The sequence below is a fragment of the Blastococcus sp. TML/C7B genome (assembly GCF_016612845.1).
In the GTDB taxonomy this organism is placed as follows: domain Bacteria; phylum Actinomycetota; class Actinomycetes; order Mycobacteriales; family Geodermatophilaceae; genus Blastococcus.
In genome coordinates, this window is record NZ_JAEOAA010000001.1 from 1,980,140 (window position 1) to 2,092,964 (window position 112,825).

Genomic DNA, 112,825 nt, shown 5'->3' on the forward strand with positions numbered 1-112,825 from the left:
AAGCGCGCGGGGGTGGCCACGGGAGGTGATCCTCCCACCGCCGGGAACGTGGCCGGGAGCACCGGCCTAGCATCGGTGCCCGTGACGACCGGCGAGGACCTCATCCCAGGCAACGACTCGGCCAGCGCGACCCGCAGCCCCATGAAGCCGCGCAGCTTCGAGGTGACCGACGGGGACGCCAAGGCCCCCGCCCGCGCGATGCTCCGCGCCGTCGGCATGGGCGACGAGGACATGGTCAAGCCGCAGATCGGCGTCGCCTCGTCCTGGAACGAGATCACCCCCTGCAACCTGTCGCTGCAGCGCCTGGCCCAGCGGGCCAAGGACGGCGTCCGCGCCGCCGGCGGGTTCCCGATGGAGTTCGGCACCATCTCGGTCTCCGACGGCATCTCCATGGGCCACGAGGGCATGCGCGCCTCGCTGGTCTCCCGCGAGGTCATCGCCGACTCGGTCGAGACCGTCATGTTCGCCGAGCGGCTCGACGGCTCGGTGCTGCTGGCCGGCTGCGACAAGTCCCTGCCCGGCATGCTCATGGCCGCCGCCCGCCTGGACCTGGCCAGCGTCTTCCTCTACTCGGGCTCCACGATGCCCGGGAAGCTGGACGACCGGGACCTCACGATCATCGACGTCTTCGAGGCGGTCGGCGCCTGCGCCCGCGGGCTGATCAGCCGCGACGAGCTCACCGCCATCGAGAAGGCGGCCTGCCCCGGACAGGGGTCGTGCGGCGGCATGTACACCGCCAACACGATGGCCAGCGTCGCCGAGGCCCTCGGCATGGCGCTGCCCGGCAGCGCCGCCCCGCCGGCGCCCGACAGCCGCCGCGACGACTACGCCGTGGCGTCGGGCGAGGCGGTCGTCAACCTGCTCCGCCACGGCATCACCGCCCGCCAGATCATGACCAAGAAGGCGTTCGAGAACGCGATCACCGTGGTCATGGCCCTCGGCGGCTCGACCAACGCCGTCCTGCACCTGATGGCGATCGCGCACGAGGCGCAGGTCGACCTCACGCTCGAGGACTTCAACCGGATCGGCGACCGCACGCCGCTGCTGGCCGACGTGAAGCCCTTCGGCCGGTTCGTCATGACCGACGTCGACCGCGTCGGCGGCGTCCCCGTCGTCCTCAAGGCGCTGCTGGACGCCGGCCTGCTCCACGGCGACGTCCTGACCGTCACCGGGAGGACGATGGCGGAGAACCTGGCCGACCTCGCCCCCACCGACCCCGACGGCGCGATCATCCACGCGATGAACGACCCCATCCACCGCACCGGTGGGCTGGACATCCTCCGCGGCTCGCTGGCCCCCGAGGGCGCGGTCGTGAAGTCCGCTGGCTTCGAGTCCACGACCTTCGAGGGCACCGCCCGCGTGTTCGACGGCGAGCAGGGCGCCATGGACGCCGTCACCGACGGCACCCTCCAGCCCGGTGACGTCGTCGTCATCCGGTACGAGGGCCCGCGCGGCGGCCCCGGCATGCGCGAGATGCTCGCGGTCACCGGCGCCATCAAGGGTGCGGGCCTGGGCAAGGACGTCCTGCTGCTCACCGACGGCCGGTTCTCCGGCGGCACCACCGGCCTGTGCATCGGCCACGTCGCCCCCGAGGCCACCGACGGCGGGCCGATCGCGTTCGTCCGCGACGGCGACCGGATCCGCCTGGACCTCGCCACCCGCACCCTGGACCTGCTGGTGGACGACGAGGAGCTGGCCCGCCGCAAGGAGGGCTGGGAGCCGCTGCCCCCGCGCTACACGACCGGTGTCCTCGGCAAGTACGCGAAGCTGGTCGGCTCGGCCGCGCAGGGCGCCATCTGCGGCTGATCGACCCTCCCGTGGCGCCCCCTCCCTTGGGGTGAGGTCCGCACCGCACGACTCGGCCCGGCGCCCGCCGGTGCCGAGAAGGCGGTGTGGACCCGCGTCGCTGGTGGTTGATCGCGGTGGCCGTGCCGGCTGGGATCGCCTGCACCGCCGCCGCCGCAACCCCTGCCCTCCGTGACCTCGGCGACCTCGCCGTCGTCCTCGTCGGACTGATCACCTCGGCCGTCCTGTGGACAGCCGGACGGCAGCCGGGGCGGTCCGCCGCCTGGCGGATGTTCGCCGTCGCGCCGCTGTTCCCGGTGCTCGGGGCCGTGCTGGCATCCCTCGTGGACGCCACCGACCCGCTGGACCGGGTCGTCGTGCGCTGGCTGCCGACCGTGCCCGGCTACGTGATCGCCACCGTCGCCCTGCTCGGGCTCGCGGGCCGGTCGCGACTGCGCACCGGGCGCCTGGCCGCCGCCGAGGCCGCGCTGTTCCTGACCTCCTGCGTGGTGGTGGTCCGCCTGCTCGTCGCCGGCCCCGTCGGCGAGTGGACCGGCATGGAGCTGGGGGAGCGGCTCGTCCTGGGCGCCGCCGTCGCCGTCACCTCGGCGACCATGACCGCCGCCCTCGTGCTGCTCGGCGTCGTCGAGCCGGCCCGCCGGCGGATGGCCGCGGTGCTGCTGGTCGGCACCGTGCTGCTCACCAGCGGCCGCGGGCTGGGCACGTCCGCCGTGCTCTCCGACACCGATGCGCTGGTGGCGCTGTCCCGCTTCCTCGTCGCCGGCGGGCTGCTCCTGCTCGCGCTCGCCGTGCTCACCGACCCCGGCCGGGACGCCGCGCCGCCGGCGCCGCGCACCGTCTCGCGCACCGTCGAGATCGGCCACCTGCTGCCGCTGGGCGCGCTGGTCGTCGCCGTCACGGCCGCCGGCGTGGTCCGCTTCCTGGGCCGGCAGCTGGACGTGGCCACCTGGGCCGGGCTCCTGCTCGCCGTCCTGCTGGCCCTCGTGCAGCGCTGGACCTCCGCCTGCCAGGAGCAGCGCCTGTCCGCGCGGCTGCGCCGCAGCGAGGCCTACTTCCGCTCGCTGGTCCACTCGGGCACCGACGCCGTCGTGCTGCTGGACGACGCCCTGCGCGTCACTTGGGCCTCCCCGGCCCTGGACCGCGTCCTGGGCGCCGCGGCGGCCGGGCTCGTCGGCCGCCCCCTGCTCGACGCCGTGCACCCGGAGGACACCGCCGCCATCGAGGAGGCCCTCGTGCCCGGCGGGCCGGTCTCGCCGCTGCTCGGCCTGCGGCTGGCGGACACCGACGGCGTGTGGCGCTGCCTCGAGGCCGGCATCGCCGACCTCCGCGACGACCCCGACGTGGGCGCCGTCGTCCTGCAGTGCCGCGACATGACCGAGCGGCAGGCCCGCGAGGCCTCGCTGCAGAACGTCGCCTACATCGACCCGATGACCACCCTGCCCAACCGGGCCGGGATGCTGCAGCTGCTCGGCGAGCGGCTGACCGGCCCGGCCGGGGCCGAGGAACCGGGCACCCTGCTCCTGGTCGAGCTCGACGGGATCCTCGAGGCCCGCGAGCACGCCGGCCGCGACGTGGTCGGTGCGGTCGTGGCCGAGATCGGCCGCCGGCTGCGTGCCACCGTGCGCGGCGACGACGTCGTCGCCCGCATGGGCGGGGGTTCCTTCGGCGTCCTGACCACGGGGCAGGGCGCCGACGCCGACCGGCTGGCGGGTCGGATCCTCTCCGTCGTCGAGCAGCCGATCCCGACCGACGCCGGCATCGTCGACCTCACCGCCGGCGTCGGCCTGGTGGAGCTCGACCCGGGCCTGGCGGTCGAGGACCTGCTGGCCCGCGCCGACCTGGCCGTGCGCGCCGCCCGCGCCGCCGGCCAGGGCATGGCGCAGCGCTACCGCCCCGCCCTCGGCGAGGCCGCCGCGCGCCGCGAGCAGCTGCGCGAGGACCTGCGCTCCGCCCGCGCCCGCGGCGAGCTGTTCGTGCTCTTCCAGCCCGTCGTCTCCCTCGCCGACCGGCGCATGTCCGGGGTCGAGGCGCTGCTGCGCTGGCGGCACCCCACCCTGGGGGAGATCCCGCCGGCGGAGTTCCTGCCGATCGCCGAGCAGTCCGGCCTCCTGGGCGAGCTGCAGCGCTTCGCGCTGGAGGAGGCCGTCACGACGGCCGCCGTCTTGCCGGAGTCCGCGGGCGATGTGCTCATCGGCCTGGACGCGCCGGCCGCCTACGTGGCCACCGGCGCGATGGTGGCCGACGTCGAGGCGGCGCTGCGCCGCTCCGGCCTGGCGCCCGAGCGGCTGGTGCTCGAGATCAGCCACGAGACCGTCACCTCCCGCGAGGAGCGCGACGCCCTCGACGTCGCGACCCTCCGGCTCATGGGCGTGCACGTGGGCCTCACCGGCTTCGGTGGCGACTCCTCGGTGCTGACGCACCTGACGCGGCTGCCGATCGACATGGTCAAGCTCGACCGCGCCTTCGTGTCCCGCATCGACCGCGACCCGAAGATGCGCGCGCTGTGCGAGTCGGTCCTCGGCATCGGCCGGGCCCTGGGCATGTCGGTCATCGCGGAGGGGGTGGAGACCTCCGCCCAGCTCGCCGTGCTGAGCAGCTTCGGCTGCGACTACGCGCAGGGCTTCCTGCTCGCCCGCCCGATGCCGCGCGAGCAGCTCGTGGCCGTGCTCCGCGACGAGGCGGGGGCGGCGTGGCCGGGTCTGGTCAGCTCCCGATGAGCGACGGTGCGCGGTGACCGCTCACCCGGCGGCGGGGTGGCCCCGCCGGCCGCTGGTGGTCGCGCTCGCGGCCACCGCCGTCGTGCTCGCCGTCCAGCAGCTCGTCGTCCCCGGCTGGAACGGGTGGAGCGGTCCGGCGGGGCTCGCGCTGGCCACCGCCGGCCTCACCGCGCTGATCGCCCGTCACGGCCGCCGGCTCGATGCGCGGGCGGCCGTCACGTGGCGGTCGGTCGCCCTCATCGGCGGTCTGCTCGCCCTGGGCCACCTGGTGCGCGCGCTCACGGGGGCCGGCGTGAACCCCACCGCCGCCGGGCCCGCCGATCTCTTCCTGGCCGCCACCGGACCGGTGGTGGTCCTGCTCTGCGTGCGGCTCATGCGCTCGACCGGCGGCCGGCTGCGGGTGCAGGTCGTGCTGGACGCGCTGGTCGCCCTCGTCGCGCTCGGCGTGCTGGTCCAGCTGCTGGTGCCGCTCACCCCCGGCCCCGACGGGGCGCCGGGGGACCAGCTGCTCACCGTCTACTACCCGGTCGTCACCGCCGTCCTCTGCGCCGTCGGTCTGGTCACCGTCGGCGCCGTCTCCCCGCCGCGGCGGCGCGCGGCCGGCTGGGTGCTGGCCGGGTTCACCTCGCTCGCGGTGACCCTGACCGTCGGCGCCCTCGCGGTGGCCGGGCCCTCCGCGCTGCTGGACGCCGTCGCGACCACCGCCTACCTCGGCGTGCTCGCGGCCGCGACGCTCGCGCTGGCCGCCGACCCCGGCCCGCGGGGCGCCACGGAGGCCCTCGGCGCCTCGTCGGTGCCCCTGTTCGGCGTCGTGGTCAGCTGCTGCCTCGGCTTCGGCGTGCTCCTGCTCGTGCTGGGCGGCATGGCCGCCGGGCAGCCGCTGCGCACCCTCGAGGCGCTGCCGCTCGTCGTGCTCATGCTGCTGACCCTCGCCCGCACGCTGGTCTGGGCGGCCGACGGCGCCCGCCTGACCCGGCAGGTGCTGCGGACCGAGGCCTACTTCCGCACGCTGGTCCACCACGCCGCCGACGTCACCGTCGTGCTCGACGCCGCCGGCCAGGTGACCTGGGCCGGGGCAGCCACCCCCGAGATCACGGCGTGGCTGCCCCCCGACCTCGAGGGCCGGGCGCTGCGCGACGTCGTGCACCCCGACGACCGCCACGAGCTGCACGTGGCCCTGGACCGGCGGAGCGACAGCGTCCCGGCGGGCGCGGACGGGCCGGCGCCGGTCTTCCGGCTGCGCGGCAGGACCGGTGCCTGGCACCGGTTCGAGGTCGTCCGCGCCGCCTCCTCCTCGGTGCTGCCCGCGGACGCGGCGGGGGAGCGCGCCGGCCGCGGCGACGGCACCGTCCTGCACCTGCGCGACGCCGACGGGCGGCGCAGCAGCGACCTCGAGCGGATGGCCTACACCGACTACCTGACCGGGTTGCCCAACCGGGCGCGGCTCATGGCGGCGCTCGCCGACGCCCGCGCCCGGGCCGCCCAGGGCGAGCCGGCCTCGTTCCTGCTGCTGGACCTGGACGGCTTCAAGCTGGTCAACGACGTCGCCGGGCACGACGCGGGGGACGACCTGCTGGTGCAGGTCGCCGGCCGGCTGCGCGCCGCGGTCCGCGACGGCGACCTGGTCGCCCGGCTCGGCGGCGACGAGTTCGCCGTCCTGGTCCGCGGTCCGCTGGAGGACGCCGTGGGTCTGGCCGAGCGCGTCGTCGCCGACCTGCGCACCGTCCGCGCCGCGCCCGACGCCGCCCGCGCGGCGGGGGTCGTCTTCGACGTCGGCGGCAGCGTCGGCGCGACCGCCCTGGACGCCGACGACGAGGCGTCGGAGACCATCCGGCAGGCCGACATCGCGCTGCGCGCGGCCAAGGCCGACGGCAAGTCCTGCGTCCGGACGGCGGCCCGGGCCACCGACTCCGCGATGGGCCGCCGTGCCCGGCTCGCCCGCGACCTGCCCGCCGCCCTGGACCAGGAGCACTTCCGGATGGTCTACCAGCCGGTGGTCGGGATCGAGGAGCGGCGCATCCTGGGCCTGGAGTCCCTCGTCCGCTGGGACCACCCGGTGCTGGGCACCGTGCCGCCCGACGAGTTCATCTCCCTGGCCGAGGACGAGGGCCTGATCGTCGCGCTGCAGCGCTGGGTGCTGCGGCGGGCGACCCGCGACGCCGCGGCGCTGCTCGCCGCCGGGTTCCAGGTCATGACGAGCGTCAACGTCTCGGTCCGCCACCTGCAGGCCGGCTGCCTGGCCCCCGACGTGGCCGTCGCGCTGGCGGAGTCCGGCCTGCCGCCGCACAAGCTCATCCTCGAGATCACCGAGTCGGTGATGCTCGACGCGGAGGACCGGCTCGAGAGCGACCTCGCCACGCTGCGCGAGATGGGGTGCGTGCTCTCGGTCGACGACTTCGGCCGCGGCTACTCGTCGCTGGCCTACCTGTCCCGGCTGCCGGTGCAGATCCTCAAGCTGGACCGCGCGTTCGTCGCGGACATCGAGCACGACGAGCGCGGGGCCACCCTCGTGGCCGGCGTCCTGGACCTCGGCCGGCGGCTGGGCCTGGACGTCGTCGCGGAGGGCGTGGAGACCGCCGGCCAGCGGCGCCTGCTCGAGTAGCGCGGGTGCCGGTTCATGCAGGGCTGGCTGTTCGGCCGGCCGGTCGACGCCGGCTCGCTCCAGGAGGTGCTCGCCGGCTTCGACGCGGAGGCCGTCCTCGCCGACCGCGGTGTGGATCTGGACACCAATGCCCAGCCAGTGGGACGGGCTGGTTGACGGCCGGCCGTCGGCAGGCGCACAGTGTGGAGGTGCCCCACGCCTGCCCGCTCGTCGACGGCCGCTCCCGCAGCCTCCTCGTAGTTCCGTAGCGCGCCGGTCCACCCGACCGACGCGCTGACCCCTCCGTGCCTGCGGCACGAGGGGTTTTTTGTTGCCCGACAGCTGTCGACGCCCGCACCGCACACCCGCACCGTCCCGCACGGCCAGGAGAGAACCCCGGATGACCACCAGCCAGAGCGAGTCCGCCACCCGCGAGGCCGCCACCGCCCTCACGGGCGTCGAGACGACGGCCCGCTCCCTCGACGAGGCCGCCCACGAGCCGGCCACGGGCATCACCGGGGCGCAGAGCCTCGTCCGCTCGCTGGAGGCCATCGGCGTCGACGTCGTCTTCGGCATCCCCGGCGGCGCGATCCTGCCGCTCTACGACCCGCTGTTCGACTCGAAGGTCCGGCACGTGCTGGTGCGCCACGAGCAGGGCGCCGGGCACGCCGCCACCGGGTACGCGCAGGCCACCGGGCGGGTGGGCGTCTGCATGGCGACCTCCGGCCCCGGTGCGACCAACCTGGTCACCCCGCTGGCCGACGCCTACATGGACTCGGTCCCGATCGTCGCGATCACCGGTCAGGTGCCCAGCGGCGCGATCGGCACCGACGCCTTCCAGGAGGCGGACATCCGCGGCATCACGATGCCGATCACCAAGCACAACTTCCTGGTCACCGACGCCGCCGACATCCCGCAGCGCATCGCCGAGGCCTTCCACCTGGCCTCCACCGGGCGGCCCGGCCCGGTCCTGGTCGACGTCCCCAAGGACGTGCTGCAGGCGACGACGGACTTCGCCTGGCCGCCGCGGATGGACCTGCCGGGTTACCGGCCGACCACCCGGCCGCACGGCAAGCAGGTCCGCGAGGCCGCGACGCTGATCGCCGGTGCGAGCCGGCCGGTGCTCTACGTCGGCGGCGGCGTGCTCAAGGCCGGTGCCACCGAGGAGCTGGCCGAGCTCGCCCGGCTGACCGGCGCGCCCGTCGTCACCACGCTGATGGCCCGCGGCGCGTTCCCCGACAGCGACCCGCAGCACCTGGGCATGCCCGGCATGCACGGCACCGTCGCCGCGGTGACCGCGCTGCAGAAGTCCGACGTGCTCGTGGCCCTGGGCGCCCGCTTCGACGACCGGGTGACCGGCCAGCTGTCGAGCTTCGCGCCCGACGCGCTCGTCGTGCACGCCGACATCGACCCGGCCGAGATCGGCAAGAACCGCAAGGCCGACGTGCCGATCGTGGGTGACGCTAAGGAGACCATCGGCCAGCTGGTCACCGCGCTGCGCGCCGAGCACGAGGCCGGGCGCACCCCCGACCTGGCGGCCTGGTGGGCGCAGCTGGACACCTGGCGCGAGCGGTACCCGCTGGGCTACGACGAGCCCGAGGACGGCGCGCTCTCGCCGCAGTACGTCATCGAGCGGCTCGGCGCGATCGCCGGCCCGGACGCGATCTACACCTCCGGCGTGGGTCAGCACCAGATGTGGGCCGCGCAGTTCATCAAGTACGAGAAGCCCGGCACCTGGCTCAACAGCGGCGGCCTCGGCACGATGGGCTACGCCGTCCCCGCGGCCATGGGCGCCAAGCAGGGCATGCCGGAGACCACCGTGTGGGCGATCGACGGCGACGGCTGCTTCCAGATGACCAACCAGGAGCTGGCCACCTGCGCCATCGAGGGCATCCCGATCAAGGTCGCGGTCATCAACAACGGCAACCTCGGCATGGTGCGGCAGTGGCAGACCCTGTTCTACGAGGGCCGCTACTCCAACACCAAGCTGCACCCGCAGAACGCCGACGGCACGCCCAAGCCGGTGCGCATCCCCGACTTCGTGGCCCTGGCCGAGGCGCTGGGCTGCGTCGGGCTGCGCTGCGAGAGCAAGGACGACGTGGACGCCGTGATCGAGAAGGCCATGGCGATCACCGACGCCCCCGTCGTCATCGACTTCATCGTCGGCTCGGACGCGCAGGTGTGGCCGATGGTGGCTGCTGGCGCGAGCAACGACGACATCCTCGCCGCGCGCGACGTGCGGCCCGTCTTCGGAGAGGGTCAGGTCTGATGCCCCGCCACACGCTCTCGGTGCTGGTCGAGAACAAGTCCGGTGTCCTGGCCCGCGTCTCGGCGCTGTTCAGCCGGCGCGCCTTCAACATCGAGTCCCTCGCCGTCGGCCCGACCGAGAACCCCGGCCTGTCGCGCATGACGATCGTCGTGGAGGCCGAGGCCCAGCCGCTCGAGCAGATCACCAAGCAGCTGAACAAGCTGGTGGAGATCATCAAGATCGTCGAGCTGGAGACCGGCGCCGCGGTGCAGCGCGAGCTGCTCCTGGTCAAGGTGCGCGCGCCGCTGGCCGAGCGCACCCAGGTCCTCCAGACCGCCGAGCTGTTCCGGGCCCGCGTCATCGACGTCAACCCGGAGACGGTGACCCTCGAGGCCACCGGCACCCCCGACAAGCTGCAGGCGCTGCTCGCCGTCCTCGCCCCGCTGGGCATCAAGGAGATGGCGCAGTCGGGCACCGTGGCCCTGGGCCGCGGCCCGCGGTCCATGTCCGGCACCGGTACGTTGCGCCCCGTCGAGCGCACCGCCTGAGTCACCCGCTCGAAACAACCGAAGGGACACACCACAGCATGGCCGCCGAGATCTTCTACGACGACGACGCCGACCTCTCGATCATCCAGGGGCGCACCGTCGCCGTCCTGGGCTACGGCAGCCAGGGGCACGCGCACGCGCTGTCGCTGCGCGACTCGGGCGTCGACGTCCGCGTCGGCCTGCCCGAGGGCAGCAAGAGCCGGGCCAAGGCCGAGGCCGAGGGCCTGCGGGTCGTCACGCCGGCCGAGGCGGCCGCCGAGGCCGACCTGATCATGATCCTGGCGCCCGACCACGTGCAGCGCGGGCTGTACAAGGAGTCGGTCGAGCCGAACCTCCAGGACGGCGACGCGCTGTTCTTCGGCCACGGCTTCAACATCCGGTTCGGCTACATCCAGCCCCCGGCCGGCGTCGACGTCGCCATGGTCGCCCCCAAGGGCCCCGGCCACCTGGTGCGCCGCGAGTTCGAGAACGGCAAGGGCGTGCCCTGCCTGATCGCCGTCGAGCAGGACGCCAGCGGCAACGCCCAGGCGCTCGCGCTGTCCTACGCCAAGGCCATCGGCGGCTCGCGCGCCGGCGTCATCAAGACGACCTTCGCCGAGGAGACCGAGACCGACCTGTTCGGCGAGCAGGCCGTGCTCTGCGGTGGCGCCAGCGCGCTGATCACCGCCGGGTTCGAGACCCTCACCGAGGCCGGCTACCAGCCCGAGGTCGCCTACTTCGAGTGCCTGCACGAGCTCAAGTTGATCGTCGACCTGATGTACGAGGGCGGCATCGCCAAGCAGCGCTGGTCGGTGTCCGACACCGCCGAGTACGGCGACTACACCTCGGGCCCGAAGGTCATCGACGCCCGCGTGAAGGAGTCGATGAAGGACGTCCTCACCGCGATCCAGGACGGCTCGTGGGCTGCCGCCTTCATCGCCGACCAGGACGCCGGCGCGCCGGACTTCAAGGCCAAGCGCGCCGCCGCCGAGGCGCACCCGATCGAGGAGACCGGGCGCAAGCTGCGCGGCCTCATGAGCTGGGTGTCCGCCGAGGACGACTACACCGGGACCGCCGCGCGCTGATCCAGCACGTGAAAGGGCCCCGTCACCTCGCGGTGACGGGGCCCTTCTGCGTTCCTACCGGGTCAGTAGCCGTAGCCGCCAGCCGCCTGGTACTTCGGCGAGGGACCGTGCTGGTTCGGCGCCGGGTCGCCGTCCTGGGCCCAGAACACGATCAGCACGATGATGCCGACCAGCGGCACCAGGGCGATGAGCTGCCACCAGCCGGACTTGCCGATGTCGTGCAGGCGGCGGGCGCCCACGGCGAGGCCGGGGATGAGCAGCCCGAGGCCGACGACGATCTGCAGCAGCGGCACGCCGAGCACCTGGTCGATGATCGAGGCGACGACCGAGGCCAGGAAGTTGGCCAGGTAGAACCACCAGAACTCCGAGCGCCGGGCCCGGCCGGTGAAGTTCGCGTACTGGCCCAGGACGCTGCGCACCGCAGTGGCGATGTCCATCTGCGGCGAGGCGCCCGACGGGCCGGCGTAGCCGGGAGCCGCGGGGTAGGCCTGGCCGTAGCCCGGGGCCTGGCCGTAGCCCGGGGCCTGGCCGTAGCCGGCCGGCGGGGGGGTCGTGCCCCAGCCCGGCTGGTCCTCGGGCGGGACGTTCGGGTCGTAGCCGGGGGGTGGGGTCGTCATCGCGCAGCGTCCTCCTGGGCCGCCCGCCACGGCGGCGGGTCGTCGGGCCGGAGTGTAGGGGTTCCGGGCCCCGGGCCTCAGGAGCCGCGGCGGCCCCGGGAGGCGGCGAAGAAGTCGGCGGACGGCCGCAGGGACAGCAGCAGCACGATCGCCAGGGCCCCGGCGAAGAGCAGCAGGTTGACGACGACGTCGCCGCCGCTCGTGCTGTTGACGCTGCCGAGGAACCCCAGCGTGGTGACGACGAGCGCGATCGAGCCGCCCACCAGCAGCAGCACCCGGCTGCGCCCGGTCAGCGCCCACACCCCGCCCCAGATGAGCAGCACCGCCCACGCGATCGCGAGCAGCGCGACGACCACCGCCACCGCGACCGCCGCGTCGGCGAGGCCGTCGAACCCGGCGGGTGAGGAGTCGTCGTCCAGGCTGCCTGCGATCGCGCCCAGGACCAGCGCGCCGAGCGCCACGACCAGACCGAAGGCGCCGAACACGAACCCGAGGACGGCGGCCGCGACGACCGTGCCCGGCCGACGGGGCGGGGGTGCGAGATGCCCGTGCGGTTGCTGCTGTGGGTACCCGGCGTAGCCGAACCGGCCGCCGTGCGGCCCCCGGCTCCAGGCGGGGTCCTCCGGGAGGCGGGGCAGGTCCCCGGGGGGCTGCGTCACGTCGTCCTCCCTCGGTCGGCGCGGCGGATGCCGCGACGCGGCCAGGATGAGCGGTCCGCGGGGCCGGCGGCAAGAGCTCGGGCGGCTGTCCCGCTCAGTGGGACCGCCGTCCCACACCATGCACCCGGACGTTCCCGCGGGTGGCGTCCTCCCTAGGCTGTCGAGCCGTGACAGCCACCGTGCGGGGGACCGCGCCCGTCGTCCTGATCGCCGAAGAGCTCGCCCCGAGCGTCCTGGAGGTGCTCGGGACCGACGTCGAGATCCGCCACGTCGACGGCGCCGACCGGTCGGCGCTGCTGCCCGCGCTGGCCGACGCCGCCGCGGTGATGATCCGCAGCGCCACCCAGATCGACGCCGAGGCCCTCGCCGCGGCGCCGAACCTCAAGGTCGTGGCGCGCGCCGGCATCGGCCTGGACAACGTCGACGTCCCCGCGGCCACCGAGCGCGGCGTGATGGTCGTCAACGCGCCGACCTCGAACATCGTCAGCGCCGCGGAGCACGCCGTCGCCCTCCTGCTGGCCGCCGCGCGCCAGATCCCCGCCGCGGACGCGACGCTGCGCGAGGGCCAGTGGAAGCGCTCGAAGTTCATGGGCGTCGAGGTCACCGACAAGACCGTCGGCGTCGTCGGCCTCGGCCGCATCGGCGTGCTGTTCGCCCAGCGGCTGGCCGCCTTCGGCGTCGAGCTCATCGCCTACGACCCCTACATCCAGCCCGGCCGGGCCGCCCAGCTCGGCGTCCGGCTGGTCTCTCTGGAGGAGCTGCTCCGCGAGGCGGACTTCATCTCCATCCACCTGCCCAAGACCCCCGAGACCCTCGGGCTCATCGGCGCCGAGCAGCTGGCGCTGACCAAGAAGGGCGTCATCATCGTCAACGCCGCCCGCGGTGGGCTGGTCGACGAGGCGGCGCTGGCCGACGCGCTGCGCTCGGGCCAGGTCGGTGCTGCGGGACTGGACGTCTACGCCACCGAGCCGTGCACCGACAGCCCGCTGTTCGGGCTGCCGAACACCGTCGTCACCCCGCACCTGGGCGCCTCGACCACCGAGGCGCAGGACAAGGCCGGCACCGCCGTCGCCCGCTCGGTGCGCCTGGCGCTGCAGGGCGAGTTCGTCCCCGACGCGGTCAACGTCCAGGCCGGCGGTGTCGTCGCCGAGGACGTGCGCCCGGGCCTGCCGCTGGCCGAGAAGCTCGGCCGGGCGTTCACCGCCGTCGCCGGCGGGCTGGCCCAGTCGCTGACCGTCGAGGTGCGCGGCAAGCTCGCCGAGTTCGACGACTCGGTGCTGCAGCTGGCGGTGCTCAAGGGCGTCTTCTCCGACGTCGTCGAGGAGCAGGTCACCTACGTCAACGCACCGTTGTTCGCCGAGCAGCGCGGGCTGGAGGTCGGCCTGACCAGCGACCTGGAGAGCCCCACCTTCCGCAACCTGGTGACCGTGCGCGGCGCCATGGCCGACGGCCGCCAGGTCTCGGTCTCCGGCACGCTCTACGGCAAGAACCAGGTCGCCCGGCTGACCGAGGTCGCCGGCTTCGAGATCGACCTGGCCGCCGACGGCCGGCTGCTGTTCTTCACCTACGAGGACCGGCCCGGCGTCGTCGGCGCCGTCGGTGCGGCGCTCGGGGAGGCCGGCATCAACATCGCCGGCGCCCAGGTCAGCCGCACGACCGAGGGTGGCGAGGCGCTCATGGCCGTCACCGTCGACAGCCCGGTCAGCCCCGAGCTGCTCGAGTCCATCGCGGGCCGCATCGGCGCCCGCGAGGCCCGCGCCGCCGACCTCGACACCCTCTGAGACCAGGAGTTCCCCCATGCGCTTGGCAGTGATCGCTGGCGACGGCATCGGCCCGGAGGTCGTCGCGGAGGGCCTCAAGGTCCTCTCCGAGGTGGCCCCCGACCTCGAGACCACCCCCTACGACCTGGGTGCGGCCCGCTGGCAGCGGACCGGTGAGCTGCTGCCCGACACCGTGCTCGACGAGCTGCGCCAGCACGACGCGATCCTGCTCGGCGCCATCGGCGACCCGAGCGTGCCGCCGGGCATCCTCGAGCGCGGGCTGCTGCTGCGGCTGCGCTTCGAGCTCGACCACCACGTGAACCTGCGCCCGGCCAAGCTGTTCGACGGCGTCCGCGGACCGCTGGCGGCCGACGGCCCGATCGACATGCTGTGCGTGCGCGAGGGCACCGAGGGGCCCTACGTCGGCAACGGCGGCGTGCTGCGCAAGGACACCCCGCACGAGATCGCCACCGAGGTCAGCCTCAACACGGCGTTCGGCGTCGAGCGCGTCGTCCGCTACGCCTTCGAGCGGGCCGTCACCCGCCCGCGCAAGCACCTGACGCTGATCCACAAGACCAACGTGCTCACCCACGCCGGCGGGCTGTGGTCGCGCGTCGTCGAGGAGGTCTCCGCGGAGTTCCCCGACGTCCAGGTCGCCTACCAGCACGTCGACGCCGCCTCGATGTTCTTCATCACCGACCCGGGCCGCTACGACGTCATCGTCACCGACAACCTGTTCGGCGACATCGTCACCGACATCGCCGCCGCGGTGACCGGCGGCATCGGGCTGGCCGCCAGCGGCAACCTGGACGCCTCGGGCACCAACCCGAGCATGTTCGAGCCGGTGCACGGTTCCGCGCCGGACATCGCCGGCCAGGGCATCGCCGACCCGACCGCCACCGTGCTGTCGGTGGGGCTGCTGCTCGAGCACCTCGGGCGCGCCGAGCAGGCCAAGAAGGTCAACGCCGCGGTCGCTTTCGACCTGTCCACCCGCGACCCGCAGCAGCAGATCCGCACCCAGCAGGTCGGCGACCGGCTGGCCGCGCTCGCCAGCGGCTGACGCCCCCTCGACAGGGTGCGCGGATGACGCCTTCCGCACCGCGGGACGCGTCATCCGCGCACCACGTCGGCCGGCCGGACGGGGCCGCCGGCGGCGCGTGATTTACTCGTCGCGATGCACACCACCGCCTCGATCATCATCGTGTAGCGCGCAGTCCCCTCCTCGACTGCGCGCAGACCTCCCGTACCCGGGGGGTCTTTTTCGTGTTCGGGCCGGCCGCACCCTCTCCGGGAGAGATCCGTGACCACCAGCGACACCGACTTCCACGTCTTCGACACGACGCTGCGCGACGGCGCCCAGCGCGAGGGCGTCAGCTACTCCGTGGCCGACAAGCTCGCCGTCGCCCGGCTGCTGGACGAGATCGGCGTCGGCTTCATCGAGGGCGGCTGGCCCGGTGCGCTGCCCAAGGACACCGAGTTCTTCGCCCGCGCCCGCACCGAGCTCAAGCTGCGGCACGCCCAGCTGGTCGCCTTCGGCGCCACCCGCAAGGCCGGGGTCCGGGTCGAGGACGACCTGCAGGTCCGCGCGCTCCTGGACGCCGGGACGCCGGTGGTGTGCCTGGTCGCGAAGTCCGACGTCCGGCACGTGCGCGAGGCGCTGCGGACGACGCTGGAGGAAAACCTGGCGATGGTGGCCGACACCGTCGCCTTCCTCGTCTCCCACGGTCGGCGGGTGTTCGTCGACTGCGAGCACTTCTTCGACGGCCACGCCGCCGACCCCGAGTACGGGGTCGCGGTGCTGCGGGCGGCGTTCGACGCCGGCGCGGAGGTCGGCGTCCTGTGCGACACCAACGGCGGGATGCTGCCCTCGGGCGTGGGCCGGGTCGTGGCCGACGTGCGGGCCCGGGTGAGCGGCCGGCTGGGCATCCACTGCCAGGACGACACCGGCTGCGCGGTCGCCAACTCGCTGGCCGCCGTCGAGGCCGGCGTCACCCACGTGCAGGGCACCGCCAACGGCTACGGCGAGCGGGCCGGCAACGCGGACACCTTCGCGCTCATCGGCAACCTGGTCACCAAGATGGGGCTGCCGGTGGTGCCCGCCGAGTGCCTGCCCGAGCTGCAGCGGGTCAGCCACGCCATCGCGGAGCTGGCCAACATCGCCCCCGACGACCACCAGCCGTTCGTCGGCGCCTCGGCGTTCGCGCACAAGGCCGGGCTGCACGCCAGCGCGATCAAGGTCAGCCCGGAGCTCTACAACCACCTCGACCCCGCCGTCGTCGGCAACGACATGCGCATCCTGGTCACCGAGATGGCCGGCCGGGCGTCGGTGGAGCTCAAGGGTCGCGAGCTCGGCGTCGACCTCAGCGGGCACGCCGACGCGATCGGCCGCGTCGTGGACCGGGTCAAGGTCCTGGAGGCCGACGGCTGGTCGTTCGAGGCGGCCGACGCCTCCTTCGAGCTGCTGCTGCGCGACCAGCTGCCCGACGCCCCCGCGCCCCTGTTCGAGCTGGAGAGCTACAAGACCTCGGTCGAGCACTGGGGCAACGGCGTCGTCGTCAGCGAGGCCACCGTCAAGGTGCACGTCGACGGGGAGCGGATCATCAGCACCGCCGAGGGCAACGGCCCGGTGAACGCGCTGGACAACGCGCTGCGCCAGGCGCTGGTCAACCGGTACCCGCAGCTCGCCGACGTCGCCCTGGCCGACTACAAGGTCCGCATCCTCGGCTGGCGCGGCGGCACGAGCGCGACCACGCGGGTGCTCATCGACACCACCGACGGCGTGGGGGAGTGGACCACCGTCGGCGTCCACGCCAACATCGTCGAGGCCTCGTGGCACGCGCTGGTCGACGCCATGACCTACGCCGTGCTGCGCCGGCCGGCCGCCGGCTGAGCGCTCAGCGCGGCTGGATCTCGCCCATCGGGCCCCAGCCGGAGACGTCGGGGGCGTCGACGTAGATGATCTGCGGCTGCGCGGCGACCAGGTCCGGCGCGCCCTCGACGAACCGCTTGAAGTTGTCCGTGCCGACGTGCGCGGCCCCGGCGTCGCCGTCCCGGAAGCCCTCCACGCAGACGAAGGTGTTCGGGTCCTCGAGGCTGCGGGACCACTCGAAGAACAGCGAGCCCTCCTCGGCGTTCACCCCCCGCGCGTAGTCGGCGGCGAGCGCCGCCCACTCGTCGGCGCGCTCGGGGCGGACGGGGAACTTCACGACGATGAGGATCACGCGCCCATCGTCGTCCTCAGGACCGGGCCGCGGCCACCCGCCCCCGCCCCGCGAGGATCAGGTGACCTGATCGTGCAGCGTCCTCCCTCACCGTGGGAGCTGAGGGAGGACGCTCGATGATCAGGTTCCCTGATCCCAGCGGTGCTCACAGCGGGTCGAGGCGGCGCTCCAACAGGCAGAACTCGTTGCCCTCGGGGTCGGCGAGGACGTGCCAGTTCTCCCCGCCGGTCTGGCCGACGTCGGCGCGCACCGCACCCAGGTCCAGCAGCCGCTGCAGCTCGGCCGCCTGGTCGCGGTCGGTGGGGCTGACGTCGATGTGCAGCCGCCGCCTGCCCGGGGTCGGGTCGGCCACCGGACCGAACACCAGCGTGGGCGCGGCACCCCCGAAACCCTCCGCGGGGCCGATCTCCACGCTGCCGTCGTCCTCCCGGCCCAGCACCCGGTAGTCCAGCACCGCCGCCCAGAAGGCGGCCAGGGCCTCGGGGTCGCGGCTGTTGACGACGAGCTCGGAGAAGCGGCAGGCCATGGGCGCCCGGTAGCCGGGACCGGGCGCGGCTAACCTCGCGCTGTGCGCATCGTCCGTTTCGCCTCGCCCCAGGGCATGTCCTTCGGTGTCCTCGACGGGGACGGCCAGGTGGCCCAGATCGAGGGCCACCCCTTCGGCCAGATCTCCTTCACCGGCGCCCGCTACGCGCAGGCCGACATCCGGCTCCTGTCGCCGATCCTGCCGAGCAAGGTGGTGGGCGTCGGCAAGAACTACGCCGATCACATCGCGGAGATGAAGGGGCTGACCGGCGACGCCCCGAAGGAGCCGCTGATCTTCCTCAAGCCCTCCACCTCGGTCATCGGCCCCGGCGATGCCATCCGCATCCCGGCGGGCAGCACCAACGTCCACCACGAGGTCGAGCTGGGCGTCGTCATCGGCGCCCGCGGTGCCCGCAACATCTCGCCCGAGCAGGTCGGCGCCAGCATCTTCGGCTACACGATCGGCAACGACGTCAGCGAGCGGGACATGCAGCAGAGCGACGGGCAGTGGACCCGCGCCAAGGGCTTCGACTCGTTCTGCCCGCTCGGCCCGTGGATCGAGACCGACCTCCCGGGCGTCGGGCTGGACCCCGCCGACCTCCGGGTCACCTGCACCGTGGACGGCGAGCCCCGCCAGGACGGCCGCACCAGCGCGCTGATCTTCGACGTCCCGACGCTCATCTCCTACATCTCGAAGGTGATGACGCTGCTGCCCGGCGACGTCGTCCTCACCGGCACCCCGGCCGGCGTCGGCCCCATCCGGGCCGGCCAGCGGGTCGAGTGCACGATCGAGGGGCTGGGCACCCTGGCCAACTCGGTCGCCGACGCCGACGCCGTCTCCACCGCGGGCGGTGCCCGGTGACCGTCCCCGGCCCGGTCCGCACCCGGTTCTGCCCGTCGCCCACCGGCATGGTGCACGTCGGCCTGATGCGGACGGCGCTGTTCAACTGGGCGCACGCCCGCCACACCGGCGGCACCTTCGTCTTCCGCATCGAGGACACCGACGCCGCGCGCGACTCCGAGGAGTCCTACCGGCACCTGCTCGACTGCCTGCGCTGGCTCGGCCTGGAGTGGGACGAGGGCCCCGAGGTCGGGGGCCCGTTCGGCCCCTACCGGCAGTCCGAGCGGCACGACGTCTACCGCGAGGTGGCCGCGAAGCTGCTGGAGTCCGGCCACGCCTACGAGTCCTTCTCGACCAACGAGGAGGTCGACGCCCGCCGCCGGGCCGCCGGCCAGGACCCCAAGCTCGGCTACGACAACCACGACCGGTTCCTCACCGACGCGCAGAAGGCCGCCTTCCGCGACGAGGGCCGCTCCCCGGTGCTCCGGCTCCGGATGCCCGACGAGGACCTGGTCTGGGACGACCTGGTGCGCGGCGAGGTGCGCTTCGCCGCGGGCTCGGTGCCCGACTTCGTGCTGGTGCGCGGCAACGGCGTCCCGCTGTACCCGTTCGTCAACCCGGTCGACGACGCCCTCATGCAGATCACCGACGTGCTGCGCGGCGAGGACCTGCTGCCCTCCACCCCGCGCCAGCTGGCGCTCTACGCGGCGCTCACCGACATCGGCGTCGCGCAGGGCACCCCGCGCTTCGGCCACCTCCCCTACGTGACCGGCGAGGGCAGCAAGAAGCTCTCGAAGCGCGACCCGCAGTCCAACCTCGACATCTACCGCGAGCGCGGCTTCCTGCCCGAGGGCTTCGCCAACTACCTGGCGCTGCTGGGCTGGTCGATCGCCGAGGACCGCGACATCTTCTCGATGGCCGAGCTGGTCGAGGCCTTCGACGTCACCCGGGTGAGCGCGAACCCGGCCCGCTTCGACCTCAAGAAGGCCGAGGCGATCAACGCCACCCACCTGCGCGCGCTCCCGGTCGAGGAGTTCACCGAGCGCGTGGTGCCCTACCTGGCCGGCGCCGGGCTGGTCGCCGAGCCGCCGACGGCGGAGCAGTCGCGGGTCCTCGCCGCCATCGCGCCGATGGCCCAGGAGCGGATGATCGTGCTCTCCGAGGCGGTGAACCTGCTGCGCTTCCTGTTCGTCGACGAGGTCGAGATCGACCCCGCGGCGGCCGAGAAGCAGCTCTCCGGCGAGGGCGCGGTCGCGGTCCTGGACGCAGCGACGACGGCGATGCGCGAGCTGCCCGAGTGGAGCACCGCCGCCATCGAGGAGGCGCTCAAGGCCGCGCTCGTCGAGGGGCTCGGCCTCAAGCCGCGCCAGGCGTTCGGCCCGGTGCGCGTCGCCGTCAGCGGTCGCACCGTCTCACCGCCGCTGTACGAGTCGATGGAGCTGCTCGGCCGCGAGCGCACGCTGGCCCGGCTGGCCGCCGCGCGCACCGTCGCCGGCGGATGACCGCCGGGGCGGCCGGGGACCTGGCGCCGGAGGAGCGGGAGCGGGCACCGGAGCCGTACGCCGGTCCGCCGCCCATGCGGCGGCCGACGCCGGAGCAGCTCCGGCCGGCGCCGCAGCAGGAACCGGACGACGACGTCGCCGTGCCCGAACCGGTCCGCCCGCTGCCCTACCTGCTGGCCATGCGGTCGGCTCCGTGGGCGTGGTGGCGGCCGGTCGCGGGGCTGGCCGTCGTCGCCTTCCTGCTCGGCATCGCGCTGGTCCTGACCGGGATCGCCGACGTGCTCACCGGCACCGGCGCGGACCTGGGCCCGGCGCCGCTGACCTGGCGCGGGCTGCTGGTCACCGGCCTGCTCCTGGCCACCGCCGTCCCCGCGGTGCTGCTCGCCTGGCCGCTCGCGCACGACGTGGGGCCGGGTCGTGGCCTGTCCGTGGCGCGGCGCTTCCGGTGGGGGCTGCTGCGCCGCGCAGCCCTGCTGGCCCTGGGCACGGCGGGCGCCGGCGTGACGCTGGCCACCGCGGGCGCGGTCCTGCTGGCCGACCGGGAGGCACCGGGGCCGGTCGCCGACCTGCCGTGGGTGCTCGTCGCCGGGCTGCTCACCGTGCCGCTGCGCGCCGCGGGGGAGGAGTTCCTGCTGCGCGGCTACCTGAGCCAGGCCGTGGCCGGCTGGATCGGCCGCCCGCGGGCCGGGGCGGTGACAGCCGCCGTCGTCAGCGCCGCGCTCGGTGCGCTGCTGCACGGTGCCGACGACGCGCCCGCGTTCCTCGGGTGGACCGCCCTGGGGCTGGCCGCCTCGGCCGCCGTGGCGCTGACCGGGGGTCTGGAGGCCGCCGTCGCCCTGCACGCGGTGGTCGCGCTGGTCGTGTTCCTGCTCACCGCCGGCCTCGGGGACGGCGTCGTGCCGGGGCTGTCCGCCGGCCCTGGGACGGCGTTCGCGCTGGTCGGAGCCGGAGGATTGGCCGCCTTCGCAGCGCTGGTCGCCCGCCGGGGCGCGCGGACCTAGAGGGGGGTGCTCCGGGCGCTCCGGGCATCGGGTAGTGTTCTCCCCGGCGCCGTGAGAACGGCCCATGGGGTATGGGGTAATTGGCAGCCCGACGGTTTCTGGTTCCGTTAGTCTAGGTTCGAGTCCTGGTACCCCAGCGAGGGAGCGAGAGCTCCTCTCGCTGCAGCACGACCGCAGCACTGCACGGCCCCGTCGTCTAGCGGCCCAGGACGCCGCCCTCTCACGGCGGTAGCGAGGGTTCGAATCCCTTCGGGGCTACGCACACGAGAGCCCCCGACCGGCAACGGTCGGGGGCTCTCGGCGTTCACGGGCCCCCGTGCGAGCCCCCCGGAGGGCCGTGGCAAGATGTCCGGTGTCCGGCCCCGTCGTCTAGCGGCCTAGGACGCCGCCCTCTCACGGCGGTAGCGAGGGTTCGAATCCCTTCGGGGCTACAACGCGCGAGAGCCCCCGACCCACGGGTCGGGGGCTCTCGGCGTTCAGGGGGCGGCCTCAGCCCAGCGTCAGCGTCGTCTCCAGCGGCAGGTCGACCGCGCTCGTGCCGATCCGCAGCCGGAAGCCGCCCGGCTCGTACTGCCAGCCGTCGGACCAGTGCGCCAGCAGCCGGGTCGCGACGGCGACCTCGACCCGCGCGGTCGCCCCCGCGGGCACCCGCACCGGGGCCGAGCCGACCAGCCAGCGCACCGGACGGTCCACGGCCGAGCCGGCCCGCTCCGCGTAGACCTGCACCACCTGCTTGCCGTCGCGGTCGCCGCGGTTGGCCACCTCCACGGTCACCGGCACGACCTCGCCCCCGCGGGCGGCGTCCGGCGCCTCGACGCCGAGGAGGTCGATCCGCGTGTACCCCTGGCCGGCGCCGAACCAGTAGGCCGGGGCGGTCTCCTGCCGGAGCCAGGCGCGGTAGCCGATGTGGATGCCCTCGGCGTACTCCAGGGCCCCGTCGACCGGCGTGCAGGAGAGCACCGGGACGTCGGCCTCGGCCGCCGGCCAGGTGGTGGGCAGCCGCCCGCCGGGCTCGGTGGCACCCAGCAGGACGTCGGCGACGGCCGCGCCGAACTCCTGACCGCCGAACCAGCCCAGCAGCAGCCCGGCGACGTCGTCCCGCCACGGCAGCAGGACCGGGGCGCCGGAGTTGACCAGCACCACCGTGCGCGGGTTCGCCGCGGCGACGGCGCGCACGAGGTCGTCCTGCCGGCCGGGCAGGGCCAGCGTGGTCCGGTCGTAGCCCTCGGACTCCACGAGCGCGTTGGTGCCGACGACGACCAGCGCGACGTCGGCCTCCGCGGCGGTGCGGGCGGCCTCGGCGATCAGCGCGTCCGCGTCGACGTCGGCCGGCTCGGTGCCCAGGCGCAGCGACATGGCGCGCGCGTTGAAGCCGCGGCGCCGCCGCAGGTCGTAGACCAGCCGCAGGTCCACGGGCGTGCCGGCGACCACCTCGACCTGCACCGAGGCCGTCGGCGGGTTGGTGAACGCCGCACCGAGCGCCTCCGCGCTGGGCCGCAGCCGCTCGTCGATGAGCCGGTCGTCGTCGACGAAGAGCTGCGCGGTGCCGACCAGGGCCAGGCCGAGCCGCACCGGACCGCTCTCCGACGGCGTCCAGGTGGTGGTGAGCTCGAACTCGGCGGCGTCCTCGATGGGCACGTCGCTGCCGAAGTAGACGAGGTTGCTCGACCGGCGGTCCTCGGCGAGCAGCTCGCCGCCGTCCTCGGCGAGGAACCGCGCGTGCAGGCCGGGCTCGCCGGTGGCCGGGTTGGTCAGCTCGCGCAGCGGCAGCTCGACCACGCCGTCCTGGACGACCGCGCCGACCGCGTAGCGCACGTCGACGCCGGGCAGGGCGGCGCGCAGCCCCTCGAGCGGGGAGACCGTGTGCTCGGGGACGACGGTCGCGCTCCCGCCGCCCTGGGTGCGCGCGGCGGAGGCGTTGTTGCCGATCACCGCCACCGTGCGCAGCGCCGCGGCGGCCCACGGCAGCTCTCCGCGGTTCTCCAGCAGCACGATGCCCTCGGCGGCCGCCTCGCGGGCCAGCGCCCGGCCGTCCTCGACCAGCACCGGCTCGGCCGGTGCGGTGCCCTCCAGCGCCCCGACGCGCTCGGCGAGCCGCAGGATGCGCAGCACCTTGCGGTCGACGACGGCCTCGTCGATCTCCCCGGCGCGGACGGCGGCGACCAGCGCCTCGCCCCAGGGCCCCTGCGGGCCGGGCATGACCAGGTCCTGGGAGGCGCGGGCGCTCGCCAGGCTGCGGACGCCGGTCCAGTCGCTGACGACGACGCCGTCGAAGCCCCACTGGCTGTTGAGCGGGGTCTCCAGCAGCTCGTTCTCGCTGGCGGTGGCGCCGTTGATCGAGTTGTAGGAGCTCATGACCAGCCAGGCCCGCGCCTCGACGACGGCCTTCTCGAAGGCCAGCAGGTAGAGCTCGCGCAGCGGGCGCTCGTCGACCCGGACGTCCACGGTGAAGCGGTCGGTCTCGAAGTCGTTGGCGACGTAGTGCTTGGGGGTGGCGCCGACGCCGTTGTCCTGGACGCCGGACACGTAGGCCGCGGCCAGCTCGGCGGTGAGGACCGGGTCCTCGCTGAAGCACTCGAAGTGCCGGCCGCCCAGCGGCGAGCGGTGCAGGTTGATCGTCGGCCCGAGGACGACGTCGACACCCTTGCGGCGGGCCTCCACGGCCGCCGCGGCCCCGTACCGGCGGGCCAGCTCCGGGTCCCAGGAGGCGGCCAGCGCGGTCGCCGAGGGCAGGTTCAGCGAGGGGTCGCGCTCGTCCCACACCTCGCCGCGCACCCCCGAGGGACCGTCGGACACGAGGATGCGGCGCAGGCCGATCTCCTCGATCGGCCAGGTGGTCCAGAAGTCCCGCCCGGTGAGCAGCTGGACCTTCTGCTCGAGGGAGAGGGCGCCCAGCGCGTCGGAGAGCCGGGTGGCGGAGGTGGCGTCGGTCGTCATGGGCCCGTTCTCGTCCGGGGGCGGGGGAGTGCTGCGCCGCGGAACGTAGCGCGCCACCACCCGGGAGGGGGATCCCGACGTCTGGCGTGGCCGCTCCCGCCGGGCGGGGCTAGCGTCGGGCCGGGCCGCCCGCCGACGGGTGCGGGGCGGCCCGACCTGCGCGGGAGGCGCTGCCACGGTGATCCGGACGAGCCGCTCCCTGGCCGACGGCCGGGAGATCCTCTACTTCGACGAGGACGCGCACCCGGGCACCCACGACGCCCCCGACACCCGCGACCTGCCGCCCGTGGCCACCCGCTCCCAGCTGCGCTGGGACGCCCTGCTCGGGGAGTGGGTGGTCGTCGCCGCCCACCGGCAGACCCGCACCTTCCTGCCCCCGGCCGACCAGTGCCCGCTGTGCCCCTCCCGGCCGGGCCGGCCCACCGAGATCCCCGACGACGACTACCAGGTGGTGGTGTTCGAGAACCGCTTCCCCTCGCTGGCGACCGGGGTGGCGACCGACCTGCCGCCGACCGTTGCGGGTGCCCCCCTCGCCGAGCTGCGGCCCGGGTTCGGCCGCTGCGAGGTCGTCGTCTTCACCAGCGACCACGACCGCGACTTCGCCGGGCTCGGCCGCGACCGGGCCCGGCTGGTCGTGGACGTGTGGGCGGAGCGGACGAAGGCGCTGTCCGGTCTCGCGGGGGTCGAGCAGGTCTTCGTCTTCGAGAACTCCGGCGAGGAGATCGGGGTGACGCTGTCGCACCCGCACGGGCAGATCTACGCCTACCCGTTCGTCCCGCCGCGGGTCGAGAAGGTGCTCGGCTCGGTGCGCCGGCACCGCGAGCGGACCGGCGGCGACCTGTTCGCCGAGGTGGTGGCGGCCGAGCGCTCCGGGCCCCGGGTGGTGGCCGCCAACGAGCACTGGACCGCCTTCGTCCCGGCCGCGGCGCGCTGGCCCTACGAGGTCCAGCTGTTCCCGACCCGCCGGGTGCCCGACCTGCCGGCGCTGACCGGCGAGGAGCGCGACGCCCTCGTCGCCGTGTACCTCGACGTGCTGGGCCGCTTCGCGCACCGCTTCGACACCCCGATGCCCTACATCGCCGCCTGGAACCAGGCCCCGCGCCCGGCCCGCGACGAGTGGTGGCTGCACCTCCAGCTGTTCTCGCTGCGCCGCGCGCCCGGCAAGCTCAAGTACCTGGCCGGCTCGGAGTCGGGGATGGGCGCGTTCATCACCGACACCGACCCGGAGGACGTCGCCGAGCAGCTGCGGGCCGTGACGTGGTGACCCGGGACGACGAGGCGGCGGCGCGCGCGGCGGACGCCTTCGCGGAGCGGTTCGGCCGGGCTCCCGAGGGCGTCTGGGCGGCGCCGGGCCGGGTCAACGTCATCGGCGAGCACACCGACTACAACGGCGGCTTCGTGCTGCCGGTCGCGCTGCCGCACACCACCCGGGCCGCGGTCGCCCGCCGGGACGACGGCCGGCTGGTCCTGCGGTCGCTGCAGCACCCCGGCGACGACGCCGACCTCGCCCTCGCCGACCTCGCGCCGGGCAGCCCCGCCGGCTGGGCGGGGTACGCGGCCGGGGTCGTCGCGGAGCTGGCCGGTGCGGCGCCCGGCGGGCTGAGCGTGCTCATCGACGGCGACGTCCCGGCGGGCGCGGGGCTGTCGTCGTCGGCGGCGCTGGAGTGCGCCGTCGCCCTGGCGCTGCGCGACCTGCTGGCGCTCGGGCTGAGCCGCGCGGAGCTGGTCGACGTGGCCCGCCGGGCGGAGAACGACTTCGTCGGCGCGCCCACCGGCATCCTCGACCAGTCCGCCTCCCTGCTCTGCGAGGCCGGCGCGGCGCTGTTCCTCGACACCCGCGACCGCGGCACCGAGCAGGTGCCCTTCGACCTGGCCGCCGCCGGCCTGGCGCTGCTCGTCCTCGACTCCGGCACCACCCACGACCACGCCGAGGGCGGCTACCGCGACCGGCGCCGGGAGTGCGAGGAGGCGGCGGCGCGGCTCGGCGTCCCGCTGCTGCGCGACGTCCCGGACGTCGCCGCGCTGGAGCGGCTCGCCGACGGGACCGCCGAGGGGGCGCTGCTGCACCGCCGCGCCCGGCACGTGGTCACCGAGGACGCCCGGGTGCTGCGCGTCGTCGAGGTGCTGCGGGCGGGGGAGGACCCGCGCGCCGTCGGCCCGCTGCTCACCGAGGGCCACGCGTCGCTGCGCGACGACTTCGAGGTCTCGGTCCCCGAGATCGACGCCTGCGTCGAGGCGGTGCTCGACGCCGGCGCCCACGGCGCCCGCATGGTCGGCGGCGGGTTCGGCGGGAGCGTCGTCGCCCTCGTCGAGGCCGATGCGGTCGACGCCGTGACCGCCGCCGTGGCCGCCCGCTCCACCCGCACCTCCGCCGTCGTGCCCTCCGCGGGCGCGCGCCGGCTGGCCTGACCCGCTCCCGAGAAGGAACCCGATGGACGACACCCTGCAGCTCGACGCGAACGTCGTGGACTACGCGCTCGTCGCCGCGTACTTCGCCGTGGTGCTGGGCATCGGCTTCGCCGCCCGGCGGCGGGTCTCCGACAGCCTCGACTTCTTCCTGTCCGGGCGCTCGCTGCCGGCCTGGGTGACCGGGCTGGCGTTCGTCTCCGCCAACCTCGGCGCGGTCGAGATCGTCGGCATGTCGGCCAACGGCGCCCAGTTCGGCATGGCCACGATGCACTACTTCTGGATCGGCGCCGTGCCCGCGATGCTGTTCCTGGGCGTGGTGATGATGCCCTTCTACTACGGGTCGAAGGTCCGCAGCGTCCCCGAGTACATGCGCCGCCGGTTCGGCACCGGGGCGCACCTGGTCAACGCGCTGAGCTTCGCCGTCGCCCAGGTGCTCATCGCCGGCATCAACCTCTACCTGCTGGCGCACATCGTCGAGCTGCTGCTGGGCTGGCCGCTCTGGGTCTCGCTGATCGTCGCCGCGGTCGTCGTCCTCAGCTACATCACCCTCGGCGGGCTGTCGGCGGCCATCTACAACGAGGTCCTGCAGTTCTTCGTCATCGTCGCCGCGCTGCTGCCGCTGACCCTCCTCGGCCTGCACCGCGCCGGCGGCGTCGGCGGGCTGATCGACTCGGTCCGGGAGGCCGGGAACGAGGAGATGCTGGCCTCGTGGCCGGCCACCGAGCTCACCGGCTTCGAGAGCCCCTTCTGGTCGGTCGTCGGCGTCGTGCTCGGCCTGGGGTTCGTGCTCTCCTTCGGCTACTGGACGACGAACTTCGTCGAGGTGCAGCGGGCGATGGCCACGCACTCGATCTCCGCCGCGCGGGCGACGCCGATCATCGGCTCGTTCCCGAAGATGTTCGTGCCGTTCATCGTGGTCATCCCCGGGATCATCGCCACGGTCCTCGTGCCGGAGGTCGCCGCGGCCAAGGCCACCGGTGACGAGGACTTCGACTACAACAACTCGATCCTGTACCTGATCAGCGACGTCCTGCCCAACGGGCTGCTCGGCGTCGCGCTGGCCGGCCTGCTGGCCGCCTTCATGGCCGGCATGGCGGCCAACATCTCCGCCTTCAACACCGTCTTCAGCTACGACCTGTGGCAGCAGTACGTGAAGAAGGACCGGCCCGACGACTACTACCTGCGGGTGGGCCGGTGGGCGACGCTGGGCGCCACCGTCACCGCGATCGGGACGGCGCTGATCGCCTCGGGCTACACGAACCTGATGGACTACCTGCAGACGCTGTTCGGGTTCTTCAACGCCCCGCTGTTCGCGACCTTCATCCTCGGCATGTTCTGGAAGCGGATGACGCCGACGGCGGGCTGGACCGGCCTGGTGTCCGGAACGCTGGCCGCCGTCGGCGTGGCGCTGCTCAGCGATGACTCGCTCGGGGCGCTCTCGCTCGGCGTGCTCCCGCTGAGCGGCCAGGGGCGCCAGCTTCGTGGCCGCCGGCGCGGCGTTCGTCGTCGACATCGTGGTGAGCGTGGTCGTCACCCGGGTCACCGAGCCCAAGCCCGCGCGCGAGCTGGTCGGGCTGGTCTACTCCGAGACCCCGGAGGAGCAGCGCACCGACCCGGAGGCGGGCGCGCTGCCGTGGTACCGGTCGCCGACGACGCTGGCCGGCATCTCGCTGGTCATGGTCATCGCCCTGAACGTCATCTTCCGCTGAGAGCCAGGAGCGCGATCCGATGAGCAGTGAGAAGCAGGCGGCCGGGGCCTTCGACGTCCGGAACGTCATCGCCGCCCTGATCGGGTTCTACGGCGTCGTCCTGGTCGTCGTCGGGCTCGTCGACGACGACGAGGCGGCGCTGGAGAAGACCGACGGGTTCAACGCCAACCTCTGGGTGGGCCTCGGCCTGGCCGCCTTCGCGCTGGCCTTCGCGCTGTGGGCCCGCCTGCGGCCGGTCGTCGTCGACTCGCCGGAGACCGGCGACGCCCCGGCCGGCGACCGGGAGCCCTCCTAGCGGGCGGCGCGGGCGATCGCGGTCGCGGCGTCCAGCACCGCGCCGACCACCTCGGGGGCGGGCCGGCGGCCCAGCCGCTCGACCGGCCCGGAGATCGAGACCGCGCCGAGCACCGCGCCGGAGCCGTCGCGCACCGGCGCCGACAGGGAGGCGACGCCGGGCTCGCGCTCGGCGATGCTGTGCGCCCAGCCGCGGCGGCGGACGTCGAGCAGCGTGCGGGCGGTGAAGCTGGCCGAGGGGAGCAGCCGGGTCACCTCGTCGGCCGGGGTGAAGGCGAGCAGCGCGTGCGCCGCGGAACCGGCGGTCATCGGCAGCCGCGCGCCGACGGGGACGGTGTCGCGCAGGCCGCTGGTGCGCTCGGCGGCGGCGACGCAGACCCGGCTGGCGCCGTCGCGGACGTAGAACTGGGCGCTCTCGCCGGTCGCGTCGCGCAGGGTCACCAGGTGCCGGCCGGCGACGTCGCCCAGGTCGGCGGAGCCGCGGCCCAGCTCGGCGAGCGCCGGGCCGGGGGCCCAGGTGCCCGCGTCGGTGCGCGAGACCAGGCGGTGGCCCTCCAGCGCGACCGCCAGCCGGTGCGCCGTGGCGCGGGGCAGACCGGTGCGCGCGACGAGCTCGGCGAGCGTCGCCGGTTCCTCGGCGACTGCGCGGAGGATCGCGACCGCTTTGTCCAGAACGGCGACGGGGTTAGGCTGTCCCACACAGCAATACTTGCATCTCATACAGTGAGACGCAAGCGCGACGAGCCGGGTGACCCCCGGGAAGAGGACGGACCGTGCCCAAGACCCTGGCCGAGAAGGTCTACGACGCCCACGTGGTGCGCAGCGCCGACGGAGAGCCCGACCTGCTCTACATCGACCTGCACCTCGTCCACGAGGTCACCAGCCCGCAGGCCTTCGACGGGCTCCGCGCCGCCGGCCGCACCGTGCGCCGTCCCGACCTCACGATGGCCACCGAGGACCACAACGTCCCGACGCTGGACATCCTGGCACCCATCGCCGACCCGGTCAGCCGGGCCCAGGTGGAGGCGCTGCGCCGGAACACCGCCGAGTTCGGCATCCGGCTGGCGCCCATGGGCGACCGCGACCAGGGCATCGTGCACGTCATCGGCCCGCAGCTGGGCCTCACCCAGCCGGGCATGACGATCGTCTGCGGCGACAGCCACACCTCCACGCACGGGGCCTTCGGCGCGCTGGCCTTCGGCATCGGCACCAGCGAGGTCGAGCACGTGCTGGCCACCCAGACGCTGCCGCAGTACAAGCCCAAGCAGATGGCGGTCACCGTCGACGGCGAGCTGCCCCCGGGCGTCTCGGCCAAGGACGTGATCCTCGCCGTCATCGCCCAGATCGGCACCGGCGGCGGGCAGGGCTACGTCATCGAGTACCGCGGCAGCGCCATCGAGAAGCTGTCGATGGAGGCCCGGATGACGATCTGCAACATGTCGATCGAGGCCGGCGCCAAGGCCGGGCTGATCGCGCCGGACCAGACCACCTTCGACTTCCTGCAGGGCCGGCCGCACGCCCCGCAGGGCGCCGAGTGGGACGCCGCCGTCGCCGAGTGGTCGACGCTGCGCACCGACGAGGGCGCGGTCTTCGACGCCGAGGTGGTCATCGACGCCTCCACCCTCACCCCCTTCGTCACCTGGGGCACCAACCCCGGCCAGGGCCTGCCGATCGACGCCCGCGTGCCCGACCCGGCCGAGTTCGCCGACGAGGGCGACCGCCGCGCCGCCGAGCAGGCGCTGGAGTACATGGGCCTGACCCCGGGCACGCCGCTGCGCGAGATCGAGGTGGACACCGTCTTCCTCGGCTCCTGCACCAACGGCCGGATCGAGGACCTGCGGGTCGCCGCCGAGCTGCTGCGCGGCAAGCGGATCGACCCCGGCACCCGGATGCTCGTCGTCCCCGGGTCGGTGGCGGTCAAGGCGCAGGCCGAGACCGAGGGTCTGGACCAGGTGTTCCTCGACGCCGGCGCCGAGTGGCGGGGTGCGGGGTGCTCGATGTGCCTGGGCATGAACCCCGACCAGCTCAAGCCCGGCGAGCGCTCGGCCTCCACCAGCAACCGCAACTTCCAGGGCCGTCAGGGCAAGGGCGGGCGCACCCACCTGGTCAGCCCCGCCGTCGCCGCCGCGACCGCGCTGACCGGCCGCCTGACCGCCCCCGCCGACCTGATCGGAGCCTGACCGCCATGGACGCCTTCACCACCCACACCGGCACCGCCGCGCCGCTGCGCCGCACCAACGTCGACACCGACCAGATCATCCCGGCCGAGTACCTGAAGCGGATCACCCGCACCGGCTTCGAGGACGGCCTGTTCGTCGCCTGGCGCACCAACGAGCCGGACTTCGTGCTCAACAAGCCCGAGTACGCGAACGCCTCGATCCTCGTGGCCGGCCCGGACTTCGGCACCGGCTCCTCCCGCGAGCACGCCAACTGGGCGCTGCTGGACGGCGGCTTCCGCGTGGTCATCAGCCCGCGGTTCGCCGACATCTTCCGCAACAACTCGACCAAGGCCGGGCTGCTCACCGTCGTCCTGCCCGAGGCCGACGTCGAGGCGCTCTGGGCCGCGATCGAGGCCGACCCGGCGCTGCCGGTGACCGTCGACCTGCAGGCCGAGCAGGTCACCTACGGCGAGACGGTCGTGCCGTTCCAGATCGACCCGTACACCCGCTGGCGGCTGCTCGAGGGGCTCGACGACGTCGGCCTGACCGAGCGCCACCTGGACGCGATCGAGGCCTTCGAGTCGTCCCGGCCGGCCTGGAAGCCGAAGGCGCTGCCCGCCGTCTGACCCGCCCCCCGAGGGCAGAAATGGCCATTTCTGCCCTCAGGGCCGGGCGTCGGGATCGGGGTCGAGGTCCCGGTAGTAGTCCGCGACCAGCGCGCCCGGCCGGCCGCCGAGGGCCCACACGCTGCCCTTGGCGGCCGGCGGGTGCAGGCCGGGCACGCCGTGGCCGTGCACGCCCAGCGCCCGCAGCACGGTCGGGATCGTCCCGCCCTGGCTGCAGACGACGGCGACACCGGGCGCGTCGAGCTCCCGCTGCAAGGACTCCAGGGCGATCTGCGGGTCGCCGCCGAACTCCGGCTCGCCGAACTCCCGGCGCCCGGTGACGGGGAGGTCCAGCCGTTCCGCCAGCGGGGTGACGGTCTGCCGGCAGCGCAGGGGCGCCGCCGCGCCGACCGACGTCGGCCCGAACAGCGGCAGCACCGCCGCCAGCCGCGCGGCCTGCTCCTCGCCCGCAGCCGTCAGCGGGCGCTGCTCGTCCGGGCCGTCCCAGTCGTCGCTGCTGCCGGCCTTGCCGTGCCGGACCAGCAGCACCGACACCTCCCGCGGGACGTCGGTGCGCGCCGCGTCCGCGATGACCTGCCCGTCGTGTGCGTAGCTGACCAGCTGCGCGGCGTCCGCGGGCGCGAGCCAGCGCAGGTCGTCGGCCTCGTCGTTGGCGGCGAAGCCGCCGCCGGTCCACCGCATGACCCAGTAGTCCACCCGCTTCGGTGCACCCTCGACCGCGTAGCGGGTGGTGAGGCTCCGGCGCCCGGGGACCGCGGTCAGCCCGGTCTCCTCGAGCACCTCGCGCACCGCCGCCTGCAGGGCGTGCTCGCCGGCGTCCACGTGGCCCTTGGGCAGCGACCAGTCGTCGTGCCGCGGCCGGTGGACGACGGCGACCTCGATGCCCTCGCCGTCCGCCGCCGGCCGCCAGACGACCCCGCCGGCCGCGGCGATCACCGGGCCCTCAACCGGCGAGCTCATGCATGCGCCCCATGAGCTCGGCCTGGTAGTCGCGGCCGTCGAGGTGCTCCCAGCTGCCGTCGCTGCGCAGCTCCCAGCACCGCACTCCCGGCGCCATGGCCGGGGCCAGCGTCTGCTCCAGCTGAGTGCGCAGCCGGTCGTCGCAGACCCGCAGCAGCACCTCGACGCGGCGGTCGAGGTTGCGGTGCATCAGGTCGGCGCTGCCGAGCCACCACTCCGTCTCGCCGCCGTTGACGAACGACATGACCCGGGAGTGCTCCAGGAAGCGGCCGACGATCGAGCGCACCCGGATCGTCTCCGACAGGCCCGGCACGCCGGGGCGCAGCGCGCAGATGCCGCGCACGAACAGCTCGACGGGGACGCCGGCCCGCGAGGCGGCGTACAGCGCGTCGATGATCTGCTCGTCGACGATCGAGTTCGCCTTGATCCGGATGCCGGCCGGCCGGCCCTCGCCGGCGTGCCGCACCTCGCGGCGGATCTTCTCGATCAGGCCGTTGCGGATGCCGTGCGGCGCGACCATCAGCGTGCGGTAGTTCGTCTGCCGCGAGTAGCCGGTGAGCACGTTGAACAGGTCGGTGAGGTCCGCGCCCACCCGCGGATCGGCGGTGAGGATGCCCAGGTCCTCGTACAGCCGCGCCGTCTTCGGGTTGTAGTTGCCCGTGCCGATGTGGCAGTAGCGCCGGATCAGGCCCTGCTCGCGGCGCACGACCAGGGCGGTCTTGCAGTGCGTCTTGAGCCCGACCAGCCCGTAGACGACGTGGCAGCCCGCGCGCTCCAGCGAGCGGGCCCAGCTGATGTTGGCCTCCTCGTCGAAGCGGGCCTTGATCTCCACCAGGACGACGACCTGCTTGCCGGCCTCGGCGGCCTCGATGAGGGCGTTGACGATGGGGGAGTCGCCCGAGGTCCGGTACAGCGTCTGCTTGATCGCCAGCACGTCCGGATCGGCGGCGGCCTGCTCGATGAAGCGCTGCACGCTGGTCGCGAACGAGTGGTACGGGTGGTGGACCAGCACGTCTCCCTCGCGCAGCGTCGCGAACACGCTCTTGGGCGTCTCGCCCTCGCTCAGCCGCGGGTGGGTGGCCGGCACGAACGGCTCGTCCTTGAGCTCGGGGCGGTCCAGGTCGTAGAGGGCCATGAGCGAGGCCAGGTCCAGCAGCCCCGGCACGTGGACGACGTCGGCCGGCGAGACCTCGAGCTCGGAGACGAGCACCTCGAGGATCCGCGGGTCCATCGGCTCGGCGACCTCCAGCCGCACGGCGGGGCCGAAGCGGCGCCGGGCCAGCTCCCGCTCGAGCGCCTGCAGCAGGTCCTCGTCGCGGTCCTCCTCCACCTCGACGTCGGCGTTGCGGGTGACGCGGAAGAAGTGGTGGTCGAGCACGTCCAGCCCCGGGAAGAGCTGGTTGAGGTGCGCGGCGATGAGGTCCTCCAGCGGCAGGAACACGGCAGTGCCGTCGCCGCCGCCCCCTGTGCCCACCGGCACGAACCGCGGCACGTTGTTGGGCACCTTGAGCCGGGCGAAGCGCGGGGCGCTGGTCTCCGGGTCGCGCACCGAGACGGCGAGGTTGAGCGAGAGCCCGCTGATGTAGGGGAAGGGGTGCGCCGGGTCCACCGCCAGCGGGGTGAGCACGGGGAAGACCTGGTCGCGGAAGTACTCGCGCAGCCGCAGCGCCGCCCCCTCCTCCAGCTGGTCCCAGCGGACGATGCGGATGCCGCACTCCTCCAGCTTGGGCAGCACGTCCCCGTTGAAGACGTCGGAGTGCCGCTGCACCAGCTCCTGGGTGCGGGCGGTGATCAGCTCCAGCTGCTCCCGGATGGTGAGCCCGTCGGGCGAGCGGACGGTCAGCCCGGTGCTCTGCCGCCGCTTGAGCCCGGCGATCCGGACCATGAAGAACTCGTCGAGGTTGCTGGCGAAGATGGCCAGGAACTTGACCCGCTCGAGCAGCGGCGCGGTGTCGTCCTCGGCCAGCTCCAGGACGCGCGCGTTGAAGTCCAGCCAGGAGAGCTCGCGGTTCAGGAACCGGTCCGCCGGCAGCGGGGCGTCGTCGTCGGTGGAGGGCACGTGGTCATCGTGCCGCACCCAGGTGGACGGCGAGAGTCGGCGAGGTGGCCAGCCAGTGCGTCGTCCGCGGGCCGACACCCAGCGCGACCGCGGCCCGCAGGTCGTCGAGGTCGTCCACGTCGCGGAGCAGGCCGGGCCAGTCGCCGGTGAGGGGGACCGCGCCGTCCTCCCGGTGCGCCCGCGCCGAGCCCTGGCCGAACCGCGGCCGCAGCGGCGTCCCGGTCGCGGTGAGCACCGTCGTCCCGGTGCCGTGCACGTCCGCGACGAAGCAGCGCGGCGCCGCTGCGGCGTCCAGCGCCGCGGCCAGCTCGGCGGGGCGCAGGGCCGGCAGGTCGGAGGAGAGCGCGGCGACGGCGTCACCGCCGGCCTCGCGCGCGCCGTGCTCGAGGGCGGGGTTGAGGCCGGCGTCCGGGGCGTCGGCGACGGTGCGGGCGCCGAGGGCGCCCACCAGCTCCGCGGCCGCCGGCTCGTCGGTGACGACGACGACCTCCGCGACGCGCGGGCAGGCCAGCGCTGCGGCCACGGTGTCGGCCAGCAGGGCCAGCACGAGCGCCTCATGCGCGGCGGCGGGCTCCGCGGCGTGGTCGGTCAGCGGCCGCAGCCGCGTCTTGGCCACGGCGAGCCGCTTCGCCGGGACGACGACCGACCAGGCAGGCACGGCGACCATGTGAACACACCCCCGCCAGGAGTCCACCGGCACCGCGGCGGACCCGGTGGCCCCACCCGAGTGGGGCAGGGTCGATCATGGGGCAGATCACAGCGACGGGGAGGCGGTCCGGTGGCGGAGGAGAGGTCCTGGGCGGACCCGGGCACGGCCGGGGCGCTCGCGCCCTCGGAGCCCGTCGCCCGTCGGCAGGAGCGGTGGCGGCCCGGCAGGTGGCGCACCCGCGGGCGGATCGGCTGGGCGTTCTGGCTGTGCATCGCCGTGGTGTTCCCGGCGTCGAAGCTGATGTTCCGGATCCGCTACCGGCACGGCGAGCGGCTGCCCCGGACCGGCCCGGTGCTGCTGGTGGCCAACCACGTCTCGGTGCTCGACCCGATCGCCTGCGCGCGCCTGGTGTTCGACCACGGCCGGATGCCGCACTTCCTGGCCAAGGAGTCGGTGTTCAAGGGGCTGGCCGGCACGATCCTGCGCTCGGCGGGGCAGATCCCGGTGGCCCGCTACTCCTCCGACGCGGTCGGCGCGCTCTCCGCGGCCCAGGCCGACCTGGCCGCCGGCAACCTGGTGGTCATCTACCCCGAGGGCTCGGTCACCCGGGACCCGGACTGGTGGCCGATGGAGTCGCGCACCGGCGCGGCGCGGCTGGCGCTCACCACCGACGCCGTGGTCGTGCCCGTCGCCCAGTGGGGCCCGCAGAACCTGCACGACTACCACGCCAAGAAGCTGCACCCGCGGCTGCGCACGCCCGCCGAGTACCTCGTCGGCGAGCCGATCGACCTCACCGAGGTGCGCGCCCAGGTGCGCGCCGGGCGCCCGCTCACCGCCGACCTGCTGAAGGAGACCACCGAGCTGATGATGGGCCGCGTCCGCGACCAGCTGGCCGAGCTGCGGGGGGAGCCGGCGCCCGCGTTGTTCCACCCGCGGCCGCGGCGCGAGCTCCCCGGTGACCTGCCCGGCGGCGCGGCGTGAGGCGCGCGGCGGTCCTCGGCGCGGGCTCTTGGGGGACGACGTTCGCCAAGGTCCTCGCCGACGCCGGGTGCGACGTCGCCCTGCACGCGCGCCGCCCCGAGCTCGTGCAGGCCATCACCGCCGGCGGCGAGAACCCCGACTACCTGCCGGGCATCCGGCTGCCGTCCGCGGTGCGGGCCACCACGGACGCCGCTGAGGCGCTGGCCGGAGCCGACGTCGTCGTCCTCGCGGTGCCCTCGCAGTCGCTGCGGGACAACCTCACCGCGTGGGCGCCCCTGCTGCCGGCCGACGCCACCCTGCTCAGCCTGATGAAGGGCATCGAGCTGGGGACGACGAAGCGGATGAGCCAGGTCATCTGCGAGGTGACCGGCGCCGGGCCGGACCGCGTGGCCGCCCTCTCCGGGCCCAACCTCGCCCGCGAGATCGCCGAGGAGCAGCCGGCCGCCACGGTCATCGCCTGCACCGACGGCGACCGTGCTGCGGCGCTGCAGGCGGCCTGCCACACCCCGTACTTCCGCCCGTACACGAACGCCGACCTGGTCGGCTGCGAGCTCGGCGGCGCGGTCAAGAACGTCATCGCGCTGGCCTGCGGCATCGCCGAGGGCCTGGGCTTCGGTGACAACACGCGGGCTTCGCTGATCACCCGGGGGCTGGCCGAGACCGCCCGCCTGGGGCTCGCGCTGGGCGCGGAGCTCACCACGTTCGCCGGCCTGGCCGGCCTCGGCGACCTGGTCGCCACCTGCAGCTCGCCGCTCTCCCGCAACCGCACGTTCGGGGAGAAGCTCGGCCGCGGGATGACCGTCGAGGAGGTGCAGCGCGACACCCGGCAGACCGCCGAGGGCGTGAAGAGCTGCCGCTCGGTGCTCGACCTGGCGCGCGCCCACGGCGTCGACGTCCCGATCACCGAGGCCGTCGTCCGGGTGTGCCACGAGGGCGAGTCGGCCGCGCGCATGGTCAAGGCGATCATGGCGCGGGAGGCGAAGCCGGAGTGAGGGACGACTCCTGGGGCGACGGCACGCGCTCGGTGCGCGCGGGGGAGCAGCCGGCCGTCCCGGGTGCGCCGCTGCGCCCCTCGCCGGTCTTCGCCGCCCCCTTCCACCTCGGCGACCTCCCGCCGCGGGCCGGTGGCGTCGACGCCTACGCCCGCACCGAGCAGCCGACGCTGCGCGACTTCGAGGCGGCCGTCGGGGAGCTCGACGGCGGCCGGTGCCTCTCCTTCGCCACGGGGATGGCCGCGCTCACCGCGGCGGTGCTGGCCTGCGCCGGCAGCGGCGACCGCGTCGTGCTCCCGTCGGATGGCTACTTCGCCACCCGCCTGCTGGGGGCGGAGGAGCTCACCCGCTTCGGCATCGAGGTCCTCCAGGTGGCCACCCCGGAGGTCGAGCGGTTCGCCGCCGACGGCGGGCTCGAGGGCGTCCGGATGGTGCTGCTGGAGACGCCGAGCAACCCGCAGCTCGATGTGTGCGACATCGCCGCGGTGGCGCGCGCCGCCCGGGCGGGCGGGACGCTGGTCGCCGTCGACAACACCACCGCGACCCCGCTGGGGCAGCGGCCCCTGGCACTGGGCGCGCACCTCACCGTCGGCAGCGACACCAAGGCGCTGACCGGGCACAGCGACGTCCTGCTCGGCCACGTCAGCACGACCGACGACGAGCTGCACGCCCGGCTCAAGGGGTTCCGCGACCGCACCGGCAGCACGCCGGGGCCGTTCGAGGCCTGGCTCGGGCACCGGTCGATGAGCACGCTGGACCTGCGGCTGGCGCGGCAGGCGCAGAACGCCGCCGCGGTGGCACAGCTGCTGGCCGCCTCCCCGGCGGTCACCGGGCTGCGGTGGCCGTGGCGGCCAGAAGACCCGTCGTTCGCGCTGGCGACGCGGCAGATGCTGCGGCCCAACGGGGTGCTCTCCTGCGAGCTCGCCGACGAGGAGGCCGTCGCCCGGCTGGTGGCCGCCAGCCGGCTGTGGGCGGCCGCGACCAGCTTCGGCGGCGTGCACAGCACGATCGACCGCCGGGCGCAGTGGGGCGGGGACGCCGTCGCGCCGGGGTTCGTGCGGCTGTCCTGCGGCATCGAGGACACCGCGGACCTCGTGGCCGACCTGTCAGTCGCCCTGGCTGCCCTGGACTGAGCGGGCCGCCCGCCGCACCCCGGCGCCGCGGGCGGTCAGCCAGAAGCTCAGGCCCCAGTAGTAGACGACGTAGGCCAGCGACGCCGCGACCGCCCAGGGGGCCGGGTCGGGCAGCTGCACGACCAGCACCGCGTAGGTGACGAGCCAGACGAGGGTGAACGCGAGCGTGACGCCCCGGAGGGCGCCCATCCGGGACGGGTAGAGGTACCGGATCGGGACGAAGACGAGCACCGCGAAGACGAGCAGCGAGATCGACGTGGCCAGCTCGCCGGTGTCGAGCACGATCACGTAGAAGGCCACGACGTTCCAGTAGCTGGGGAAGCCCAGGAAGAAGTGGTCGCTGGTCTTCGCGTCCACCCGGCAGAACTGGTAGCACGACGCCAGCAGCGGGACCGCCGCGACGACCCACCCGACCGCCCCCTCGGGCAGGTGGCCCGTGGTCCACAGCAGCACGACCGGGGCGAACACGTAGGTCAGGTAGTCGACGATGTTGTCGAGCAGGGCGCCGTCGAACCAGGGGATCGTCTCCTTGACCCGGAACCGGCGGGCCAGCATGCCGTCGGTGCCGTCGACGAACAGCGCCGCCAGGCCCAGCCACAGCGCCGCCTCGACGTCCCCCTCGAGGGCGGCCAGCACGATGAGCAGGCCCAGCACCGAGCCGCTGGCGGTGTAGACGTGCACCGCCGCACCGGCCAGCCGCTGCCGCCGCGAGAACGTCTCCGCCGGGGGAGCTGCCTGATCCTGCACGGGACGAGGCTGCCACACCGCGCGGTGCCCGGCGGGACGGCGCGGGCCCTGGGAACCGGCCGCTAGGGTCGGTGCGATGAACGGGCAGGCAGGCAAGGTGCGCGTCGCGGTCGTGTTCGGGGGCCGCAGCGCCGAGCACGCCATCTCCTGCGTGTCGGCGGGGAGCGTGATGGCCGCCCTCGACCCGGAGCGCTACGAGGTCGTGCCGGTCGGCATCGCCCGCGACGGGCGGTGGGTGCTGGCCGACCCCGACCAGCAGCTGGCGATCACCGACGGCGCGCTGCCCGAGGTGACCGGCGGGACGGCGGTCTCCCTGGTCGGCGACCCGGAGGGCCGCGGGCTGGCGGTGCTCGAGCCGGGCGCGGCCGTCGGCCGGGCGCTCACCGAGGTCGACGTCGTCTTCCCGGTGCTGCACGGCGCCTACGGCGAGGACGGCACGATCCAGGGCCTGCTGGAGATGACCGGGCTGCCCTACGTGGGCTCCGGGGTGTTCGCCAGCGCCGCCTCCATGGACAAGGAGTTCACCAAGAAGCTCCTCGCCGCCGCCGGGCTGCCGCAGGGCGACCACGTCGTCCTGCGCGACGCGCACGGCGCCCTCTGCGCCGACCCCGCCGTGCTCGACGAGGCCGCCCGCGAGCGGCTCGGCCTGCCGGTGTTCGTGAAGCCCGCCCGCGCCGGCTCCAGCATCGGCATCACCCGGGTCACGGACTGGGCGCAGTTCCCGGCCGCGGTCGCCGAGGCCGCCGCGCACGACGCGAAGGTGATCGTCGAGGCCGCCGTCCCCGGCCGGGAGATCGAGTGCGGCGTGCTCGCCGCGCGCGGCACCGGCCTGCCGGAGGCCAGCCTGCCGGCGGAGATCCGGCTGCGGGAGGGCGTGGCCTGGTACGACTTCGCCGCCAAGTACCTCGACGACGCCGCCGAGTTCGACATCCCGGCCGACCTGAGCCCGGCGCAGGTGGAGGCGGTGCAGGCGGCCGCCCGCCGGGCCTACCTGGCCCTGGACTGCGCGGGCCTGGCCCGGGTCGACTTCTTCCTCGGCACCGGCCCCGACGGCGCGGATCGGCTGGTCATCAACGAGGTCAACACGATGCCCGGGTTCACCCCGATCTCGATGTTCGCCCGGATGTGGGCGGCCACCGGCGTGGACTTCGCCGAGCTCGTCGACCGCCTCGTGTCCGGCGCCCTGGCCCGGCGGTGAACGCTGGGCGGCGGGCCGGCGCGCACCGGGCCGCCGTCCTGCTGGCGCTCGTCCTGGGCGCCGCACCCGGCTGCGCGCAGGGCAGCGGGGACGCGACCGCGGCGGACACCGCCGGCCCGGCCGGCGCGGCACCCGCCGAGGTGGGGGAGCTCGAGCCGCTGGTGGTCGACGCGGTGGCCTCCGGGCTGCCGCGGCTGCCCGACGACGCGATCACGCCGCCGGCCGGCGCCAAGAGCGTGGCGGACGTCGACGGCTACTCCGATGACCCGGCGCGCGAGCGCGCGGTGCTGGCCGGCTACGGCTACCGGTTCGGCTGGGAGCGCTTCTGGGGTTCCGGCACGGGGGAGGGGCCGCAGACCGGCGTCTTCGTGGACCGCTTCGAGCGGCCCGACGGCGCGCGGGCCTACGCCGAGGACCTCGCCCGCAACGAGGCGGAGCACTACGGCGGGCTGCTCAGCGAGGGTTCCCCGGACCTGCCCGCCGGCTGCTGGCGGCTGGTCGTCGACGAGGCCCGCCCCGAGCAGGGGCTCTCCGGCCCGGCCGCCTTCGCCTGGTGCACCCGCGGCAGCTTCAGCGTCTCGGTGACCGCGATCGCGGGCTCGCTCGACGCGGCGGGCGAGGAGGTCGGCGCGGTGGTCGCCGACCAGCTGGACCGGCTACCGGGCGCCTGAGCGGCTCACGCGCCGGGTTCGGGCTCCCGGTAGGGGAGAGCCCCGGCCAGCGCGGTGGTGAGCGCCGTGACGGGCGCGCTGTCGACGCTGGCCGGCAGGCGCACCGCGACGTAGACCGGCCGGTCCACGACCGTCCACACGGTGGTCTCCGGATCGCTGGTGTCGACGTACCACTGGACGCCGTTGATCTGGATCGCCGAGGCACCGACCACCCAGCCGTCGGGCCGGTCGACCCCGCACTCCAGGACCACCGGCGGCTCGCCCCAGGCGTAGACGAACGGCGAGTCCGAGTCGATCCGGCGCGACTGCTCCCCGGCCAGCTCCAGCGGCAGGGCGCCCATCAGCGCGGTGCAGGGCTCCTCGGCCTCCGGCGGCACCGGCGGGACGTCGAGCTGCAGCGTCGGCAGGTCGGCCCGCTGCGGCGCGGCCGTGCCGTCGATCTCGGCGGGGCCGCGCGGCTCGTCGTCCTCCGCGTCGTCCCCGAGGACGTTGACCAGCACCGCGAGCGCCACGACGACCGGCAGCAGGACTGCCAGCGCGATCAGCGCGACCCGCCGCAGCGGGTCGTCGGGGCGGTCGGGGACCGGCGGGTGCTCGGTCAGGGCGTCAGATGTTGACGACGGGGCAGGTCAGCGTGCGGGTGATGCCGTCGACCGACTGGACCCGCGCCACGACCAGGCGACCGAGCTCGTCGACGGTCTCGGCCTCGGCGCGCACGATCACGTCGTAGGGCCCGGTGACGTCCTCGGCGCGCGTGACCCCGGTGATCTCGCTGATCGTGGAGGCGACCTGGGCGGCCTTGCCGACCTCGGTCTGGATGAGGATGTAGGCGTGGACCACGGGAGATCCTTCCTCCGGCCACTCGGCCGATACGTCGTCCCCGCCGGGTGGCGGACAGGTCGGCAACCTACCGCAGTGACCGGAGGCACCTCGTGAGTCGGCCCCGCCCGCCCGTCCCCTCGCACCCCGCCGACACCGTCGGGGCGGTGGGCGAGTTCGGCGTCATCGCCCGCGTGGTCGCCCGCGCCGGGGTGGCCCGCCTCGCCGAGGTGGGCCCCGGTGACGACGCCGCCGTCGTCAGCGCGCCCGACGCCCGCGTGGTCGCGACCACCGACGTGCTGGTCGAGGGCCGGCACTTCCGCCGGGACTGGTCCTCGGGCGAGGACATCGGGCGCAAGGCGGCGGCGGCGAACCTGGCCGACGTCGCGGCGATGGGTGCGACGGCGACCGCGCTGCTCGTCGGCCTGGCCTGCCCCGCGGAGACGCCGACCGCCTGGCTGGAGGAGGTCGCGGCCGGCCTGGCCGCCGAGTGCGCGCCCCTGGGCGCCGCCGTCGTGGGGGGCGACACGGTCGCCTCCGCGCCCGGCAGCGGTGCCGTCGTGCTGTCGGTGACGGCGCTGGGCGACCTCGCCGGGCGATCACCGGTCCTGCGCTCCGGCGCCCGGGACGGCGACGTCGTCGCGCTGGCCGGCCGGCTGGGCTGGTCGGCGTGCGGGCTGGCCGTCCTCCGCCGCGGCTTCAGCAGCCCGCTGGCCGCCGTCGCGGCGCACCGCCGGCCGGCACCCCCCTACGCGGCCGGGCCGGTCGCGGCCGCCGCCGGGGCGACGGCCATGTGCGACGTGAGCGACGGGCTGCTCGCCGACACCGGCCACCTGGCGACGGCGAGCGGGGTGGTGCTCGACCTGGACCGCGCCGCGCTCGTCCAGGCGTGCCTGACGCCGGAGGGGCCGCTGCAGCAGGTGGGCGCGGCGCTCGGCGTGGACCCGCTGGTGTGGGTGCTCACCGGCGGCGAGGACCATGCCCTCGTGGCGACCTTCCCCGCGGGCACCCCGCTGCCCGAGCCCTGGCGGCCGATCGGCGCGGTGCGCGCCGCGGAGCGGGCCGGCGTGCTCGTGGACGGCCGGCCGGCCGAGGTCGTCGCGCGCGAGCTGGGGGCGGAGGGGACCGGGCATGCCCACTTCGGCTGAGCGGCTGCGGCCGCTGCCCTACGACCACCCGGTCGCCCAGCACCTCGTCGAGCGGGTGCAGCAGGAGTACGTCGTCCGCTACGGCGGGCGGGACGCCGCCGTGGTCGACCCGGCGGAGTTCACACCCCCGGCCGGGCTGTTCCTCGTCGCCGAGGTGGACGGCGTGCCCGCCGGCTGCGGCGCCTGGCGGGTCCTGCCCTCGGGCGAGGTGGAGATCAAGCGGGTCTACGTGGAGCCGGCCCACCGGCGGCGCGGCCTGGCGCAGCGGCTGATGGCCGCCCTCGAGGACAGCGCCGCCCGGGCCGGGCACCGCGCCGTCGTCCTCAACACCGGGCAGCAGCAACCGGAGGCGCTGGCGCTGTACGCGCGGCTGGGCTACCAGCCGGTACCGGGGTACGGGGTGTACGCATGTGCGCCGGACGCGGTGTTCCTGGGCAGGGAGCTCGCGCCGCGCGGGGGACCGGACGGCATCGAGGGTGGGAAGGGGATCTCATGGGCGTCGTGACGCTGTCGGCGGCCTACGGGGCGGGAGGCCCGGACATCGGGCCGGCCGTGGCCGAGCGCCTGGGGCTGCCGTTCCACGACCGGGTCATCCCGGTGAAGGTCGCGGGCCGGCTCGGGGTGCCGGTCGAGGAGGCCGAGGCCAACGACGAGACCGTGGTGACCGGGCTCTGGCGCATGGTCGCCAGCCTCGGGGCCATGCCGGACACCGTGGGCGGGGTCATGCCGGCGGCCGGGATCCCCGACGCGCGGGCGTTCCGGGAGCAGACCGAACGGGTGCTCACCGAGATCGCCGCCACCGGCGGCGGGGTGGTGCTCGGCCGGGCGGCGGCGCTGGTGCTGGCCGACCGGCCCGACGTGCTGCACGTGCGCCTGGGCGGGCGCCGCGAGCGGCGGCTGGCGGCGGCGGTGGCCCGGTACGGGCGGCCCGCCGAGGAGCTGCGCCGCGAGATGGACGCCAACGACCGGGCCCGCGAGGCCTACGTCCGGCACTTCTACCGGGCCGACGCGTCCTCGGCGCGGCACTACCACCTGGTGATCGACAGCACCGCCTTCGCGGTCGACGCAGTCGTGGACCTGGTCGTCGGCGCGGCCCGCAGCCGGGGGATCGGCGCGGTCTGAGGGCGCAGCACGACGAACCCCGGAGGCCGGTGGCCTCCGGGGTTCGACGCGGTGTTCAGGTGTCGTGCGGCGCCTGGATCAGGCGCGCACGACCTTGCCCGCGCGGATGCACGAGGTGCAGGCGTTGATGCGCCGGCGGTTGCCGGGGGCGATCAGCGCCCGCACGGACTGGATGTTCGGGTTCCAACGGCGCGGCGGTGCGGCGGTGCGAGTGAGACACCGACATACCGAAACCGGGGCCCTTGCCACACACATCGCACACGGCAGCCACGGCGGATCACTCCCAGAAAAGAATCGTTCACAGACGGCGGGGCAGACGCACCCGCAACAAGACCGGAGAGGAGTCTAGCCGCTCCCGGGACGACGTGCCGCCACCGCCCCGTCGCGAGCTCGCCGGGACCGGTCCTGTCGGCCGCCACGGGTACCCTCCGCCCGTGCTCGAGGCGCTGGACGAGGCCGCGGTCGGCAACTGGTGCCGCACCGCGGTCGAGGCGCTGTCCGAGGCCCGCGGCCGGCTCGACGAGCTCAACGTCTTCCCCGTCCCGGACGGCGACACCGGCACCAACCTGCTGCTCACCGCGCAGGCGGCGCTGGCGGCCCTCGAGAAGGAGGGCGCGCGCACCACCGAGCCCGCCTGGTCGGTGCTGGCCCGCGGCGCGGTCCTGGGCGCCCGCGGCAACTCCGGCACGATCCTCGCCCAGCTGATGCGCGGGCTGGCCGACCAGCTCGCCGGCCGGCCCGCCGCCGACGGCCCGGTGCTCGCCACCGCGCTGCAGAAGGCCGCCGAGACCGCCTACACCGCCGTGGCCGATCCGGAGGAGGGCACCTTCCTCAGCGTGGCCCGGGGTGCGGCCGAGTCGGCCGGGGACGCGGTCGACGCCGGTCGCACGTCGCTCGCCGACGTCGTCACCGCGGCCGCCGACGGCGCGCGGGTCGCGCTGGACCGCACCCCCGGCCAGCTGGCCGCGTTGCGCGAGGCGGGCGTGGTGGACGCCGGCGGTGCCGGGCTGTGCCTGGTGCTCGACGCGCTGGTCACCACCGTGACCGGCGTGGAGCCGGCCCGGCCCCCGCTGGCCCGCCGCGAGGCGGGGCACCGGCACCCCCACCGCACCGACTCCCGCGACCTCCCGCACCAGCCCCCGCCGGGGCCGGGAGGCGAGGTGCAGTTCCTGCTCGCCGACTCCGACGAGGCGGCGGTTGGCGCGCATGCACGCCCGGCTCGCCGAGCTCGGCGACAGCCTCGTCGTCGTCGGCGTGGACACCCCGACCGGCCGGGAGTGGAACGTGCACGTGCACGTCTCCGACATCGGCGCCGCGATCGAGGCCGGCATCGAGGCCGGCCGGCCCTACCGGGTCTCGGTCGAGCCGCTGGCCCCGCAGCCCGTGCCCGCACCGGTCGCCGGCACCCGGGCGCTGGTCGCCGTGGTCTCCAGCGACGGGCTGGCCGAGCTGTTCGGCGAGGCCGGCGTGCGCGTGGTCACCTGCGGCCCCGACGGCGTGACCGAGGACGACGTCCTCGACGAGATCCTGGCCTCGGCGGCGCACGAGGTCGCCGTGCTGCCCAACGACGCCGCGCTGCTCCCCGTGGCCGCGCGCGCCGCGGCCCGCGCCCGCGAGCTGGGCCGCGAGGTCGGCGTCGTCCCCACCCGCTCGCCGGTGCAGGGGCTGGCCGCCTGCGCCGTCGGCGACCCCGGCCGGCGGTTCGGCGACGACGTCATCGCGATGGCCGAGGCCGCCGCCGCGACCCGGTGGGCGGAGGTGACCGTCGCCGAGCAGGAGGCGCTCACCTCGGCCGGCCGGTGCGCGCCCGGTGACGTGCTGGGCTCCGCCGAGGGCGACGTCGTCGTCATCGGGCAGGAGCCGGCGGACGTCGCCTGCGACCTGCTCGACCGGCTGCTGTCGGCGGGCGGGGAGATGGCCACGCTGCTGGTCGGGCCGGACGAGGCGCTCGGCGACGCGGTCTGCGCCCACCTCTCGGCGCGGCACCCCACGATCGAGGTCGTCCGCTACGGCGGCGGGCCGGCCGCCATCCCGCTGCAGGTGGGCGTCGAGTGAGCCGGCTGGGGGGCTGACGTGGCCGTCACGATGCAGACGCCGCTGGCGCGGGTGCTGGGCCCGAAGACGGCCACGAGCATGAGCGAGCAGCTGGGCCTGGAGACCGTGCGCGACCTGCTCCGGCACTACCCGCGCCGTTACGCCCGCCGCGGCGAGCAGGCCGACCTCGCCGACGTCCAGGTGGGCGACCGGGTGACCGTGCTGGCCCAGGTCCGCAGCGTGACCACCCGGCCGATGCGCAACCGCCGCGGATCGCTCACCGAGGTGGTCGTGGGCGACGGGAGCAGCCGGATGAAGCTCGTGTTCTTCAACCACCGGCACGCCCAGCTCAAGCCGGACGCCTGGGGCATGTTCGCCGGCACGGTGGGGGAGTGGCGCGGCGAGAAGCAGTTCGCCCACCCCGACATGCACCTGCTCGACAGCGCCGACGACGACACCGACTGGGCGCGCGCGCTGGTCCCGATCTACCCGGCGAGCAAGGACGTCTCGAGCTGGGTGATCCAGAAGTCGCTCAAGCTCCTGCTGGGCGCCACCGGTGGCTTCGGCGAGCTGGTCGACGACCCGCTGCCCGAGGAGATCCGCGCCCGCCACGGGCTGCTCCCGCTCGCCGCCGCGCTGCTCGACATCCACCGGCCGACCACGATGGAGGACGTCGAGCGCGCGGCCTCCCGGCTGAAGTGGGACGAGGCGCTGGTCCTCCAGCTCACCCTCGCCGCCCGCCGCCGCGCCGCGGCCCTGGAGCCGGGCATCGCCCGGCCGCGCCGCGCCGGCGGGCTGCTCGACGCCGTCGACGCCGCCCTGCCCTTCGCGCTCACCGAGGGCCAGCGCGAGGTGGGGGAGGAGCTCGCCGCCGAGCTGGACCGCGACCAGCCGATGCACCGGCTGCTGCAGGGCGAGGTCGGCTCCGGCAAGACGGTGGTCGCGCTGCGGGCCATGGCCCAGGTGGTCGACGCCGGTGGCCAGGCGGCGCTGCTCGCGCCCACCGAGGTGCTCGCCGCCCAGCACGCCCGCGGCATCCGCCAGCTGCTGGGCCCGCTCGGCCGCGCCGGCGAGCTCGACGGCGACCCCGCCGGCACCCGGGTCACCCTGCTCACCGGCTCGCTCAAGGCGGCGGCCAAGCGGCAGGCCCTGGCCGAGGTGGCCCGACGGCAGCGCGGGCATCGTGATCGGCACGCACGCGCTGCTCCAGCAGGGCGTGGACTTCGCCGACCTGGGCCTGGTCGTCGTCGACGAGCAGCACCGCTTCGGCGTCGAGCAGCGCGACGCCCTGCGCGCGAAGGGCACCCGCCCGCCGCACGTGCTGGTCATGACCGCCACGCCGATCCCGCGCACCGTCGCCATGACCGTCTACGGCGACCTGGAGACCTCCACGCTGCGCCAGCTGCCGAGCGGCCGCGGCGGCGTCTCCAGCTCGGTGGTGCCGGCGGTCGAGAAGCCCGGCTGGGTGGATCGCGCCTGGGCCCGGCTGCGCGAGGAGGTCGCCGCCGGTCGCCAGGCCTACGTCGTCTGCCCGCGGATCGGCGACCTGCCCGGCGACGAGCCCGAGGACGCCGACGGCGCCCCGCCGGAGGAGGACGGCCCGCGCAGCGACCGCCGCCCCCCGCTGGCGGTGCTCGACGTCGCCGAGCTGCTCCGGTCCGGCCCGCTGGCCGGGCTGCGGCTCGACGTCCTGCACGGCCGGATGACCCCCGAGGAGAAGGACGCCGCGATGCGCGCCTTCGCCGCCGGGGAGACCGAGGTGCTCGTGGCCACCACGGTGGTGGAGGTGGGCGTCGACGTGCCCAACGCCACCGTGATGGTGGTGATGGACGCCGACCGGTTCGGCGTCAGCCAGCTGCACCAGCTGCGCGGCCGGGTCGCCCGCGGGAAGCACGCGGGGCTGTGCCTGCTGGTCACCGACGCGCCGACGTCGTCCCCGACCGGGCAGCGGCTGGCCGCGGTCGCCGCGACGTCCGACGGCTTCGAGCTGGCCCGGCTGGACCTCGAGACCCGCCGCGAGGGCGACGTGCTCGGCGCCGCGCAGTCGGGCACCCGCTCGGGCATCCGGCTGCTGTCGCTGCTGGAGGACGAGGAGCTCATCGCCACCGCCCGCGCCGAGGCGACCGCGCTGCTCGCCACCGACCGCGGCCTGGCCGACCACCCCGGCCTCGCCGCCGAGGTGGCGGCGCTGGCCTCCGACGACCGCGCCGACTGGCTGGAGAAGGCATGACACGGGTGATCGCCGGGCACGCGCGGGGACGGCGGCTGGCCGTTCCGCGCACGGGCGTGCGGCCGACCGGCGACAAGGCACGGGGCGCGCTGTTCAACAGCGTGGGCTCGCTGCTGGACCTCGAGGGCGCCGCCGTCCTCGACCTGTACGCCGGCTCCGGCGCCCTGGGTCTGGAGGCGCTCAGCCGCGGCGCCCGGTCGGTGCTGTTCGTCGAGTCGGGAGCCGGGGTGCTGCCGGTCCTGCGGGCCAACCTCGACGCCGTCGGGCTGCCCGGCGGGCGGGTGCAGGCCGGCTCGGTGACCACCGTCGTCGCCGGCACCGCGCCCGAGCCCTTCGACCTGGTGCTCGCCGACCCGCCCTACGCGACGCCGGTCGAGGAGGTCCTCACCGTCCTCACCTCCCTCGTCGGGAACGGCTGGCTGGCCCCCGACGCGGTGGTCGTCGTGGAGCGCGGCCGGCGCGACGACCCCTGGGAGTGGCCGACACCGCTGACCGGACTGCGCGATCGGCGCTACGGGGAGGCCGTGCTCCGGTACGGTCGGCTGTCGTGAGACGCGCCGTGTGCCCTGGTTCGTTCGACCCGGTCACCAATGGCCACGTCGACGTCATCAACCGCGCCTCGGCGCTGTACGACGAGCTGGTCGTGGCCGTGCTCGTCAACCCCGGCAAGGCCGGGTTCTTCCCGGTCGAGGAGCGCATCGAGCTGCTCCGCGAGTCCGTCGCCCACCTGTCCAACGTGCGCGTGGACAGCTTCCAGGGCCTGCTCGTGGACTACTGCGGCGCCCACGACATCCCGGTGATCGTCAAGGGGCTGCGCGCCGTCAGCGACTTCGAGTACGAGCTGCAGATGGCCCAGATGAACCGCGAGCTCGCCTCGATCGAGACGCTGTTCGTCCCGACCGCCCCGCAGGTCGGCCACCTCTCCTCGAGCCTGGTGAAGCAGATCGCCACCTTCGGTGGCGACGTCTCGCGGCTGGTCCCGGCCGTCGTCGACGCCCGGCTGCGCGCCCGCGCGGCGGAGGAGAAGGCGCCGTGACCCGCCCCGGGCGGATGAACACCACCGAGGTCGTCTACCGGCTCTACGAGACCGTGGACGAGCTCACCACCGTCATCGAGAACGCCCGCAGCGTGCCGATGTCGAGCTCCTGCATGGTGCCCCGCGACCACGTCCTGGACCTGCTCGACGACCTGCGGGAGTCCCTCCCCGAGGACGTGCAGGCCGCCGGCGCCATCGTCGAGCAGCGCACCGAGATCCTCCAGCAGGCGCAGGCCGAGGCCGAGCGGCTCACCACCCACACGCGGGACGAGGCCGAGCGGCTGCTCGAGGCCGGCCGCCGCCAGCGCGACGAGCTGCTCGCCACCGCCCGCCGGCAGCGCGACGAGCTCATCAGCCAGGCGCAGCTCGACGTCGAGCAGCTGATCGTGGACGCCGAGGCCGAGGCCGAGGTGCTGGTCGCCGACGGCCGCCGCCGGCGCGAGTCGATGATCGCCGAGGCGCAGGCCGAGCACGAGCGGCTCCTCACCGAGACCGAGGTCTACCGCACCGCGGTCGACCGCGCCGACGCCCTCGGCGAGCAGGCGCACGCCGAGGCGGCCCGCATGCGGGCGGAGGTCGACGAGTACGTCGACACCCGGCTCGCCGACTTCGGGACGACGCTGGAGCGGATGCTGCGGTCGGTCGAGAAGGCCCGCACCACCCTGCGCGAGTAGCGGTGGCGCCCGCCGACTTCCCGCTCGCCGAGTTCGACGGGCACTCGCCCGCCGTGATGGTGCCCGAGTCCCTGGCCGTCGCCGGGGACGTGCCCGAGCGCGCGGTCGTGTGCTTCTTCCGCGACGTGATCGACGAGGTCTGCGGCGACGGCCGCGCGGAGGTCGTGGGCTCGACGACGTGGGAGAGCGGCGCGCACACGCTGTACCGGCTGCGCGTGGACGGCGGCGAGATCGGGGTCTTCCACCCCGGCGTCGGCGCCCCGCTGGCCAGCGGGGTGCTCGAGGAGATGATCGCCAGCGGCTGCCGCACGTTCGTGGCCTGCGGCGGTGCGGGCGCGGTGATCCCCGGCCTGGCGCTGGGGCACGTCGTCGTCCCCGATGCCGCCGTCCGGGACGAGGGGACCTCGTACCACTACCTCCCGGCCGGCCGGGAGATCGCCGCCGACCCGCGGGTCACCGCCGTCCTCTCCGCGGTGCTGACCGAGCGCGACGTCCCGCACGTGGTGGGCAAGACCTGGACCACCGACGCCCCGTACCGGGAGACGCAGGCCAAGGTCGCGGCGCGGCGGGCCGAGGGGTGCCTGACGGTGGAGATGGAGACCGCGGCGTTCCTCGCCGTCGCCCGGCACCGGTCGGTGACCTTCGGGCAGTACCTCTACGCGGGCGACGACGTCAGCGGCGCGGTCTGGGACAGCCGCCAGTGGCAGACGTCGTCGGCCCGGACGGACCTGTTCTGGTTGGCCGTCGCGGCGGTCCAACGGCTGTAGCGGCCCGCAGACCGGCCCGCGCGGGGTGATCTCCCTCGCCGCCAGCGGTTCCGGCCGGCCGGTCGGGTAGGCTGGCTCCCTGGTTCGACCACCGGTGGTTCCGCCCCGGGTCGGGCCCCTCCCACTACCTACCGCGAGTACTGACATGCCTGCCGCTCCTGCGCCCCGCCGCGACGCCGCTCCGACCCCGGACCGGCGTCCCTCCGCCAACCCCTGGAAGCTCGACCTCCGGGAGCTGGGGCGCCGCGCGGGCTCGATGCAGGAGCTGGACCGCACGGTCCCCGCGCCGGACGACTGGAAGGTCGAGCTCATCGGCGTCCCCGCCGGCGCCGACGTGCACCTCCGGCTGCGGCTGGAGTCGGTGATGGAGGGCGTGCTCGTCTCCGGCGAGATCGAGGCGCCGCTCGTGGGCTCCTGCGCCCGCTGCCTCGAGCCGATCGAGGACACCCTCACCCTCGACGTGCAGGAGCTGTACGCCTACGAGGGCAGCACCACCGAGGCCACCAGCGAGGAGGACGAGGTGCGCCTGGTCGAGGGCGACTTCCTCGACCTGGCGCCGATGGCCCGCGACACCGTGGTGCTGAGCCTCCCGCTCTCGCCGGTCTGCGACGAGGACTGCGGCGGCCTCTGCGTCGACTGCGGTCAGCGCATCGACGACCTCCCCGCCGACCACTCGCACGAGATCACCGACCCGCGCTGGGCCGGCCTCGCACAGCGTTTCGCCTCATCGTCGGGCACCCCCGGCGACGACGACACCACCAAGGAGAACTGATCGTGGCCGTTCCGAAGCGGAAGATGTCCCGCGCCAACACCCGCATGCGCCGCTCGCAGTGGAAGGCCGTCGCCCCCACGCTCGCGCCGTGCCCGAACCGCGCCTGCGGCGAGCTCAAGCCGCCGCACATCGCGTGCCCGAACTGCGGCCAGCACTCCGGCCGCCAGGTCCTCTCGGTCTGATCGACGACCGCATCACCGTGGGCAGGACGGCCGCCGCAGCGCACCCCGACGAGGGTGCCGGGGCAGGCCGTCCCCCCGGTGGGCGGGAGCACGCCGAGCGCGCCGCCGCGTGGGCGCGTGACGCCCTGGGCGTCGAGATCCCGGGCGACCTGCTCGGCCTCGCCCTGACCCACCGCTCGTTCGCGTACGAGAACGGTGGGCTGCCGACCAACGAGCGCCTGGAGTTCCTCGGCGACTCGGTGCTCGGCCTCGTCGTCACCGACGAGCTCTACCGCAGCCAGCCGGACCTCCCCGAGGGCCAGCTGGCCAAGCTGCGTGCCTCGGTCGTGAACATGACCTCGCTGGCCGGCGTCGCCCGGCGGCTGGGGGAGGGCGGCGTCGGGCCGCACCTGCTGCTCGGCCGCGGCGAGGAGACCACCGGGGGCCGGGAGAAGGACTCGATCCTCGCCGACGTCGTCGAGGCGCTGATCGGCGCGGTGCACCTGGGCTGCGGCCTGGACGCAGCCGGGGTGCTGGTGCACCGGCTGTTCGACCCGCTGCTGGCAGAGTCGGCCACCCGGGGCGCCGGCCTGGACTGGAAGACCAGCCTGCAGGAGCTCGGCGCCTCGCTCGGCCTGGGCGCGCCCAGCTACGACACCGCCGACGAGGGTCCCGACCACGCGAAGACCTTCACCGCCGCGGTCGTGCTCGCCGGCACCGTGCACGGGCGGGGGCGCGGCCGCACCAAGAAGGCCGCCGAGCAGGAGGCCGCCCAGGTGGCCTGGCGCGCGCTCACCGCCGAGGCCTGACGCCGTGCCGGAGCTGCCCGAGGTCGAGGTCGTGCGACGGGGGCTGGAGCGCTGGGTCGCCGGGCGCACCGTGGCCCGCGTCGAGGTGCACCACCCGCGCGCCGTCCGCCGCCACCTCGAGGGCGCGGAGCACTTCGTGCAGGCGCTGACCGGCCGGACGCTCACCGCCGCGCACCGCCGCGGCAAGTACCTCTGGCTGCCGATGGCCGAGCCCGACGGCGCCCCCACCGGCCGCGCCCTCGTCGGCCACCTCGGGATGAGCGGCCAGCTGCTGGTCGAGAAGCCGTCGGCGCCGGACGAGACGCACCTACGCGCCCGCTTCACCTTCACCGACGGCGGCCGCGAACTGCGCTTCGTCGACCAGCGGACCTTCGGCGGGCTCGTCGTCGAGGAGCTGGGTGCCGACGACGCCGTCCCCCCGCGGCTCGCGCACATCGCCATCGACCCGCTGGACGAGGCCTTCGACGTCGACGGCTTCTCCGCCGCGCTGCGCCGCCGGCGGACCGAGGTCAAGCGGGCGCTGCTGGACCAGACGCTCATCGGCGGCGTCGGCAACATCTACGCCGACGAGGCGCTGTGGCGGGCCCGGCTGCACGGCGCCCGGCCCGCCGACAAGCTCACCCGCGCGCAGGTGGCCGACCTGCTCGAGGGGGTGCGCGACGTGCTCGGCGAGGCCCTGGCCCAGGGCGGCACGTCCTTCGACTCCCTGTACGTCGACGTGAACGGGCAGAGCGGCTACTTCTCCCGCTTCCTCGCCGTCTACGGGCAGCTCGACCGGCCCTGCCCCCGCTGCGGGACGCCGATCCGGCGCGAGTCGTTCATGAACCGGTCCAGCTACAGCTGCCCGGTCTGCCAGCCGCCGCCGCGGGGCCGGAAGACGGTGGCTCCCCGGGGCACGGCGGCCCGCGCGCGCCGGGCCTGAGGACATCCGGGAGTGACGAATCCGACACCTCCCGGACACGGTGGCCAGGTCCTGCGGCCGTTGACCGGCGTCGGCGGGCCTGTCACCCTGGCATCACCACAGCCGCGCCGACCGGGTCCCGGGGCGCCGGCTCACCCTCCCGCTGTCTGGAAAGGCCGTCCCAGCCATGGCCAAGGCCCTGTTCGGTTCCGTCGTCGCCCCCGCGCAGCTGCGCCTGGTCGAGGAGAACGCCGCGCTGCGGGCGAAGCTGCGCCGGCTGGAGTCCGAGCTCGAGGTGCTGCGCGCGCACCGCGACGCCGCGATCGCGCACGAGCTGCTGTCGATGGCCGACGACTCCGAGCCCGCGCTGGCCTGAGCGCCACCCCACCCGCACCACCGGTCCCGGACGCCCCCTGCCGGGCGGGCCGCGGCACTAAGCTCTCCGTCCCGTGCACCTCTCCAGCCTGACGCTCAAGGGCTTCAAGTCCTTCGCGTCCGCGACGACGCTCCGGCTGGAGCCCGGCATCACCGCCGTCGTCGGCCCCAACGGGTCCGGCAAGTCCAACGTCGTCGACGCGATCGCGTGGGTCCTCGGCGAGCAGGGCGCGAAGAGCCTGCGCGGCGGCAAGATGGAGGACGTCATCTTCGCCGGCACCGCCGGCCGCCCGGCGCTGGGCCGGGCCGAGGTGACGCTGACCATCGACAACACCGACGGCGCGCTGCCCATCGCCTACACCGAGGTGTCGATCACCCGCCGCATGTACCGCTCCGGGGAGAGCGAGTACGAGATCAACGGCGACAAGGTGCGGCTGCTCGACGTGCAGGAGCTGCTCAGCGACTCCGGTATCGGCCGCGAGATGCACGTCATCGTCGGCCAGGGGCAGCTCGACGCCGTGCTGTCCGGCCGCCCGGAGGACCGCCGCGCCTTCATCGAGGAGGCCGCCGGCGTCCTCAAGCACCGCAAGCGCAAGGAGAAGGCGCTCCGCAAGCTCGACGGCATGCAGGCCAACCTCGACCGGCTGGCCGACCTCACCGCCGAGCTGCGCCGCCAGCTCAAGCCCCTGGGCCGGCAGGCCGAGGTGGCCCGCCGGGCCGCCGGCGTGCAGGCCGACCTGCGCGACGCCCGGCTCCGGCTGCTCGCCGACGACCTCGTGCAGCTGCGCGACGCCCTGGACAAGGACGTCGCCGACGAGAACGCCGCCCGCGAGCGCCGCACCGCCGTCGAGCAGACCCTGTCGGTCGTCTCCCGCCGGGAGGGGGAGCTGGAGTCCTCGCTCGCCGAGAGCGCGCCGCTGCTCGCGGCCGCGTCCGAGACCTGGTACCGGCTCTCCGCGCTCACCGAGCGGTTCCGCGGCGTCGCGTCGCTGGCCGCCGAGCGGTCGCGGCACCTCTCGGCCGCCGCCCCCGCGGAGACCGCCGGGCGCGACCCCGACCAGCTCGACGCCGAGGCCGAGCGGGTGGCGGCCCACGAGGCCGAGCTCGCCGCCGGCCTGGAGGCCGAGCGCGCCCGGCTGGCCGGCGTCGTCGCCGAGCGGGGCCGCCTGGAGCAGGCGCTCGCCGAGGCCGAGAAGGCGTGGGTCGCCGCGGCCCGCGCCCTCGCCGACCGGCGCGAGGGCCTGGCCCGCCTCTCCGGTCAGGTGGCCGCCGCGCAGTCGAAGGTCGGCGCGGGGGAGGCCGAGATCGAGCGGCTGGCGCGCGCCGCAGCCGAGGCCGCCGAGCGGGCCGAGCACGCGGCCGAGCGGCTGGCCGACCGGCGCTCGGCCGTCGCCGAGCAGGAGGACTCCGACGTCGCCCTGGTCACCGCGCACCAGGACGCCGTCGCCGCGCACACCGCCGCCGCCAAGGCGGTCACCGAGCTGACCGCCGCCGAGCGCGCCGCCGAGCGCGACCGCGCCTCCTGGCAGGCGCGGCGCGATGCGCTGGCGCTGGGGCTCACCCCCGCGGACGGTGCCGCCGCCGTGCTGGCCGCCGGGCTGGACGGCGTCCTCGGGCCGGTCGCCGACCGGCTCACCGTGCACCCCGGCGACGAGGTCGCGCTGGCCGCCGCGCTGGACGGGATGGCCGACGCCGTCGTCGTGGCCGGGGTCGCCGGTGCCGCCGGCGCGCTGGAGCGGCTCAAGACCACCGAGGGCGGCCGGGCCGGGCTGCTCGTCACCGGCGGACTGCCGCCGGTGCCGCGCGACGGCTGGCCCGAGCTGCCCGCCGGCGCCCGGTGGGCGCTGGACGCGGTCGAGGCGCCCGCGGAGCTGCGGCCGGCACTGGCCCGCGCGCTCGAGCGGGTCGCGCTCGTCGCCGACCTCCCCGCCGCCGTCGAACTGGTCGGCACCCACCCCCGGGTGCGCGCGGTCACCGCCGACGGCGACCTGCTCGGCGCCGACTGGGCGCTGGGCGGCCAGCGGGACGCGCCGTCCAACCTCGAGGTGCGCGCCCGCGTCGACGAGGCCGAGCACGAGCTGACCGCCGCCGTCGCCCGGGCCGCCGCGCTGGCCGACGAGCTGGCCGCCGCCCGCGAGACCGCCCGCGCCAGGTCCGGCGAGGTGGACGCGGCGCTCGCCGCCCGGCAGGCCGCCGACCGCGGTCGGTCCAAGGTGGCCGCGGAGCTCGCCGAGCTCGGTGCCGCCGCCCGCTCCGCCGCGGCCGAGGCCGAACGGCACGAGGCCGCGCGCGTCCGCGCCGAGGGCGAGCTGGAGCAGGCCCAGGTCGCGCTGTCCGGCCTGGAGTCGCGGCTGGCAGAGGCGGAGGCCGCGCCGGTCGAGGAGGAGCCGCCCACCGAGGAGCGCGACCGGCTGCGCGCCGAGGTCGCCGCGGCCCGGCAGGGCGAGACCGAGGCCCGGCTGGCGGTGCGCACCGCCGAGGAGCGGGCCCGCGCGCTGACCGGGCGCGCCGAGTCGCTGCGCCGCCAGGCCCGGCAGGAACGCGCCGCGCGCGAGCGAGCCGCCACCGCCCGCGCCGCCCGCGAGCGCGGCGCCGCCGTCGCCGGCCGGGTGCGGGCCGACGCCGAGGTCGCGCTGACCGCCCTGGCTGGCTCGCTCACCCGCGCGGCCGCCGAGCGGGACGCGCTGGCCACCGGCCGGGCCGCCGCCGAGGCCGAGCTGCTCGAGGTCCGCGGCCGGGTGCGGGCGGCTACCGCCGAGCTCGACCGGCTCACCGACGAGGTGCACCGCGACGAGGTGGCCCGCGCCGAGCAGCGGCTGCGGATCGAGGCGCTCGAGGGCCGCGCCGCCGAGGAGTACGGCGTCGACCTGCCCACCCTGGTCGCCGAGTACGGGCCGGCCGCGCCGGTGCCGCCGTCGCCGGCCGAGGTCGCCGCCGCGGAGACCGCGGGGGAGGAGCCCCCGGCGCCGACCGGCTACGACCGCGCGGTGCAGGAGCGGCGGGCCGCCCGCGCCGAGCGCGATCTCGCCACCCTCGGCAAGGTCAACCCGCTGGCGCTCGAGGAGTTCGCGGCGCTGGAGGAGCGGCACACCTTCCTCGCCACCCAGCTCGAGGACCTCAAGAGCACCCGGCGCGACCTGCTGACCGTCGTCCGCGAGGTCGACGACCGCATCCACGACGTCTTCGCCGCCGCCTACGCCGACGTCGCCCGCGAGTTCGAGGGCGTCTTCGCCACCCTGTTCCCGGGCGGGCAGGGCCGGCTGGTGCTCACCGAGCCCGACAGCATGCTGACGACCGGCATCGAGGTGGAGGCCCGCCCGCCGGGCAAGAAGGTCAAGCGGCTCTCGCTCCTGTCCGGCGGCGAGCGCTCGCTGACCGCCGTCGCCCTGCTCGTGGCGATCTTCCGCGCCCGGCCCTCGCCGTTCTACGTCCTCGACGAGGTCGAAGCGGCCCTCGACGACGTCAACCTCGGCCGGCTGCTCACCCTGGTCGAGCAGCTCCGGTCGACCTCGCAGCTGATCGTCATCACCCACCAGAAGCGCACGATGGAGATCGCCGACGCGCTCTACGGCGTGAGCATGCGCGGCGACGGCATCACCGGCGTCATCAGCCAGCGCCTCCGCGAGCTCCCCGCCGCCTGACCCCCGGGGCAGAAATGGCCATTTCTGCCCTGTTCGACGGCGGTTGCTGCCACGATCGGGCCCATGACATGGGCGCCCGGGGAGGTCGTCGTCCACCAGGAGGTCTGGCGCGACCGCGTCTGGGCGGCCCGCCCGCTGGTCGTCGTGGAGGACTCGCCGGACCGGATGCTGTTCTGGCTCCCCGCCGGCACGGTGCGCAAGGTCCCGTGGACGCCGCCGCACCGCCCGGACCCGGGGGAGGGGACCGCGCGGGTCCTCGACCTCCTCGCGCGGGGCGACTGGATCCACGTCGACCACGTGTGGGACGTCTCGTGCCTGTGGATCCTGCGGCCCGGCGACTGGCACGCGGTGTGGGTCAGCTGGCTGCCCTCGGGCGAGCGGTACGGGTTCTACGTCAACCTGCAGCAGTCGTTCCGGCGGACGGCTGTCGGGATCGAGTCGATGGATCTGGCGCTGGACGTCGTCGCCACGCCCGACCGGGTCTGGTGGTGGAAGGACGACGCGTCGAGCTAGTGCCGCCGCACCAAGATCAGCACGCGCGGGTGGTGGTGGCGATCCGGAGACCGCCCACCGTCAGTGCGTGCTGATCTTGGAAGGGTGCGGTCTCAGACGCCGGAGGGGATCCGCAGGTCGACGACGAGCGGCAGGTGGTCCGAGGCGCCGGCGGCGTCGAGGACGCGGGCGCTCGCGACGGTCACGCCGGCCGACACCCACGCCTGGTCGATCCGCCGGTGCGGTGAGCGGGCCGGGTGGGTGTGCCCCGCGTCGCGCTGCCAGAAGCGCCAGCGGGCCTGGTCGCCGCGGTCGTCGGCCAGCTCCCAGGCGTCGGTGAACCGCTCCCGCAGCGGGTGCAGCTCGGGGGCGTCGGGGCGGGCGTTGAAGTCGCCCACCAGGACGCCGGAGGCCATCTCCTCGGTGTGCAGCGCGGCCAGCGCCGCCACCTGCTGCGCGCGCTCCTGCGCCGACCGGGTGGTCAGGTGCGTGGCGGTCACCCACAGCGTGCCGCCGTCCAGCTCGAGCATGGTGCGCAGCGCGCTGCGGGGCTCGCCGCTGCCGGGCAGCCGGTGCACGTCGCTGATCAGGATCGGCAGCCGGGAGAGCAGCGCGTTGCCGTACTGGCGGCGAGGGTGATCGCCCGGATGCGGCTCGTCGATCGCCGGCCCCCACGCCAGCTGCATGTCCAGCGCGCGGGAGAGCAGCAGCGCCTGGTCGACGTCCTCGCTGCGCGCGCCGAACCAGCGGTCGACCTCCTGGAGGCAGATGACGTCGGCGTCGGCCGCGGCCAGCACCTTGGCCAGCCGCGGCAGGTCGTGCCGGGAGTCCTCACCGACCCCGTGGTGGGTGTTGAAGGTGACCAGCCGCACCGGGATCGGCGGCTGGTCGGGACCGGGGGCGGGGCGGATGCCGAAGGGGTCGGTCACCGGTCCAGCCTGTCACCTGTCCGACAGCGGGCTGTCCAGCACCTGCCGCAGGGCGTCGTCGCCCTGCTCGGCCACCGAGAGGAGGAACCGCGCCTCCCGGCCCTCCAGCACCAGCTCGCCGATCTGGTTGCCGAAGAACGGCCCGGCCTGCTTCTCCCACTGCAGCGCCGTCGGCTCGGCCTTCGCGAACCGGGCCAGCCGCTCGGTGAACCGGCGGGCCGCGCGGCTCCAGCCGATCTTGAAGCCGACGCGGATCGGGTGCGGCGCCTGGTTGTGCAGCGGGGAGACGGTGAGCTGGTGCACCCGCGCGTCGAGGTCGCCGGGTCGCACCAGCTCGGCGGCGTAGGCGTGGTGGACGTCGCCGGAGAGCACCAGCGCGGTGGCGGGTGCGCGGCCGTGCTCGCCGCGGGCGACGGCGGTCAGCGCGGCGCCCAGCCGCTCGAAGGAGTGCCCGAACGCCGCCCAGTGCTCCAGGTCGGCGGCCTGTCGCAGCTGCTCGGCGAGCCGGCCACGCCAGCGCCCGTGGTGCCGCACGTTGAGCGTCTCGTTCCAGCGCTCGATGTTGTGGATCGCGTGCGGCAGCAGCCAGGGCAGGGAGGTGCCGACGATCAGGTGCTCGACGCCCTCGTCGACGGCGCGGCGCATCGCGGCCTCGACCCAGGCGAACTCATCCTCGTCGAGCATCCGGCGGTGCTGCTCCTCCAGCACCCGGCCGGCCCGGCTGTCGACCATGATCAGCCGCGCGTCGCCCCAGTGCCGCACGTAGCTCCAGCGGAACGTGGCGGGCTCGGCGTCGGCGAGCTCGGCCATCCGGCGCAGCATCGGCTCGGCGTCGCGGACCTCGTCGTCCCCGGCCATCTCCTGGATCGACCGCCGAGGCGGCGTTCTCCGCGAGCTCCTGCGGGCTGAGGTTGCCCAGGTGCTGGTAGACCCAGTAGCTGACCAGCCCGCCGGTGATCCGCCCGTGCCACCAGGGCTCGCGGGTGGTCGTCGCGCGCCAGGCCGCCGAGGTGTTCCAGTCGTCGATCAGCTCGTGGTCGTCGAAGACCATCGACGAGGGGATCGTCGACAGCAGCCAGCGCACCTCCGGGTCCAGCCAGGACTCGTAGTACAGCCGGGTGTACTCCTCGTAGTCCGCGACCTGGTCGTCCGGGGCGCGCTGCTCGGTGCGCCGGTCCCGCAGGCGGTGCAGCAGCGACCGGGTCCGCTCGGTGAGCTCGTCGGCGTAGACCTGGTCGCCCAGGAGCACCAGCGCGTCGGGCCACCGGTCCTCGGGCTCGCCTGCGAGCCGGCGCGCGTAGAGGTCCAGCGCGTCCGGCGGGATGCCCTCGGCGTCCTCGACGGTGCGCGGGCTGGCGTACCGGCAGGAGCCGAACTGCCAGCCGGAACGGGCCCGGGCGGCCCGGCGTCCGGATGCGGCTGGGCGGGAAGGCGGAGTCGGCGAGCGGCCAGACCTGCTCGCCGTCCAGGAGCACCTCGTAGGGCGTGGTGCTGCCGGACTCCAGGTCCTCCACCACGACCAGCGCGTAGTGGTGGCCGGCGACGCAGAACGTGCGTGCGCTGCGGCCGAGGACCTCGACCCGGCACGGGCGGTCGGTCTCCACCCAGACGGTCGCGGAGACCGGGTCGACGTGCCGCAGCAGCGGACCCAGGACGAGGGTGGGTGCGCTCGGTGCGGTGGCTGGCATGCCCCCAGCCTGGCCCATCGCCCCGGGCGGCGGGCGCTGGGGAGTCGCGTCGGCGGGAACGCCGCGGGCTGGGAGACTCGCGGCATGGAATTCGTGCTGATCGCGATCGCGATCCTCGTCGTCGCGCTCGTCGCCGGGGTCGGCCTGCTCGTCGGGCGGGGCCGGCGCACCACCCGCCTGGACGACGACGCCGTCGCCGGCACGACGCTCACCCGCCCGCGGCCGCCGCAGACCCCGCCGGTCGCCCCCGCGCCGCCCGCGGATCAGCCCGATGCCGTCGTGCCCGACGCCGCTCCGCCGGTCGAGCTGCCGCCGGCCGAGCCCGAGCCGGGGCTGGTCTTCGAGACGCCGCCGCCCTCGGCCGGCCGCCTGGTCCGGCTGCGCTCCCGGCTGGCCCGCTCGCAGTCCTCCCTGGGCCGCGGCCTGCTCACCGTGCTGGCGCGGGAGAAGCTCACCGAGGACGACTGGGAGGAGGTCGAGGAGACGCTCCTGGCCGCCGACGTCGGCGTCAGCGCCACCACCCGGATCGTCGACCGGCTGCGCACCCAGTCGATGGTGCTGGCCACCGCCTCGCCGGCCGAGCTGCGGGCGCTGCTCGTCGGCGAGCTCACCGGCGTCCTCGGCCCGGACCTGGACCGCACGCTGGGCACCGCCCGCCGCGACGGCCACCCCGGTGTCGTGCTCGTCGTCGGGGTCAACGGCGCCGGCAAGACGACGACGGTCGGCAAGATCGCCCGCGCGCTCGTCGGGGACGGCAAGAGCGTGGTCCTGGGCGCGGCCGACACCTTCCGCGCCGCCGCCGCCGACCAGCTGGAGACCTGGGGCGAGCGGGTCGGCGTCCTCACCGTGCGCGGCAAGGAGGGCGGCGACCCGGCGTCGGTCGCCTTCGAGGCCGTGCGCACCGGCGTGGAGGCCGAGGTCGACACCGTCGTCGTCGACACCGCCGGCCGGCTGCACACCAAGTCCGGGCTGATGGACGAGCTGGGCAAGGTCAAGCGGGTCGTGGAGAAGCAGGCGCCGGTGACCGAGGTGCTGCTGGTCCTCGACGCGACGACCGGGCAGAACGGCGTCGTCCAGGCCCGGGTGTTCACCGAGGCCGTGGAGGTCACCGGGGTGGTGCTCACCAAGCTCGACGGCACCGCGAAGGGCGGCATCGTCGTCCGCGTCCAGCAGGAGCTGGGCATCCCGGTGAAGCTGATCGGGCTGGGGGAGGGCGCCGACGACCTGGCGCCGTTCGAGCCGGAGGCGTTCGCCGAGGCGATCGTCGGCTGACGGGTCAGGCGCGGCTGGGGTCGAACCCGTAGGGCAGCTCGAGCCGGTGCGCCGCGAGCAGCGGCGCATCGGCGAGCAGCTCGCGGGTGCCGCCGTCGGCGACGACCGCACCGCCGTCCAGCACCACCGCCCGCGGGCACAGCTGCAGCGCGTAGGGCAGGTCGTGGGTGACCATCAGCAGGGTCACCGGCAGCGACTCCAGCACCTCGGCCAGCTCGCGCCGGCCGGCCGGGTCGAGGTTCGACGACGGCTCGTCGAGCACCAGGATCTCCGGGTGCATCGACAGCACGGTGGCGACGGCGACCCGCCGCCGCTGCCCGAACGACAGGTGGTGCGGTGCGCGGTCGGCGGCGCCGGCCATGCCCACCTGCGCCAGCGCCTCCTCGACGCGGGCGGCCACCTCGGCCTCGGGCAGCCCCAGGTTGCGCGGGCCGAACGCGACGTCCTCGCCGACGGTGGGCATGAAGAGCTGGTCGTCGGGGTCCTGGAAGACGATGCCCACCCGGCTGCGGATCTCGCGCAGGTTCTGCTTGGCCACCGGCAGCCCGGCGACCGAGATCGAGCCGCGGCCGGGCCGCAGGATGCCGTTGAGGTGCAGCACCAGCGTCGTCTTGCCCGCGCCGTTCGGGCCGAGCAGCGCGACCCGCTCGCCGGGGTCGATGCGCAGGTCGACGCCGAACAGCGCCTGGTGCCCGTCGGGGTAGGCGAAGGCGACGTCCTCGACCAGCAGCGAGGGGGTGGTGCTCACCCCAGCAGCATCCCCGTCGCGAGGACGACGCCCGCGACGAGGGGGAGCGCCAGGCCCGCGGCCCACTCCCGCGGGGGGACGGCGGCGGCCGGCCCGCCGGGCAGCCGGCCGCTGTACCCGCGGGACAGCATCGCCAGGTGCACGCGCTCGCCGCGCTCGTAGGAGCGGATGAACAGCGCGCCGGCCGCCGCCCCGAGCACCCGGAGCGCCCCGCGCCGCCGCCCGTCGAAGGCGCGCGACTCCCGGGCCACCCGCATGCGGTGCAGCTCGCCGCTGACGACGTCGACGTACCGGATCATGAAGCCGAGGATCTGGACCAGCGCCGCGGGCAGCCGCAGCCGCTCCAGCCCGCGCAGCAGCGCCCGCGGCTCGGTCGTGGTGGCCAGCACGGTGGCCGCCAGCACCGACAGCGTCGCCTTGGCCAGCAGCGCGCCACCGGTCTGCAGGCCGCTCTCCGACAGCGACAGCCCCAGCACCTCGACCCGCGGGCCGCGGGTCACGAACGGCAGCAGCAGCGCGAAGACGACGAACGGGATCTCGACGACCAGGCTGCGCAGCAGCCGGGCGGGCCGCACCCGGGCGACCGCGGCGACGGTCAGCACCGCCAGCAGGTAGCCGGCGTACGCCCACGGCGCCCAGCCGGCGTGCACCGGCGTCGCCACGACGACCAGGGCGTAGGCCAGGACGGCGACCAGCTTGACCTGCGGGGCCAGCCGGTGCACGGGGCTGGTGCCCGCCACGTAGCGGGCGCTCAGCGCGCCGCCGTGGCCGGCGCCCACGTCAGGCCTTCGGTGCGGAGCCGGCGTCGACGTCCGTGCGGGAGTCGTCGTCGGCGGGAACATCGTCGGTGCCGCTGCGGCGGCGGACGAGCAGGGTGATGCCGCCGGCGAGGGCCAGCGTCACGGCGACGCCGATGACCCCGGCGAGGCCGCCGGAGAGCCGGCCGTCCTCGACGCCGGAGACGGCGTAGTCGGCCAGCGGCGAGCCCGCGGTGGAGCTGTCCTCCGCGGTGTGCGCGAAGCCCTCCTTCTCGGCCGACCACTCCAGGCCGTCGGGGGAGCTGCTGGCGTAGTAGCTGCCGATGCCGGCGACGACGAGCGCCACGAGCAGGCCGGCGAGCAGGAAGCCGGAGGTCCGGCGGCGGGTGGTCATCGGGACGCCACGACCTCGGGACGGCGGAGCAGCGTGCCGGCGTCGCGCAAGTGCGCGGCGCCGTGCACCAGGTCGGGCCGCGCGGCGAGGACGGCGCCGAGCACGGCCACGGTGATCGCCGCCTCGCCGAGGCCGATGAGCACGTGGATGCCGCCCATCGTCGCGGCGACCGCGCCGAGGGAGATGTCGGCGACGCCGCCGGCCGCGAAGAGCGCCACGAAGGCCAGGGCCGAGAGCGGCACCGAGGCGAACGCGCCGACGCCGGCGCCGACGAGCACGCCGGTCCGCGTCCGCGGCAGCACCGCGACGACGAGGCGGAACAGCCCGTAGCCCACGCCGACCGCGACCAGCGCCATGAGCGTGACGTTCGTGCCGAGCGCGGTCAGCCCGCCGTCGGCGAACAGGACGGCTTGCACGAGCAGCACCACGGTCATGCAGAGCACCGCGGTCCAGGGCCCGACGAGGACCGCGGTCAGCGCGCCCCCGATGAGGTGGCCGCTGGTCCCAGCACCGACCGGGAAGTTCATCATCTGCACCGCGAAGACGAAGGCCGCGGTGAGGCCGGCCAGCGGCGCGGTGCGCTCGTCCAGCTCCTCCCGCGCCTTGCGCAGCGCCAGGGCCACGGTGCCGGCGGCGAGGACGCCGGTCGCGACCGACGTGGGCGCGTCGAGGAATCCGTCGGGTACGTGCACGCCCTCGACCTTATTGCACATCGTTTGCAACTAGCCAGGGCAGCGGTGGTCCACGGCGGTACCCGGGGGTCCGCAACACGCCTGCAACGTGCGGAGGGGACACGCGGACGGGAGTTCACCGTCGCGAAACAAGCGGAGACCGCCCGCCGAAACACACGCCCGGCACGGTGAACGCCACGTCGCCCTCCCCCCGGAGGGACCGGCGCCACCGACCGGCCGCCCGGCCGACGACCCCCTCAGGAGGTTGCCGTGGTCAACACCGGCGACACCGCCTGGATCCTCACCAGCGCGGCGCTCGTGCTGCTGATGACGCCCGGCCTCGCACTGTTCTACGGCGGCATGGTCCGCGCGAAGAGCGTGCTGAACATGATGATGATGAGCTTCGGGGCCCTGGCGCTGATCAGCGTGCTCTGGGTGCTCTACGGCTACTCGATCGCCTTCGGCGACGACATCGGCGGCGGGCTGCTCGGCGACCCGAGCGAGTTCTTCGGCCTCAAGGGCCTCATGGAGGACGTCACCGGCGACGAGGGCGGCCTGCCGGTCATGGCCTTCGTCGGCTTCCAGGCCGTCTTCGCCATCATCACCGTCGCCCTGATCTCCGGCGCGATCGCCGACCGGGCCAAGTTCGGCTCCTGGATGGTCTTCGCCGGCATCTGGGCCACGGTCGTCTACTTCCCGGTCGCGCACTGGGTGTTCGCCTTCGACGGCGACGACGTGGTCGGCGGCTGGATCGCCAACGGTCTGGAGGTCATCGACTTCGCCGGTGGCACCGCGGTCCACATCAACGCCGGTGCGGCGGGCCTGGCCCTCGCCCTGGTCCTGGGCAAGCGGCGCGGCTTCGGCCGCGAGGCGATGCGCCCGCACAACCTGCCGCTGGTCATGATCGGCGCGGGCCTGCTGTGGTTCGGCTGGTTCGGCTTCAACGCCGGCTCCGCCCTGGCCGCCGACAACACCGCCTCGGTGGTCTGGGTCAACACGCTGGTCGCCACGGGCGCCGCGACGCTGGGCTGGCTGCTGGTCGAGAAGCTCCGCGACGGCCACTCCACCTCGCTGGGTGCCGCGTCGGGCGTCGTCGCCGGCCTGGTCGCCATCACCCCGGCCTGCTCCGCGCTCTCGCCGATCGGCTCGATCATCGTCGGCGCGATCGCCGGCGCGCTCTGCGCCCTGGCCGTCGGGCTCAAGTACAAGCTGGGCTACGACGACTCGCTCGACGTCGTCGGCGTCCACCTCGTCGGTGGCCTCTGGGGCACCATCGCCATCGGCTTCCTGGCCGACCCCGACGCCCCCGCCGGTGCGGAGAGCCTCTTCTTCGGCGGCAGCGCCGACCTGCTGTGGCGCCAGATCGTCGGCGCCCTGGCCGTGCTCGCCTTCTCCTTCGTGGTCACCTGGATCATCGGGACCGCCATCCAGCGGACCATCGGCTTCCGGATCAGCGAAGATGAGGAGATCACCGGCATCGACACCGTCGTGCACGCGGAGTCGGGCTACGACTTCGCCTCGCTCGGCAGCAGCGGTTCCACCGCCCCACTGGCCGGGCAGGCGCGTGCCGAGGCCCGTAACACCGAGAGGACCATGGCATGAAGCTCGTCACCGCGATCGTCAAGCCCTTCAAGCTGGACGACGTCAAGAACGCCCTCGAGCTGATCGGCATCGCCGGGCTCACCGTCAGCGAGGTCCAGGGCTTCGGCCGCCAGCGCGGCCACACCGAGGTCTACCGCGGCGCGGAGTACCAGGTGGACTTCGTGCCCAAGGTCCGCATCGAGGTCGTCGTCTCCGAGGTCGACGCCGCCCGCGTGGTGGACGCCGTGGTCGAGGCCGCCTCCACCGGGCAGATCGGCGACGGCAAGGTCTGGGTCACCACGATCGACGAGATCGTGCGGGTCCGCACCGGGGAGCGCGGGGACGACGCGCTCTGATGCACCGCTGAGCACACCCGCCGGCCGGGGTGGTGGGACCGCCCACCGCCCCGGCCGGCGCACTTCCCGAGGCCGACAGAGGGGGACCCGTGCTGGACACCGAGGCGCTGCCCGGTCTGCCCCGCGCCGAGCGCGTGCAGGTCGTCGACACCTGGCTCGCCGGCCTGCTGGACGACGCGGTCGGCGGCACGCCGCCGCCCCTGGCCCGGCGGGGGAGCGCCCCGCCCCGCACCGGCACCGACGGCCTCGCGCTCGTCGCCGTCGGCAGCCTGGGCCGGCGCGAGCTGCCGCCGCACGGCGACCTCGACCTCGTCCTCGTCCACGACGGCCGGCCCGAGATCGCCGCCATCGCCGACGCGCTCTGGTACCCCGTCTGGGACGCCGGCCTCCGGCTGGACCACTCCGTGCGCTCGGTGGCCGAGGCCGTCGCGGTCGCCTCCACCGACGTCAAGGCCGGCCTGGGCCTGCTCGACGCTCGGCTGGTCGCCGGCGACGCGGAGCTGGCCGGCCGGCTGCGCACCGCCACGCTGAGCAGCTGGCGGCAGGCCGCCTCGCGGCTCCTGCCGGCGCTGCGCGACCTGCGTCGGGACCGCGCCCGCCAGGTCGGCGAGCTGGCCTTCCTGCTCGAACCCGACCTCAAGGAGGCCTACGGAGGGCTGCGCGAGGGGCAGGTGCTGCGCGCGGTCGCCGCCGCGCAGCTCGCCGACGAGCCGACCGCCGAGGTCGAGGCCGCCTACGCCTTCCTGCTCGACGTCCGCGACGAGCTCCGCCGGCGCACCGGCCGCCCGGCCGACGTCCTGGTCCGCCAGGAGCAGCGGCCGGTGGCCGTGGCCCTCGGCCTGGCCGGGGAGGACGACCTGCTGCGCGAGGTCAGCCTGGCCGGGCGCCGGCTGGCGTTCGTCGCCGACGAGACCTGGCGTCGGGTGGAGGCCACGCTCGTGCGCCGGCCGCGCAGCCGCTACCGCCGGGTGCGCCGCGAGCCCCTGGCCGACGGCGTGGTGCGCCAGGGCGACGAGGTCGTCCTCGCCCGGGACGCCCGCCCGGCCGGCGACCCGGGCCTGCTGCTGCGGGCCGCGGCCGCCGCCGCCCGCGCCGACCTGCTGCTCTCGCCGTACACGCTCAAGGTGCTCGCGGTGCACAGCCAGCCGATGCCCGAGCCGTGGCCCGCCGAGGTGCGCTGGTCGTTCCTCCGGCTGCTGGCCAGCGGGCGCTCCGCCGTCCCCGTGCTGGAGCAGCTGGACCAGGAGGGGCTGCTCTCCCGGCTGATCCCGGAGTGGGACCGCGTCCGCTCGCTGCCGCAGCGCCACCCCTGGCACCGCTTCACCGTCGACCGGCACCTGGTCGAGGCCGCGGCCGCCGCGGCCGAGCTCACCCGGGACGTCGACCGCCCCGACCTGCTGCTGGTCGCCGCCCTGCTGCACGACATCGGCAAGGGCTGGCCGGGCGACCACAGCGAGGTGGGCGAGCCGATCGCCGCCGCGATCGCCGCCCGCATGGGCTTCACCGAGGCCGACGTGGCGATCGTGGCCACCCTGGTGCGCCACCACCTGCTGCTCCCCGCGACCGCCACCCGCCGCGACATCGACGACCCCGCGACCATCGACCGGGTCGCGGAGACCATCGGCTGCGACGGCGCCGTCCTCCAGCTGCTGCACGCGCTGGCGCAGGCCGACGGCGCGGCGACCAGCGCGTCGGCGTGGTCGCCGTGGAAGGCCCACCTGGTGGCGGCGCTGGTCGCCCGGGTGCAGGCCAGGCTCGGCGGGGTGCCGGTCGAGGAGCCCGCGCCGGTGCTGCGGCCCACCAGCCCGCAGGCCTCGACGCCGACGCCGGACCTGCCGGGGGAGACCGCGCCGGTCACCGTCGGGATCCGGGACGTCGCCGACGGCCAGGAGGTCACCATCGGCGCCCCCGACCGCCCGGGCCTGCTGAGCACCTGCGCCGGCGTGCTGGCGCTCAACCAGCTCGACGTCCGCGCGGCGAAGATCACCGTCGAGGGCGGGCACGCCACGAGCGTGTTCGCGGTCCGGCCGCGGTTCGGCCGGGCCCCGGTGCCGGAGATCCTGGCCGACGGCGTGCGCGCCGCCCTCGAGGGCAGCCTGCCCCTGGCCGAGCGGCTGCGGCAGCGGGAGGCCGACTACCACCAGGACGGCGCCCGCTCGGCGCCGCCGCGGATCTCCTGGCACAACGGCGAGGTCAGCGGCGCGGCGACCGGCATCGTCGAGGTGCGGGCCGGCGACCGCGCCGGGCTGCTGTACCGGCTGACCGCGGCGATCGCGGGGGAGGGGCTCGACGTCACCTCCGCCCGGATCGAGACGCTCGGCGCCGACGCGGTGGACTGCTTCTACGTCGCCAACCCCTCCGGCGACCCGGTCGACCCCGAGCAGCGCCGCCGGGTGGACGCCGCGCTCGTGGGTGCGATGCGCCCGGCGGGAGCGGACACGCCGGTCGCGGGTGCGTGAACCTGTCGGTGCCCCGTGCGACGGTCGGGACCGAGCGGGACGGACCGGTCCCACCGACGGAGGGCAGGACGTGGAGTTCCAGCTGTGGCACTGCTCCGACTGCGGCGACGAGCGCGAGTTCGTGCAGCCGACGTGCACCGACGGGCACACCGAGGACGGCGGCCCCTGCCCGGACTGGGCCTGCGTCGACTGCGGCGCCGCGCTGGTCACCGGCGTCGCGCCGCGCACGCTCGTCGGGTCGGGCCTGACGCACGCCGCCTAGACCGCCGATACCCTCGGGGCGGACGGCGCGACGTGCTCGCGCCCGGAACTGCTGAGGACGTGCTGTGTTCGAGACCCTCTCCGACCGCCTGGACAAGGTCTTCACCGGCCTGCGGGGCAAGGGTCGGCTGACCGACGCCGACATCGACGCCACCGCGCGCGAGATCCGCATCGCGCTGCTCGAGGCCGACGTGGCCCTGCCGGTCGTGCGGTCCTTCATCGACGCGGTGAAGGAGCGCGCCCGCGGGGCGGACGTCTCGCAGGCGCTCAACCCGGCGCAGCAGGTCATCAAGATCGTCAACGAGGAGCTCATCGGCATCCTCGGCGGGGAGACCCGGCGGATCCGGCTGGCCAAGCAGTCGCCGACGGTGATCATGCTGGCCGGTCTGCAGGGTGCCGGTAAGACGACCCTCGCCGGCAAGCTCGGCCGCTGGCTCAAGGAGCAGGGGCACACCCCGCTGCTGGTGGCCGCCGACCTGCAGCGCCCGAACGCGGTCAACCAGCTCTCGATCGTCGCCGGCCAGGCCGGCGTCGACGTCTACGCGCCCCAGCCGGGCAACGGCGTCGGTGATCCGGTGCAGGTGGCCCGCGACTCGATCGACCACGCGCGCCGCACCATGCACGACGTCGTCGTCGTCGACACCGCCGGCCGCCTCGGCATCGACGCCGAGCTGATGCAGCAGGCGGCCGACATCCGCGACGCGGTCCACCCGGACGAGACGCTGTTCGTCGTCGACGCGATGATCGGCCAGGACGCCGTCACCACGGCGCAGGCGTTCCAGGACGGCGTCGGCTTCAGCGGCGTCGTCCTCACCAAGCTCGACGGCGACGCCCGCGGTGGTGCCGCGCTGTCGGTGCGGCACGTGACCGGCCAGCCGATCATGTTCGCCTCCACCGGCGAGAAGCTGACCGACTTCGACGTCTTCCACCCCGAGCGGATGGCCTCGCGCATCCTCGGCATGGGCGACGTGCTCACCCTCATCGAGCAGGCCGAGAAGACCTTCGACGCCGACCAGGCCGAGAAGATCGCGGGCAAGCTCGCCTCCCGCGAGGGCTTCACGCTCGAGGACTTCCTCGAGCAGATGATGGCCATCCGCAAGATGGGCCCGATCGCCAACCTGCTCGGCATGCTGCCGGGCGCCGGGGCGATGAAGGAGCAGCTCAAGCAGGTCGACGACCGCGACCTGGACCGCACCGCGGCGATCATCCGCTCGATGACGCCGCAGGAGCGGGTCAACTCGAAGATCATCAACGCCTCGCGGCGGGTGCGCATCGCCAACGGCTCGGGCGTCAGCGTCACCGACGTCAACCAGCTGCTGGAGCGCTTCGCCCAGGCCCAGAAGATGATGGGCCAGATGGCCGGCAGCATGGGTCTGCCCGGCATGGGCCCCATGTCGAAGAAGGCCCGCGGCCGCCAGATGCAGGCGCAGTCGAAGAAGGGCAAGGGGAAGAAGGGCAAGGGCAAGGGCGGTCCCGCCCGCCGTCCCGTCGGCGCCCCCGGCCTGCCGCCCGGCGCCGGCAACCCCTTCGGCGGGCTGCCCGGCGGGATGCCGAACCTGCCCCCGGGTCAGGGCCTGCCCGACCTCACCAAGCTGAACTTCGACCAGTTCAAGGACGGCAACGGGCGGTGAGCGCGCCGCTGCCCTCCCTGCACCTGTCCGGTGTGGTGCTCCCCGAGGGGGAGCACCGTGACGTCTGGGTGCGGGAGGGGCGGTTCACCTTCGAGCCCGTCCCGGGCGCCGAGACGGTCAGCCGGGGCGGCTGGCTGATCCCCGGGCTGGTGGACGCGCACTGCCACGTCGGCATCCTGCGCGGCGGCGGGCACGCCGAGGACCTGAGCCAGGCCCGCGCGCAGGCGGTCGCCGAGCGCGAGGCCGGCGTCCTGGCGCTGCGCGACTGCGGTTCGCCGGTGGACACCCGCGCCCTCGACGACGAACCCGACCTGCCGACGATCATCCGGGCGGGCCGGCACATCGCCCGCACCCGGCGCTACATCCCGGGCCTCGGCATCGAGATCGAACCCGAGGACCTGGTCGAGCAGACCCGCGTGCAGGCCCGGCGCGGGGACGGCTGGGTCAAGCTGGTGGGGGACTGGATCGACCGCTCGGTCGGCGACCTCGCCCCCGAGTGGCCGGCCGACGTCGTCGCCGCGGCGATCGCGGCGGCGCACGAGGAGGGCGCGCGGGTCACCGCGCACACCTTCGGCACCGACGCGCTGCCCGCGCTGATCGAGGCCGGCATCGACTGCATCGAGCACGGCACCGGCCTGACCGAGGAGCTCATCGGCGCGATGGCCACACGCGGCACCGCCGTCGTCCCGACGCTGGTGAACGTGGAGAACTTCCCGGGCTTCGCCGCCGCGGGGGAGAAGAAGTTCCCGACCTACGCGAGCACGATGCGGCGGCTGTACGCGAACTCGGGTGCGGTGGTGCGGGCCGCGTTCGAGGCCGGTGTGCCGGTGTTCGCCGGCACCGACGCCGGCGGCGGCATCGAGCACGGCGTCATCGCCGACGAGATCCGCGCGCTGTGCGAGGCGGGCATCCCGGCCGAGGACGCGCTGGCCGCCGGGTCGTGGAAGGCGCGCGAGTGGCTCGGGCTGCGCGGCATCGAGGAGGGCGCGGTCGCCGACGTCGTCGTCTACGAGCGCGACCCCCGCACCGACCTGGGCGCGTTGCAGTCGCCGCAGCGGACGGTCCTGCGAGGCCGCGTCGTCGCCTGACCCGGGCCACCCGATACCCGCTCGCGCGGCCTGGGAGACTCGTCCCGTGCTGCTCCGGATGTCGACCCTGTTCCTGCGGACCCTGCGTGATGACCCGGCTGACGCCGAGGTCGCCAGCCACCGCCTCCTCGCCCGCGGCGGGTACATCCGCCGCGCCGCGCCCGGCGGGTTCACCTGGCTGCCGCTGGGCTACCGGGTCTTCCGCAACGTCGAGCGCATCATCCGCGAGGAGATGGACGCGATGGGCGCCCAGGAGGTCGCCTTCCCGGCTCTCCTGCCGCGCGAGCCCTACGAGGCCACCGGCCGCTGGACCGAGTACGGCCCCAACCTCTTCCGGCTGCAGGACCGCCGCGGGAACGACTTCCTGCTCGGCCCCACCCACGAAGAGATGTTCACCCTCCTGGTGAAGGACCTCTACGGCTCCTACAAGGACCTGCCGGTCTCGCTGTACCAGATCCAGACCAAGTACCGGGACGAGGCGCGGCCCCGCGCCGGCCTGTTCCGCGGCCGCGAGTTCACGATGAAGGACAGCTACTCCTTCGACATCGACGACGCCGGCCTGGACGTCAGCTACGCCAAGCACCGCGACGCCTACATCCGCATCTTCGACCGGCTGGGCCTGGAGTACGTCATCGTCTCGGCGATGTCGGGCGCGATGGGCGGCTCCAAGAGCGAGGAGTTCCTGCACCCGACCGCGATCGGCGAGGACACCTTCGTCCGCTCGCCCGGCGGCTACGCGGCCAACGTCGAGGCCGTCACCACCGTGGTGCCCGACGAGATCCCGTTCGACGGGCTGCCCGCCGCGCACGTCGAGGACACCCCCGACACCCCGACCATCGAGTCCCTGGTCGCCGTCGCGCAGAAGCTGTTCCCGGACGCCGGCTACACCGCGGCCTCCACGCTGAAGAACGTCGTCGTCACGCTGGTGCACCCCGATGGCAGCCGCGAGCCGGTCGTCATCGGCCTGCCCGGCGACCGCGAGGTCGACGCCAAGCGGCTCGAGGCGCAGGTCGCCCCGGCCGAGGTCGAGCCGTTCACCGACTTCGCCGGCAACCCGCTCCTGGTCAAGGGCTACATCGGCCCGCAGGTGCTCGGTGCCGAGAGCGACTCGAAGATCCGCTACCTGGTCGACCCGCGCGTGGTCTCCGGCACCCGCTGGATCACCGGCGCCAACGAGGCCGGCAAGCACGTCTTCGACCTCGTCGCCGGCCGCGACTTCACCTGGGACGGCGTCATCGAGGCCGCCGAGGTGCTGCCCGGCGACCCCGCACCCGACGGCTCCGGCCCGCTGGAGCTCGCCCGCGGCGTGGAGATGGGGCACATCTTCCAGCTCGGCCGCAAGTACGCCGAGGCGCTCGAGCTCAAGGTGCTCGACGAGAGCGGCAAGCTCGTCACGGTCACCATGGGCTCCTACGGCATCGGCGTCTCCCGCGCCGTCGCCGCGATCGCCGAGTCCACCCACGACGAGCTGGGCCTGGCCTGGCCGCGCTCCGTCGCGCCCGCCGACGTGCACGTCGTCGCCACCGGGAAGGACGCCGCCGTCTTCGAGGCGGCCGAGGCGCTCGCCGGTGAGCTCGTCGCCGCCGGGCTCACCGTGCTCTACGACGACCGGCCCAAGGTCAGCCCCGGCGTGAAGTTCAAGGACGCCGAGCTGCTCGGCATGCCGACGATCGTCACCGTCGGCCGCGGCCTCGCCGAGGGCGTCATCGAGGTGCGCGACCGGAAGACCGGCGAGCGCGAGGAGGTGCCGGTCGCCGAGGCCGGCGCCCGCGTGCTCGCCGCCGTCCGCGGCTGACCCGAGGCACCCGCGCTGGGATCAGGTTCCCTGATCCCAGCGCTTCCTCCCTCACGGTGCGCGGTGAGGGAGGAAGCGCTCCGGTGAGGGAGGACGGCGTCCGGCAGGGGGCGCCGGTCCGTCGTCGAGGCGAGCGGTCGCGTGTCGCTGACCTCGACGGCTCACCGGACGGAGCCGCCCGTGATCCACTCTGGACATGCCGCAGGACGTCGAGGAGCAGGTCGCGCAGAGCGCACAGGTTGTCGAGCAGAACCTGGCCCTCGGTGACCAGGTGCACAAGCCGCGGCCGATCGACCACCTGGCCGGGTTCCGCACCCGCCGCGCCGCCGAGGCGGCGGGGGAGGAACTGGTGGCCGCTGGCTACCGCATCGACGGGCTGCGCCGCCGCTTCCTCACCGTGTGGCTGGAGTTCAGTGCCATGACCGCCGTCGACCACGGCACCGCGGCCGCCTTCACCCGCGAGGTCGTCGGCATCGTCAACCGGCACGGCGGCACCTACGACGGCTGGGGCGGTTTCCTGGTGGCCGCCGAGGATGACGCCGACGGATGACCGCCCAGGACCGCCGTCCGCTGACGGCGATCGAGCGCGCTCTCCTCGATGCCTTTCTCGGGCACGACTTCCCCGGGGTCGAGCAACTGCGGGCCCAGTCGGGGACGGCGACGGCGTCGCCGGGGTGCACGTGCGGTTGCGGCACGGTCGAACTGCACGTGCCCGACGCTGCGCCCCCGTCGACCGCGACGAGCCCCGTCCGGGTGGAGGGCACGGTGCTCGACCTCGCCGGGAACGCGGTCGGCGGGCTGTTGCTGTTCCTCGAGGACGGCCGGCTGGCCGGCCTCGAGGTGTACCCGCTCGACGACGATTCGCTGCCTCTGCCTCTGCCTCTGCCTCTGCCTCTGCCTCTGCCTCTGCCTCTGCCTCTGCCTCTGCCTCTGCCGCCGGTCGACCGGGTGCGGTGGGGCTAGCCGGCCGGGTCGGCGACCAGCTCGACCTCGTAGCCGTCGGCGTCTTCCAGGAACGCCGCGCGGTGGTCCGGGCCCCCGGCGAACGGGTGCCGGTCGGCGAACAGCAGCCGCCAGCCGTGCGCCGGAGCCTCCGCCACCAGCGCGTCCAGCTCGGCGGCAGACCCGGCGCGGAACGCCAGGTGGTTCACCCCGGGGGCGCGGCGCTCGTGCGCGGCGCCGACCAGCGCGGGGGACTGCTCGACGACGACGTAGACACCGTCGGCACCCCACCGCCACGACCGCCCGTCCTCCCACGACCGGTACGGCTGCGCGCCCAGGCGGGGGAGCAGCCACCCCCAGGAGGCCTCCGCGCGGGCGAGGTCGGGCACCCACAGCTCGATGTGGTGCAGCGGTCCGGTGCTGGCCACGGCGCTCCTCCCGGGATCTGGCATCATGGTCGGTCGAACACGGCGGGAGCGGCCCTCTCACCGATCCCGGCCGTGTCCATCGCTCCGCCCCGACGCAACCCCACACGTCGCCCGGCGAGCAACCACACAGCGTTCGAGGAGTACACCACCCACCGTGGCCACCAAGATCAAGCTCATGCGCCTGGGCAAGATGCGCGCGCCGTACTACCGCATCGTCGTCGCCGACGCCCGCACCAAGCGTGACGGTCGGTCGATCGAGACGATCGGCAAGTACCACCCGAAGGAGGACCCCTCCTACATCGAGGTCGACTCCGAGCGCGCGCAGTACTGGCTGGGTGTCGGCGCGCAGCCGACCGAGGCCGTCGCCGCCATCCTCCGGGTGACCGGTGACTGGCAGAAGTTCAAGGGCGAGCCGGCCCCCGCGCCGATGCGCGTCGCCGAGCCCAAGCCGGACAAGAAGGCTCTCTACGAGGCCGCCGTCCGCGCCGGCATGGACGAGCCGACCACCGAGGCGACCACCGCCAAGAAGAAGGCCGCGCCGAAGAAGGCCGCTGCCGCCGACGAGGCTCCCGCCGCCGAGGCCCCGGCGACCGAGGCTCCGGCCGCGGACGCCGCCCCGGCCGAGACGCCTGCCGAGTAAGACGTGCTCGAAGACGCGCTCGAGCACCTGGTCAAGGGCATCGTCGACCATCCCGAGGACGTGACGGTCGACCTGCTCACCAACCGCCGTGGCAAGACCCTCGAGATCCGGGTGCACCCCGACGACCTCGGCAAGGTCATCGGCCGCGGCGGTCGTACCGCCAAGGCGCTGCGCCAGGTGATGACCGGTGTCGGGGGACGCGGCCTCCGGGTCGACGTCGTCGACACCGACGGGCGCTGAGCACGACGCCTTGAGCACTCCGCACGACCCCCCTCCGGACACCGTGGTGGTCGGCCGCATCGGCCGGCCCCACGGTGTCCGTGGTCTGACCACCGTCGAGGTGCGCACCGACGACCCGGACGCCCGCTTCGCCCCCGGCACCGTGCTGCGCACCCAGCCGGCCGAGCGCGGCCCGCTCACCGTCGTCGACAAGCGCTGGCACAGCGGCACGCTGCTGCTGCAGCTGGCCGCTCCCTCCGGTGAGGTCTACGCACTGCGCGAGACCGTCGACGCCCTCCGCAACACCCTGCTGCTCGTCCCGGTCGACGAGCTGCCCGAGCTCCAGGAGCCCGACTCCTACTACGACCACCAGTTGGTCGGCCTGGGCGCCCGGCTGCCCGACGGCTCGGTGATCGGCGAGGTCACCGCCGTCCGGCACGAGGCGCAGGACCTGCTCGTCGTGCGCCGGCCCGAGGGCGGCGAGGCGCTGATCCCCTTCGTGGCGGCGCTGGTACCCACCGTCGACCTCGACGGCGGCTTCCTCGTCGTCGATCCGCCCGAGGGGCTGCTCGACCTGTGAGCGCGCCGTACCGGGTCGACGTCGTCACCATCTTCCCCGAGTACCTGGCGCCGCTGCGCCAGTCGCTGCTGGGCAAGGCCGCCGAGCGCGGCCTGGTCGCCATCGGCGTGCACGACCTGCGGCAGTGGACCGACGACGTGCACCGCACCGTCGACGACTCCCCGTACGGGGGCGGCCCCGGCATGGTCATGAAGCCCGAGCCGTGGGCGCGCGCGCTGGAGGCCGTCCGGCCGCCCGGCACCCGCCTCGTCGTCCCGACGCCGGCCGGGCGCCCGTTCACCCAGGCCCTGGCCGCGGAGTGGTCGGCCGAACCCGGCCTGGTCTTCTCCTGCGGCCGCTACGAGGGCATCGACCAGCGGGTCGCCGACTGGGCCGCCGACGCCGGTCCCGTGTCGGAGGTCTCGATCGGCGACTACGTCCTCGCCGGCGGGGAGTCCGCCGTCCTGGTCATGGTCGAGGCGGTCACCCGGCTGCTGCCCGGCGTCGTCGGCAACCGCGAGTCGGTGGAGTTCGACTCGCACGCCGACGGCCTCCTCGAGGGTCCGTCCTACACCCGGCCCGCGACCTGGCGGGGCCACGAGGTGCCGCCGGTGCTGCTCTCCGGCGACCACGCGGCTATCGAGCGGTGGCGCCGCGCGGAGTCGCTGCGGCGCACCGCCGACCGGCGCCCAGACCTGCTCGCCGCGCTGCCCGACGAGGCGCTGGACGCCGCGGACCGCGCCCTCCTCGACGGCCGCTGAGCGGTGGCCGGCAGCACGGTCGTCCGCCCCTCGGCTCGGGTCGTCGTCCTCGACCCGGTCGGCCGGATCCTGCTGCTGGGCGCCCGGCTGACCGACCCCGGCGTGCCGCCGGGCGACGTGCTGTTCTGGTACACCCCCGGCGGGGGCGTGGAGGCGGGCGAGTCGCTGCGCACCGCCGCCGTCCGGGAGCTCGCCGAGGAGATCGGCCTGGACGTCGAGCCCGCGGCGCTGGAGGGACCGGTCTGGTTCCGGCGCTTCGTGGGCCCCTTCGGCGGCGTCGAGTACGACAACCGGGAGACCTACTTCGTGCTCCGCGACGTCGTGCACGACGTCGACCCGCGCGGCCGCACCGAGCTCGAGCTGCTGGGCGACGAGCCGCACCGGTGGTGGACCGTCGAGGAGATCGCCGCCAGCAGCGAGGAGTTCGCACCCCGCGAGCTGGCCGCGGTGCTCCCGGCGCTGGTGGCGGGCCCGTGGACCGGGGTGCCGCGCATCGTCACCTGAAGATGTGGCACGATGGACCACTGCTGCGCACCGTCGGCCGGGTCGACGGGGGAGTTCCGCCGAGGAGCCCGCAGCTCCCGGGAACGGACAGCCGGGTCGTACCGCTGTCCGCACCGCACACGAGCCACTGCCAGAACATGAGGACTGCCGCGATGAACACCCTGGACGCACTCGACGCCGCTTCGCTGCGCGACGACATCCCGACGTTCCGCCCGGGTGACACCGTCAAGGTGCACGTCCGCGTGGTCGAGGGCAACCGCTCCCGCATCCAGGTCTTCCAGGGCGTCGTCATCCGCCGCCAGGGCGGCGGCATCCGCGAGACCTTCACCGTCCGCAAGGTGAGCTTCGGCGTCGGCGTGGAGCGCACCTTCCCGGTGCACACCCCCGTCGTGGAGAAGATCGAGGTCCTCACCCGCGGTGACGTGCGTCGCGCCAAGCTCTACTACCTGCGCGAGCTCCGCGGCAAGGCCGCCAAGATCAAGGAGAAGCGCGACGTCGTCGCGCGCTGACCTGCGCTGAACGACGGGCGGCTCGACCGCCCTCTGCGTCTCCGGCGGGCCCTCCGCGCCGTACGCTGCTCCTGATGAGCAGCCAACGGCCCGGGGGGCCCGCCGACGTCCGTTCCCGGCGAGCCCGACCCGGAGGACGGCGCCCGCAGCGGCGAGGCGGAGCAGCAGACCGGGCACCGGGCGGAGCAGCCGGCCGAGGCGTCCGGTGGGCGGCGTCGAGGTCGCGACGGCGCGGCGAAGAAGGGCTCGCTCCTGCGGGAGCTGCCGGTGCTGCTGGTCGTGGCCTTCGTGCTCGCCCTGGTCGTGAAGACCTTCTTCGTGCAGGCGTTCTTCATCCCGTCCGGGTCGATGGAGCAGACGCTGCACGGCTGCCCCGGCTGCACGGGTGACCGCGTGCTGGTCAACAAGGTGCCGTACTGGTTCGGCGAGCCCGAGCCCGGCGACGTGGTGGTCTTCAAGGGCCCCGACACCTGGAGCCCCGAGGTCACCGTCGCCGAACCCGGCAACGCGGTGACCGGGGCCCTGCTGTGGCTGGGCCGCACCGTCGGCGTCGCGCCGCCGAGCGAGGACGACTTCGTCAAGCGGGTCATCGCCGTCGGCGGGCAGACCGTCCAGTGCTGCGACGCCGAGGGCCGGGTCACCGTCGACGGCGAGCCGCTCGACGAGCCCTACATCTTCGAGAACACCCCGATCGACCAGCGCGCCTTCGGCCCGGTCACCGTCCCGGACGGGCGGCTGTGGGTGATGGGCGACCACCGGTCGGCGTCGGCGGATTCCAAGGCGCACCTGGGGGACCGGTACTCCGGCACCGTCGGTGTCGACGACGTCATCGGCAAGGCCGCGGTCATCGTCTGGCCGCTCAGCCGGTTCGGCTTCGTCGGCTCGCCCGACATCCAGGACGTCGACGCGGCCGGTGCCGGTGTGGACGGCGGCGCCACGGGTGTGCGCCCGGACCTGCTCGCCTCCTCCGCGGTCGGGCTGGTCGGCGCCGTGCCGGTCGTGGCGTGGCGGCGCCGTCGCCGCGACCGCTGACGGGGTCGTCGTCCCGGAATGGCGATCCGATGGTGCGCATGTGACGCGGGCCGCAGGAATGGTCGTTCTCGATAAGCGACGAAAAATTGTCAGCAAAGTGTTCAAGCAACCGTTTCACCCTTCCGATGGAGAGAGAGCAAGCAATTCGGAGTGAAACGGAGTCAGTTGTGTCTGCACCCATGGCGAGCACCGCCCGCGGAGTCACCCGCGTGCTCCTCCTCGCCGACGCGCCCGTCCTGCGCCGTGGTCTGGTCAGCATGATCAACGAGACCGCCGGCATGCAGTCGGTCGGGACGCCCGGCGAGCTGCGCCGCGCCATGACGCTGGCCGAGTCGGCCCGCCCCGACGCCGTCGTCGTCGAGCTGGGCCAGGGCCGCGCCGCCACGCTGAACGCCTGCCGCGACCTCCGTCGCCGCTTCCCCCGGGTCGCCATCGTCGCGCTGGCCACCTCCGAGGACCCGGCCGTCGTCAACGAGGCGCTCGCCGCGGGTGTCGGTGGCTACCTGCTGCTCAACACCTCGCCGACCCTGCTGGGCTGGGCGATCCTGGCCGCCCGCGCCGGCCGCACCGTCGTCGACCCGCAGATCCGCCGGGTCGAGCCCTCCGCCGTGCCGGCCGCCAAGCCGTTCACCCCCGAGGTGCCGCTGACCCGCCGCGAGCAGGACGTCCTCGACGAGCTGCTGCAGGGCCAGTCCAACCGGGCGATCGGCCGCAACCTGTTCATCAGCGAGGACACCGTCAAGAGCCACGTCAAGGCCATCCTGCGCAAGCTGGGTGCCCGTGACCGGGCCCACGCGGTCTCCCTCGTGCTCTCCTCGCGCACCCCTGCCACCTGCACCTGCGGTGCCCACGGCACCGCCCGCGCCGAGGTGCCCGCCGAGGTGCCCGCCGAGATCTGAGTTCCCGGGGCGTTCGCGCCCGCACGTTCCTCCGCACGCAGGGCCGGTCCGCTCCAGGGCCGGCCCTGCGTGCGTCCGGGGCCGCCGGGTGTCCGGTCCCGGGCCGTCGGACCGCCGTCGTAGGGTCGGTGCGCGATGGCTGCTCGACCCGTTCACTCCGCTGCCGCCCCGGTGCCCCGCGGGCGCCGGGTCGTCGTCGACGACCGGCCCGACGCGCTCTGGGACATGGAGCGCTCGCTGCGGCGGCGCGGCTTCACCGCCGTCGCCGGGGCCGACGAGGCCGGCCGGGGCGCCTGCGCGGGGCCGCTGGTCGCCGCCGCCTGCGTGCTGCCCTCGGGCAAGCGCGGCCGGGTGCCCGGGCTGGCCGATTCCAAGCTGCTCACCGCCGCCGCCCGGGAGCGGGTCTACGCCGAGATCCTCGACCGCGCCGTCTCCTGGTCGGTCGTGCAGATCCCGGTGGAGGAGCTCGACGCGCGCGGCATGCACGTCACCAACCTCGAGGCGCTGCGCCGGGCTGTGTGCACGCTGGACCCCGAGCCGGACTACGTGCTCACCGACGGCTTCCCGGTCCCCGGGCTGTCCCGTCCCGGGCTCGCCGTGTGGAAGGGCGACCGGGTCGCGGCCTGCGTCGCGGCGGCCTCGGTGCTGGCCAAGGTCACCCGGGACCGCGTGATGCTGGAGCTGCACGAGCGCTGGCCGGAGTACGACTTCGCCGGCCACAAGGGCTACATCACCGACGTCCACACGGCGGCGCTGGAGCGGCACGGGCCCTGCCCGGCGCACCGGATGCGGTTCGTGAACGTGGCCCGCGCCCGCGACCTGCACGCGGGGAGGTCCCTCGGGCTGCCCGTCGGTGCCGCCATGCACGATGATGGGGCCATGCGCCCTGAGTCCTGCGAGCCCGCGACGAGCACCGAGGACCGATGAGCACCGAGGATCTCGAGAAGTACGAGACCGAGATGGAGCTGCAGCTCTATCGCGAGTACAAGGACATCGTCCGCCAGTTCACCTACGTGGTGGAGACCGAGCGGCGGTTCTACCTGGCCAACTCCGTCGACCTCCAGGTCCGCGAGGCCGGCGGCGAGGTCTACTTCGAGCTGAAGCTCTCCGACGCCTGGGTGTGGGACATGTACCGGCCGGCCCGGTTCGTCCGCAACGTGCGGGTGCTGACGTTCAAGGACGTCAACGTCGAGGAGCTGGACAAGCCCGACCTCGAGCTGCCGGACAACCCGCGCCTGCCCTGAGGGCTACGTGTCGAGGGTCTGGACCCGCTCGATGTTCGTGACGTCGATGACCTCGGCGGTCGAGACGACCAGGACGCGGCCACCGACGAGCGGCTTCATGGTGAGCCACCCGGCGGGGCTGAAGCGGACGAAGGCGTCGACCGGCGGCCGGCTGCTCGCCGCGGAGGACCGCAGCCGCACGCTGGCCTGGTAGGTGTCCCGCTCGTTGATCTGGACGACCGTCTCGACGTACATGCCCCGACGGTAGCCACGCCGACGGCGGGGCCCCGTCCACAGGCGCGGCCACCGTCCACAGCTCCGCCGCAGACCTGGGATCCCGGCGGCGGGCCGGTGAGGGTGGAGCGGTGCCTCCTCCACGCCTCGGCGACCACGGTGAGCGGATCGCCGCCGCCTTCCTGACCGACGCCGGCCTGCGCGTCCTCGACCGCAACTGGCGGTGCCGCGAGGGCGAGCTGGACATCGTCGCCCGCGACGCGCGTGCGCTCGTCTTCTGCGAGGTGAAGACCCGCCGCGGCATCGGCTACGGCCACCCCGCCGAGGCGGTGACGCCCGCCAAGCAGCGGCGGCTCCGGGTCCTGGCCCAGCGGTGGCTGGCGGCCCACGACGAGCACGCGCCGGAGATCCGGTTCGACGTCGTGGGCGTGCTCGTCCGGCCCGGCCGGCCGGCGCAGGTCACGCACCTCCCGGCGGCGTTCTCGTGACGCTGGCGCGCACCTGGTCGGTCGGGCTGGTCGGGGTCCGTGGCGCCCTGGTCGAGGTGGAGCTGGACATCGGGCAGGGGCTGCCCGGGGTGACCCTGGTGGGGCTGCCCGACACCGTGGTGCGGCAGTCGGTGGACCGGGTGCGTGCGGCGGTGGCGAACAGCGGCGGCGACTTCCCGAACCGGCGCATCACGATCGGGCTGTCGCCGGCGTCGATGCCCAAGCAGGGGAGCGGCTTCGACCTGGCGCTGGCCGCGGCGGTCCTCGCCGCGGCCGGGACGGTGCCCGAGGGGTCCATCGATCGGCTGGTGCTGCTGGGGGAGCTCGGGCTCGACGGCGCGGTGCGGCCGATCCGCGGGGTGCTCCCGGCGGTGCTGGCCGCCGCGCACGCCGGCCACGCACAGGTCGTCGTGCCGGCCGGCAACGCCGACGAGGCCGCGCTGGTCGCGGGCGTCGACGTGCTGCCGGTGAGCTCGCTGGAGCAGCTCGTCGAGCACCTCTCGGGGCGCCGGGTGATCCCGGCGCACGTCCGCGGCGAGACTCCCGGGCCCGCGCCGACCGCCGACCTGGGGGACGTGGTCGGCCAGGCCGTGGGCCGCCGGGCGGTGGAGGTCGCGGCCGCCGGCGGGCACCACCTGTTCCTGGCCGGGCCCCCGGGTGCCGGCAAGACGATGCTCGCCGAGCGCATGCCCGGCCTGCTGCCGCCGCTGGACGAGGAGGCGGCGCTGGAGGTCACCGCCATCCACTCGATCGCCGGGACGCTGTCGCCGGACGCGCCGCTGCTCACCCGCCCGCCGCTGGAGGCGCCGCACCACTCGGCCACGATGGCCGCGCTGATCGGCGGCGGCTCGGGCCAGATCCGCCCGGGCGCGCTGTGCCGGGCCCATCGCGGGGTGCTCTTCCTCGACGAGGCGCCCGAGTTCCCCCGGGCGGTGCTCGACACCCTGCGCCAGCCGCTGGAGCGCGGTCAGGTGACGATCCACCGGGCGGCCGGCTCGGCCACCTTCCCGTGCCGCGCGCAACTGGTGCTGGCGGCCAACCCCTGCCCCTGCGCGAGCGCCGCGGGCGACGCCGCCTGCACGTGCAGCGCGCTCGAGCGGCGCCGCTACCGGTCCCGGCTGTCGGGGCCGCTGCTGGACCGCATCGACCTCCGGGTGGAGCTCCCGCCGGTCACCCGGGCCGCCTGGCTGGACGGGCTGGGGGAGCCGGAGTCCACGGCAGTCGTGGCCCGGCGTGTGCAACAGGCCCGCGCGGTGGCCGCGGAGCGGTTGGCCGGGACGGGGCTCCTGCTGAACAGCCAGGTGCCCGGCCGGCTGCTGCGCGAGCGCTTCGCCCCGCCGCGGTCCTCGCTGGCCCTGGCCGAGCGGGCCCTGGAACGGGGCGCCCTCTCCGTGCGCGGCTTCGACCGCGTCCAGCGGGTCGCCTGGACGCTGAGCGACCTGGCCGGGCGCACCGTGCCCGGCGCCGACGAGGTGGCCGAGGCCCTCGGCATGCGCCTGCAGCGGGTAGCGGCATGACGACCCTGGACGAGGACCTCGAGGACGCCGCCGGGGTCGCCGGCCACGGCAGCGGTCCGGTGCACCCGGGGCTGCGGCGGGCGCGGGCCTGGCTCAGCCGCGCCGTCGAGCCGGGCACGATCGACCTCTGGCGCTACGTCGACGACCACGGGCCAGTGGAGGCCGTGCGGCGGTTGCGCGACGGCCGGGCGCCGACGACGGTGCGCTCGCTGATCGGGGCGCGGGCCGACCAGGACGCGACGCTGGCGGACCTGCAGCGGGCCGAGCGCTGCGGGGCGCGGCTGCTCGTCCCCGAGGACGACGAGTGGCCGCACCTGCCCCTGTCCGCGCTGACCCGCGCGGTCGCCGCCGAACCCGCCGAGCGGCAGCACCAGTCGAAGCGCACCCAGGCGCTCGTGCCCCCGCTCGCCCTGTGGCTGCGCGGACCCGGCCGGCTCGACGAGCTCGCCGACCGGTCGGTGGCCGTCGTCGGCGCCCGCGCGGCGACCGCCTACGGCGAGCACGTCGCCGCCGAGCTCGGGCACCAGCTGGGGGAGCGGGGTTGGGCCGTGGTCTCCGGCGGGGCGTTCGGCATCGACGGCGCCGCGCACCGCGGGGCTCTGGCCGCCCAGGCGCCGACGGTCGCGGTGCTCTCCTGCGGGGTCGACCGGCCCTACCCGGCCGCCCACGGCGCGCTGTTCGACCGGATCGCCGCGACCGGGCTGCTCCTCAGCGAGTGGCCGCCGGGGTCCGCGCCGCTGCGGCACCGGTTCCTCGTCCGCAACCGGCTGATCGCGGCCCTCACCCGCGGCACCGTCGTGGTGGAGGCCGCCGCGCGCTCCGGTGCGCTGGCCACCGCCCGCCGCGCGCAGGAGCTCGACCGCCCGGTGCTGGTCGTGCCCGGCCCCGTGACGAGCGCGCTGAGCGTCGGGTGCCACGAGCTGCTCCGCGAGGCGGAGCTGGGCGCCCGGCTGGTGACCTCCGCGGCGCACGTGCTCGAGGAGGTCGGGCGGATCGGGGACGACCTGGCCGACCCCGCACCCCGGCACACCACCCCGCGCGACGGGCTCTCCGATCTCGCCGCCCGCGTGCTCGACGCCTGCCCCGTCCGCACCGGCGTGAGCCCCGACCGCCTGGCCGCGGTGGCCGGCTGCGACGTCCTGGAGGTGCTGCGCGTCCTGCCCGCCCTCGAACTGGCCGACCTCGTGCAGTGGACCGGCACCGGCTGGCGGCTGGCCCCGCAGCCCGGGGCGCGGCCCGCGACCGGATCCGGCGCGGCGCCTTGACCGGCCCGGCGCGCCGACGGACGGTTCCGGGGTGGCAACCGGGACGACGGACGCGCGCGCCGCCCTGCCGCCTGCCCTCGCCGAGGTGCTCGCCGGGTACGAGGAACACCTGCGCGGCCAGCGCGACCTCTCGGAGCACACCGTCCGCGCGTACGTCACCGACGTCACCGGGCTGCTGGACCACCTCACCCGCCGCGGCGGCGAGCGCCCCGAGCACCTCGACCTCGCCGTGCTCCGCAGCTGGCTCGCGCAGGGCCGGACGCGCGGCCACAGCCGCGCCACGACCGCCCGGCACGCCGCCGCGGCCCGGTCCTTCACCCGCTGGCTGCACCGCGCCGGGCACGCCGCCGAGGACGCCGGCCTCCGGCTGGTCAGCCCCCGCGCCCACCGCACCCTGCCCGACGTGCTCGCACCCGACCAGGCGCGGGCCGTCGTCGAGTCGGCCGCGGACGCCGAGGACCCGGTCGGTCTGCGCGACGCGCTGGTCCTGGAGCTGCTCTACGCCAGCGGCATCCGGGTCAGCGAGCTCGTCGGCCTCGACGTCGACGACGTGGACCGGGGTCGCCGGGTGCTGCGCGTGCTCGGCAAGGGCCGCAAGGAGCGCACCGTCCCCTACGGGCTGCCCGCCGAGAAGGCCCTCGACGCCTGGCTGACGCGGGGCCGCCCCGCTCTGGCCGTCACCGACTCGGGGCCCGCGCTGCTGCTCGGCGCGCGCGGCCGGCGGCTGGACCCCCGCGAGGCCCGGCGCACGGTGCACGCCGCCGTCGCGGCGGCCCCGGGGGCACCCGACATCGGCCCGCACGGTCTGCGGCACTCCGCGGCGACGCACGTCCTCGAGGGCGGCGCGGACCTGCGGTCCGTCCAGGAGCTGCTCGGCCACGCTAGCCTCGCTACAACGCAGATCTACACGCACGTGACCGTCGAACGGCTCCGTGCGGTCCACGCCCAGGCCCATCCACGGGCCTGAGCGGCGGGGACGACGGATGCGACGCACAGCAGCCACCACCGGCCGGGACAACGGGGCGCGAGCCCGCAGCGCGAGCGAGGAGGGCCACCGTGCCTGAGGCAACGATCCACCGGATCGACGAGGCGGCCGAGGACACCGACGCGTTCGTCGCGCAGCTGTGGGCCGCCTACGTCGCCGACCGCGACCCGGGCCTGCGCGACCGGCTGATCCTGCACTACGCGCCGCTGGTCAAGTACGTCGCCGGCCGGGTGGGCAGCGGCCTCCCGAGCCACGTCGAGCAGGCCGACCTGGTCTCCTACGGCACCTTCGGGCTCATCGACGCCATCACCCGCTACGAGCCCACCCGCGAGGTCAAGTTCGAGAGCTACGCGATGGCCCGCATCCGCGGCGCGATCATCGACGAGCTGCGCAACACCGACTGGATCCCGCGGTCGGTGCGCATGAAGGCCCGCCAGTTCGAGCGCACCGTCGCCGAGCTCGAGGCCCGCCTGCACCGGACGCCGACCGACGACGAGGTCGCCGACGCCATGGACATGGACGTCGAGGACATCCGCAAGTTCCTCGGCCAGCTGTCCCTGGTCAACGTCGTCGCCCTCGACGAGCTGCTCACCGACGACGACGGCGGTGCCCCGCGGCTCGGCGACACCCTCCAGGACACCAGCGCGCTGGACCCGCAGGCGATGGCCGAGCACGGCGAGGCCCGCCAGCTGCTCGCCCGCGCCGTCGAGCAGCTCCCCGAGCGGGAGAAGGTCGTCGTCTCCCTCTACTACTTCGAGGGCCTCACGCTCGCCGACATCGGCCGCGTCCTCGGGGTGACCGAGAGCCGGATCTGCCAGCTGCACACCAAGGCGGTCCTGCACCTGCGCACCAAGCTCGCCGACATCGCCTGACGGCTCGCCGGATCAGCCCCCGCGCAGCGGCAGCAGCCGGACCCGCGGCGGCGCGAGCAGGGACAGCGGGTCCAGGTAGACCTCCCCGCGGCGCAGCCCCCAGTGCAGGCACGCCTCCACCGGGCAGCCCGCGTGGCCCGGGACGAGCGCGCCCACGGGGGAGCCCCGCGCCACTCGCTGGCCCGCGGCCACGGACCCGGTGACCGGCTCGTACGTCGTCCGCAGGCCACCGGCGTGGTCGATGCTGACCACCGGCCGCCCGGCCACCATGCCGGCGAACACCACGACGCCCTCGCCCGCGGCCAGGACCGGCGCCGCGGGGGCACCGGCGAGGTCCACGCCCCGATGGCCGGGCCCGTACGGGTTCGCGAGCCGGTCGAAGGGCCGGGTCACCACCGGTCCGCCGTCGAGCGGCACGCCCCAGGCGGCGGCCGTCGGAGCGGGAGGCGGGGCCGCCACCGACACCGGTGTCGCCGCTGCCACGACCAGCGCCGCGACCAGCGCGGCGAGCGCGGCAGCGGGGACGGGACGCATGCCGCCGAGCCTGCCCGCGGACCGGCCGCAGGAGAGCCGCCCACCGGAGGCTGTGGACGGCACCTGGCGGCGGGGGAGGAGCCCCCGTGAGGTCGCGTATGCTGTCCGGTGCGACCCGTCCGCGGGTCGACTTCGCGTGTCCTCTTCCCGCCGATCGGCGGGGCAGCCACCACCTCGGTCCTCGCCCGCACGGGCGGGGGGAGTGGTGCCGCAGGACGCCAGGGCGGGCGCCACCCGGTGCCCGCGACAACCGGATCATGCGTGCGGCCCCGTGGGGTCGCGCGCGGAAGAAGAGAGGCTGCAATGGCAGTCGTCGGCATGAAGCAGCTGCTCGACAGCGGCGTCCACTTCGGGCACCAGACCCGTCGCTGGAACCCCAAGATGAAGCGCTTCATCTTCACCGAGCGCAACGGCATCTACATCATCGACCTGCAGCAGACGCTCGGGTACATCGACAACGCCTACGAGTTCGTCAAGCAGACGGTCGCGCACGGCGGTTCGATCCTGTTCGTCGGCACGAAGCGCCAGGCGCAGGAGGTCGTCGCCGAGCAGGCCACGCGCGTGGGCATGCCCTACGTCAACCAGCGCTGGCTCGGCGGCATGCTGACCAACTTCCAGACGGTCTTCAAGCGCCTCGAGCGCCTCAAGGAGATCGAGGACATGGAGCAGACCGGCGTGCTGGTCAGCCTGTCCAAGAAGGAGCAGCTGGTCCTCAGCCGCGAGAAGGCAAAGCTCGACCGCTCCCTGGGCGGTATCCGCGACATGAAGAAGGTGCCCAGCGCCATCTGGATCGTGGACACCAAGAAGGAGCACATCGCCGTCGGCGAGGCCCGCAAGCTGAAGATCCCGGTGGTCGCGATCCTCGACACCAACTGCGACCCCGACGAGGTCGACTACAAGATCCCGGGCAACGACGACGCGATCCGCAGCATCGCCGTCCTCACCCGCGTGATCGCCGACGCCGTCGCCGAGGGCCTCATGGCCCGCTCGGCCGCGCAGGCCAACGCCGGCCGCGAGGACGGCGCCGAGCAGGTCATCGGTGGCGACCAGCCGCTGGCCGACTGGGAGCGCGAGCTGCTGACCGGTGGGGACGCCGCGGCCGCCCCGGCCGCCGACGCCGCCGCCACCCCGCTGCCGGAGACCCCGGCCGAGGCCCCGACGGTCACCGCCGAGGAGGTCGCGCCCGTCGAGGGCGTGCCCGCCACCGGCAGCACCGAGACCGGCACCCAGGGCGCCCAGAACGGTTGATCACCCGGCGCCGTCCCCGACACCGGGGACGGCGCCGCGGCGCGCCCGCTCCACCCCCGCAGCACCGACAGACCACAGAGGAAAAGACATGGCTGACTTCACTGCGGCCGACGTCAAGCGTCTCCGCGACGCCACCGGCGCCGGCATGATGGACTGCAAGAAGGCCCTGACCGAGGCCGACGGCGACTACGACAAGGCCGTCGAGTTCCTGCGCGTCAAGGGCGCCAAGGACGTCGGCAAGCGCCTCGAGCGCTCGACGACCAACGGCATCGTCGTCAGCAAGGACGGCGCCCTGCTCGAGCTCGACTGCGAGACCGACTTCGTCGCCAAGAACGCCGACTTCATCAAGCTCGCCGAGCGCCTGCTCGAGATCGGCCTGGCGAACAAGGCCGCCGACGCCGAGGCCCTGCTGGGCAGCGACGTCGAGGGCCAGACGGTCGCCGCGCTGGTCGAGGGCGAGTCCGCCCGCATCGGCGAGAAGCTGGTGCTGAGCCGCTTCGCCATCTTCGAGGGCACCACCGCCACCTACCTGCACAAGCGGGCCACCGACCTGCCCCCGGCCATCGGTGTCGCCGTGCAGTACAGCGGTGGCAGCGAGGACGCGGCCCGCAGCCTGGCGATGCACATCGCCGCCGCGCGCCCGCGCTACCTCACCCGCGAGGAGGTCCCGGCCGAGGCGGTGGAGACCGAGCGCCGCGTCGCCGAGCAGACGGCGAAGGAGGAGGGCAAGCCCGAGCAGGCGATCACCAAGATCGTCGAGGGTCGGGTCAACGCCTACTACAAGGACTTCGTCCTGCTCGAGCAGCCGTCGATCACCGAGCCCAAGCGCACGGTCAAGCAGATCGTCGACGAGGCCGGTATGACCGTGGAGCGCTTCGCGCGCTTCGAGGTCGGCCAGGCCTGAGCCGAGCACCCGCGCACGGGCATTCGGCCCCGCTCCTCTCCGGGAGCGGGGCCGAACGTCTGTGCGGCAGGATCAACCCCACTGACGTCGAACGAGGGATGACGCGTTGACCGAGACGACCGCACCGCTGTCCGCGCCCACCGCGTTCCAGCCCGCCGACGGCACCGGCTACCAGCGCGTGCTGCTCAAGCTCTCCGGCGAGGCGTTCGGGGGCGGCAAGGTCGGGATCGACTCCGGCATCGTGCACAGCATCGCCGAGCAGCTGGCCGAGGTCGTCCACAAGGGCACGCAGGTCGCCGTCGTCGTCGGTGGCGGCAACTTCTTCCGCGGCGCGGAGCTCGCCCAGGCCGGCATGGACCGCCGGCACGCCGACTACATGGGCATGCTCGGCACGGTCATGAACGCGCTCGCCCTGCAGGCGTTCTGCGAGCAGGTGGGCCTGGAGACCCGCGTGCAGACGGCGATCACCATGGGCCAGGTCGCCGAGCCCTACATCCCGCGCAAGGCGGTGCGGCATCTGGAGAAGGGCCGGCTGGTCATCTTCGGCGCCGGCGCGGGCATGCCGTACTTCTCCACCGACACCGTCGCCGCCCAGCGCGCCATGGAGATCGGCTGCCAGGTGCTGCTGATGGCCAAGAACGGTGTCGACGGCGTGTACGACGACGACCCCCGGATCAACCCGGCGGCCACCATGTACGAGGACCTGGACTACGCCACGGTGCTGGCCGACGAGCTCAAGGTCGCCGACGCCACGGCGATCAGCCTGGCGATGGAGAACCGGATGCCCATCGTGGTGTTCAACCTGCTCCGCGACGGCAACATCGCCCGGGCGACCGCAGGTGAGAGGATCGGCACGCTGATCAGCCAGCCGGCCTGACCCCGGCGCACGATCTGCACAGACGAGGACGACGACGGCCGCGGTCCGGCCGTCGCAGGAGGGACAACCCGTGATCGACGACACCCTGCTCGATGCCGAGGAGCGGATGGACAAGGCCCTGTCGGTCGCCCGGGAGGACCTCGGCTCGGTCCGCACCGGCCGCGCCACGCCGTCCATGTTCAGCAAGATCATGGTGGACTACTACGGCGCTTACACCCCGGTGCCGCAGATGGCCTCGATCACTGTGCCCGAGGCGCGGATGGCGGTCATCAAGCCCTACGACATGAGCCAGCTGACCGCGATCGAGCGGGCCATCCGGGACAGCGACCTCGGCGTCAACCCCACCAACGACGGCCAGATCCTGCGCGTGGTCTTCCCGCAGCTGACCGAGGAGCGCCGCCGCGACCTGGTGAAGCAGGCGCGCGCCAAGGGTGAGGACGCGAAGGTGGCGATCCGCAACATCCGCCGCCGCGCGAAGGACGAGCTCGACCGCATCGCCAAGGACGGCGAGGCCGGTGAGGACGACGTCCGGCCGCGCGGAGAAGGAGCTGGACAACCTCACCGAGCAGCACGTCGCGCACGTCGACGAGGCGATGAAGAACAAGGAGACCGAGCTGCTCGAGGTCTGACCTCCGATCGGCCGACCGCCCATGACACCCCCCTCCGCCGACCGCCCGGGCGCGCTGCGCCCGGGGGCCACGCCGTTCCCGCCGGCGGGCGCCCGCCCCGCCTCCGGGAGGTCCGACGGCGACACCGGTCCGGTCTCCCGGTCGCGGTCGGTCCCGCCGCTGCCGCCGCTGGCCTCCCGGCCCGTGGAGCCCGTCCCCGAGGCGACCGTCGAGGTCCCCGCGGTCGAGGTCCCCGCGACGGCTGCCGACGGCACCCCCGTCGCGGAGCCGCCCGCGGATGCGGAACCGCCGGTGGACGAGCTGCCCGAGACGGAGAAGCCGGTGACCGGCCACGGCCGCGCCGGGCGCGACCTCGGTGCCGCGATCGGCGTCGGTCTCGGGCTGGCCGGCCTGGTGCTGGGCTCACTGCTGATCTGGCGGCCGGCCTTCGTGGGCCTGGTCATCGCGGCGATGCTCGTGGGTGTCGTCGAGCTGACCCGGGCGATGCGCGCGGGCGAGTTCCGCGCGCCGCTGGTGCCGCTGCTCGTCGGCGTGCCGGCCATGCTGGTCCTCGCCTGGACCCGCGGGACGACCGGCCTGGTCACCGGCTTCTTCGTCACCGTGCTCGCGGTGCTGTTCTGGCGGCTCGCCGACGGCCCGGCGGGCTACCTGCGGGACGCCTCGGCCGGCGTCCTGGTGGCCCTCTACGTGCCGCTGCTGGCCGGTTTCGCCGTCCTGCTCGCCGTTCCCGACGACGGCGTGGCCCGGGTGCTCGCCTTCATCGCCACCGTGGTCTGCAGCGACGTCGGCGGCTACGCGGCCGGGGTGCTCTTCGGCAAGCACCCGATGGCGCCCTCGATCAGCCCGAAGAAGTCGTGGGAGGGCCTGGCCGGCTCGGTGCTGGCCTGCGTGGCCATCGGCGTCTGCCTGTTCACCTTCACCTTCCACGAGCCGTGGTGGGGTGGCGTGCTCTTCGGCGTGGCGCTGGCGCTCACCGCCACGATCGGCGACCTCGGCGAGTCGCTGATCAAGCGCGACCTCGGCATCAAGGACATGGGCAACCTGCTGCCCGGGCACGGCGGGATCATGGACCGGCTGGACTCGCTGCTGCCCTCGGCGGCCGTCGCCTATTTGCTGCTCTCGGCGCTCGCCCCCGTCTGACGCCTCAGGCGCTGCGGCTGACCGACCAGGTGCGGCCCAGCTCGGCGAAGCCACGGCGGGCGTACCACCTCCTCGGCCAGTCGTCGGCGGTCGCCTCGAGCACCACCAGGTCGCAACCGGCGGCGCCGGCCAGCTCCAGGGCCCGGGCGAGCAGCGCGTCGGCGTGCCCCCGGCCGCGCGCCTCCGGGTCGGTCATGACCGACTCCAGCGCGGCGGTCGCGCCGTCCACCCGCAGCTGGGCCGCGGCGACGACCCGGCCGTCCTCGTGCACGGCCAGGTCGGTCACCGCGAGGACCGGGTCGTTGAGCAGCTCACGCCGGAGCAGCTGCTCGACGACGGCGTCCAGCCGGTCGACCGTGCCGGCCAGGTCACGGCGCCAGGACCGGTCCCGGAGGTCGCGGAGCTCCTCCGTCGTCACCACCGTCACCCGGTCGGTCGCCGCCCGCGGCGGGTCGGCGGGGGAGCGGCCCATGAGCACCAGGTCCTCGACGGCCCAGCCGCGGCGGCCCAGCTGGAGCGCCACCGGCTCCGCCCCCGGCCAGGCGAGGTAGGCCGCCCGGTGCGGCCAGCCGGCGTTGCCGCCCACGTCCTCGGCGGCGGCCTCCACCTCCGCGGCGTCGACCGGCGAGGTGAGCACCAGCCTGTTGTTGTCGTAGGAGGCGACCACGTCCGGATCGAGGACGGCGACGCCCCCGGGTACGTCGCCCACGCCGACGGCGCGGCGCACCGGCAGCGAGGTGTAGTGGGCCAGGGCGCGCCCCAGCGCGTCGTCGGGGGAGGGGAGAACCGGCGGCACCGGCGGCCGGTACGGGACGACGGCGACGACCGCGCGGGTCGGCAGCGGCCCGTGCAGGTGCGGGAAGAGCATGCCCGCGGGGTCCTCGGGGCGGCCGGGTTCGAACCGCACCGGGTCGGTCAGCCGCGCCGGGTCGACCACGAGGAGCACCAGGTCGCGGCGGCCCGGGAAGAGCGCCCGCGCCGGCAGGTGCACCTGCTCCGGCGTCGACAGGTGGACGAAGCCGACCGAGGCGAGCGACGGCGGGCGCACCGCGCCGTCGGTCAGCGCGGCCCGCCATGCGGCCGGCTCGATGAGGTGCAGGAGGACGTCGGCAGCCACCCTGCGATCCTCCCTGGGTGCCCGACGACGAGCTGCCCGGCCCCACCGACTGGGGGACGACGGTCGGCGTCGGCCCGTGGGAGGGCCCGTGGCCGCAGGACCCGCGCTACGACGCGGAGCTGCTGGCCGCCGGCGACCGGCGCAACGTCGTCGACCGGTACCGCTACTGGACGGTCGAGGCGATCGTCGCCGACCTGGACCGTCGCCGGCACGGGTTCTCGGTGGCGATCGAGAACTTCGGCCACGACGCGAACATCGGCACGGTGGTGCGGACCGCCAACGCGTTCCTCGCCGAGGAGGTGCACGTCGTGGGCCGGCGCCGGTGGAACCGGCGGGGCGCGATGGTCACCGACCGGTACCAGCACCTGCGGCACCACACCGACGTCGGCGAGCTGCTCGCCTTCGCCGCGGCGCGGCAGCTGACGGTGGTCGCCGTCGACAACCACCCGGGCGCGGTGCCCCTGGAGACCGCGGTGCTGCCCGAGCGCTGCCTGCTGCTGTTCGGGCAGGAGGGCCCCGGGCTCACCGAGGAGGCGCGGGCCGGCGCCGACCTGACCGTCTCGATCGCCCAGTTCGGCTCGACCCGCTCGATCAACGTCGGGGTCGCCGCCGGCATCGCGATGCACGCCTGGGTGCGCCAGCACGCGCGGATCGGCTGACCCGAGCCGCTCGCGCGGCCGGGCCGGGCGCCGGGCTCATCGCCGTGGCGGCAGCCCGGTGTCGATGCCGCGGGCGGCGAGCGCGTCCTCGACCGCCGCGCACACGGTGCGGACGACGTCGACACGGGCCCAGCGCTTGTCCTCCCCGGCGACCACGTGCCACGGCGCGGCCGGCGTGTCGGTGCGCTCGAGCATCTCCTCGACGGCGGCCTCGTACTCGGCCCGCTTCCCGCGGTTCCGCCAGTCCTCGTCGGTCAGCTTCCACGCCTTGTGCGGATCGGCCTGCCGCGACTCGAAGCGGCGCAGCTGCTCCTCGGGCGAGACGTGCATCCAGAACTTGACCAGCACGGTGCCCTCGGCGGCGAGCGTGGTCTCCAGGTCGACGATCTCCCCGTAGGCGCGGCGCCACGCCTCCTCGGACGCGAGGCCCTCCACCCGCTCCACCAGCACGCGGCCGTACCAGGTGCGGTCCAGCACGGCCATCCCGCCCCAGCCGGGCAGCGCCGGCCAGAACCGCCAGAGGAAGTGGTGCCGCTTCTCGTGGGAGCTCGGTGCGGAGAACTGCGCGACCCGCGCGTGCCGGGGATCAAGCGGCTCGACCAGCCGCTTGATCGCCCCGCCCTTGCCCGAGGCGTCCCAGCCCTCGAACAGCACCAGCAGCGGCGGCCCGAGCTCGCCGGAGCCGAGCTGGCCGCCCAGCAGCAGCCGCAGGTGGGTCAGCCGGTGCTGCGCCGCCGCCAGCTGCGCCTTGGCCTCCTCCTTGCCGAGGGAGGCGGTCAGGTCGACGTCCGCGAGCCGGCTCATGCCCGCAACCCTGCCAGGTGCCGACCCGACGGGGGTGAGTTCGGTCTCCGCACGGTCTGCACGCGAGGTGGAGTGGGACCATGGACCGGTTATGACTGCCCTGCCCCTCGTCTTCGACGCCCCGCGCCGCGGCAAGCCGCCGCGCCACCTCGCCGACCTCACCCGCGACGAGGCCCGGGCCGCCGTCGCCGAGCTCGGGCAGCCGGCGTTCCGCGCCGACCAGCTGGCCCGGCACTTCTACCGCGGCGTCACCGACCCGGAGCAGATGACCGACCTGCCCGCCGCGGTGCGCGAGTCGCTGACCGAGGCGCTGCTGCCGGGGCTGCTGACCGTCGTCCGGCACCAGACCGCCGACGACGGGCGCACCCGCAAGACCCTGTGGCGGCTGCACGACGGCGCGCTCGTGGAGAGCGTGCTCATGCGCTACCCGGGCCGGGCCACCGTCTGCATCTCCAGCCAGGCCGGCTGCGGCATGGCCTGCCCGTTCTGCGCCACCGGACAGCAGGGCCTCACCCGCAACCTGTCGGCCGCCGAGATCATCGGCCAGGCGGTGGCGGCGGCCGCCGCGATGGCGAACGGCGAGCTCGCCGGCGGCCCGGGCCGGCTGTCCAACGTGGTGTTCATGGGCATGGGCGAGCCGCTCGCCAACTACCCCCGCGTCCGCAAGACCCTCGACGCGCTGCTCACCCCCGCACCGCACGGGCTGGGCCTGGCGCAGCGCTCGGTCACCGTCTCCACCGTCGGCCTGGTGCCGGCGATCCGGCGGCTCACCGACGAGGGGCTCAACGTCACCCTCGCGGTCAGCCTGCACGCCCCGGACGACGAGCTGCGCGACGGCCTCGTGCCGATCAACACCCGGTGGAAGGTCGGCGAGGTGGTGGAGGCCGCCGACGCCTACGCGCGGAAGACCGGCCGCCGCTACTCGGTGGAGTACGCGCTCATCCGCGACGTCAACGACCAGCCCTTCCGCGCCGACCTGCTCGGGAAGCTGCTGGCCGGCCGGCTCGCGCACGTCAACCTGATCCCGCTCAACCCGACCCCGGGCAGCAAGTGGGACGCCAGCCCGCTGCCCGCCCAGCGGGAGTTCGTCGCCCGGCTGCGCGCCGCGGGGGTGCCGACGACGGTGCGCGACACCCGCGGCCAGGACATCGACGGCGCCTGCGGCCAGCTCGCCGCCGCCGACCAGGTGGACGGCGTCCCCAGCGTCGCGCTGCCCACCCCTTCGGCGGAGCCGGTCGAGCCGCCCGTGGAGCTCGGCGCCGAGGGCGACGAGTGACCACCGACGCGGCCCCGGACGCCGAGGCGCACGAGCACTCGCACTCCGACGTCTCCGGCGGCTGGCTGCGCGCCGCGGTCTTCGGCGCCATGGACGGGCTGGTCACCAACACCGCGCTCGTCGCCGGCGTCGGCGGCGGGGGCGCGGCCCCCCGGGCGGTCGTCCTGGCCGGCGTGGCCAGCCTCGTCGCCGGCGCGATCTCGATGGCGCTCGGCGAGTACACCTCGGTGAAGACGCAGAACGAGCAGCTCGACCTCGAGGTCGAGAAGGAGCGGCGGGAGCTCGAGCGCAACCCCGACGGGGAGCTGCGCGAGCTGGTCGAGATGCTGCGCGTGCGGGGCGTCGACCAGGACCTCGCCTCCGAGGTCGCCGTCCAGCTCTCCCGCGACCCGGAGACGGCGCTGCAGGCTGCACGTCGTCGCCGAGCTCGGGCTCAGCCCGGGCGACAAGCCGTCGCCGACGACCGCGGCGGTCTCCTCGTTCGTCACCTTCGGCGTCGGCGCGCTGATCCCGCTGCTGCCGTACCTGTTCGGTGCCGCGGTGCTGTGGCCGGCCCTGCTCTGCGGTGGCCTCGGGCTGGTGGTGGCCGGGGCGCTCTCCTCGACCTTCACCCCGCGGCCGTGGTGGTACGCCGGCGCCCGGCAGCTGCTTTTCGGCGCGGCCGCCGCCGGGATCACCTACCTGATCGGCTCGGCGATCGGCGTCGCGGTCGCCTGACCGGACGCGACGAGGGCCGGCTCCCCGTGCGGGAACCGGCCCTCGCGTGCGTTCGGGCTGCGGGTCAGCGGCTGCGCCAGGCGTTCTTCCTGCGGAAGATGTCCCAGACCAGGATCACGATGAGCAGGAGCGCGGTGCCCAGCACCCACAGGTCCTCGACGCGGCCCTCGTGGTTGCCGACGAGGTAGCTCAGGGTCACGAGCACGGCGATCCAGGCGCCGATCCGGCCCTTGCGGCCGGTCTGCCCGTGCCAGCCCCAGTCGGCCGGCTCCTCGTGCTCGACGGGGTGCGCACCCGCGCGGACCACGCCCTCTTCACGACCGGGCTGGTTGACCCGCTCGGTGGCCGGGTCGTCGATCGCGATCCGGTCCCGGTGCGTCTGCTCGCTCACGTGCTCTCCTCGCGACGCTGCTGTGTCCGTGATCAGCGCGCAGGTCGCTGACCCGCTCATGATGCCAGGCGGTGTCCGCGGTGACCGGCCAGGGCGGTCGCGCGTGGCGCGTTCAGCCGCCGCAGCTCAGCCCCGCCGCGGCGACGGCGGCCGCGGTGGCGGGCGTGGGCAGGCGCAGGAGGGCGCCCTCGACCGGCGGGCCGGCGGGCAGCACCTCGGCCGTGCCGAGCTCGGTGCCGGCGAAGGACGCGAGGTCGGCCAGCGAGGTGCCCGGGTCCCGGGACACCGCGCCCGAGGCGGCCCAGGCGACCCGCTGCAGCCGCCACGGACGGGTGCGGGCCTCGGCCGCGCGGTCCGCGAACGCCCGCAGCACCCCGGCCGCCGTCGCCGCGCGCGCGTCGGGGTCGACGGGGGAGGGGGCCCAGCCGCCGCCGTCCGCCGGCGTCTCCGGGTGGCGGGAGCGGACGAGGGCCAGCGCCGTCGCACCGTCGAGCTCCTGCGCCCCGCCCCGGGGGAGCAGGAGGCCGGCCTGCGGATCGCGGACGGGGCCGGGCAGGTCCACCTCCACCCCGCCGACGGCGTCCACCAGGTCGGTGAACCCGGCGAGGTCGACGGTGACCAGGTGGTCGGTGGGGATGCCGAGCCCGCACAGGGCGGCGACGGTGGCCCCGGGCCCGCGGAGCCAGGTGAGCGCTAGCCGCCCGCTCTGCCCCCCGCCGGTGACCAGCAGGTCGCGGGGGACCGACAGCACCCGGGTGCCGGCGTCGGAGCGGTGCACCACGAGCACGACGTCGGCCCGGCTGCCGGGCACCTCCTCGGTCGTCCCGAAGGCGGCGGCGTCCGCGCCGCGGGGCAGGGCCGCGCGGGAGTCGAGCCCGAGCAGCACCCACGTGCTGCCGTCCCGGTCGTCGGCGGTGAGGTCGACCTCGACCGCACCCATCCGGGCGGAGAGGACGGCGACGTCGACGCCGGCGGCGAGGAGCACCAGCAGCAGGACGGCGGCCGTCGCCCGCAGCCACCGCCGGGACGACGACCGACGCCGGCCAGGGCGGGCCTGGCCGGCGTCGGGATCGTGCGGAGCGGTCATGCTCAGGCCTGCACGCCCCCGGTGGAGCGGCGACGGGCGGCGAGGACCAGGCCTCCACCGGCGGCGAGGGCACCCAGGCCCAGGCCCAGCGGCAGCGCGACGCTGGCACCGGTGGAGGCCAGGCGGGCCGAGCCGCCGGCCGGGGTGGCGGTGACGGCGAAGGCCTCCTGGAAGTAGGTGCCCTTGTCGCCCTCGTAGACCAGCGTGTGGTCACCGACCGGCGTGCCCGCCGGGACGGTGAACTCGACGCGGACGGTGCCCGAGGCGTCGGCGGTGAACGTGCCCACGCGCTGCGGGGTCGAGTTCAGGGTGACGGTGACGACCTCGAAGGGCTTGAAGCCGGTGAGGATCTTCACGACCTTCTGGCCCAGCGGGGCGGCGTCGCCGGTGGCGGCGCCGGTGTCGGGGCTGGCGACGCCGGCCGTGACGGCCGCCGCGCCGCGCGGGGTGCCGGGCGCGGAGGGCGTGGCCGAGGGCGCGGGGGCCGGAGCCGGCGCCGGGGTCGAGGACGGCGCGGCGACGGTGATCGTGAAGTTGCCGTACTCGAAGCCGTCGGTGTACCAGTCGCAGACGGCGGAGAACTCGTAGGACCCGGCCTCGGTCGGCGCGGTCGCGGTGAGGGTCCAGTCGCCGTTCTCGTCGGCCAGCTCGGCGTCGGCCGACTGCGCCCCGACCGCCAGGAAGACGACGCCCGCGGCGTCGTAGTCGGCGTCCTCGGAGATGCAGTCACCGCCGGAGACGGTGTACGTCGCGCCCGGCGCGACGGTCGACTGGCTGACGGTCACGGCCGGGGACGGGGCCGCCGACGCGGCGGGGGCGAACGCCACGCCGAGGGCGGCGGTGCCGAGGACGAGACCGGCGGCGCTGACCGCGCGACGGGGGGAGAGCTGCGACATGGAGGAGCCTTCCTGGCATCTGCGGCCCCGTAGGTGGACCGTCGACCAGGACATCGGCACGCCGACGTTCCGCTTGAGCCCTGGTCACCTTTCCGGGGCAGGTGGTGCCGGAGGGGCGGGTGAGGTCGGGGTGCCGGGGCGGGGCTTGGCAGGATCAGCGCCATGAGCCAGCCGCGCGAGGTCACCGTCCTCGGGTCCACCGGTTCGATCGGCCGGCAGGCGATCGCGGTGGCCCGCCAGAACCCCGACCGCATCCGCATCACCGGGCTGGCCGCGGGCGGCGGCGACGTCGCGACGCTGGCCGAGCAGGCGCTCGCGCTGGGCGTGCGCACCGTGGCGGTGGCGCGGGCGACCGCCGCCCAGGACCTGCAGCTGGCGTTCTACGCCGCGGCGTCGAAGAAGGGCTGGTCGAAGGGCGAGTACTCCCTCCCGGAGATCCTCGCCGGCCCGCGCGCCGCCGAGGAGCTCGCGGCGCGCCCGGCCGACGTCGTCCTCAACGGCATCGCGGGCTCCATCGGCCTGGGTCCGACGCTGTCCGCCCTGCGCGCCGGGCGCACCGTGGCGCTGGCGAACAAGGAGTCGCTGATCGCCGGGGGGGACCTGGTCCTCGCCGCCGCCGCGCCCGGCCAGCTCGTCCCGGTCGACTCCGAGCACTCGGCGCTGGCGCAGTGCCTGCGGGCCGGCACGCGCGGCGAGCTCGCCCGGCTGGTGCTCACCGCCAGCGGCGGGCCGTTCCGCGGCCGGTCGGCCGCCGAGCTGGAGGGCGTCACCGTCGAGCAGGCGCTGGCCCACCCCACCTGGGACATGGGGCCGGTCGTCACCATCAACTCGGCGACGCTGGTCAACAAGGGCCTGGAGCTGATCGAGGCGCACCTGCTCTTCGGCGTCCCCTACGCCGACATCGACGTCGTGGTGCACCCGCAGTCGATCGTGCACTCGATGGTCACCTTCGCCGACGGCGCGACGATCGCCCAGGCCAGCCCGCCGGACATGCGGCTGCCGATCGCCCTCGGCCTCGCCTGGCCCGACCGGCTGCCCGACGTGCAGCCGGCGCTGGACTGGACGGCGGCCAGCACCTGGGAGTTCTTCCCGCTCGACGAGCAGGCGTTCCCCGCCGTGCGGCTGGCCCGCTCGGTCGGCGAGGCCGGTGGCGTGGCCCCGGCGATCTACAACGCGGCCAACGAGGAGGCGGTCGCCGCATTCACGGCGGGTCGGCTCTCGTTCCCAGGGATCGTCCAGCTCGTCGCGCGTACCCTCGACGAGGCGCCGGACCTCGGCGTCCCCACGCGCGTCGAGGACGTCCTGGCCGCGGAGAAGAGTGGGCCCGGGAGCACGCCCGGGGCATCATCGCCGGAGGCTGAGCTGAGCGGGTTCCTCCTGACGGTCCTCGGGATCGTCGCCTTCGCGCTGGGCCTGCTGTTCAGCATCGGCTTCCACGAGTTCGGCCACTTCTACTGGGCGCGGAAGTTCGGCATGCGCGTGCCGCAGTTCTTCGTCGGCTTCGGCCCGACGGTGTTCTCCCGCCGCTACGGGGAGACCGAGTTCGGCATCAAGGGCATCCCGCTCGGCGGCTACATCCGCATCGTCGGCATGATCCCCCCCGCTGAGGAGGGCGAGGGCACGCGCGCCACCCGGATGCGCAGCTTCATCGCCGAGGTCCGCGGCCAGGCGCTGGACGACGTGCTGCCCACCGACGGCGACCGGGTCTTCTACAAGAAGCCCTGGTGGCAGCGGGTCATCGTGATGTTCGCCGGCCCGTTCCACAACCTGGTGCTGGCGGTGCTGTTCTTCACCATCGTGCTCACCGCCTTCGGCATCCCCGGGGCGACCACCACGGTCAGCGCGGTGCCCGAGTGCGTGCTGCCGGCCGACGCGGCCGTCCGCACCTGCTCCGACGACGCCACCCCCTCCCCGGCGGCCGCTGCCGGCATCCGCGCCGGGGACACCGTCGTCGCGATCGACGGCCGGCCGGTGTCCTCGGTCGCCGACACCGGTCAGGACGACGAGGTGACCGGCTGGGGTCAGGTCCAGGACGCCATCCGGGAGAGCATCGACACCCCCGTCGTCCTCACCGTGGAGCGCGAGGTCGACGGCGCGACGACGCGGGTCGACCTCACCGTCACCCCGATCGCCAACACCGTCTACGTCGACGACGACGGGGACGGCGAGGCCGACGGCACCCGGACCGTGGGCTACGTCGGCATCCAGGCCGCGCAGGACTACGTGCGGCAGCCGGTCACCGCCGTCCCGGGCTTCGTCGGCGACTACGCCCAGCGCGCCGTCGACCGGCTGGTCGAGATCCCGCAGCGGGTGCCGGCGCTGTTCCGGGCCACCTTCCTCGGCGAGGAGCGCGACCCGCTCGGGCCGATCGGCGTGGTCGGGGTCGGCCGCATCTCGGGCGAGGTGTTCTCCCTCGACCGGTTCACCACCCTGGAGAAGGCCAGCCTGTTCTTCCAGCTGCTGGCGGGGATGAACCTCGTGCTGTTCCTGTTCAACCTGCTGCCGATCTACCCGCTGGACGGCGGGCACGTGGCCGGGGCGCTGTACGAGAAGGCGCGCGCGACCGTCGCCCGGCTGCGCGGCCGGCCCGACCCCGGGCCCTTCGACATCGCCCGGCTGATGCCGGTCGCCTACGTGGTCGCCGGGGTCTTCCTGGCGCTGTCCGCGCTGCTGTTCCTCGCCGACGTCATCAACCCGATCACCCTCGCGGGCTGAGCCGGCCGGGAGCCGATCAGCACGCCGGCGACCACGAGCACGCCGGCGGCCAGTTCGACGCGGTCGAGCACCTCCCCGAACGCGAGCCAGGAGGCGAGGACGCCGACCACGGGCACGAGCATCGAGAACGGCGCCACCACGTTCGACGGGTGCCGGGACAGCAGCGAGTTCCACAGCCCGTACCCGACGAGCGTGGCGACGACGACCACGTAGAGCAGTCCCAGGACCGCCGGCAGCGCCTCGGCGGTGGCGACACTCGTCAGCGACCGGCCGATCCGCGCGGGCCCCTCGACCACGAGTGCCAGCGCCAGCATCGGCAGCGGCGGCACGACCGCGGACCACAGCGTGAGGTGCAGCCCGTTGGGCGCCTTCGCCTGCCGGCTGCAGACGTTGCCGATCGCCCAGCCCAGCGCCCCGCACAGGGTGAGGACGACGGGCAGCCACGCGGCGGTCTGCGACCGGTGCAGCGCGATGACGGCCAGCCCGGCGACGGCCAGGGCGACGCCGCCGAGCTGCCGGGCGGAGAGCTTCTCGTGCAGCCAGACGCCGGCGAGCAGCACGGTGAACGGCGCCGAGGCCTGGAGGACGAGCGAGGCCAGGCCGCTGGGCATCCCGGCGGCCATGCCGAGGTAGAGGAAGGCGAACTGCAGGAGCCCGATGCCCAGGCCGACGCCGACCAGCCAGCGCAGCGGCACCGGCGGGCGGGGCACGAGCAGCAGGGCGGGCAGGGCGACCAGGGTGAACCGCAGCGCGACCATGAACAGCGGCGGGAAGTGCTCGAGGGCGAGCGCCGTGGCGGGGAAGTTGACGCCCCAGCAGACGGCGACGAGGCAGGCGAGGAGGCGGTCGCGGGGAGGCACGGCGACGAGCTTCCGGCCCATCAGGGTGAAGGGCAAGCGCGTTCTCGTGCACCGACCTTGTAGCGTTGCTTCATGGTCGACAGCGGGTTGTGGGAGCGGGTGGACGTCGCGCACCTCGCCGTCCTCCGGGAGCTGGCCGAGCACGGGTCCGTGACCGCGGCGGCCCGGGCCACCCGGCTCTCGCCGTCGGCGGTCTCCCAGCAGCTCAAGGTGCTGCAGCGCCGGCTCGGCGTCGTCCTGGTCGAGCGGGCCGGGCGCGGGGTGCGGTTGACCGACGCCGGCCGGGCGCTCGCCGGGATCGCGGCGAGCGTCTCCACCGCCCTGGCCACCGCGGAGGCCGACTGGCAGCGCTACCGCGGCGGGGTCGGTGGCACGGTGCGGCTGGCGACCTTCCACTCGGCCGGGGAGCTCCTGGTCCCCGGTCTGCTCGACCGGATGGCGGCGCATCCCGACGTCGTCCTGGAGACCGTCGACGAGGACGTCCTGCAGGACGACTTCGCGGGCCTGACCGCCGACTACGACGTCGTCGTCGCGCACCGCTCGGACGACGTCGTCCCCCCGCGGCGCGACGGCCTGGAGGTCCGCCTGCTGCTCCGCGAGCCGCTGGACGTCGCGCTGCCGCTGGACCACCCGCTCGCCGGGCGCGACCGGGTGAGCCCGGGCGACGTCATCGACGAGGACTGGATCGTGCCGCCGCCGGAGTTCCCGATCGACCGCGTGCTGACCGCGCTGGCGGCGCAGGCCCGCCGCCCGGTGCGCGTCGTGCGCCGCACGACCCACCTGCCGCTCATCGAGAAGCTGGTCGCCGGGGGGCACGGCATCGCGCTGCTGCCCCGGCACACCACCCAGGAGCGGGCGGAGGGGCGGCTGGCGCTGGTGCCCCTGGCGGACCTGCGCGCGGGCCGGGTCGTCGAAGCCCTGTCCCGCCCCGACCGGGCCGCCCGCCGCTCGGTGCAGGTCGTCCTGGACGCGCTGGCAGCCGAGGCCGCCGCGGTCGCCGGCTGACCCGACGGCGCACGTCACAGCCGTGCGGCGGGCATCCGCGGCGGCGCGGGGGATACTGGCGGGCATGGCGATCCCCGTCGGCCTCGGCATGCCGGCTGCACCCCCGCCCGTCCTCGCTCCGCGGCGGAAGACCCGCCAGCTCGACGTGGGCGGCGTCGGCGTCGGCAGCGACTTCCCGGTCAGCGTCCAGTCGATGTGCACCACCAAGACCGCGGACATCAACGCGACGCTGCAGCAGATCGCCGAACTGACCGCCTCGGGCTGCCAGATCGTGCGCGTGGCGGTGCCCGACACCGACGACGCCGAGGCGCTCGCGACGATCGCCAAGAAGTCGCAGATCCCGGTGATCGCCGACATCCACTTCCAGCCGCGCTACGTGTTCGCCGCGATCGACGCCGGCTGCGCCGCGGTCCGGGTGAACCCGGGCAACATCAAGAAGTTCGACGACAAGGTCGGCGAGATCGCCCGCGCGGCCAAGGACGCCGGCATCCCGATCCGCATCGGCGTCAACGCCGGCTCCCTCGACAAGCGGCTGCTGGCCAAGTACGGCAAGGCGACCCCGGAGGCGCTGGTCGAGTCCGCGCTGTGGGAGTGCTCGCTGTTCGAGGAGCACGACTTCCGCGACATCAAGATCTCGGTCAAGCACAACGACCCGGTCGTCATGGTCCGCGCCTACGAGCTGCTCGCGGCGCAGTGCGACTACCCGCTGCACCTCGGCGTCACCGAGGCCGGCCCGGCGTTCCAGGGCACGATCAAGTCCGCCGTCGCCTTCGGTGCGCTGCTGTCCCAGGGCATCGGTGACACCATCCGCGTCTCCCTGTCGGCCCCGCCGGCCGAGGAGGTCAAGGTCGGCAACCAGATCCTGGAGTCGCTGAACCTCAAGCAGCGCGGCCTGGAGATCGTCAGCTGCCCCTCGTGCGGGCGCGCGCAGGTCGACGTCTACAAGCTGGCCGACGAGGTGACCGCCGGGCTGGAGGGCATGGAGGTCCCGCTGCGCGTCGCGGTCATGGGCTGCGTCGTCAACGGCCCCGGCGAGGCGCGCGAGGCCGACCTCGGCGTCGCCTCCGGCAACGGCAAGGGGCAGATCTTCGTCAAGGGCGAGGTCGTCAAGACCGTGCCCGAGTCGATGATCGTGGAGACGCTGATCGAGGAGGCCATGCGGATCGCCGGCGAGGTCACCGACGCGGGTGCGCCGTCCGGCCCGCCGGTCGTCTCCGTCAGCTGACCGGCGCTCCTCCCGCCCCTCGTGCTCCGTTCGCCCGGGTCCCCCACCACCCCGACGGCCCGCGTCCTCGACGAGGGTGACGAGGCCGCGGTCCACCGGCTGCTCGCCGGTGACCCCGTGGCCGCCTGCGTCCTGGCCGGCCGGGTCGAGCTGACCGGCACCGCCCCGGCGGCCGTGGGCGCGCCGCTGTGGGGCGTGGGCTCCGGCCGGGCGCTCGAGGCGGTCTGCCTGGCCGGGGCGAACCTCATCCCGTTCGCCGTCCCGGGCGCGGAGCGCGCCGCCGCGGCGGCGTTCGCCGACCGCGCCCTCCGGGCCGGGCGCCGGTGCAGCACGATCGTCGGCCCGACGGCCTCGGTGGCCCCGCTGTGGGAGGTGCTGGCGCCGGCCTGGGGCCCGGCCCGCGACCTGCGCCCCCGCCAGCCGCTCATGGCGATCGAGGGCCCGCCGGCCGTCGTCCCCGAACCCCGGGTGCGGCCGGTGCGCCCCGAGGAGCTCGACACGCTGCTGCCGGCCGCGGTCGCGATGTTCACCGAGGAGATCGGCGTCAGCCCGCTGCGCCTGGACGGCGGGGCCGGGTACCGGGCGCGGCTGGCCGAGCTGGTCCGGGCCGGGCGCGCGCTGGCCTGGATCGAGGACGGGCGCGTGGTGTTCAAGGCCGAGATCGGCGCCGTCAGCCGCGCGGCCTGCCAGGTGCAGGGCGTCTGGGTGGCGCCCGAGCACCGCGGCCGGGGCATCGGTGCCGCCGGCACCGCCGCGGTGGTCGAGCACGCCCGCGCGCACGTCGCCCCGGTGGTCAGCCTCTACGTCAACGACTACAACGCGGCGGCGCGCGCCGCCTACCTCCGGGTCGGCTTCCGGGAGGTCGGGCAGTTCTCCAGCGTGCTCTTCTGACGCCGGGCGGGCAGGGGTGCCGTCGACGGGTCCGGGGGTCCACGATGGGGAGGCCTCGCGCCGAGGCCGTCGACGCGGGCAGTCCCCGGGGAGCCGGCATGACCACAGGGCTGATCGAGCTGTCCGACCACCCGCCGCAGACGGTGGCCGTGGTGTACGGGCACGTGGAGAACTCCGAGTACGACGACTTCCTCGCCGCCGCGTTCGGCGAGGTCCGGCGGATGCTGGCCGACCAGCGGCTGCCCGCCGCCGGGCCGCCGTTCGCCCGGTACCGGTCCACCCGGATCGGGCTGGACGTGACCGCCGGCATCCCGGTGGACGCCGACTTCCGCCCGTCGGGCCGGGTGACCACCGAGCAGCTGCCCGGCGGGCTCCGCGTGGCCGCCCCGCACGTGGGCGACCACGACACCGTCGGGTTCACCTACGAGACGCTGGAGGTGTGGATGGCGGGCAACAACTACGTCCCGGCCGGCGACCCGTGGGAGTCCTTCCCGGACGGCGCGGCGGGGCCGACGCTGGTCACCATGCCCTGCCGGCGGAGCACCGCGATACCGCGGCAGCAGCACGTCCGGCCCTGACGCCTGACCCCTGACCTGCGCTCCGCGGGTCCACCGCGCCGCGGAGGGGTCGTCTGGGAGGCTGGCCGCCGTGCGCACCTCGCGGCGACCCGCCCTCCTGCTGACCGCGGTCATCGTCGCCGCACCCCTGCTGTCGGCCTGCTCCGACAGCTCCGAGGAGGACGTGCGGGCGGCCGCGCAGGCGTTCCTCGACGCCTGGGCCGGCGGCGACGCCGACGCCGCCGCGGGGGCGACGACCGATCCCGGCGCGGCCGCCGCGCTGCTGGAGCAGACCGCCACCGACCTGCCGGGCGCGGAGCTGTCCGCCGAGCTCGGCGCGGTCACCGTCGAGGACGGCACCGCCACCGCGGACTGGACCGCCACCTGGGACCTCGCCGCCGCACCCGACTGGAGCTACGACGCGACCCTGCGGCTCGAGGAGGGCGACGACGGCTGGGCCGTCGTCGCGGGGCCCACCGTGGTGCACCCCGGTCTCGACGAGGGCCAGCACCTGGTGCTCGCGCGCAGCCTGCCCGAGCGGGCGCCGGTCACCGACGCGACGGGCGCGCCGCTGTTCACCCCCACCGAGGTGGTCAACGTGGGCGTCGACCCCGGCCAGGTCACCGACCTCCCGGCCCTGGCCGCCGCGCTGTCGGCGGCCACCGGCGTCGCCGCGGACGAGATCGCCGCCGACGTGCAGGCCGCGCCGGCGGGCCAGTTCGTCCCGGTCATCACGCTGCGCCGGCCGGACTTCGAGGCCATCCGGGCCCAGGTCTTCGACCTCCCCGGCGCGGTCTTCCCGACCGCCACCCGCCTGCTGGCACCCACCCCGCGGTTCGCCGAGGCGCTGCTCGGCCGGGTCGGGGCGGCCACCGCCGAGATCCTCGAGGAGACCGCCGAGGACGGCGAGCCCCGGTACGCCGCCGGCGACCAGCTGGGCACCTCCGGGCTGCAGCGCGCCTTCCAGGACCAGCTGGCCGGCACCCCGGGCTTCACCGTCCGCGTCGTCGCCCTCGACGAGAGCATCGGCGACGAGGGCCGCGAGGTCGGCGCCGTCGCGCCGGTGCCCGGCGAGCCGGTGCGGACCCCGCTGGTGCCCGCCGTCCAGAACGCCGCCGACGCCGCGGTGGCGGCCGAGACCCGGCCCACCCACCTCGTCGTCGTCCGCCCGGGCACGGGCGAGATCCTCGCCGTCTCCTCCAACGAGGTGGCCGACGCCGGGAACGCGCTGGCCGGCCGGTTCCCGCCCGGGTCGAGCATGAAGACGATCACCGCGACCGCGCTGCTGACCGCCGGGGCGGTCGCGCCCGACACCGTCGTCCCGTGCCCCGGGACGACGGTGGTCGAGGGCCGCGAGTTCGAGAACCAGGACCAGTTCGACCTCGGCACCGTGCCGTTCACCGAGGCCTTCGCCGAGTCGTGCAACACCACCTTCATCCAGCAGGCGATGCAGCTGCCCGACAGCGCGCTGGCCGACGCCGCGGCCGCCTACGGGGTGGGCACCGACTGGCAGCTGCCGGTCGACGTCTTCTCCGGCAGCGTCCCGGGCGACAGCACCGGCACGACGAAGGCCGCGAACGCGATCGGGCAGGGGCAGGTGCTCGTGAGCCCGGCGCAGATGGCCCTCGTGGCCGCCGGCATCGCCGGGGGCACCCCGGTCGCGCCGGTCGAGGTCGTCGGCGCCGAGCCGGCCGGGGCGACGCCGACCGGCCCGGGCCCGCAGGTGCTCGACGCGCTGCGGCCGATGATGCGGCAGGTGGTGCTCACCGGCACCGCCGCGGCGCTGGCCGACCGCGGCGAGGTCTTCGGCAAGACCGGGACGGCCGAGTACGGCAACGCCACGCCGCCGGACTCGCACGGCTGGTTCGTCGGCTACCGCACCGACGGCGCCGCGGGGCCGATCGCCTTCGCCGTCCTCGTCGAGGGCGGGCAGTCCAGCGGCGCCGCCGTCGCCGTCACCGACGCCTTCCTCGGCGCGCTGGGCTGAGCGTCACAACCCGGGCAGCGCGCGGGTGACCGGGGTCTGCCCGGCAGCCGACCGCCAGCTCACCGCCCGCACCTCGGCGGCGCTGAGCGCCTCCAGGGCCAGCTCGCGGGTGGCCGGCTCGGCGGCCTGGTCCAGCACGCGCACCCAGGCGGCGGCCACGCCGTCCTCCAGGACGACGGCCAGCGCCGCGGCGTCCACCCCGGACAGCACCGGGAACGGCAGCGCGTAGCCACCCTCCGCGGGGGTGGGCTCCACCGACCGCCCGGCGAGCAGCGCGACCACCCGGTCGCGGACGTCGCGGTGCGCCGCTTCCGCGGCGCCCGCGCCACCGCGGGAGGCGGGCTCCAGGGCGGCCCCGACCACCCCGTAGCCCCAGATGGCGGCGTGCTCCGCGCCGAGGGCGAGCCCCAGCGCGGTGTTCTCCGCGGCGAGCTCGCCCGAGCCCTCGCCGGCACCGTCGTCAGCCATGCGCGGCTCCCGTCATGCGAGTGGTCCGTCCTGGCCGCGGAGGCCCGCGGCGATCGAGCCGAGCAGCGCCGCCCGGGCGCCGGACTGGGTGACGCACGCGGCCGCGTGGGGAGGTGGCGGCCGCTGCCACCTGCGCCCGCAGCCAGGGGCGGGCCTCCTCGGCGGACGCGGGAGCACCGGGGGAGACCGAGCTCGGCGAGGCGCCCGGCGCGGCGGCGCGCAGCCGCTCCAGCTGCTCGCCGGCCTGCGCCGCCAGCTCGGCCACCTCGCCGGCGAGCGCCGGGTCCGCGGCGCCGGCCGCCGTGTACGCCGCGACGAGCGTCTCCTGCACCCCGACCTGGTCGAACAGCTGGTCGGCCTGCGCGCCGGTCACGAGCTCGCGGTCGTCCGGCGGGGCGGAGGTGCAGCCCGCGGCGACGAGCGCCAGTCCGGCGGCCGAGGCCGCCAGCAGCGTCCGCCGCGAGAAGCCCCGCGGGCCGGGGGAGGGGATCGACGACATCGGGTCCATCCTCGCAGCCGCGGGCGACCGGGGTCGGCACGGCGGCGGCCGGGCGCGTTCCGCGTCGACGCCGGGGGCAGGCGGGTCCCGCCCGCCCCTCGCACCCCACGGGTGCCCGGTCCGCGCACGCCGCGCCGGGCGGTAACCTGACCTCTTCCCCTCGGAGCACCCTCCCCGGCCGTGCCGGGGGGACGGGCCCGGGGACGCGCCCCGCACCCCGCGGCCGCCCGAGCCAGGAGGAGATGACCGTGTCCGCTGCTCGTGGCACCGCCCGCACCGACCCCGCCGCCGCCCGCCTCGCCGGGTGGATCGAGCCGGTCGTGCTGGGCGCCGGCTACGACCTCGAGGAGCTGGTGGTCACCCCCGCCGGCCGCCGCAGCGTCGTCCGGGTCGTGGTGGACCGGGACGCCGGCGTGACCCTCGACGACATCGCCGAGGTCAGCCGCGCGGTCTCGGAGGTCCTCGACAGCGAGGACGACGGCATGGGCCGCACGCCCTACGTGCTGGAGGTCACCAGCCCCGGCGTCGACCGGCCGCTCACCGAGCAGCGGCACTGGCGGCGCAACACCGGCCGCCTGGTCACCGTGGTAGTGGGGCCGGCCGGCAGGACCGAGCAGGTCACCGGCCGCGTGCTCGCGGTGGAGGACGGCGGGGTGACCCTGGCGGTCGAGGCGCAGGGCAAGCCGGGCGCGAAGAAGCGCCCGCCGACCCCGCGGCAGGTGCCGTGGGCGGAGCTCGGCGCCGGCCGCGTGCAGGTGGAGTTCGGCCGCGCCCCCGCGGAGGACGACCTCGCCGGGGACGACGCGGACGACGAGCTCGACGAGGACGACCTGCTCGACGACGAGCAGACCGACGACGACATGGACGACCCGGAGCTCGACGACGACGTCGCGCCGGGGAACGCGCCGCAGGCGCGAGGAGGAGCACAGTGAAGATCGACGTCACCGCGCTCAAGGCGGTCGAGCGGGAGAAGGACATCCCCGCCGACACGGTGATCCAGGCGATCGAGACCGCCCTGGTGACCGCCTACCGGCACGCCGACGGCGCCGCCAAGCACGTGCGCGTGCACGTGGACCGCAAGACCGGCGAGGTCGCCGTGCTGGCCCAGGAGCTGGGGGCCGACGGCGAGGTCGTCCGCGAGTGGGACGACACCCCGACCGACTTCGGCCGGATCGCGGCCAGCACCGCCAAGCAGGTCATCGTGCAGCGGCTGCGCGACGCCGAGCACGAGCAGACCTTCGGCGAGTACGCCGGCAAGGAGGGCGACATCGTCAGCGGCATCGTGCAGGCGCACGACCGCCGCAACGTGCAGGGCACCGTGCTGATCGACATCGGCAAGGTGGAGGCGGTGCTGCCGCCCACCGAGCAGGTGCCCGGCGAGGACTACGCCCACGGCAGCCGGCTCAAGGCCTACGTCGTCTCGGTCGCCCGGACCTTCCGCGGCCCGCAGGTCACCGTCTCGCGCACCCACCCGCACCTGGTGCGCAAGCTGTTCGCCCTCGAGGTGCCCGAGGTGGCCGACGGCAGCGTCGAGATCGTCGCGGTCGCGCGCGAGGCCGGCGCCCGCTCGAAGATCGCCGTCCGCACCGCGGTGCCCGGGCTCAACGCCAAGGGCGCCTGCATCGGACCGATGGGCCAGCGCGTGCGCAACGTCATGAGCGAGCTGCACGGCGAGAAGATCGACATCGTGGACTGGTCGGACGACCCGGCCGCCTTCGTCGCCCAGGCGCTGAGCCCGGCGCGGGTCACCGAGTCCCGGGTCGTGGACGCCCAGGCCAAGGCCGTGCGCGTCGTCGTCCCCGACTACCAGCTGTCGCTGGCCATCGGCAAGGAGGGGCAGAACGCCCGCCTGGCCGCCCGGCTCACCGGCTGCCGGATCGACATCCGCAGCGACGCCCAGGCCGAGGACGCCGCGGCCGAGCCGTCGCCGGGCGTGGGGCGCGCGCCGCTGCGCTCGGGTGCGCCGCAGCCCCCGACGGGGGGCCGGCCGGCCGCTCACCGGCCGCCGCCCCGACGCGTGGAACATCGCGGGCCCACGACGCGCTAGAGTGCAGGGTGGCCGAAACGTCGATCCCGGTGCGCACCTGTGTGGGCTGCCGGCGCCGCGCTCCGGTCACCGATCTGCTGCGTGTCGTCGTCGAGTCCGGGACCCTGGTCCCGGATCCGCGGCGGCGGCTCCCCGGGAGGGGGGCCTCGGTGCACCCCACCCCGGGGTGCCTGGTCGCGGCGGAGCGACGCCGGGCCTTCCACCGGGCACTGCGCCTCCCCGGAGGCAGTCAGGTGGAGGCCGGTCCGCTCCGGGACCACGTCCTCGGCTCCTCCCCGGAGGCCGCCGCGGACCGGACCGGGACGGGCGGGTGAGCGCGCGATCCGCGCCCACCGATCGGAGAAGTTCCAGTCGGACCGGCACCAGGCCGGTCCGCACGTCGACAGGACGCAAGTCGGATGACTCAGCCGTGAAGTTCTCACGATGACCATGCGCCACTAACGACGAGGTCGAGCGGGCAAGCCGCCGGCCTCACCAAGAGGAGACCCGTGCCAGGCAAAGCCCGCGTACACGAACTCGCCAAGGAGTTCGGTGTCGACAGCAAGACCGTGCTCGCCACGCTCAAGGAGCAGGGCGAGTTCGTGAAGTCCGCCTCGTCGACCGTCGAGGCCCCCGTGGCCCGCCGGCTCCGCGAGGCCCTCGGTGCCGCCACCGGCGTCACCCCGGCCGCGCCGAGCGCCCCCGCCGCGCCCGCCGCCCGTCCGGGGCCCGCGGCGGCCCGTCCGTCCGCACCGACCCCCGGCCCGCGCCCGGCGGCTCCCGCCCCGGCTCCGCAGGCCCCCGCTGCCGCTGCGCCGGTGCAGCAGCCCCCGGCGGCTCCGGCCCCCGGCCCGCGTCCGGCCGCTCCTGCTCCGCAGGCTCCCGCGGCCTCGGCGCCGCAGGCCCCCAGGCCCCCGCGGCCCGTCCGGCCGCGCCGCGTCCGGCCACCCCCGGCGGTTCGCCCGCCGGTGGCGGTCCGCGTCCCGCCCCGCGGCCGGCGCCGCGCCCGGGCAACAACCCCTTCAGCTCGCCCCGTCCCGCCGCGCCTCCGGCCGCGGCGGCCGGCCCCGTGCCGGGTGCCGGCGCCGGTCCCCGTCCGGGCCCGGCCGCGCCGGGTGCCCGGCCCGCTCCGGGCGGTCCCCGTCCGGCGGCCGGTCCGGGCGGTCCCCGTCCCGGTCCCGGCGGCCCGCGTCCCGCGCCCGGCGCCGGCGGTCCCCGCCCGGCTCCCGGTGCCGGCGGTCCGCGCCCGAACCCGGGCATGATGCCGCAGCGCCCGAGCCCGGGCATGATGCCCGGCCGCCCGGCCGGTGCCGGTCGTCCCGGCCCCGGCGGTCGCGCCGGTGGTCCCGGTGGTGGCGGTCGTCCCGGTGGTCCCGGTGGCGGCGGTGGCTTCCGTCCCGGTGGCGGCGGTGCGCCCGGTGGCGCTCCGGCCGGTGGTGGCTTCCGCGGTGGCGGTGGCCCCCGTGGCCGCGGCCGTGGTGGCTCGGGTGCTGGTACCGCCGGTGCCTTCGGCCGTCCGGGCGGGCGCGGTCCCGTCCGCGGTCGCAAGAGCAAGAAGCAGCGGCGTCAGGAGTTCGACTCCATGGCGGCGCCCAGCATGGGCGGCGTCAGCCTGCCCCGCGGCAACGGGCAGACCGTCCGGCTGCCCCGTGGCGCCTCGCTGACCGACCTGGCCGAGCGCATCAACGCCGAGCCGGCCGCGCTGGTCACCGCCCTGTTCCACCTGGGCGAGATGATCACCGCGACGCAGTCGGTGAACGACGAGACGCTGCAGCTGCTCGGTGCCGAGATCGGCTGGGTCATCCAGGTCGTCAGCCCCGAGGACGAGGACCGCGAGCTCCTCGAGACCTTCGACCTCACCTTCGGCGACGAAGAGGGCGACGAGGGCGACTGGGAGTCCCGCCCGCCGGTGGTCACCGTCATGGGTCACGTCGACCACGGAAAGACCAAGCTGCTCGACGCCTTGCGGCACAGCAACGTGGTCTCGAAGGAGGCCGGTGGCATCACGCA

General features: G+C 75.0%; 113 protein-coding genes, 3 tRNA genes and 5 pseudogenes (2 of these 121 cut by a window edge). 90 read left to right on the forward strand and 31 right to left on the reverse strand.

The annotated features are described in order from the left end of the window. Window positions 1-20: the 5' end (the start) of a PH domain-containing protein gene (locus JKP76_RS09630; RefSeq protein ID WP_309229850.1), read on the reverse strand. It extends 364 nt beyond the left edge of the window; the window shows 20 of its 384 coding nt (coding positions 1-20); it begins with the start codon at window positions 18-20; its stop codon lies off the left edge, out of view. 61 nt (window positions 21-81) lie between these two features. On the opposite strand from JKP76_RS09630, the gene ilvD reads away from it, so the two are divergent. The 7 genes from ilvD (at window position 82) to ilvC (ending at window position 10,964) form a co-directional block, all read left to right on the forward strand. Further along, window positions 82-1,806, forward strand: a complete 1,725-nt coding sequence (gene ilvD, locus JKP76_RS09635; RefSeq protein ID WP_200490649.1) for a dihydroxy-acid dehydratase — start codon at window positions 82-84, stop codon at window positions 1,804-1,806. Between the two features lie 116 nt (window positions 1,807-1,922). Further along, window positions 1,923-4,523 (forward strand): bifunctional diguanylate cyclase/phosphodiesterase, encoded by a 2,601-nt coding sequence (locus JKP76_RS09640; protein ID WP_200490650.1) that lies wholly within the window; start codon window positions 1,923-1,925, stop codon window positions 4,521-4,523. 13 nt (window positions 4,524-4,536) lie between these two features. Then, window positions 4,537-7,125 (forward strand): EAL domain-containing protein, encoded by a 2,589-nt coding sequence (locus JKP76_RS09645; RefSeq protein WP_200490651.1) that lies wholly within the window; start codon window positions 4,537-4,539, stop codon window positions 7,123-7,125. A gap of 15 nt (window positions 7,126-7,140) precedes the next feature. Continuing rightward, window positions 7,141-7,281, forward strand: coding sequence for a hypothetical protein (locus JKP76_RS09650; RefSeq protein ID WP_200490652.1), 141 nt, complete (start codon window positions 7,141-7,143; stop codon window positions 7,279-7,281). 223 nt (window positions 7,282-7,504) lie between these two features. Next, window positions 7,505-9,373, forward strand: a complete 1,869-nt coding sequence (locus JKP76_RS09655; RefSeq protein ID WP_200490653.1) for an acetolactate synthase large subunit — start codon at window positions 7,505-7,507, stop codon at window positions 9,371-9,373. Continuing rightward, window positions 9,373-9,900, forward strand: a complete 528-nt coding sequence (gene ilvN, locus JKP76_RS09660) for an acetolactate synthase small subunit (RefSeq protein WP_200490654.1) — start codon at window positions 9,373-9,375, stop codon at window positions 9,898-9,900. Before JKP76_RS09655 ends, ilvN begins: the two co-directional genes overlap by 1 nt. A 38-nt stretch (window positions 9,901-9,938) precedes the next feature. Continuing rightward, complete coding sequence (ilvC, locus tag JKP76_RS09665; protein WP_200490655.1) at window positions 9,939-10,964, forward strand: ketol-acid reductoisomerase; 1,026 nt, start codon at window positions 9,939-9,941, stop codon at window positions 10,962-10,964. Between the two features lie 62 nt (window positions 10,965-11,026). Here ilvC and JKP76_RS09670 read toward each other — a convergent pair whose 3' ends face one another. Together JKP76_RS09670 and JKP76_RS09675 are read right to left on the reverse strand one after the other, a co-directional pair. Next, window positions 11,027-11,581, reverse strand: coding sequence for a DUF805 domain-containing protein (locus tag JKP76_RS09670; RefSeq protein WP_200490656.1), 555 nt, complete (start codon window positions 11,579-11,581; stop codon window positions 11,027-11,029). Between the two features lie 77 nt (window positions 11,582-11,658). After that, on the reverse strand, window positions 11,659-12,240 hold the full coding sequence (locus JKP76_RS09675; RefSeq protein ID WP_200490657.1) for a hypothetical protein: 582 nt from the start codon (window positions 12,238-12,240) through the stop codon (window positions 11,659-11,661). A 167-nt stretch (window positions 12,241-12,407) separates the two neighbouring features. Between JKP76_RS09675 and serA the strand changes: the two genes are divergently transcribed. From serA to cimA, 3 genes are all read left to right on the forward strand, one after another. Next, window positions 12,408-14,021 (forward strand): phosphoglycerate dehydrogenase, encoded by a 1,614-nt coding sequence (gene serA, locus JKP76_RS09680; RefSeq protein ID WP_309229849.1) that lies wholly within the window; start codon window positions 12,408-12,410, stop codon window positions 14,019-14,021. 16 nt (window positions 14,022-14,037) lie between these two features. Next, window positions 14,038-15,060, forward strand: coding sequence for a 3-isopropylmalate dehydrogenase (locus JKP76_RS09685; protein WP_200490658.1), 1,023 nt, complete (start codon window positions 14,038-14,040; stop codon window positions 15,058-15,060). 240 nt (window positions 15,061-15,300) lie between these two features. Further along, entirely contained in the window at window positions 15,301-16,890 is a 1,590-nt protein-coding gene (gene cimA / locus JKP76_RS09690) for a citramalate synthase (RefSeq protein ID WP_200490659.1), read from the forward strand. A 4-nt stretch (window positions 16,891-16,894) separates the two neighbouring features. Here cimA and JKP76_RS09695 read toward each other — a convergent pair whose 3' ends face one another. Next, entirely contained in the window at window positions 16,895-17,221 is a 327-nt protein-coding gene (locus JKP76_RS09695) for a putative quinol monooxygenase (protein ID WP_200490660.1), read from the reverse strand. A gap of 145 nt (window positions 17,222-17,366) precedes the next feature. Beyond that, complete coding sequence (locus tag JKP76_RS09700; RefSeq protein WP_200490661.1) at window positions 17,367-17,747, reverse strand: VOC family protein; 381 nt, start codon at window positions 17,745-17,747, stop codon at window positions 17,367-17,369. A 42-nt stretch (window positions 17,748-17,789) separates the two neighbouring features. Here JKP76_RS09700 and JKP76_RS09705 point away from each other — a divergent pair, with 42 nt between their 5' ends. The 6 genes from JKP76_RS09705 (at window position 17,790) to JKP76_RS09730 (ending at window position 21,521) form a co-directional block, all read left to right on the forward strand. Continuing rightward, on the forward strand, window positions 17,790-18,608 hold the full coding sequence (locus JKP76_RS09705) for a fumarylacetoacetate hydrolase family protein (protein WP_200490662.1): 819 nt from the start codon (window positions 17,790-17,792) through the stop codon (window positions 18,606-18,608). Further along, window positions 18,605-20,089, forward strand: a complete 1,485-nt coding sequence (gene gltX, locus JKP76_RS09710; protein WP_200490663.1) for a glutamate--tRNA ligase — start codon at window positions 18,605-18,607, stop codon at window positions 20,087-20,089. Before JKP76_RS09705 ends, gltX begins: the two co-directional genes overlap by 4 nt. Beyond that, window positions 20,086-21,090, forward strand: a complete 1,005-nt coding sequence (locus JKP76_RS09715) for a type II CAAX prenyl endopeptidase Rce1 family protein (protein WP_200490664.1) — start codon at window positions 20,086-20,088, stop codon at window positions 21,088-21,090. Before gltX ends, JKP76_RS09715 begins: the two co-directional genes overlap by 4 nt. Before the next feature lie 65 nt (window positions 21,091-21,155). Next, window positions 21,156-21,227 (forward strand) — tRNA-Gln (locus tag JKP76_RS09720). 48 nt (window positions 21,228-21,275) lie between these two features. Next, a tRNA-Glu gene (locus JKP76_RS09725) sits at window positions 21,276-21,348 on the forward strand. A 100-nt stretch (window positions 21,349-21,448) separates the two neighbouring features. Then, window positions 21,449-21,521 (forward strand) — tRNA-Glu (locus JKP76_RS09730). A 58-nt stretch (window positions 21,522-21,579) separates the two neighbouring features. Here JKP76_RS09730 and JKP76_RS09735 read toward each other — a convergent pair. After that, the gene (locus JKP76_RS09735; RefSeq protein WP_200490665.1) at window positions 21,580-24,027 is read right to left on the reverse strand and encodes a glycoside hydrolase family 3 protein; all 2,448 of its coding nucleotides are present in this window, start codon (window positions 24,025-24,027) and stop codon (window positions 21,580-21,582) included. A gap of 178 nt (window positions 24,028-24,205) precedes the next feature. Here JKP76_RS09735 and galT point away from each other — a divergent pair, with 178 nt between their 5' ends. The 4 genes from galT to JKP76_RS09755 are packed head-to-tail and all read left to right on the forward strand — an operon-like array spanning window position 24,206 to window position 28,440. Continuing rightward, complete coding sequence (gene galT / locus JKP76_RS09740; RefSeq protein WP_200490666.1) at window positions 24,206-25,291, forward strand: galactose-1-phosphate uridylyltransferase; 1,086 nt, start codon at window positions 24,206-24,208, stop codon at window positions 25,289-25,291. Then, window positions 25,288-26,436: a galactokinase gene (galK, locus tag JKP76_RS09745; protein WP_309232901.1), complete on the forward strand. Its 1,149-nt coding sequence runs from the start codon at window positions 25,288-25,290 to the stop codon at window positions 26,434-26,436. The genes galT and galK overlap by 4 nt, the downstream gene beginning before the upstream one ends. Window positions 26,437-26,458: 22 nt before the next feature. Further along, a complete protein-coding gene (locus tag JKP76_RS09750; RefSeq protein ID WP_242471248.1) occupies window positions 26,459-28,168 on the forward strand; it encodes a sodium:solute symporter family protein in 1,710 nt (569 codons plus the stop codon). After that, complete coding sequence (locus tag JKP76_RS09755; protein ID WP_200490668.1) at window positions 28,165-28,440, forward strand: hypothetical protein; 276 nt, start codon at window positions 28,165-28,167, stop codon at window positions 28,438-28,440. Before JKP76_RS09750 ends, JKP76_RS09755 begins: the two co-directional genes overlap by 4 nt. Here JKP76_RS09755 and JKP76_RS09760 read toward each other — a convergent pair. Further along, window positions 28,437-29,138 (reverse strand): IclR family transcriptional regulator, encoded by a 702-nt coding sequence (locus tag JKP76_RS09760; protein ID WP_200490669.1) that lies wholly within the window; start codon window positions 29,136-29,138, stop codon window positions 28,437-28,439. The genes JKP76_RS09755 and JKP76_RS09760 overlap by 4 nt on opposite strands. Window positions 29,139-29,212: 74 nt before the next feature. On the opposite strand from JKP76_RS09760, the gene leuC reads away from it, so the two are divergent. Further along, window positions 29,213-30,619 (forward strand): 3-isopropylmalate dehydratase large subunit, encoded by a 1,407-nt coding sequence (gene leuC / locus JKP76_RS09765; protein WP_200490670.1) that lies wholly within the window; start codon window positions 29,213-29,215, stop codon window positions 30,617-30,619. A gap of 5 nt (window positions 30,620-30,624) precedes the next feature. Next, complete coding sequence (gene leuD, locus JKP76_RS09770) at window positions 30,625-31,224, forward strand: 3-isopropylmalate dehydratase small subunit (protein ID WP_200490671.1); 600 nt, start codon at window positions 30,625-30,627, stop codon at window positions 31,222-31,224. Window positions 31,225-31,260: 36 nt separating this feature from the next. On the opposite strand, the gene JKP76_RS09775 is transcribed toward leuD, so the two are convergent. The 3 genes from JKP76_RS09775 to cofC are packed head-to-tail and all read right to left on the reverse strand — an operon-like array spanning window position 31,261 to window position 34,910. Beyond that, the gene (locus JKP76_RS09775) at window positions 31,261-32,184 is read right to left on the reverse strand and encodes a bifunctional NUDIX hydrolase/histidine phosphatase family protein (RefSeq protein WP_200490672.1); all 924 of its coding nucleotides are present in this window, start codon (window positions 32,182-32,184) and stop codon (window positions 31,261-31,263) included. After that, window positions 32,168-34,243: an RNA degradosome polyphosphate kinase gene (locus JKP76_RS09780; protein WP_309229846.1), complete on the reverse strand. Its 2,076-nt coding sequence runs from the start codon at window positions 34,241-34,243 to the stop codon at window positions 32,168-32,170. The genes JKP76_RS09775 and JKP76_RS09780 overlap by 17 nt, the downstream gene beginning before the upstream one ends. 4 nt (window positions 34,244-34,247) lie before the next feature. Then, entirely contained in the window at window positions 34,248-34,910 is a 663-nt protein-coding gene (gene cofC / locus JKP76_RS09785; RefSeq protein WP_200490674.1) for a 2-phospho-L-lactate guanylyltransferase, read from the reverse strand. 111 nt (window positions 34,911-35,021) lie between these two features. On the opposite strand from cofC, the gene JKP76_RS09790 reads away from it, so the two are divergent. The 3 genes from JKP76_RS09790 to JKP76_RS09800 are packed head-to-tail and all read left to right on the forward strand — an operon-like array spanning window position 35,022 to window position 37,998. Then, a complete protein-coding gene (locus JKP76_RS09790; protein ID WP_309229845.1) occupies window positions 35,022-35,873 on the forward strand; it encodes a lysophospholipid acyltransferase family protein in 852 nt (283 codons plus the stop codon). Further along, window positions 35,870-36,865: an NAD(P)H-dependent glycerol-3-phosphate dehydrogenase gene (locus JKP76_RS09795; RefSeq protein WP_200490675.1), complete on the forward strand. Its 996-nt coding sequence runs from the start codon at window positions 35,870-35,872 to the stop codon at window positions 36,863-36,865. Before JKP76_RS09790 ends, JKP76_RS09795 begins: the two co-directional genes overlap by 4 nt. Continuing rightward, window positions 36,862-37,998: a cystathionine gamma-lyase gene (locus JKP76_RS09800; protein ID WP_200490676.1), complete on the forward strand. Its 1,137-nt coding sequence runs from the start codon at window positions 36,862-36,864 to the stop codon at window positions 37,996-37,998. Before JKP76_RS09795 ends, JKP76_RS09800 begins: the two co-directional genes overlap by 4 nt. Here JKP76_RS09800 and JKP76_RS09805 read toward each other — a convergent pair. After that, window positions 37,972-38,745, reverse strand: a complete 774-nt coding sequence (locus tag JKP76_RS09805; RefSeq protein ID WP_200490677.1) for a CDP-alcohol phosphatidyltransferase family protein — start codon at window positions 38,743-38,745, stop codon at window positions 37,972-37,974. The two genes, JKP76_RS09800 and JKP76_RS09805, sit on opposite strands and share 27 nt — an antisense overlap. 76 nt (window positions 38,746-38,821) lie before the next feature. Between JKP76_RS09805 and JKP76_RS09810 the strand changes: the two genes are divergently transcribed. Beyond that, a complete protein-coding gene (locus JKP76_RS09810) occupies window positions 38,822-39,943 on the forward strand; it encodes a D-alanine--D-alanine ligase family protein (RefSeq protein ID WP_200490678.1) in 1,122 nt (373 codons plus the stop codon). After that, a complete protein-coding gene (locus tag JKP76_RS09815) occupies window positions 39,940-40,614 on the forward strand; it encodes a hypothetical protein (RefSeq protein ID WP_309229844.1) in 675 nt (224 codons plus the stop codon). The genes JKP76_RS09810 and JKP76_RS09815 overlap by 4 nt, the downstream gene beginning before the upstream one ends. 5 nt (window positions 40,615-40,619) lie before the next feature. Here JKP76_RS09815 and JKP76_RS09820 read toward each other — a convergent pair whose 3' ends face one another. Further along, window positions 40,620-41,126: a DUF3515 domain-containing protein gene (locus JKP76_RS09820; protein WP_309232902.1), complete on the reverse strand. Its 507-nt coding sequence runs from the start codon at window positions 41,124-41,126 to the stop codon at window positions 40,620-40,622. Between the two features lie 94 nt (window positions 41,127-41,220). Then, window positions 41,221-41,454 (reverse strand): Lrp/AsnC ligand binding domain-containing protein, encoded by a 234-nt coding sequence (locus JKP76_RS09825; protein ID WP_091980462.1) that lies wholly within the window; start codon window positions 41,452-41,454, stop codon window positions 41,221-41,223. A gap of 92 nt (window positions 41,455-41,546) precedes the next feature. On the opposite strand from JKP76_RS09825, the gene JKP76_RS09830 reads away from it, so the two are divergent. Genes JKP76_RS09830 through JKP76_RS09840 form a run of 3 tightly spaced genes read left to right on the forward strand, consistent with a single transcriptional unit; the run spans window position 41,547 to window position 43,703 of the window. Further along, window positions 41,547-42,581, forward strand: a complete 1,035-nt coding sequence (locus JKP76_RS09830) for a thiamine-phosphate kinase (RefSeq protein ID WP_200490679.1) — start codon at window positions 41,547-41,549, stop codon at window positions 42,579-42,581. Beyond that, a complete protein-coding gene (locus JKP76_RS09835; RefSeq protein ID WP_200490680.1) occupies window positions 42,565-43,086 on the forward strand; it encodes a GNAT family N-acetyltransferase in 522 nt (173 codons plus the stop codon). The genes JKP76_RS09830 and JKP76_RS09835 overlap by 17 nt, the downstream gene beginning before the upstream one ends. After that, window positions 43,074-43,703, forward strand: a complete 630-nt coding sequence (locus JKP76_RS09840; RefSeq protein WP_200490681.1) for a cytidylate kinase-like family protein — start codon at window positions 43,074-43,076, stop codon at window positions 43,701-43,703. Before JKP76_RS09835 ends, JKP76_RS09840 begins: the two co-directional genes overlap by 13 nt. Before the next feature lie 78 nt (window positions 43,704-43,781). On the opposite strand, the pseudogene rpmB reads toward JKP76_RS09840, so the two are convergent. After that, a pseudogene (gene rpmB, locus JKP76_RS09845) lies at window positions 43,782-43,974 on the reverse strand (50S ribosomal protein L28). A gap of 163 nt (window positions 43,975-44,137) precedes the next feature. On the opposite strand from rpmB, the pseudogene JKP76_RS20775 reads away from it, so the two are divergent. From JKP76_RS20775 to JKP76_RS09910, 15 genes and pseudogenes are all read left to right on the forward strand, one after another. Continuing rightward, window positions 44,138-44,677 (forward strand): annotated as a pseudogene (locus JKP76_RS20775) (DAK2 domain-containing protein); the annotation flags it as partial. A 232-nt stretch (window positions 44,678-44,909) separates the two neighbouring features. Then, window positions 44,910-45,758, forward strand: coding sequence for a hypothetical protein (locus JKP76_RS20780; RefSeq protein WP_242471250.1), 849 nt, complete (start codon window positions 44,910-44,912; stop codon window positions 45,756-45,758). A gap of 78 nt (window positions 45,759-45,836) precedes the next feature. After that, window positions 45,837-46,742 (forward strand): annotated as a pseudogene (locus tag JKP76_RS20785) (ATP-dependent DNA helicase RecG); the annotation flags it as partial. A 178-nt stretch (window positions 46,743-46,920) separates the two neighbouring features. Further along, window positions 46,921-47,967 (forward strand): helicase-related protein, encoded by a 1,047-nt coding sequence (locus JKP76_RS23405; protein WP_309232903.1) that lies wholly within the window; start codon window positions 46,921-46,923, stop codon window positions 47,965-47,967. After that, the gene (gene rsmD, locus JKP76_RS09860; protein WP_200490682.1) at window positions 47,964-48,518 is read left to right on the forward strand and encodes a 16S rRNA (guanine(966)-N(2))-methyltransferase RsmD; all 555 of its coding nucleotides are present in this window, start codon (window positions 47,964-47,966) and stop codon (window positions 48,516-48,518) included. Before JKP76_RS23405 ends, rsmD begins: the two co-directional genes overlap by 4 nt. Beyond that, window positions 48,515-49,003, forward strand: coding sequence for a pantetheine-phosphate adenylyltransferase (coaD, locus tag JKP76_RS09865; protein ID WP_200490683.1), 489 nt, complete (start codon window positions 48,515-48,517; stop codon window positions 49,001-49,003). The genes rsmD and coaD overlap by 4 nt, the downstream gene beginning before the upstream one ends. Then, window positions 49,000-49,677, forward strand: a complete 678-nt coding sequence (locus tag JKP76_RS09870) for a hypothetical protein (RefSeq protein ID WP_309229840.1) — start codon at window positions 49,000-49,002, stop codon at window positions 49,675-49,677. The genes coaD and JKP76_RS09870 overlap by 4 nt, the downstream gene beginning before the upstream one ends. Before the next feature lie 2 nt (window positions 49,678-49,679). After that, window positions 49,680-50,444: a nucleoside phosphorylase gene (locus JKP76_RS09875; RefSeq protein WP_200490684.1), complete on the forward strand. Its 765-nt coding sequence runs from the start codon at window positions 49,680-49,682 to the stop codon at window positions 50,442-50,444. A 145-nt stretch (window positions 50,445-50,589) separates the two neighbouring features. Next, window positions 50,590-51,216 (forward strand): DUF177 domain-containing protein, encoded by a 627-nt coding sequence (locus tag JKP76_RS09880; RefSeq protein WP_242471251.1) that lies wholly within the window; start codon window positions 50,590-50,592, stop codon window positions 51,214-51,216. A 2-nt stretch (window positions 51,217-51,218) separates the two neighbouring features. After that, window positions 51,219-51,398: a 50S ribosomal protein L32 gene (gene rpmF, locus JKP76_RS09885; protein WP_200490685.1), complete on the forward strand. Its 180-nt coding sequence runs from the start codon at window positions 51,219-51,221 to the stop codon at window positions 51,396-51,398. A gap of 17 nt (window positions 51,399-51,415) precedes the next feature. Then, entirely contained in the window at window positions 51,416-52,186 is a 771-nt protein-coding gene (rnc, locus tag JKP76_RS09890) for a ribonuclease III (RefSeq protein WP_200490686.1), read from the forward strand. Between the two features lie 4 nt (window positions 52,187-52,190). After that, on the forward strand, window positions 52,191-53,108 hold the full coding sequence (gene mutM, locus JKP76_RS09895) for a bifunctional DNA-formamidopyrimidine glycosylase/DNA-(apurinic or apyrimidinic site) lyase (protein ID WP_200490687.1): 918 nt from the start codon (window positions 52,191-52,193) through the stop codon (window positions 53,106-53,108). Between the two features lie 166 nt (window positions 53,109-53,274). Further along, window positions 53,275-53,463, forward strand: a complete 189-nt coding sequence (locus JKP76_RS09900) for a hypothetical protein (RefSeq protein ID WP_200490688.1) — start codon at window positions 53,275-53,277, stop codon at window positions 53,461-53,463. A 73-nt stretch (window positions 53,464-53,536) separates the two neighbouring features. After that, window positions 53,537-57,103, forward strand: coding sequence for a chromosome segregation protein SMC (smc, locus tag JKP76_RS09905; RefSeq protein WP_200490689.1), 3,567 nt, complete (start codon window positions 53,537-53,539; stop codon window positions 57,101-57,103). Window positions 57,104-57,166: 63 nt separating this feature from the next. Then, window positions 57,167-57,616, forward strand: coding sequence for a DUF402 domain-containing protein (locus JKP76_RS09910; RefSeq protein ID WP_200490690.1), 450 nt, complete (start codon window positions 57,167-57,169; stop codon window positions 57,614-57,616). A gap of 92 nt (window positions 57,617-57,708) precedes the next feature. Here the strand turns inward: JKP76_RS09910 and JKP76_RS09915 are convergent, their stop codons facing one another. Both JKP76_RS09915 and JKP76_RS20795 read right to left on the reverse strand, forming a co-directional pair. Continuing rightward, on the reverse strand, window positions 57,709-58,524 hold the full coding sequence (locus tag JKP76_RS09915) for an endonuclease/exonuclease/phosphatase family protein (RefSeq protein ID WP_200490691.1): 816 nt from the start codon (window positions 58,522-58,524) through the stop codon (window positions 57,709-57,711). Between the two features lie 667 nt (window positions 58,525-59,191). Beyond that, a complete protein-coding gene (locus tag JKP76_RS20795; RefSeq protein WP_309232904.1) occupies window positions 59,192-59,773 on the reverse strand; it encodes an alkaline phosphatase D family protein in 582 nt (193 codons plus the stop codon). A gap of 523 nt (window positions 59,774-60,296) precedes the next feature. On the opposite strand from JKP76_RS20795, the gene ftsY reads away from it, so the two are divergent. After that, window positions 60,297-61,484, forward strand: coding sequence for a signal recognition particle-docking protein FtsY (gene ftsY, locus JKP76_RS09925; protein WP_200490692.1), 1,188 nt, complete (start codon window positions 60,297-60,299; stop codon window positions 61,482-61,484). 4 nt (window positions 61,485-61,488) lie between these two features. Here ftsY and JKP76_RS09930 read toward each other — a convergent pair whose 3' ends face one another. Genes JKP76_RS09930 through JKP76_RS09945 form a run of 4 tightly spaced genes read right to left on the reverse strand, consistent with a single transcriptional unit; the run spans window position 61,489 to window position 64,076 of the window. After that, window positions 61,489-62,232: an energy-coupling factor ABC transporter ATP-binding protein gene (locus JKP76_RS09930; RefSeq protein ID WP_200490693.1), complete on the reverse strand. Its 744-nt coding sequence runs from the start codon at window positions 62,230-62,232 to the stop codon at window positions 61,489-61,491. Then, window positions 62,229-63,011 (reverse strand): cobalt ECF transporter T component CbiQ, encoded by a 783-nt coding sequence (gene cbiQ, locus JKP76_RS09935; RefSeq protein WP_200490694.1) that lies wholly within the window; start codon window positions 63,009-63,011, stop codon window positions 62,229-62,231. Before cbiQ ends, JKP76_RS09930 begins: the two co-directional genes overlap by 4 nt. A 1-nt stretch (window position 63,012) precedes the next feature. Further along, window positions 63,013-63,384 carry a PDGLE domain-containing protein gene (locus JKP76_RS09940; RefSeq protein ID WP_200490695.1) on the reverse strand — a complete coding sequence of 124 codons (372 nt, stop codon included), beginning with the start codon at window positions 63,382-63,384 and terminating at the stop codon, window positions 63,013-63,015. Then, window positions 63,381-64,076, reverse strand: a complete 696-nt coding sequence (locus JKP76_RS09945; protein WP_200490696.1) for an energy-coupling factor ABC transporter permease — start codon at window positions 64,074-64,076, stop codon at window positions 63,381-63,383. Before JKP76_RS09945 ends, JKP76_RS09940 begins: the two co-directional genes overlap by 4 nt. Before the next feature lie 249 nt (window positions 64,077-64,325). Here JKP76_RS09945 and JKP76_RS09950 point away from each other — a divergent pair, with 249 nt between their 5' ends. The 9 genes from JKP76_RS09950 to JKP76_RS09990 all read left to right on the forward strand — a co-directional run bounded on the left by JKP76_RS09950 (window position 64,326) and on the right by JKP76_RS09990 (window position 74,189). Continuing rightward, window positions 64,326-65,657 (forward strand): ammonium transporter, encoded by a 1,332-nt coding sequence (locus JKP76_RS09950; protein WP_200490697.1) that lies wholly within the window; start codon window positions 64,326-64,328, stop codon window positions 65,655-65,657. Continuing rightward, window positions 65,654-65,992: a P-II family nitrogen regulator gene (locus JKP76_RS09955; RefSeq protein WP_113799209.1), complete on the forward strand. Its 339-nt coding sequence runs from the start codon at window positions 65,654-65,656 to the stop codon at window positions 65,990-65,992. Before JKP76_RS09950 ends, JKP76_RS09955 begins: the two co-directional genes overlap by 4 nt. Before the next feature lie 89 nt (window positions 65,993-66,081). Next, a complete protein-coding gene (locus tag JKP76_RS09960; RefSeq protein ID WP_200490698.1) occupies window positions 66,082-68,451 on the forward strand; it encodes a [protein-PII] uridylyltransferase in 2,370 nt (789 codons plus the stop codon). Between the two features lie 70 nt (window positions 68,452-68,521). Next, entirely contained in the window at window positions 68,522-68,713 is a 192-nt protein-coding gene (locus JKP76_RS09965; protein ID WP_200490699.1) for a hypothetical protein, read from the forward strand. A 64-nt stretch (window positions 68,714-68,777) separates the two neighbouring features. After that, window positions 68,778-70,343, forward strand: coding sequence for a signal recognition particle protein (gene ffh, locus JKP76_RS09970; protein WP_200490700.1), 1,566 nt, complete (start codon window positions 68,778-68,780; stop codon window positions 70,341-70,343). After that, complete coding sequence (locus JKP76_RS09975) at window positions 70,340-71,431, forward strand: amidohydrolase family protein (protein ID WP_309229837.1); 1,092 nt, start codon at window positions 70,340-70,342, stop codon at window positions 71,429-71,431. Before ffh ends, JKP76_RS09975 begins: the two co-directional genes overlap by 4 nt. Before the next feature lie 46 nt (window positions 71,432-71,477). Then, window positions 71,478-73,226, forward strand: a complete 1,749-nt coding sequence (locus tag JKP76_RS09980; protein WP_200490701.1) for a proline--tRNA ligase — start codon at window positions 71,478-71,480, stop codon at window positions 73,224-73,226. A gap of 196 nt (window positions 73,227-73,422) precedes the next feature. Beyond that, entirely contained in the window at window positions 73,423-73,776 is a 354-nt protein-coding gene (locus tag JKP76_RS09985; RefSeq protein WP_200490702.1) for a ribonuclease E inhibitor RraB, read from the forward strand. Then, window positions 73,773-74,189, forward strand: coding sequence for a hypothetical protein (locus tag JKP76_RS09990; RefSeq protein WP_200490703.1), 417 nt, complete (start codon window positions 73,773-73,775; stop codon window positions 74,187-74,189). The genes JKP76_RS09985 and JKP76_RS09990 overlap by 4 nt, the downstream gene beginning before the upstream one ends. On the opposite strand, the gene JKP76_RS09995 is transcribed toward JKP76_RS09990, so the two are convergent. Next, entirely contained in the window at window positions 74,186-74,596 is a 411-nt protein-coding gene (locus JKP76_RS09995) for a VOC family protein (protein WP_200490704.1), read from the reverse strand. The genes JKP76_RS09990 and JKP76_RS09995 overlap by 4 nt on opposite strands. A 154-nt stretch (window positions 74,597-74,750) precedes the next feature. On the opposite strand from JKP76_RS09995, the gene rpsP reads away from it, so the two are divergent. The 10 genes from rpsP (at window position 74,751) to JKP76_RS10045 (ending at window position 80,963) form a co-directional block, all read left to right on the forward strand. Beyond that, window positions 74,751-75,236: a 30S ribosomal protein S16 gene (rpsP, locus tag JKP76_RS10000; protein WP_200490705.1), complete on the forward strand. Its 486-nt coding sequence runs from the start codon at window positions 74,751-74,753 to the stop codon at window positions 75,234-75,236. Between the two features lie 3 nt (window positions 75,237-75,239). Next, the gene (locus tag JKP76_RS10005; RefSeq protein ID WP_089336030.1) at window positions 75,240-75,476 is read left to right on the forward strand and encodes an RNA-binding protein; all 237 of its coding nucleotides are present in this window, start codon (window positions 75,240-75,242) and stop codon (window positions 75,474-75,476) included. Window positions 75,477-75,486: 10 nt separating this feature from the next. After that, window positions 75,487-76,035: a ribosome maturation factor RimM gene (gene rimM, locus JKP76_RS10010; protein ID WP_200490706.1), complete on the forward strand. Its 549-nt coding sequence runs from the start codon at window positions 75,487-75,489 to the stop codon at window positions 76,033-76,035. Continuing rightward, a complete protein-coding gene (trmD, locus tag JKP76_RS10015; RefSeq protein ID WP_200490707.1) occupies window positions 76,032-76,775 on the forward strand; it encodes a tRNA (guanosine(37)-N1)-methyltransferase TrmD in 744 nt (247 codons plus the stop codon). The genes rimM and trmD overlap by 4 nt, the downstream gene beginning before the upstream one ends. Before the next feature lie 3 nt (window positions 76,776-76,778). Then, entirely contained in the window at window positions 76,779-77,279 is a 501-nt protein-coding gene (locus tag JKP76_RS10020; RefSeq protein WP_200490708.1) for an NUDIX hydrolase, read from the forward strand. 152 nt (window positions 77,280-77,431) lie between these two features. Next, complete coding sequence (rplS, locus tag JKP76_RS10025; protein WP_200490709.1) at window positions 77,432-77,788, forward strand: 50S ribosomal protein L19; 357 nt, start codon at window positions 77,432-77,434, stop codon at window positions 77,786-77,788. Between the two features lie 267 nt (window positions 77,789-78,055). After that, entirely contained in the window at window positions 78,056-78,820 is a 765-nt protein-coding gene (gene lepB, locus JKP76_RS10030) for a signal peptidase I (RefSeq protein WP_309232905.1), read from the forward strand. 167 nt (window positions 78,821-78,987) lie between these two features. Then, window positions 78,988-79,719: a response regulator transcription factor gene (locus tag JKP76_RS10035; RefSeq protein ID WP_200490710.1), complete on the forward strand. Its 732-nt coding sequence runs from the start codon at window positions 78,988-78,990 to the stop codon at window positions 79,717-79,719. Window positions 79,720-79,854: 135 nt separating this feature from the next. Beyond that, on the forward strand, window positions 79,855-80,646 hold the full coding sequence (locus JKP76_RS10040; protein WP_200490711.1) for a ribonuclease HII: 792 nt from the start codon (window positions 79,855-79,857) through the stop codon (window positions 80,644-80,646). Continuing rightward, on the forward strand, window positions 80,643-80,963 hold the full coding sequence (locus JKP76_RS10045) for a DUF2469 domain-containing protein (RefSeq protein WP_091980364.1): 321 nt from the start codon (window positions 80,643-80,645) through the stop codon (window positions 80,961-80,963). Before JKP76_RS10040 ends, JKP76_RS10045 begins: the two co-directional genes overlap by 4 nt. Window positions 80,964-80,966: 3 nt before the next feature. Here the strand turns inward: JKP76_RS10045 and JKP76_RS10050 are convergent, their stop codons facing one another. Further along, window positions 80,967-81,197: a hypothetical protein gene (locus tag JKP76_RS10050; protein WP_200490712.1), complete on the reverse strand. Its 231-nt coding sequence runs from the start codon at window positions 81,195-81,197 to the stop codon at window positions 80,967-80,969. Between the two features lie 110 nt (window positions 81,198-81,307). Between JKP76_RS10050 and JKP76_RS10055 the strand changes: the two genes are divergently transcribed. The 5 genes from JKP76_RS10055 (at window position 81,308) to whiG (ending at window position 86,303) form a co-directional block, all read left to right on the forward strand. Further along, complete coding sequence (locus JKP76_RS10055) at window positions 81,308-81,664, forward strand: YraN family protein (protein ID WP_200490713.1); 357 nt, start codon at window positions 81,308-81,310, stop codon at window positions 81,662-81,664. Continuing rightward, window positions 81,661-83,181, forward strand: a complete 1,521-nt coding sequence (locus JKP76_RS10060; protein ID WP_200490714.1) for a YifB family Mg chelatase-like AAA ATPase — start codon at window positions 81,661-81,663, stop codon at window positions 83,179-83,181. Before JKP76_RS10055 ends, JKP76_RS10060 begins: the two co-directional genes overlap by 4 nt. Further along, window positions 83,178-84,446 carry a DNA-processing protein DprA gene (gene dprA, locus JKP76_RS10065; protein WP_200490715.1) on the forward strand — a complete coding sequence of 423 codons (1,269 nt, stop codon included), beginning with the start codon at window positions 83,178-83,180 and terminating at the stop codon, window positions 84,444-84,446. The genes JKP76_RS10060 and dprA overlap by 4 nt, the downstream gene beginning before the upstream one ends. Before the next feature lie 31 nt (window positions 84,447-84,477). Continuing rightward, complete coding sequence (locus tag JKP76_RS10070; protein WP_200490716.1) at window positions 84,478-85,413, forward strand: tyrosine recombinase XerC; 936 nt, start codon at window positions 84,478-84,480, stop codon at window positions 85,411-85,413. Window positions 85,414-85,502: 89 nt separating this feature from the next. Further along, the gene (gene whiG / locus JKP76_RS10075; RefSeq protein WP_200490717.1) at window positions 85,503-86,303 is read left to right on the forward strand and encodes an RNA polymerase sigma factor WhiG; all 801 of its coding nucleotides are present in this window, start codon (window positions 85,503-85,505) and stop codon (window positions 86,301-86,303) included. Window positions 86,304-86,315: 12 nt separating this feature from the next. Here whiG and JKP76_RS10080 read toward each other — a convergent pair whose 3' ends face one another. Further along, window positions 86,316-86,837, reverse strand: coding sequence for a murein hydrolase activator EnvC (locus JKP76_RS10080; RefSeq protein WP_200490718.1), 522 nt, complete (start codon window positions 86,835-86,837; stop codon window positions 86,316-86,318). Window positions 86,838-87,140: 303 nt separating this feature from the next. On the opposite strand from JKP76_RS10080, the gene rpsB reads away from it, so the two are divergent. The 5 genes and pseudogenes from rpsB to JKP76_RS10105 all read left to right on the forward strand — a co-directional run bounded on the left by rpsB (window position 87,141) and on the right by JKP76_RS10105 (window position 91,635). Continuing rightward, window positions 87,141-88,085, forward strand: coding sequence for a 30S ribosomal protein S2 (rpsB, locus tag JKP76_RS10085; RefSeq protein ID WP_200490719.1), 945 nt, complete (start codon window positions 87,141-87,143; stop codon window positions 88,083-88,085). An 88-nt stretch (window positions 88,086-88,173) separates the two neighbouring features. Then, window positions 88,174-88,989 (forward strand): translation elongation factor Ts, encoded by an 816-nt coding sequence (gene tsf, locus JKP76_RS10090; RefSeq protein ID WP_200490720.1) that lies wholly within the window; start codon window positions 88,174-88,176, stop codon window positions 88,987-88,989. Window positions 88,990-89,116: 127 nt separating this feature from the next. Continuing rightward, window positions 89,117-89,866, forward strand: coding sequence for a UMP kinase (pyrH, locus tag JKP76_RS10095; protein ID WP_200491373.1), 750 nt, complete (start codon window positions 89,117-89,119; stop codon window positions 89,864-89,866). A gap of 70 nt (window positions 89,867-89,936) precedes the next feature. Then, window positions 89,937-90,495 (forward strand): annotated as a pseudogene (gene frr, locus JKP76_RS10100) (ribosome recycling factor). A gap of 21 nt (window positions 90,496-90,516) precedes the next feature. Continuing rightward, on the forward strand, window positions 90,517-91,635 hold the full coding sequence (locus tag JKP76_RS10105) for a phosphatidate cytidylyltransferase (protein ID WP_200490721.1): 1,119 nt from the start codon (window positions 90,517-90,519) through the stop codon (window positions 91,633-91,635). 4 nt (window positions 91,636-91,639) lie between these two features. On the opposite strand, the gene JKP76_RS10110 is transcribed toward JKP76_RS10105, so the two are convergent. Next, window positions 91,640-92,752, reverse strand: a complete 1,113-nt coding sequence (locus tag JKP76_RS10110) for a DUF952 domain-containing protein (RefSeq protein WP_200490722.1) — start codon at window positions 92,750-92,752, stop codon at window positions 91,640-91,642. A 17-nt stretch (window positions 92,753-92,769) separates the two neighbouring features. Between JKP76_RS10110 and JKP76_RS10115 the strand changes: the two genes are divergently transcribed. After that, complete coding sequence (locus tag JKP76_RS10115) at window positions 92,770-93,411, forward strand: RNA methyltransferase (RefSeq protein ID WP_200490723.1); 642 nt, start codon at window positions 92,770-92,772, stop codon at window positions 93,409-93,411. A 36-nt stretch (window positions 93,412-93,447) separates the two neighbouring features. On the opposite strand, the gene JKP76_RS10120 is transcribed toward JKP76_RS10115, so the two are convergent. Continuing rightward, the gene (locus JKP76_RS10120; protein ID WP_200490724.1) at window positions 93,448-94,215 is read right to left on the reverse strand and encodes a polyphosphate kinase 2 family protein; all 768 of its coding nucleotides are present in this window, start codon (window positions 94,213-94,215) and stop codon (window positions 93,448-93,450) included. Window positions 94,216-94,306: 91 nt separating this feature from the next. On the opposite strand from JKP76_RS10120, the gene rlmN reads away from it, so the two are divergent. The 3 genes and pseudogenes from rlmN to JKP76_RS22335 all read left to right on the forward strand — a co-directional run bounded on the left by rlmN (window position 94,307) and on the right by JKP76_RS22335 (window position 96,208). After that, window positions 94,307-95,491: a 23S rRNA (adenine(2503)-C(2))-methyltransferase RlmN gene (gene rlmN, locus JKP76_RS10125; protein ID WP_200490725.1), complete on the forward strand. Its 1,185-nt coding sequence runs from the start codon at window positions 94,307-94,309 to the stop codon at window positions 95,489-95,491. Window positions 95,492-95,580: 89 nt separating this feature from the next. Beyond that, window positions 95,581-95,826: pseudogene (locus tag JKP76_RS22330) on the forward strand (VIT1/CCC1 transporter family protein); the annotation flags it as partial. A 73-nt stretch (window positions 95,827-95,899) separates the two neighbouring features. Beyond that, complete coding sequence (locus tag JKP76_RS22335) at window positions 95,900-96,208, forward strand: VIT1/CCC1 transporter family protein (RefSeq protein WP_242473515.1); 309 nt, start codon at window positions 95,900-95,902, stop codon at window positions 96,206-96,208. Between the two features lie 64 nt (window positions 96,209-96,272). On the opposite strand, the gene JKP76_RS10135 is transcribed toward JKP76_RS22335, so the two are convergent. The 3 genes from JKP76_RS10135 to JKP76_RS10145 form a co-directional block, all read right to left on the reverse strand. Next, window positions 96,273-96,599, reverse strand: coding sequence for a DUF2631 domain-containing protein (locus JKP76_RS10135; protein ID WP_200490726.1), 327 nt, complete (start codon window positions 96,597-96,599; stop codon window positions 96,273-96,275). 112 nt (window positions 96,600-96,711) lie between these two features. Beyond that, window positions 96,712-97,686: an LCP family protein gene (locus JKP76_RS10140; RefSeq protein WP_200490727.1), complete on the reverse strand. Its 975-nt coding sequence runs from the start codon at window positions 97,684-97,686 to the stop codon at window positions 96,712-96,714. A gap of 2 nt (window positions 97,687-97,688) precedes the next feature. Beyond that, window positions 97,689-98,582 (reverse strand): hypothetical protein, encoded by an 894-nt coding sequence (locus JKP76_RS10145; RefSeq protein WP_200490728.1) that lies wholly within the window; start codon window positions 98,580-98,582, stop codon window positions 97,689-97,691. A gap of 162 nt (window positions 98,583-98,744) precedes the next feature. Here JKP76_RS10145 and dxr point away from each other — a divergent pair, with 162 nt between their 5' ends. Further along, window positions 98,745-101,297: a 1-deoxy-D-xylulose-5-phosphate reductoisomerase gene (gene dxr / locus JKP76_RS20800; protein WP_242471252.1), complete on the forward strand. Its 2,553-nt coding sequence runs from the start codon at window positions 98,745-98,747 to the stop codon at window positions 101,295-101,297. Here the strand turns inward: dxr and JKP76_RS10160 are convergent. Then, entirely contained in the window at window positions 101,213-102,193 is a 981-nt protein-coding gene (locus tag JKP76_RS10160; RefSeq protein ID WP_242471253.1) for an EamA family transporter, read from the reverse strand. The genes dxr and JKP76_RS10160 overlap by 85 nt on opposite strands. Window positions 102,194-102,229: 36 nt before the next feature. Here JKP76_RS10160 and JKP76_RS10165 point away from each other — a divergent pair, with 36 nt between their 5' ends. The 5 genes from JKP76_RS10165 to JKP76_RS10185 all read left to right on the forward strand — a co-directional run bounded on the left by JKP76_RS10165 (window position 102,230) and on the right by JKP76_RS10185 (window position 107,822). Then, complete coding sequence (locus tag JKP76_RS10165) at window positions 102,230-103,162, forward strand: LysR family transcriptional regulator (RefSeq protein WP_200490729.1); 933 nt, start codon at window positions 102,230-102,232, stop codon at window positions 103,160-103,162. Window positions 103,163-103,226: 64 nt separating this feature from the next. Beyond that, window positions 103,227-104,387 carry a flavodoxin-dependent (E)-4-hydroxy-3-methylbut-2-enyl-diphosphate synthase gene (gene ispG, locus JKP76_RS10170; protein WP_200490730.1) on the forward strand — a complete coding sequence of 387 codons (1,161 nt, stop codon included), beginning with the start codon at window positions 103,227-103,229 and terminating at the stop codon, window positions 104,385-104,387. 21 nt (window positions 104,388-104,408) lie between these two features. Continuing rightward, window positions 104,409-105,278 (forward strand): DUF4081 domain-containing GNAT family N-acetyltransferase, encoded by an 870-nt coding sequence (locus JKP76_RS10175; protein WP_200490731.1) that lies wholly within the window; start codon window positions 104,409-104,411, stop codon window positions 105,276-105,278. 98 nt (window positions 105,279-105,376) lie between these two features. Further along, entirely contained in the window at window positions 105,377-105,856 is a 480-nt protein-coding gene (locus tag JKP76_RS10180; protein WP_200490732.1) for a GyrI-like domain-containing protein, read from the forward strand. Between the two features lie 70 nt (window positions 105,857-105,926). Further along, on the forward strand, window positions 105,927-107,822 hold the full coding sequence (locus JKP76_RS10185; protein WP_200490733.1) for a penicillin-binding transpeptidase domain-containing protein: 1,896 nt from the start codon (window positions 105,927-105,929) through the stop codon (window positions 107,820-107,822). A gap of 3 nt (window positions 107,823-107,825) precedes the next feature. Here JKP76_RS10185 and JKP76_RS10190 read toward each other — a convergent pair whose 3' ends face one another. Further along, window positions 107,826-108,290, reverse strand: coding sequence for a ferritin-like domain-containing protein (locus JKP76_RS10190; RefSeq protein WP_200490734.1), 465 nt, complete (start codon window positions 108,288-108,290; stop codon window positions 107,826-107,828). Continuing rightward, window positions 108,283-108,789 (reverse strand): hypothetical protein, encoded by a 507-nt coding sequence (locus tag JKP76_RS10195; protein WP_242471254.1) that lies wholly within the window; start codon window positions 108,787-108,789, stop codon window positions 108,283-108,285. The genes JKP76_RS10190 and JKP76_RS10195 overlap by 8 nt, the downstream gene beginning before the upstream one ends. A 248-nt stretch (window positions 108,790-109,037) precedes the next feature. On the opposite strand from JKP76_RS10195, the gene rimP reads away from it, so the two are divergent. The 5 genes from rimP to infB form a co-directional block, all read left to right on the forward strand. Beyond that, window positions 109,038-109,721, forward strand: a complete 684-nt coding sequence (gene rimP / locus JKP76_RS10200; protein WP_200490735.1) for a ribosome maturation factor RimP — start codon at window positions 109,038-109,040, stop codon at window positions 109,719-109,721. Further along, a complete protein-coding gene (gene nusA / locus JKP76_RS10205) occupies window positions 109,718-110,836 on the forward strand; it encodes a transcription termination factor NusA (RefSeq protein WP_200490736.1) in 1,119 nt (372 codons plus the stop codon). Before rimP ends, nusA begins: the two co-directional genes overlap by 4 nt. 41 nt (window positions 110,837-110,877) lie before the next feature. Next, a complete protein-coding gene (locus tag JKP76_RS23410; protein WP_200491376.1) occupies window positions 110,878-111,150 on the forward strand; it encodes a YlxR family protein in 273 nt (90 codons plus the stop codon). Between the two features lie 234 nt (window positions 111,151-111,384). Beyond that, on the forward strand, window positions 111,385-112,077 hold the full coding sequence (locus tag JKP76_RS20815; protein WP_309232968.1) for a hypothetical protein: 693 nt from the start codon (window positions 111,385-111,387) through the stop codon (window positions 112,075-112,077). A gap of 320 nt (window positions 112,078-112,397) precedes the next feature. Next, window positions 112,398-112,825: the start of a translation initiation factor IF-2 gene (gene infB, locus JKP76_RS20825; RefSeq protein WP_242471255.1), read on the forward strand. 1,408 nt of this gene lie beyond the right edge of the window; only the first 428 of its 1,836 coding nucleotides appear in the window; its start codon is at window positions 112,398-112,400; its stop codon lies off the right edge, out of view.

Coding starts and splice junctions, on each gene's coding strand:
- JKP76_RS09650 (WP_200490652.1), top strand. CDS start 7,141: ATGCAGGGCTGGCTGTTCGGCCGGCCGGTCGACGCCGGCTCGCTCCAG.
- JKP76_RS09655 (WP_200490653.1), top strand. CDS start 7,505: ATGACCACCAGCCAGAGCGAGTCCGCCACCCGCGAGGCCGCCACCGCC.
- ilvN (WP_200490654.1), top strand. CDS start 9,373: ATGCCCCGCCACACGCTCTCGGTGCTGGTCGAGAACAAGTCCGGTGTC.
- ilvC (WP_200490655.1), top strand. CDS start 9,939: ATGGCCGCCGAGATCTTCTACGACGACGACGCCGACCTCTCGATCATC.
- JKP76_RS09670 (WP_200490656.1), bottom strand. CDS start 11,581: ATGACGACCCCACCCCCCGGCTACGACCCGAACGTCCCGCCCGAGGAC.
- JKP76_RS09685 (WP_200490658.1), top strand. CDS start 14,038: ATGCGCTTGGCAGTGATCGCTGGCGACGGCATCGGCCCGGAGGTCGTC.
- JKP76_RS09700 (WP_200490661.1), bottom strand. CDS start 17,747: ATGGCCTGCCGCTTCTCCGAGCTCGTCGTCAACAGCCGCGACCCCGAG.
- JKP76_RS09715 (WP_200490664.1), top strand. CDS start 20,086: ATGACCGCCGGGGCGGCCGGGGACCTGGCGCCGGAGGAGCGGGAGCGG.
- JKP76_RS09735 (WP_200490665.1), bottom strand. CDS start 24,027: ATGACGACCGACGCCACCTCCGCCACCCGGCTCTCCGACGCGCTGGGC.
- JKP76_RS09750 (WP_242471248.1), top strand. CDS start 26,459: ATGGACGACACCCTGCAGCTCGACGCGAACGTCGTGGACTACGCGCTC.
- JKP76_RS09755 (WP_200490668.1), top strand. CDS start 28,165: ATGAGCAGTGAGAAGCAGGCGGCCGGGGCCTTCGACGTCCGGAACGTC.
- leuD (WP_200490671.1), top strand. CDS start 30,625: ATGGACGCCTTCACCACCCACACCGGCACCGCCGCGCCGCTGCGCCGC.
- JKP76_RS09775 (WP_200490672.1), bottom strand. CDS start 32,184: ATGAGCTCGCCGGTTGAGGGCCCGGTGATCGCCGCGGCCGGCGGGGTC.
- cofC (WP_200490674.1), bottom strand. CDS start 34,910: ATGGTCGCCGTGCCTGCCTGGTCGGTCGTCGTCCCGGCGAAGCGGCTC.
- JKP76_RS09810 (WP_200490678.1), top strand. CDS start 38,822: ATGAACGGGCAGGCAGGCAAGGTGCGCGTCGCGGTCGTGTTCGGGGGC.
- JKP76_RS09835 (WP_200490680.1), top strand. CDS start 42,565: ATGCCCACTTCGGCTGAGCGGCTGCGGCCGCTGCCCTACGACCACCCG.
- JKP76_RS09840 (WP_200490681.1), top strand. CDS start 43,074: ATGGGCGTCGTGACGCTGTCGGCGGCCTACGGGGCGGGAGGCCCGGAC.
- JKP76_RS20780 (WP_242471250.1), top strand. CDS start 44,910: ATGCACGCCCGGCTCGCCGAGCTCGGCGACAGCCTCGTCGTCGTCGGC.
- rsmD (WP_200490682.1), top strand. CDS start 47,964: ATGACACGGGTGATCGCCGGGCACGCGCGGGGACGGCGGCTGGCCGTT.
- JKP76_RS09880 (WP_242471251.1), top strand. CDS start 50,590: ATGCCTGCCGCTCCTGCGCCCCGCCGCGACGCCGCTCCGACCCCGGAC.
- JKP76_RS09900 (WP_200490688.1), top strand. CDS start 53,275: ATGGCCAAGGCCCTGTTCGGTTCCGTCGTCGCCCCCGCGCAGCTGCGC.
- JKP76_RS09910 (WP_200490690.1), top strand. CDS start 57,167: ATGACATGGGCGCCCGGGGAGGTCGTCGTCCACCAGGAGGTCTGGCGC.
- ftsY (WP_200490692.1), top strand. CDS start 60,297: ATGGAATTCGTGCTGATCGCGATCGCGATCCTCGTCGTCGCGCTCGTC.
- JKP76_RS09940 (WP_200490695.1), bottom strand. CDS start 63,384: ATGACCACCCGCCGCCGGACCTCCGGCTTCCTGCTCGCCGGCCTGCTC.
- JKP76_RS09955 (WP_113799209.1), top strand. CDS start 65,654: ATGAAGCTCGTCACCGCGATCGTCAAGCCCTTCAAGCTGGACGACGTC.
- JKP76_RS09985 (WP_200490702.1), top strand. CDS start 73,423: ATGCCGCAGGACGTCGAGGAGCAGGTCGCGCAGAGCGCACAGGTTGTC.
- JKP76_RS09990 (WP_200490703.1), top strand. CDS start 73,773: ATGACCGCCCAGGACCGCCGTCCGCTGACGGCGATCGAGCGCGCTCTC.
- rplS (WP_200490709.1), top strand. CDS start 77,432: ATGAACACCCTGGACGCACTCGACGCCGCTTCGCTGCGCGACGACATC.
- JKP76_RS10040 (WP_200490711.1), top strand. CDS start 79,855: ATGGCTGCTCGACCCGTTCACTCCGCTGCCGCCCCGGTGCCCCGCGGG.
- JKP76_RS10045 (WP_091980364.1), top strand. CDS start 80,643: ATGAGCACCGAGGATCTCGAGAAGTACGAGACCGAGATGGAGCTGCAG.
- JKP76_RS10050 (WP_200490712.1), bottom strand. CDS start 81,197: ATGTACGTCGAGACGGTCGTCCAGATCAACGAGCGGGACACCTACCAG.
- dprA (WP_200490715.1), top strand. CDS start 83,178: ATGACGACCCTGGACGAGGACCTCGAGGACGCCGCCGGGGTCGCCGGC.
- JKP76_RS10080 (WP_200490718.1), bottom strand. CDS start 86,837: ATGCGTCCCGTCCCCGCTGCCGCGCTCGCCGCGCTGGTCGCGGCGCTG.
- rpsB (WP_200490719.1), top strand. CDS start 87,141: ATGGCAGTCGTCGGCATGAAGCAGCTGCTCGACAGCGGCGTCCACTTC.
- tsf (WP_200490720.1), top strand. CDS start 88,174: ATGGCTGACTTCACTGCGGCCGACGTCAAGCGTCTCCGCGACGCCACC.
- JKP76_RS10105 (WP_200490721.1), top strand. CDS start 90,517: ATGACACCCCCCTCCGCCGACCGCCCGGGCGCGCTGCGCCCGGGGGCC.
- JKP76_RS10120 (WP_200490724.1), bottom strand. CDS start 94,215: ATGAGCCGGCTCGCGGACGTCGACCTGACCGCCTCCCTCGGCAAGGAG.
- rlmN (WP_200490725.1), top strand. CDS start 94,307: ATGACTGCCCTGCCCCTCGTCTTCGACGCCCCGCGCCGCGGCAAGCCG.
- JKP76_RS10140 (WP_200490727.1), bottom strand. CDS start 97,686: ATGACCGCTCCGCACGATCCCGACGCCGGCCAGGCCCGCCCTGGCCGG.
- JKP76_RS10145 (WP_200490728.1), bottom strand. CDS start 98,582: ATGTCGCAGCTCTCCCCCCGTCGCGCGGTCAGCGCCGCCGGTCTCGTC.
- dxr (WP_242471252.1), top strand. CDS start 98,745: ATGAGCCAGCCGCGCGAGGTCACCGTCCTCGGGTCCACCGGTTCGATC.
- JKP76_RS10165 (WP_200490729.1), top strand. CDS start 102,230: ATGGTCGACAGCGGGTTGTGGGAGCGGGTGGACGTCGCGCACCTCGCC.
- ispG (WP_200490730.1), top strand. CDS start 103,227: ATGGCGATCCCCGTCGGCCTCGGCATGCCGGCTGCACCCCCGCCCGTC.
- JKP76_RS10180 (WP_200490732.1), top strand. CDS start 105,377: ATGACCACAGGGCTGATCGAGCTGTCCGACCACCCGCCGCAGACGGTG.
- JKP76_RS10190 (WP_200490734.1), bottom strand. CDS start 108,290: ATGGCTGACGACGGTGCCGGCGAGGGCTCGGGCGAGCTCGCCGCGGAG.
- JKP76_RS10195 (WP_242471254.1), bottom strand. CDS start 108,789: ATGTCGTCGATCCCCTCCCCCGGCCCGCGGGGCTTCTCGCGGCGGACG.